Origin of the sequence: Virgibacillus salinus (genome assembly GCF_900102415.1) — a bacterium.
Lineage (GTDB): Bacteria > Bacillota > Bacilli > Bacillales > Amphibacillaceae > Lentibacillus > Lentibacillus subterraneus.
Map to the genome: position 1 here is coordinate 287,880 of NZ_FNKD01000003.1, position 115,343 is coordinate 403,222.

General features: G+C 37.3%; 109 protein-coding genes and 1 pseudogene. 77 read left to right on the plus strand and 33 right to left on the minus strand.

Annotated features, from left to right (window positions below):
• Positions 1–287 precede the first annotated feature (287 nt).
• Positions 288–1,580 (plus strand): NCS2 family permease, encoded by a 1,293-nt coding sequence (locus tag BLS02_RS13475; protein WP_092493546.1) that lies wholly within the window; start codon positions 288–290, stop codon positions 1,578–1,580.
• A 316-nt stretch (positions 1,581–1,896) separates the two neighbouring features.
• Positions 1,897–3,087, plus strand: coding sequence for a NupC/NupG family nucleoside CNT transporter (locus tag BLS02_RS13480; RefSeq protein ID WP_092493547.1), 1,191 nt, complete (start codon positions 1,897–1,899; stop codon positions 3,085–3,087).
• Between the two features lie 114 nt (positions 3,088–3,201).
• On the opposite strand, the gene BLS02_RS13485 is transcribed toward BLS02_RS13480, so the two are convergent.
• The gene (locus tag BLS02_RS13485; RefSeq protein WP_092493548.1) at positions 3,202–4,563 is read right to left on the minus strand and encodes an MATE family efflux transporter; all 1,362 of its coding nucleotides are present in this window, start codon (positions 4,561–4,563) and stop codon (positions 3,202–3,204) included.
• A 112-nt stretch (positions 4,564–4,675) separates the two neighbouring features.
• Here BLS02_RS13485 and BLS02_RS13490 point away from each other — a divergent pair, with 112 nt between their 5' ends.
• The 4 genes from BLS02_RS13490 (at position 4,676) to BLS02_RS13505 (ending at position 9,291) form a co-directional block, all read left to right on the plus strand.
• Positions 4,676–5,749 (plus strand): undecaprenyldiphospho-muramoylpentapeptide beta-N-acetylglucosaminyltransferase, encoded by a 1,074-nt coding sequence (locus tag BLS02_RS13490; protein ID WP_092493549.1) that lies wholly within the window; start codon positions 4,676–4,678, stop codon positions 5,747–5,749.
• A 393-nt stretch (positions 5,750–6,142) separates the two neighbouring features.
• On the plus strand, positions 6,143–7,156 hold the full coding sequence (locus BLS02_RS13495; protein ID WP_368073018.1) for an ABC transporter substrate-binding protein: 1,014 nt from the start codon (positions 6,143–6,145) through the stop codon (positions 7,154–7,156).
• A gap of 69 nt (positions 7,157–7,225) precedes the next feature.
• Complete coding sequence (locus BLS02_RS13500; protein WP_092493551.1) at positions 7,226–8,083, plus strand: ABC transporter permease; 858 nt, start codon at positions 7,226–7,228, stop codon at positions 8,081–8,083.
• A complete protein-coding gene (locus tag BLS02_RS13505; protein WP_092493552.1) occupies positions 8,083–9,291 on the plus strand; it encodes a quaternary amine ABC transporter ATP-binding protein in 1,209 nt (402 codons plus the stop codon). The genes BLS02_RS13500 and BLS02_RS13505 overlap by 1 nt, the downstream gene beginning before the upstream one ends.
• A gap of 47 nt (positions 9,292–9,338) precedes the next feature.
• On the opposite strand, the gene BLS02_RS13510 is transcribed toward BLS02_RS13505, so the two are convergent.
• Genes BLS02_RS13510 through BLS02_RS13520 form a run of 3 tightly spaced genes read right to left on the minus strand, consistent with a single transcriptional unit; the run spans position 9,339 to position 13,113 of the window.
• Positions 9,339–10,484, minus strand: coding sequence for a Ger(x)C family spore germination protein (locus BLS02_RS13510; RefSeq protein WP_092493553.1), 1,146 nt, complete (start codon positions 10,482–10,484; stop codon positions 9,339–9,341).
• Positions 10,481–11,596 carry a GerAB/ArcD/ProY family transporter gene (locus tag BLS02_RS13515; protein WP_092493554.1) on the minus strand — a complete coding sequence of 372 codons (1,116 nt, stop codon included), beginning with the start codon at positions 11,594–11,596 and terminating at the stop codon, positions 10,481–10,483. Before BLS02_RS13515 ends, BLS02_RS13510 begins: the two co-directional genes overlap by 4 nt.
• An 8-nt stretch (positions 11,597–11,604) precedes the next feature.
• Positions 11,605–13,113, minus strand: coding sequence for a spore germination protein (locus tag BLS02_RS13520; protein ID WP_092493555.1), 1,509 nt, complete (start codon positions 13,111–13,113; stop codon positions 11,605–11,607).
• 259 nt (positions 13,114–13,372) lie between these two features.
• On the opposite strand from BLS02_RS13520, the gene BLS02_RS13525 reads away from it, so the two are divergent.
• The gene (locus BLS02_RS13525; RefSeq protein ID WP_092493556.1) at positions 13,373–13,618 is read left to right on the plus strand and encodes a hypothetical protein; all 246 of its coding nucleotides are present in this window, start codon (positions 13,373–13,375) and stop codon (positions 13,616–13,618) included.
• 519 nt (positions 13,619–14,137) lie between these two features.
• Here the strand turns inward: BLS02_RS13525 and BLS02_RS13530 are convergent.
• A complete protein-coding gene (locus BLS02_RS13530; protein ID WP_092493557.1) occupies positions 14,138–15,097 on the minus strand; it encodes a methyl-accepting chemotaxis protein in 960 nt (319 codons plus the stop codon).
• A 938-nt stretch (positions 15,098–16,035) separates the two neighbouring features.
• Here BLS02_RS13530 and BLS02_RS13535 point away from each other — a divergent pair.
• The 5 genes from BLS02_RS13535 to BLS02_RS13555 all read left to right on the plus strand — a co-directional run bounded on the left by BLS02_RS13535 (position 16,036) and on the right by BLS02_RS13555 (position 22,857).
• Positions 16,036–17,787, plus strand: coding sequence for an ABC transporter ATP-binding protein (locus BLS02_RS13535; protein ID WP_092493558.1), 1,752 nt, complete (start codon positions 16,036–16,038; stop codon positions 17,785–17,787).
• Positions 17,787–19,820 carry an ABC transporter ATP-binding protein gene (locus BLS02_RS13540; RefSeq protein WP_092493559.1) on the plus strand — a complete coding sequence of 678 codons (2,034 nt, stop codon included), beginning with the start codon at positions 17,787–17,789 and terminating at the stop codon, positions 19,818–19,820. The genes BLS02_RS13535 and BLS02_RS13540 overlap by 1 nt, the downstream gene beginning before the upstream one ends.
• A 24-nt stretch (positions 19,821–19,844) precedes the next feature.
• On the plus strand, positions 19,845–20,660 hold the full coding sequence (locus BLS02_RS13545; RefSeq protein WP_092493560.1) for a S1C family serine protease: 816 nt from the start codon (positions 19,845–19,847) through the stop codon (positions 20,658–20,660).
• Between the two features lie 338 nt (positions 20,661–20,998).
• Positions 20,999–21,724: an RNA polymerase sigma factor SigI gene (sigI, locus tag BLS02_RS13550; protein WP_092493561.1), complete on the plus strand. Its 726-nt coding sequence runs from the start codon at positions 20,999–21,001 to the stop codon at positions 21,722–21,724.
• Positions 21,724–22,857 (plus strand): anti-sigma-I factor RsgI family protein, encoded by a 1,134-nt coding sequence (locus BLS02_RS13555; RefSeq protein WP_092493562.1) that lies wholly within the window; start codon positions 21,724–21,726, stop codon positions 22,855–22,857. Before sigI ends, BLS02_RS13555 begins: the two co-directional genes overlap by 1 nt.
• A gap of 46 nt (positions 22,858–22,903) precedes the next feature.
• Here BLS02_RS13555 and BLS02_RS13560 read toward each other — a convergent pair whose 3' ends face one another.
• A complete protein-coding gene (locus tag BLS02_RS13560) occupies positions 22,904–23,140 on the minus strand; it encodes a YhdB family protein (protein ID WP_092493563.1) in 237 nt (78 codons plus the stop codon).
• A gap of 160 nt (positions 23,141–23,300) precedes the next feature.
• On the opposite strand from BLS02_RS13560, the gene BLS02_RS13565 reads away from it, so the two are divergent.
• The 7 genes and pseudogenes from BLS02_RS13565 to BLS02_RS13595 all read left to right on the plus strand — a co-directional run bounded on the left by BLS02_RS13565 (position 23,301) and on the right by BLS02_RS13595 (position 29,291).
• Complete coding sequence (locus BLS02_RS13565) at positions 23,301–23,966, plus strand: YhcN/YlaJ family sporulation lipoprotein (protein WP_092493564.1); 666 nt, start codon at positions 23,301–23,303, stop codon at positions 23,964–23,966.
• Positions 23,967–24,384: 418 nt separating this feature from the next.
• Positions 24,385–24,852, plus strand: a complete 468-nt coding sequence (locus BLS02_RS13570; RefSeq protein ID WP_092493565.1) for an S-ribosylhomocysteine lyase — start codon at positions 24,385–24,387, stop codon at positions 24,850–24,852.
• 333 nt (positions 24,853–25,185) lie between these two features.
• A complete protein-coding gene (locus BLS02_RS13575; protein WP_092493566.1) occupies positions 25,186–26,556 on the plus strand; it encodes a dipeptidase in 1,371 nt (456 codons plus the stop codon).
• 23 nt (positions 26,557–26,579) lie between these two features.
• Positions 26,580–27,338 carry a (S)-benzoin forming benzil reductase gene (locus BLS02_RS13580; protein WP_092493567.1) on the plus strand — a complete coding sequence of 253 codons (759 nt, stop codon included), beginning with the start codon at positions 26,580–26,582 and terminating at the stop codon, positions 27,336–27,338.
• Positions 27,339–27,422: 84 nt separating this feature from the next.
• Positions 27,423–27,506, plus strand: a pseudogene (locus BLS02_RS13585) (YjcZ family sporulation protein); the annotation flags it as partial.
• Positions 27,507–27,734: 228 nt separating this feature from the next.
• Positions 27,735–28,487, plus strand: coding sequence for a type I methionyl aminopeptidase (map, locus tag BLS02_RS13590; RefSeq protein WP_092493569.1), 753 nt, complete (start codon positions 27,735–27,737; stop codon positions 28,485–28,487).
• Between the two features lie 30 nt (positions 28,488–28,517).
• Entirely contained in the window at positions 28,518–29,291 is a 774-nt protein-coding gene (locus tag BLS02_RS13595) for a cobalamin-binding protein (RefSeq protein ID WP_092493950.1), read from the plus strand.
• A 296-nt stretch (positions 29,292–29,587) separates the two neighbouring features.
• Here BLS02_RS13595 and nhaC read toward each other — a convergent pair whose 3' ends face one another.
• On the minus strand, positions 29,588–30,949 hold the full coding sequence (nhaC, locus tag BLS02_RS13600) for a Na+/H+ antiporter NhaC (RefSeq protein ID WP_092493570.1): 1,362 nt from the start codon (positions 30,947–30,949) through the stop codon (positions 29,588–29,590).
• Positions 30,950–31,405: 456 nt separating this feature from the next.
• Between nhaC and BLS02_RS13605 the strand changes: the two genes are divergently transcribed.
• The 3 genes from BLS02_RS13605 to BLS02_RS13615 are packed head-to-tail and all read left to right on the plus strand — an operon-like array spanning position 31,406 to position 33,017.
• Positions 31,406–32,134, plus strand: a complete 729-nt coding sequence (locus BLS02_RS13605) for an AzlC family ABC transporter permease (RefSeq protein WP_092493571.1) — start codon at positions 31,406–31,408, stop codon at positions 32,132–32,134.
• On the plus strand, positions 32,131–32,424 hold the full coding sequence (locus tag BLS02_RS13610) for an AzlD domain-containing protein (RefSeq protein ID WP_092493572.1): 294 nt from the start codon (positions 32,131–32,133) through the stop codon (positions 32,422–32,424). Before BLS02_RS13605 ends, BLS02_RS13610 begins: the two co-directional genes overlap by 4 nt.
• Before the next feature lie 50 nt (positions 32,425–32,474).
• Positions 32,475–33,017 (plus strand): GNAT family N-acetyltransferase, encoded by a 543-nt coding sequence (locus BLS02_RS13615; protein ID WP_092493573.1) that lies wholly within the window; start codon positions 32,475–32,477, stop codon positions 33,015–33,017.
• 345 nt (positions 33,018–33,362) lie between these two features.
• Here the strand turns inward: BLS02_RS13615 and BLS02_RS13620 are convergent, their stop codons facing one another.
• Positions 33,363–34,229: a cation diffusion facilitator family transporter gene (locus tag BLS02_RS13620; RefSeq protein WP_092493574.1), complete on the minus strand. Its 867-nt coding sequence runs from the start codon at positions 34,227–34,229 to the stop codon at positions 33,363–33,365.
• Between the two features lie 356 nt (positions 34,230–34,585).
• Here BLS02_RS13620 and BLS02_RS13625 point away from each other — a divergent pair, with 356 nt between their 5' ends.
• From BLS02_RS13625 to BLS02_RS19005, 5 genes are all read left to right on the plus strand, one after another.
• Positions 34,586–35,785, plus strand: coding sequence for an MFS transporter (locus tag BLS02_RS13625; RefSeq protein WP_092493575.1), 1,200 nt, complete (start codon positions 34,586–34,588; stop codon positions 35,783–35,785).
• Positions 35,786–35,871: 86 nt separating this feature from the next.
• Complete coding sequence (locus BLS02_RS13630; protein ID WP_092493576.1) at positions 35,872–36,105, plus strand: IDEAL domain-containing protein; 234 nt, start codon at positions 35,872–35,874, stop codon at positions 36,103–36,105.
• Between the two features lie 105 nt (positions 36,106–36,210).
• On the plus strand, positions 36,211–37,677 hold the full coding sequence (locus tag BLS02_RS13635) for a methyl-accepting chemotaxis protein (protein ID WP_092493577.1): 1,467 nt from the start codon (positions 36,211–36,213) through the stop codon (positions 37,675–37,677).
• A gap of 121 nt (positions 37,678–37,798) precedes the next feature.
• Complete coding sequence (locus BLS02_RS13640; RefSeq protein WP_092493578.1) at positions 37,799–39,097, plus strand: MFS transporter; 1,299 nt, start codon at positions 37,799–37,801, stop codon at positions 39,095–39,097.
• A gap of 12 nt (positions 39,098–39,109) precedes the next feature.
• The gene (locus tag BLS02_RS19005; protein ID WP_175476770.1) at positions 39,110–39,262 is read left to right on the plus strand and encodes a hypothetical protein; all 153 of its coding nucleotides are present in this window, start codon (positions 39,110–39,112) and stop codon (positions 39,260–39,262) included.
• A 317-nt stretch (positions 39,263–39,579) separates the two neighbouring features.
• On the opposite strand, the gene BLS02_RS13645 is transcribed toward BLS02_RS19005, so the two are convergent.
• Positions 39,580–40,494 carry a zinc dependent phospholipase C family protein gene (locus tag BLS02_RS13645; RefSeq protein WP_092493579.1) on the minus strand — a complete coding sequence of 305 codons (915 nt, stop codon included), beginning with the start codon at positions 40,492–40,494 and terminating at the stop codon, positions 39,580–39,582.
• 339 nt (positions 40,495–40,833) lie between these two features.
• Here BLS02_RS13645 and fumC point away from each other — a divergent pair, with 339 nt between their 5' ends.
• Positions 40,834–42,219: a class II fumarate hydratase gene (gene fumC, locus BLS02_RS13650; protein WP_092493580.1), complete on the plus strand. Its 1,386-nt coding sequence runs from the start codon at positions 40,834–40,836 to the stop codon at positions 42,217–42,219.
• Between the two features lie 159 nt (positions 42,220–42,378).
• Positions 42,379–42,582 carry an alpha/beta-type small acid-soluble spore protein gene (locus BLS02_RS13655; RefSeq protein ID WP_092493581.1) on the plus strand — a complete coding sequence of 68 codons (204 nt, stop codon included), beginning with the start codon at positions 42,379–42,381 and terminating at the stop codon, positions 42,580–42,582.
• 131 nt (positions 42,583–42,713) lie between these two features.
• On the opposite strand, the gene BLS02_RS13660 is transcribed toward BLS02_RS13655, so the two are convergent.
• Together BLS02_RS13660 and BLS02_RS13665 are read right to left on the minus strand one after the other, a co-directional pair.
• Complete coding sequence (locus BLS02_RS13660; RefSeq protein ID WP_092493582.1) at positions 42,714–43,811, minus strand: ABC transporter ATP-binding protein; 1,098 nt, start codon at positions 43,809–43,811, stop codon at positions 42,714–42,716.
• A gap of 223 nt (positions 43,812–44,034) precedes the next feature.
• A complete protein-coding gene (locus BLS02_RS13665; protein ID WP_175559499.1) occupies positions 44,035–44,919 on the minus strand; it encodes a PucR family transcriptional regulator in 885 nt (294 codons plus the stop codon).
• 155 nt (positions 44,920–45,074) lie between these two features.
• On the opposite strand from BLS02_RS13665, the gene BLS02_RS13670 reads away from it, so the two are divergent.
• Together BLS02_RS13670 and BLS02_RS13675 are read left to right on the plus strand one after the other, a co-directional pair.
• Complete coding sequence (locus BLS02_RS13670; RefSeq protein WP_092493584.1) at positions 45,075–45,437, plus strand: YlbF/YmcA family competence regulator; 363 nt, start codon at positions 45,075–45,077, stop codon at positions 45,435–45,437.
• 209 nt (positions 45,438–45,646) lie between these two features.
• Positions 45,647–46,417 carry an enoyl-CoA hydratase gene (locus BLS02_RS13675; protein WP_092493585.1) on the plus strand — a complete coding sequence of 257 codons (771 nt, stop codon included), beginning with the start codon at positions 45,647–45,649 and terminating at the stop codon, positions 46,415–46,417.
• A 113-nt stretch (positions 46,418–46,530) separates the two neighbouring features.
• On the opposite strand, the gene BLS02_RS13680 is transcribed toward BLS02_RS13675, so the two are convergent.
• Entirely contained in the window at positions 46,531–46,716 is a 186-nt protein-coding gene (locus BLS02_RS13680) for a YhzD family protein (protein WP_092493586.1), read from the minus strand.
• Positions 46,717–46,850: 134 nt separating this feature from the next.
• On the opposite strand from BLS02_RS13680, the gene BLS02_RS13685 reads away from it, so the two are divergent.
• The 7 genes from BLS02_RS13685 (at position 46,851) to BLS02_RS13715 (ending at position 55,507) form a co-directional block, all read left to right on the plus strand.
• A complete protein-coding gene (locus BLS02_RS13685) occupies positions 46,851–47,750 on the plus strand; it encodes an ABC transporter ATP-binding protein (protein WP_092493587.1) in 900 nt (299 codons plus the stop codon).
• On the plus strand, positions 47,743–48,990 hold the full coding sequence (locus BLS02_RS13690; protein ID WP_092493588.1) for an ABC transporter permease: 1,248 nt from the start codon (positions 47,743–47,745) through the stop codon (positions 48,988–48,990). The genes BLS02_RS13685 and BLS02_RS13690 overlap by 8 nt, the downstream gene beginning before the upstream one ends.
• A 135-nt stretch (positions 48,991–49,125) precedes the next feature.
• Entirely contained in the window at positions 49,126–50,340 is a 1,215-nt protein-coding gene (locus BLS02_RS13695) for a metallophosphoesterase family protein (protein ID WP_302846750.1), read from the plus strand.
• Between the two features lies 1 nt (position 50,341).
• Entirely contained in the window at positions 50,342–53,308 is a 2,967-nt protein-coding gene (locus BLS02_RS13700) for an ATP-binding protein (protein ID WP_175559500.1), read from the plus strand.
• Between the two features lie 84 nt (positions 53,309–53,392).
• Positions 53,393–53,944 (plus strand): GbsR/MarR family transcriptional regulator, encoded by a 552-nt coding sequence (locus tag BLS02_RS13705; RefSeq protein ID WP_092493591.1) that lies wholly within the window; start codon positions 53,393–53,395, stop codon positions 53,942–53,944.
• 347 nt (positions 53,945–54,291) lie between these two features.
• Positions 54,292–55,239 (plus strand): 3'-5' exoribonuclease YhaM, encoded by a 948-nt coding sequence (gene yhaM / locus BLS02_RS13710; protein WP_092493592.1) that lies wholly within the window; start codon positions 54,292–54,294, stop codon positions 55,237–55,239.
• A 70-nt stretch (positions 55,240–55,309) separates the two neighbouring features.
• Positions 55,310–55,507, plus strand: coding sequence for a sporulation YhaL family protein (locus BLS02_RS13715; protein ID WP_092493593.1), 198 nt, complete (start codon positions 55,310–55,312; stop codon positions 55,505–55,507).
• Positions 55,508–55,550: 43 nt separating this feature from the next.
• On the opposite strand, the gene BLS02_RS13720 is transcribed toward BLS02_RS13715, so the two are convergent.
• Complete coding sequence (locus BLS02_RS13720) at positions 55,551–56,438, minus strand: peptidylprolyl isomerase (RefSeq protein ID WP_092493594.1); 888 nt, start codon at positions 56,436–56,438, stop codon at positions 55,551–55,553.
• An 855-nt stretch (positions 56,439–57,293) separates the two neighbouring features.
• The gene (locus tag BLS02_RS13730; RefSeq protein WP_092493596.1) at positions 57,294–57,839 is read right to left on the minus strand and encodes a DUF3267 domain-containing protein; all 546 of its coding nucleotides are present in this window, start codon (positions 57,837–57,839) and stop codon (positions 57,294–57,296) included.
• Positions 57,840–58,025: 186 nt separating this feature from the next.
• Here BLS02_RS13730 and BLS02_RS13735 point away from each other — a divergent pair, with 186 nt between their 5' ends.
• On the plus strand, positions 58,026–58,367 hold the full coding sequence (locus BLS02_RS13735) for a DUF1878 family protein (protein ID WP_092493597.1): 342 nt from the start codon (positions 58,026–58,028) through the stop codon (positions 58,365–58,367).
• A 10-nt stretch (positions 58,368–58,377) separates the two neighbouring features.
• Here BLS02_RS13735 and BLS02_RS13740 read toward each other — a convergent pair whose 3' ends face one another.
• A complete protein-coding gene (locus tag BLS02_RS13740) occupies positions 58,378–58,851 on the minus strand; it encodes a GbsR/MarR family transcriptional regulator (protein ID WP_092493598.1) in 474 nt (157 codons plus the stop codon).
• 353 nt (positions 58,852–59,204) lie between these two features.
• On the opposite strand from BLS02_RS13740, the gene BLS02_RS13745 reads away from it, so the two are divergent.
• The 4 genes from BLS02_RS13745 (at position 59,205) to BLS02_RS13760 (ending at position 63,342) form a co-directional block, all read left to right on the plus strand.
• Positions 59,205–60,404, plus strand: coding sequence for a quaternary amine ABC transporter ATP-binding protein (locus tag BLS02_RS13745; protein ID WP_092493599.1), 1,200 nt, complete (start codon positions 59,205–59,207; stop codon positions 60,402–60,404).
• A complete protein-coding gene (locus tag BLS02_RS13750; protein WP_092493600.1) occupies positions 60,397–61,251 on the plus strand; it encodes an ABC transporter permease in 855 nt (284 codons plus the stop codon). Before BLS02_RS13745 ends, BLS02_RS13750 begins: the two co-directional genes overlap by 8 nt.
• 65 nt (positions 61,252–61,316) lie before the next feature.
• Entirely contained in the window at positions 61,317–62,225 is a 909-nt protein-coding gene (locus BLS02_RS13755; protein ID WP_092493601.1) for a glycine betaine ABC transporter substrate-binding protein, read from the plus strand.
• A 163-nt stretch (positions 62,226–62,388) separates the two neighbouring features.
• The gene (locus BLS02_RS13760) at positions 62,389–63,342 is read left to right on the plus strand and encodes a glycine betaine ABC transporter substrate-binding protein (RefSeq protein ID WP_092493602.1); all 954 of its coding nucleotides are present in this window, start codon (positions 62,389–62,391) and stop codon (positions 63,340–63,342) included.
• A 34-nt stretch (positions 63,343–63,376) separates the two neighbouring features.
• On the opposite strand, the gene BLS02_RS13765 is transcribed toward BLS02_RS13760, so the two are convergent.
• Positions 63,377–63,736: a YtxH domain-containing protein gene (locus BLS02_RS13765; protein ID WP_092493603.1), complete on the minus strand. Its 360-nt coding sequence runs from the start codon at positions 63,734–63,736 to the stop codon at positions 63,377–63,379.
• A 224-nt stretch (positions 63,737–63,960) separates the two neighbouring features.
• On the minus strand, positions 63,961–64,386 hold the full coding sequence (locus BLS02_RS13770) for an HIT family protein (RefSeq protein ID WP_092493604.1): 426 nt from the start codon (positions 64,384–64,386) through the stop codon (positions 63,961–63,963).
• 476 nt (positions 64,387–64,862) lie between these two features.
• Between BLS02_RS13770 and BLS02_RS13775 the strand changes: the two genes are divergently transcribed.
• The gene (locus tag BLS02_RS13775) at positions 64,863–65,606 is read left to right on the plus strand and encodes an ABC transporter ATP-binding protein (RefSeq protein WP_092493605.1); all 744 of its coding nucleotides are present in this window, start codon (positions 64,863–64,865) and stop codon (positions 65,604–65,606) included.
• Positions 65,599–66,810 carry an ABC transporter permease gene (locus BLS02_RS13780; protein WP_092493606.1) on the plus strand — a complete coding sequence of 404 codons (1,212 nt, stop codon included), beginning with the start codon at positions 65,599–65,601 and terminating at the stop codon, positions 66,808–66,810. Before BLS02_RS13775 ends, BLS02_RS13780 begins: the two co-directional genes overlap by 8 nt.
• Positions 66,811–66,844: 34 nt before the next feature.
• Here the strand turns inward: BLS02_RS13780 and BLS02_RS13785 are convergent, their stop codons facing one another.
• Together BLS02_RS13785 and BLS02_RS13790 are read right to left on the minus strand one after the other, a co-directional pair.
• On the minus strand, positions 66,845–68,011 hold the full coding sequence (locus tag BLS02_RS13785) for a M20 family metallopeptidase (protein ID WP_092493607.1): 1,167 nt from the start codon (positions 68,009–68,011) through the stop codon (positions 66,845–66,847).
• 235 nt (positions 68,012–68,246) lie between these two features.
• On the minus strand, positions 68,247–68,684 hold the full coding sequence (locus BLS02_RS13790; protein WP_092493608.1) for a ferritin-like domain-containing protein: 438 nt from the start codon (positions 68,682–68,684) through the stop codon (positions 68,247–68,249).
• A 106-nt stretch (positions 68,685–68,790) separates the two neighbouring features.
• On the opposite strand from BLS02_RS13790, the gene BLS02_RS13795 reads away from it, so the two are divergent.
• The 7 genes from BLS02_RS13795 to BLS02_RS13825 all read left to right on the plus strand — a co-directional run bounded on the left by BLS02_RS13795 (position 68,791) and on the right by BLS02_RS13825 (position 73,195).
• Positions 68,791–69,438 (plus strand): phosphatase PAP2 family protein, encoded by a 648-nt coding sequence (locus BLS02_RS13795; protein ID WP_092493609.1) that lies wholly within the window; start codon positions 68,791–68,793, stop codon positions 69,436–69,438.
• Positions 69,439–69,527: 89 nt separating this feature from the next.
• Positions 69,528–69,713, plus strand: coding sequence for a hypothetical protein (locus BLS02_RS13800; protein WP_092493610.1), 186 nt, complete (start codon positions 69,528–69,530; stop codon positions 69,711–69,713).
• Positions 69,703–70,473: a cell wall-active antibiotics response protein LiaF gene (gene liaF, locus BLS02_RS13805; protein WP_092493611.1), complete on the plus strand. Its 771-nt coding sequence runs from the start codon at positions 69,703–69,705 to the stop codon at positions 70,471–70,473. Before BLS02_RS13800 ends, liaF begins: the two co-directional genes overlap by 11 nt.
• 15 nt (positions 70,474–70,488) lie before the next feature.
• Positions 70,489–71,526 (plus strand): sensor histidine kinase, encoded by a 1,038-nt coding sequence (locus BLS02_RS13810; protein ID WP_092493612.1) that lies wholly within the window; start codon positions 70,489–70,491, stop codon positions 71,524–71,526.
• Positions 71,527–71,544: 18 nt separating this feature from the next.
• Positions 71,545–72,183 carry a response regulator transcription factor gene (locus tag BLS02_RS13815; protein ID WP_092493951.1) on the plus strand — a complete coding sequence of 213 codons (639 nt, stop codon included), beginning with the start codon at positions 71,545–71,547 and terminating at the stop codon, positions 72,181–72,183.
• Positions 72,184–72,265: 82 nt separating this feature from the next.
• Positions 72,266–72,694 carry a disulfide oxidoreductase gene (locus BLS02_RS13820; RefSeq protein WP_092493613.1) on the plus strand — a complete coding sequence of 143 codons (429 nt, stop codon included), beginning with the start codon at positions 72,266–72,268 and terminating at the stop codon, positions 72,692–72,694.
• Between the two features lie 3 nt (positions 72,695–72,697).
• Positions 72,698–73,195 (plus strand): thioredoxin family protein, encoded by a 498-nt coding sequence (locus tag BLS02_RS13825; protein ID WP_092493614.1) that lies wholly within the window; start codon positions 72,698–72,700, stop codon positions 73,193–73,195.
• Between the two features lie 288 nt (positions 73,196–73,483).
• Here the strand turns inward: BLS02_RS13825 and BLS02_RS13830 are convergent, their stop codons facing one another.
• Positions 73,484–73,981, minus strand: a complete 498-nt coding sequence (locus BLS02_RS13830; protein WP_092493615.1) for an antibiotic biosynthesis monooxygenase family protein — start codon at positions 73,979–73,981, stop codon at positions 73,484–73,486.
• Between the two features lie 157 nt (positions 73,982–74,138).
• On the opposite strand from BLS02_RS13830, the gene BLS02_RS13835 reads away from it, so the two are divergent.
• The 4 genes from BLS02_RS13835 to hemY all read left to right on the plus strand — a co-directional run bounded on the left by BLS02_RS13835 (position 74,139) and on the right by hemY (position 79,811).
• A complete protein-coding gene (locus tag BLS02_RS13835; protein ID WP_092493616.1) occupies positions 74,139–76,292 on the plus strand; it encodes a transglycosylase domain-containing protein in 2,154 nt (717 codons plus the stop codon).
• 120 nt (positions 76,293–76,412) lie between these two features.
• Positions 76,413–77,447 carry a uroporphyrinogen decarboxylase gene (gene hemE / locus BLS02_RS13840; RefSeq protein ID WP_092493617.1) on the plus strand — a complete coding sequence of 345 codons (1,035 nt, stop codon included), beginning with the start codon at positions 76,413–76,415 and terminating at the stop codon, positions 77,445–77,447.
• Positions 77,448–77,472: 25 nt separating this feature from the next.
• Positions 77,473–78,411, plus strand: a complete 939-nt coding sequence (gene hemH / locus BLS02_RS13845) for a ferrochelatase (protein ID WP_092493618.1) — start codon at positions 77,473–77,475, stop codon at positions 78,409–78,411.
• Positions 78,408–79,811, plus strand: a complete 1,404-nt coding sequence (gene hemY, locus BLS02_RS13850; protein ID WP_092493619.1) for a protoporphyrinogen oxidase — start codon at positions 78,408–78,410, stop codon at positions 79,809–79,811. Before hemH ends, hemY begins: the two co-directional genes overlap by 4 nt.
• Positions 79,812–79,955: 144 nt before the next feature.
• On the opposite strand, the gene pepF is transcribed toward hemY, so the two are convergent.
• Together pepF and yhfH are read right to left on the minus strand one after the other, a co-directional pair.
• The gene (pepF, locus tag BLS02_RS13855; RefSeq protein ID WP_092493620.1) at positions 79,956–81,764 is read right to left on the minus strand and encodes an oligoendopeptidase F; all 1,809 of its coding nucleotides are present in this window, start codon (positions 81,762–81,764) and stop codon (positions 79,956–79,958) included.
• 268 nt (positions 81,765–82,032) lie between these two features.
• Positions 82,033–82,161, minus strand: a complete 129-nt coding sequence (yhfH, locus tag BLS02_RS13860; protein ID WP_092493621.1) for a protein YhfH — start codon at positions 82,159–82,161, stop codon at positions 82,033–82,035.
• A 99-nt stretch (positions 82,162–82,260) separates the two neighbouring features.
• On the opposite strand from yhfH, the gene BLS02_RS13865 reads away from it, so the two are divergent.
• The 5 genes from BLS02_RS13865 to BLS02_RS13880 all read left to right on the plus strand — a co-directional run bounded on the left by BLS02_RS13865 (position 82,261) and on the right by BLS02_RS13880 (position 87,168).
• On the plus strand, positions 82,261–82,998 hold the full coding sequence (locus BLS02_RS13865) for an MBL fold metallo-hydrolase (RefSeq protein ID WP_092493622.1): 738 nt from the start codon (positions 82,261–82,263) through the stop codon (positions 82,996–82,998).
• 70 nt (positions 82,999–83,068) lie between these two features.
• Positions 83,069–84,064 (plus strand): lipoate--protein ligase, encoded by a 996-nt coding sequence (locus BLS02_RS13870; RefSeq protein ID WP_092493623.1) that lies wholly within the window; start codon positions 83,069–83,071, stop codon positions 84,062–84,064.
• Between the two features lie 633 nt (positions 84,065–84,697).
• A complete protein-coding gene (locus BLS02_RS13875; RefSeq protein WP_092493624.1) occupies positions 84,698–86,236 on the plus strand; it encodes a fatty acid--CoA ligase family protein in 1,539 nt (512 codons plus the stop codon).
• 128 nt (positions 86,237–86,364) lie between these two features.
• Positions 86,365–86,514 carry a hypothetical protein gene (locus BLS02_RS19010; protein ID WP_175476773.1) on the plus strand — a complete coding sequence of 50 codons (150 nt, stop codon included), beginning with the start codon at positions 86,365–86,367 and terminating at the stop codon, positions 86,512–86,514.
• A gap of 132 nt (positions 86,515–86,646) precedes the next feature.
• Positions 86,647–87,168, plus strand: coding sequence for a competence protein ComK (locus tag BLS02_RS13880; protein WP_092493625.1), 522 nt, complete (start codon positions 86,647–86,649; stop codon positions 87,166–87,168).
• Here the strand turns inward: BLS02_RS13880 and BLS02_RS13885 are convergent.
• Complete coding sequence (locus BLS02_RS13885; RefSeq protein WP_092493626.1) at positions 87,116–87,505, minus strand: YhjD family protein; 390 nt, start codon at positions 87,503–87,505, stop codon at positions 87,116–87,118. The two genes, BLS02_RS13880 and BLS02_RS13885, sit on opposite strands and share 53 nt — an antisense overlap.
• A 208-nt stretch (positions 87,506–87,713) precedes the next feature.
• On the opposite strand from BLS02_RS13885, the gene BLS02_RS13890 reads away from it, so the two are divergent.
• The 9 genes from BLS02_RS13890 to BLS02_RS13930 all read left to right on the plus strand — a co-directional run bounded on the left by BLS02_RS13890 (position 87,714) and on the right by BLS02_RS13930 (position 100,434).
• The gene (locus BLS02_RS13890; protein ID WP_092493627.1) at positions 87,714–88,361 is read left to right on the plus strand and encodes a TVP38/TMEM64 family protein; all 648 of its coding nucleotides are present in this window, start codon (positions 87,714–87,716) and stop codon (positions 88,359–88,361) included.
• A gap of 138 nt (positions 88,362–88,499) precedes the next feature.
• On the plus strand, positions 88,500–89,051 hold the full coding sequence (gene lepB / locus BLS02_RS13895) for a signal peptidase I (protein ID WP_092493628.1): 552 nt from the start codon (positions 88,500–88,502) through the stop codon (positions 89,049–89,051).
• A 93-nt stretch (positions 89,052–89,144) separates the two neighbouring features.
• Positions 89,145–92,642 carry a helicase-exonuclease AddAB subunit AddB gene (gene addB / locus BLS02_RS13900; RefSeq protein WP_092493629.1) on the plus strand — a complete coding sequence of 1,166 codons (3,498 nt, stop codon included), beginning with the start codon at positions 89,145–89,147 and terminating at the stop codon, positions 92,640–92,642.
• Complete coding sequence (addA, locus tag BLS02_RS13905; RefSeq protein WP_092493630.1) at positions 92,642–96,370, plus strand: helicase-exonuclease AddAB subunit AddA; 3,729 nt, start codon at positions 92,642–92,644, stop codon at positions 96,368–96,370. The genes addB and addA overlap by 1 nt, the downstream gene beginning before the upstream one ends.
• Positions 96,371–96,747: 377 nt before the next feature.
• On the plus strand, positions 96,748–96,891 hold the full coding sequence (locus tag BLS02_RS13910; RefSeq protein WP_092493631.1) for a cytochrome c oxidase subunit 2A: 144 nt from the start codon (positions 96,748–96,750) through the stop codon (positions 96,889–96,891).
• 12 nt (positions 96,892–96,903) lie between these two features.
• Positions 96,904–97,365 carry a cytochrome c oxidase subunit II gene (locus tag BLS02_RS13915; protein WP_092493632.1) on the plus strand — a complete coding sequence of 154 codons (462 nt, stop codon included), beginning with the start codon at positions 96,904–96,906 and terminating at the stop codon, positions 97,363–97,365.
• 15 nt (positions 97,366–97,380) lie between these two features.
• Entirely contained in the window at positions 97,381–99,060 is a 1,680-nt protein-coding gene (locus BLS02_RS13920) for a cbb3-type cytochrome c oxidase subunit I (RefSeq protein WP_092493633.1), read from the plus strand.
• A gap of 177 nt (positions 99,061–99,237) precedes the next feature.
• Positions 99,238–99,873: an SCO family protein gene (locus BLS02_RS13925; RefSeq protein ID WP_092493634.1), complete on the plus strand. Its 636-nt coding sequence runs from the start codon at positions 99,238–99,240 to the stop codon at positions 99,871–99,873.
• Positions 99,874–99,876: 3 nt separating this feature from the next.
• A complete protein-coding gene (locus BLS02_RS13930; RefSeq protein ID WP_092493635.1) occupies positions 99,877–100,434 on the plus strand; it encodes a hypothetical protein in 558 nt (185 codons plus the stop codon).
• A 164-nt stretch (positions 100,435–100,598) separates the two neighbouring features.
• On the opposite strand, the gene BLS02_RS13935 is transcribed toward BLS02_RS13930, so the two are convergent.
• The 6 genes from BLS02_RS13935 to BLS02_RS13960 all read right to left on the minus strand — a co-directional run bounded on the left by BLS02_RS13935 (position 100,599) and on the right by BLS02_RS13960 (position 102,484).
• Entirely contained in the window at positions 100,599–100,817 is a 219-nt protein-coding gene (locus tag BLS02_RS13935) for a spore germination protein (protein WP_092493636.1), read from the minus strand.
• Between the two features lie 41 nt (positions 100,818–100,858).
• Positions 100,859–101,251, minus strand: coding sequence for a spore germination protein GerPE (locus tag BLS02_RS13940; protein WP_092493637.1), 393 nt, complete (start codon positions 101,249–101,251; stop codon positions 100,859–100,861).
• 12 nt (positions 101,252–101,263) lie between these two features.
• On the minus strand, positions 101,264–101,437 hold the full coding sequence (locus BLS02_RS13945; RefSeq protein ID WP_092493638.1) for a spore gernimation protein GerPD: 174 nt from the start codon (positions 101,435–101,437) through the stop codon (positions 101,264–101,266).
• The gene (gene gerPC, locus BLS02_RS13950; RefSeq protein WP_092493639.1) at positions 101,418–101,981 is read right to left on the minus strand and encodes a spore germination protein GerPC; all 564 of its coding nucleotides are present in this window, start codon (positions 101,979–101,981) and stop codon (positions 101,418–101,420) included. The genes BLS02_RS13945 and gerPC overlap by 20 nt, the downstream gene beginning before the upstream one ends.
• A 67-nt stretch (positions 101,982–102,048) precedes the next feature.
• Positions 102,049–102,255 carry a spore germination protein GerPB gene (locus tag BLS02_RS13955; protein ID WP_092493640.1) on the minus strand — a complete coding sequence of 69 codons (207 nt, stop codon included), beginning with the start codon at positions 102,253–102,255 and terminating at the stop codon, positions 102,049–102,051.
• Between the two features lie 13 nt (positions 102,256–102,268).
• Positions 102,269–102,484 (minus strand): spore germination protein, encoded by a 216-nt coding sequence (locus BLS02_RS13960; RefSeq protein WP_092493641.1) that lies wholly within the window; start codon positions 102,482–102,484, stop codon positions 102,269–102,271.
• A gap of 260 nt (positions 102,485–102,744) precedes the next feature.
• Between BLS02_RS13960 and BLS02_RS13965 the strand changes: the two genes are divergently transcribed.
• Together BLS02_RS13965 and BLS02_RS13970 are read left to right on the plus strand one after the other, a co-directional pair.
• Positions 102,745–103,929: a DUF418 domain-containing protein gene (locus BLS02_RS13965; RefSeq protein ID WP_092493642.1), complete on the plus strand. Its 1,185-nt coding sequence runs from the start codon at positions 102,745–102,747 to the stop codon at positions 103,927–103,929.
• Positions 103,930–104,105: 176 nt separating this feature from the next.
• Entirely contained in the window at positions 104,106–105,614 is a 1,509-nt protein-coding gene (locus tag BLS02_RS13970; protein ID WP_439144722.1) for a nitrate/nitrite transporter, read from the plus strand.
• Positions 105,615–105,736: 122 nt separating this feature from the next.
• On the opposite strand, the gene BLS02_RS13975 is transcribed toward BLS02_RS13970, so the two are convergent.
• Positions 105,737–106,933, minus strand: a complete 1,197-nt coding sequence (locus BLS02_RS13975; protein WP_092493644.1) for an ornithine--oxo-acid transaminase — start codon at positions 106,931–106,933, stop codon at positions 105,737–105,739.
• A 160-nt stretch (positions 106,934–107,093) separates the two neighbouring features.
• Here BLS02_RS13975 and BLS02_RS13980 point away from each other — a divergent pair, with 160 nt between their 5' ends.
• Entirely contained in the window at positions 107,094–107,459 is a 366-nt protein-coding gene (locus BLS02_RS13980) for a YisL family protein (RefSeq protein ID WP_092493645.1), read from the plus strand.
• A gap of 282 nt (positions 107,460–107,741) precedes the next feature.
• Here the strand turns inward: BLS02_RS13980 and BLS02_RS13985 are convergent, their stop codons facing one another.
• Complete coding sequence (locus BLS02_RS13985) at positions 107,742–108,707, minus strand: ABC transporter substrate-binding protein (RefSeq protein ID WP_092493646.1); 966 nt, start codon at positions 108,705–108,707, stop codon at positions 107,742–107,744.
• 151 nt (positions 108,708–108,858) lie between these two features.
• Here BLS02_RS13985 and BLS02_RS13990 point away from each other — a divergent pair, with 151 nt between their 5' ends.
• The 4 genes from BLS02_RS13990 to BLS02_RS14005 all read left to right on the plus strand — a co-directional run bounded on the left by BLS02_RS13990 (position 108,859) and on the right by BLS02_RS14005 (position 113,676).
• Positions 108,859–109,875 carry a FecCD family ABC transporter permease gene (locus tag BLS02_RS13990; protein WP_092493647.1) on the plus strand — a complete coding sequence of 339 codons (1,017 nt, stop codon included), beginning with the start codon at positions 108,859–108,861 and terminating at the stop codon, positions 109,873–109,875.
• Positions 109,875–110,891: a FecCD family ABC transporter permease gene (locus BLS02_RS13995; RefSeq protein WP_092493648.1), complete on the plus strand. Its 1,017-nt coding sequence runs from the start codon at positions 109,875–109,877 to the stop codon at positions 110,889–110,891. The genes BLS02_RS13990 and BLS02_RS13995 overlap by 1 nt, the downstream gene beginning before the upstream one ends.
• Before the next feature lie 18 nt (positions 110,892–110,909).
• The gene (locus BLS02_RS14000) at positions 110,910–111,914 is read left to right on the plus strand and encodes an NAD(P)/FAD-dependent oxidoreductase (protein WP_092493649.1); all 1,005 of its coding nucleotides are present in this window, start codon (positions 110,910–110,912) and stop codon (positions 111,912–111,914) included.
• Between the two features lie 259 nt (positions 111,915–112,173).
• A complete protein-coding gene (locus tag BLS02_RS14005) occupies positions 112,174–113,676 on the plus strand; it encodes an alpha-amylase family glycosyl hydrolase (RefSeq protein WP_254788777.1) in 1,503 nt (500 codons plus the stop codon).
• Between the two features lie 347 nt (positions 113,677–114,023).
• Here the strand turns inward: BLS02_RS14005 and BLS02_RS14010 are convergent, their stop codons facing one another.
• Both BLS02_RS14010 and yppF read right to left on the minus strand, forming a co-directional pair.
• On the minus strand, positions 114,024–114,890 hold the full coding sequence (locus tag BLS02_RS14010; protein WP_092493651.1) for an SDR family oxidoreductase: 867 nt from the start codon (positions 114,888–114,890) through the stop codon (positions 114,024–114,026).
• A gap of 100 nt (positions 114,891–114,990) precedes the next feature.
• A complete protein-coding gene (gene yppF / locus BLS02_RS14015; protein ID WP_342728881.1) occupies positions 114,991–115,182 on the minus strand; it encodes a YppF family protein in 192 nt (63 codons plus the stop codon).
• Between the last annotated feature and the right edge of the window lie 161 nt (positions 115,183–115,343).

A 115,343-nucleotide genomic window follows, 5' to 3' on the forward strand; every position in this document is an offset into this window, starting at 1 on the left:
CAGAAGGAGGAGCTGAATCAGCAGAAGGAGGAGCTGAATCAACAGAAGGAGATGCTGAATCAACAGAAGGAGATGTTGAATCAACAGAAGGAAGAGCTGAATCAACAGAAGAGGGTGCTGAACTAACAGAACGGGTATCTGGATAAGCTGCACATCCTGTTACATAATCCAAATGACGATTAAGCTCGAAATTTGCGATAGAAATCTTTTTCAGGTATTGCATTCTATCCTAAAAACGAATATTATGTTACTTGTGATTATAATTATTCGGAAGTAAGGTGAACTCATTGGGAAATCTATTTAAACTAAAACAAAACACTACAACAATCCAAACAGAGTTTGTTGCAGGCATAACTACATTCTTAACAATGGTCTATATTGTTGTGGTAAATCCGGCAATCCTCTCTTCGGCAGGGGTACCATTTGATCAAGTATTTATGGCTACGGTCATTGCTGCAGTTGTTGGAACGGTATTCATGGCATTAGGTGCCAATTATCCAATTGCGATTGCGCCAGGTATGGGACTGAATGCTTATTTTGCCAGTGTTGTTGTATCTCAGGGGTTATCCTATCAGGTAGTATTTGGAACGGTATTTTTGGCAGGTATTCTCTTTGTTTTATTGAGTTTCACAAAGTTACGTGAAACGTTAATATGGGCAATACCACCTTCACTAAAATTTGGCATTACATCTGGAATAGGTTTATTCATAGCCTTTCTGGGTCTTAAGATGTCAGGTATTGTCGTACCAAATGAGGCAAACATGGTTGGTTTTGGTGATCTGCACCAGCCCATGACTCTATTAACTTTAGCTGGATTATTTATAACACTAATTCTAATGGCTCGAAATATTAAAGGTGCATTATTTCTAGGTATGCTGGCTACGGGTATCATCGCTTATTTTACCGGTCAGCTGGAATTCACAGAAGGTTTTACATCGCTTCCACCAATGCCAGTTTTCTTTGATATCGATATCGGTGGAGTTTTTGCCAACGGACTTTATACAGTTGTTTTCGCATTTTTACTGGTAACGATTTTTGATACAACTGGAACTATGATTGGGGTGGCAGAACAAGCAGGATTTATTAAAGATGGAAAAATGCCACGAGCAAAATCAGCACTATTAGCTGATGCTACGGCAACAACAGTAGGTTCAATGTTTGGGACAAGTCCTGCTTCAGCATATGTCGAATCTTCTTCTGGTGTTGCGGCAGGTGGTCGTACAGGCTTAACGGCATTGGTCATCGCTGGATTATTTACAATTTCCATTTTCTTCACACCGGTAGTAGGTGCGATAGCTGGACTACCTGCAATTACAGCTCCTGTATTAATTATTGTGGGATGTTTTATGATGGAAGGGCTGGCACGAATTGACTGGAAAACATTCGATGAAGCATTTCCAGCGTTTGCAATTATTTTAACAATGCCACTGACTTCCAGCATTGCAACAGGGATATCGATTGGATTTATAACGTATCCATTATTAAAATTAGTTACCGGGAAAGGAAAAGATGTCCACTGGATTTTATATTTCTTTGGAATAGTGTTCGTCTTGCAAATGATCTTTTTCCCTGCACATTAATTTAATAAATTTACATGGGGCTCTAGCGAATCATAGCTAGGGTCCTTTTAACTTTTGATGGATCTTGGCATCCGCTTGGGGAATCAACAGAAGGACAGTATGGAAATATGCTGCTTATATTTTTCTTATAAGTGTTGCGTGAGCAGTCAAATTAAAGTAGTTAAAAAGTTTCAATGTAGGGTACTACTAAAACGTTGCACAAATTGGAAAAAATTTAACTTGCATGACGTCTGACAACCTGCTAGAATCATTAATGGAAAACGTTATTGTAAGCAGTTACAACAACAGTTAAATAACTATAAGGGAGGCTGCATCCGTGGATATACTTCTCGGGTTTCTAGCAATCATCATCGTCCTCGGACTAGCATTTTTGATGTCCAACGATAAGAAAAACATTAATTATAAAGGCATCATCGTTATGTTAGGGTCGCAATTTTTAATAACGTGGTTTATGTTCGCTACAGAAATTGGACAGACAATTATAAACGGTATTTCGGCTGGATTTAATAAATTAATTGAATTTGGTATGGAAGGTATTAACTTTATACTTGGTGGGGTTGCACGTACAGAAGGTGGAAGCATTTTCTTCTTTGATGTCCTACTTCTAATTATCTTTTTCTCAACCATTCTGTCAGTGCTAACGTATTTAAGAATTTTGCCACCGATTATTAAGTATTTTGGCGGATTCTTATCAAAAATCACCGGGTTGCCAAAGGTGGAATCGTTTAATGCGGTGAACAGTATTTTCTTTGGACAATCTGAAGCATTACTAGCGATTAAATCTCAGTTTCATCACTTGGACAAGAATCGTTTATATATTGTAAGTGCGTCGGCAATGGGTTCAGTTTCAGCATCGATTGTTGGAGCATATATTCAGATTCTTCCTCCAGAATATGTACTCGTTGCATTACCTCTTAATATGTTTAGTGCATTGATGATTTCATCCGTTATTTCGCCTGTTAATGTGGCAGCGGAAGACGATCATGTTGATGTGAAAGATGTATCAAATGATAAAAGTATTTTTGAAGCAATGGGTAATGGTGCGCTTGATGGTGGTAAAATTGCTTTAATCGTTGCAGCAATGCTTGTTGCGTTTATCGCTTCACTAGAATTAGTAAATTGGATCATTCAATCAGTGTTTGCTGGAGTTACCTTACAGCAAATTCTAGGATATATTATAGCTCCGATCGGTATTTTAATGGGTATTGCGCCTGGTGAGGTTATAGAAGCTGGTGGAATAATGGGTACTAAGATTGTTACGAACGAATTTGTGGCTATGCTAGAGTTCGAAAAAATGCTAGGTAGCATGTCCGAGAAAACAATCGGAATCGTATCCGTATTTCTAACAAGCTTTGCCAACTTCTCATCCATTGGTATTATTGCGGGAACAGTACAGGCTATTGACAGCGAAAAAGCAGTCAAGGTTTCTGGCTTTGGAATGAAGCTATTAGTTGGTGCAACACTTGCGTCAATCTTATCTGCTACCGTAGCAGGAATATTCTTATAGGAATTATTTAGAAAAGCCACCAAGTTTGGGTGGCTTTCTTCTTTTATGGAGGCACTTTTCGTAAGTTTTATTGCTTTTTAATCATCCAGTTGAAAAAAGAAACCTACCAGTAAACTAGCAGGTTTCACCACTTCGTACATATTTTTTTTGTAAATAAAGCAGGCGCCATAGTAATGTAATCGCCCCAACACTTAATCCAATAATAATACCAACCCAATAACCAAACGGTTCTAATGCTGTATAATTCGCCAAAAGCCAGCCACTAGGTAATCCAATGACCCAATATGATACGAATGCCATAATGAGTGTCATATTAACATCTTTATAGCCACGTAATGCGCCTTGAATTGGCGCGCCGAATGCGTCTGCCAGCTGGAAGAAGATTGCATAATAGATAAATTGCTTCGTTAATTTAATTACTTCAGGGTTCGAGTTATAAAGTGCTGCAACCATGTCGTTGAATACATATAACACAAGTCCTGCAAATGCGGCGATAAAAATACCGCCACTAATTCCTATATAGCCATATGTTCGGGCATGGTCATAACGTTTGGCTCCGACTTCAAAACCAATCGCGATGGTCAAGGCAATGCCAACACTTAGTGGAATCATATATAGCATCGTGGCGAAGTTAATTGCAGCCTGATGAGCGGCAATTGTATATGTGCTGTAGACACTCATCAAAAGTGTGACAGCTGAAAAGATACTTGTCTCAAAAAAGATCGCAAAACCAATTGGGATTCCGATTGTAAGCTGCTCCCACCACGCTATCAGGGATGGAGAAACCCAATTTAATAAAATCCTGTAGCTGCGAAAAGGCTGAATTTTATGGATGATTCCTATTGCAATAACACAAACTAACCAATAAGTAATCGCGGTTGCAATACCAGAACCGATGCCACCAAAGGCAGGCACTCCAAGCTTGCCGAAAATAAAAATATAATTAAAGAATATATTTAATGGTAGTGAAATCAAAATGATAATCATGGAGACGCGAGTTTGACCAAGAGCATCAATAAAACAGCGTAATGTGTTGAAAATAAATAAGGGGACAATACCTGTACTTAAGGCAATAAGATAATATTTAGCTGTGTGTCGCACTTGAGATTCCAGGTCCATTGAATTCAGGATAGGGTTAAGTACAAATGCGCCCAGGACCACAATGATAAGTGCCAATGCAATAGACAAGTAAATACCCTGTTGAATTTTTTTGGATATTTCGCCCTCCGACTTTGCTCCGGTTAATTGCGCTATAATAGGAGTAATTGCGAGCAGGACTCCATTCACACCGGTGAAAATAGGTACCCAAAGACTGGATCCAATAGCAACACCAGCTAAATCAGCAGCACCAGCTTGCCCGGACATCACTGTATCAAAAAAATTCATTAAATACATACTTATTTGGGTAATAAGGATGGGTATTAATATGATATTAAATAGTTTTAATTTTTCTTTTAGTGTCGTTGTCTCATACATAATACTCTTCCTTTTTATATGTTTTTCGATTAGGATAGAGAAAGTGATTTTTATAATTATAAAAGCAATTATACAAGTTAAGTTAGCTTTATGAAAGAAAGGAGTTAATTCTGTGAGTACGAATCGAATTCTTTTTACAGGTGGAGGATCAGCTGGTCATGTGATCGTTAATCTTGCACTCATACCCATATTCCAAAAAGAAGGCTGGGAAATTGATTATATCGGTTCCAAAAGAGGAATTGAACGAAATCTGATTGAACAGCTTAAGGGTGTTACATATTATCCGATTTCAACAGGAAAATTACGTCGTTATATGTCTAAGGAAAACTTTAAAGATCCATTTAAAGTAATGAAAGGTACGATGCAGGCCTGGCGGATTATTGGTAAGCGAAACCCGTCCATTATTTTCTCAAAAGGCGGTTTTGTTTCTGTGCCAGTAATTATGGCAGCAAAGATGCGTGGCGTACCAGCTGTTATTCATGAATCAGACTTCACACCAGGACTCGCAAACAAGCTCGCTATTCCTTTTGCTAACAAAGTCTTGGCAACATTTCCTGAAACAATGAAATATCTTCCAGAGAAGAAGGCTGAATATGTGGGTGCCATTATTCGGGATGAGTTATTTCAGGGAAATAAGGATAAGGGCTTGGAGTTGTGCGGATTCTCTAAAGCAAAACCAGTTTTACTCATTATGGGTGGCAGTGGTGGCTCTGAAAAAATCAACAATACAGTACGAGCAAGCCTTGATGAGCTATTACCAGTATTTCAAATAGCACATATATGCGGGCAAGGTAAAACAGACACATCGATAAATCGTGATGGATATAAGCAATTTGAATATGTGAATGAAGTATTGAAGGATCTTTTTGCTGCAACTGATTTTGTCCTTTCACGAGCAGGGTCAAATGCTATTTTTGAGTTTTTGGCATTGCGAAAACCAATGATGCTTATCCCGTTATCAAAAGAAGCGAGCAGAGGAGACCAAATCATAAATGCGAAATCGTTTGTTGAAAAAAGATATGCTCGTGTAATGGAAGAAGAAGAACTAACAGAAGATTCGCTGGTGCATGAACTTTCTCAATTAAAAGAGCATGCCCCAATTATGATGGATAACATGAAAAATTATCAGAGCGAGAAAGCGCGAGACCGAGTGATTGAAATTATTAAGAACTCAGGTAAAAAGTGAACTATTCCAATAAGCAATGAGAAAATGTCCCCAAGCGCATCAGCTTTTCGGGGACATTTCACATTTAATTCATTAAACGGAAACCAGTTATAACGTGTTAGAAATTTAAATGTTATCGAATACTGTAGTATTTTCGACAATTAAGCAAATATATATAGCTAGAAGCCACTGACTTCCAATAATCATTGTTAATTGGGGATAAACGCTTTAAATACAGTTTGATAAAAAAAATGCAATTCCCTATCATAAAGAGTGTTGTCATTAACTTTCATCTTCACATCTCTTCTATATATGTATCCTTCAGCTGTTACATCATATACACATATTTTAATCACGTCCGTGTGACGTACTTTTACTTATTTTCGACAATACAAAAATAAAGGGGTAATTATTTTGAAGAAACTATTATTATTGTTTTCTGCTATTATTTTAGTAGGGATTCTCTCTGCTTGTGGAGGTTCCGATTCTAGTTCGGATTCAGAAGAAAAAATTGATAAGCTCGTGTTTGCAGATGCTGGCTGGAACAGTATCAAAGTGCATAATAGTATCGCACAAAAGATCATCGAGGAAGGCTATGGTATTGATACAGAAGTTACTGCTGGATCGACTGCAGCGACTTTGCAAGGGTTCATTGAAGGTGACATTGATGTTTATATGGAGATTTGGACAGATAATACTAAAGAAGTGTATGAAGAGGCGATTGAAGCTGGTGATATCGTAAAAACTTCTGTAAACTTTGACGATAATGTTCAAGGGTTATATGTACCAACATACGTAATAGAGGGTGATGAAGAACGCGGTATTGAACCAATGGCACCAGAGTTAAAAACCGTTGAAGATTTGAAAAATCATCCTGAATTATTTGCAGATCCAGCAGAACCTGATAAAGGTCGTTTGATAAATGCTCCAAGTGGTTGGGCTGTTGAAAAAACGATCACTCAAAAAATGGAAACATATGGCTTGAACGATACATTTGTAAACTTCAAGCCAGGCTCTGACGCAGCTATAGTAGCATCTTTAACTGACGCATATAATGCTGGAGAGCCTTGGGTAGGATATTATTGGTCACCAACTGCTGTGACTGCTAAATATGATTTAACATTATTGCAAGAACCAGAATTTGATCAGGATACATGGGATGAAACAAAAGGTACAGAGTTTCCTCCAAATGATGTTGTAACTGCAGTTCACAAAGATGTTCCTGGTCCGGCACCTGAGGTTGTAGAATTTCTTAAAAATTATGAAACTAGCAGTCCGTTAACTGAAGAAGCTTTAAGTTATATGGAATCTAAAGAAGATATTTCACCTGAAGCAGCAGCAATATGGTGGATGAACGAAAATGAAGATATTTGGACAAGTTGGGTCCCTGAAGACGTGGCCAAGAAAGTCAAAGATTCAATGGAGTAAAATCTCAAGCAGCTGGCGCCGGATTAAGGTCGGCTGCTTTTTCTAATTTAAAAGAAAGAGGTGGTACCTATGGGTGCTTTTCCTGGTATAACTACTAATCTTGGAGATTATGTTGCAGACTTAGTTAGATTTCTAGATGAATCATTAGAAGGCTTTTTCGATTTTATCTATCTATTTTCATCACAGATTATCAATGCAATTGAAGGCTTTTTACTGTGGATGCCTTGGTGGGTGTTTATTCTATTAATAGTAATACTTGGCTGGTATTTCAAGTCAATGGTATCTGGGGTTCTCTATGGTGCATTTGTATTCTTGATTGGTACATTCGGTTTATGGGAAGATTTGATGACTACTATAGCGATTGTTATGACAGCTGTTATCATTTCCTTGGCTGTAGGTATCCCATCAGGGGTATGGATGGCATTTAGTAAAGGATTTTCGACCGTAATGCGTCCTATTTTAGATGCGATGCAGACGATGCCGAGTTTCGTGTATTTAATCCCAGCAATATTTTTCTTTGGACTAGGGAATATATCGGCAATCTTTGCTACCTTAATTTATGCAGTTCCACCAGTAATCAGGCTTACAGAACTAGCAATTAGAAGTGTCGACAGAGAAGTTATTGAATCAGCACAATCTTTCGGATCTTCAAATTGGCAAATGCTTTTCAAAATTCAACTTCCACAAGCTCTGCCAACAATTATGGCTGGGGTAAACCAGACCACAATGATGGCATTGGCAATGGTTGTAATAGCATCAATGGTTGGTGCACAAGGTCTTGGTGAGCAAGTTCTCGTATCTATTAACCAAATCGATATTGCATTAGGTTTTGAAGCGGGTATTAGCATTGTATTTTTAGCGATTATAATTGACCGTATTACTGGTGGGGTAGCTGACAAGCTCCAGAAGCATAGGAGGGTAAGTTAATGTCTACTAAAATTAAACTTGAGCATGTATCAAAGATCTTTGGTTCGAAACCAAAGTCAATAATCCCTAAAATAAAAGCAGGTATGGAAAAAGATCAAATTCTTGCTGAAACGGGTCATACTGTAGGTGTTTACGACGCATCTATGGATATAAAAGAAGGCGAAATTTTTGTTATCATGGGGCTTTCAGGTAGTGGTAAATCAACATTAATTCGCTGCTTTAATTTATTAAATAAACCAACAGACGGATCAATCTTTATCGATGGGGAAGATATCGTTAAATTCAATGGTTCACAACTGAAGCATATTCGTCAGGAAAAGGTTGCAATGGTTTTCCAGCATTTTGGTCTTTTCAACCATCGGACCATTATGGCAAATGTTGAATACGGTCTGGAGATACGTAATATTTCTAAAGAGGAACGGCGAGAAATTGCACAGAAAAATATTGATATTGTCGGATTGAAAGGATATGAAGAAAAATATCCTGATGAGCTATCTGGTGGTATGCAACAGCGTGTAGGTTTGGCTCGCGCGCTTGCAAATGATCCTGATATTCTATTAATGGATGAACCATTCAGTGCACTTGACCCATTAATTCGCCGTGAAATGCAACTTGAATTGCTTGATATCCAAGACCGTTTGCAAAAGACAATCATTTTTATTACACATGACGTTAATGAGGCATTTAAATTGGGTGATCGTGTGGCGGTCATGAAAGATGGTAAGGTCAATCAAATAGGTACACCAGAGGAAATAATTGAAAAGCCTGCAAATGACTATATATCTGATTTTATAAAGGATATTGACCGTTCAAAAGTTTTCCAGGCTGAACATGTCATGATTAAACCGAATGCGCTAGTTTCCATGAAAGATGGCTTAAATGTTGCCAGAAAAGAAATGGAAGAGAACGGTATCTCCAGTGTATTTGTTGTGGATCGCCAACGTCATTTGAAAGGAATTGTGACAATTGATGATGCGATTTCAGGTTTAAAGGAGAAGAAATCGCTTGAAGATGTTCTGCGTCACGATGTTGCGATAGTACCAAAAGATGAATATGTAAATGATATTATTCCAAAAGCATTGGAATCAAGTTTTCCACTTGCAGTTATAAATGAGGAAGAAAAGCTCGTCGGATTTATTTTACGTGTACACGTGTTGTCCGGCTTAGTATCTAATGATGTGAAAGAGAGTGAAGAATATCATGGATGATTTGAAACCGACCCCTTTTTGTGAGGTCGGTTTCTTTTTAAAATCTACTATGGAGTTGTACCATGTCCTTTAAGGGTAAAGTCTATTTTAAAATCTACATTTATATCGGGAAACTTTTCACGCCATTCCTTATCTGTAAGTTTACCACCGTGTTTATTGATCCGATAGATAGTACCATACCCAAAAGGATCTGAATTTAACTCCTGTGAATTCTTGAAAAGCTGTTCATACTGTTTCTTAAAAATCTTTTTCACTTCTTCTTCAAAAATTTCTTTAGCCTTAGGTTTTTTCAGGTCTATTTCTTCTGATAACTCCAACATCGTTACATTAAAAGTAATTTCTGTCTGAAATTGCATATTCTGTTCATTTGTTATCTTTGATTTACTGTTACCTCTTAATACCTTCATTAGTGCATGTGCTGTATCTTCATCATTTTCATCCAACCTTTCACTTTTTAAATATTTTTTGAATGGCTGCATTGGAAGTTGTACTTCTAGAGTAGCATTTTCGATTGATTTGTTGAAAACATTGATTAATAAAGCATTACTTAATGGAACTTGTCCAACATATTTATCATCTTGAAATAAGGCAATAGCTGATAATGTGGGTGATTTTGTCGCAGTTGACAAAACAGGCAAGTATGGGTCATGCCCATTGTCGTAATAGGTTTGCAGAAAATCATGCAAGGTAACGCGCGGTATAATATTATCTTTTACATTTTGTTCGATTAATTCATATAAATATTTCCCCACGTGAACAGATGATCCTTCTTGGGTCTGTATAATTACATCTTTTGCGGTTGTCTCACTTAGTGCCAAATACATGGTATCCGACACCCTGGCATCACGTATTTGTGTATCTATATAACTTAATAGTCCCTTTTTAGCAGTTTCTTTTCCAAACATTTCAAGCCGTATTTGTCCGGGTGTTAATTTGAAGCTTGTTTTGTAATTTGCATTCTTACGGGCACCTTTAATGGTTCTACCCTCCCCAGAAACAATTGATGAAAGTTCTTGGTTTTGGGAGTCAAATTTATAAATTACTAAAGTCGTTTCTATTTTATTATCTTCTATTATGTCGACACCACGGGTATTAATAATTGCAAGGTCTTCAATAGATTTGGTTTGCACACAGCCAGTAAGAGAAGTAATTAATAACAATGACAAAACAACTAATTTTAAAATATTCCTCATCCAGATTCACTTTCCTTTTTCCTCTGCCATCGTTTTTTCAGTAATACAATTGGTAAGAGTATAAATGGATAGACATAAACAATCCAGAATCCAATTTTGGAAACAAACTCGGTTAGCTTAATGACTATATTATGACTGGACATTAAGGCAATAAGAATTAAGTAAATAAATGATGTTATAATTAATGTCTTTTTTTGTGGAACCTTGTACATACGTTTAATTCCATAAGTTATAGCCCACATTAGTAAAATCATATTTGGCAAAGCAACCATCATCCATTCGGCAACAACGATATAATCAAAACGCTCAACAAAAGGAAGAGAAACTATCTTAAATAAGGATAATACAGCCCATTCCAGCTCTTTCAATTGTCTCGCACTAAAGTAACCAATTGAAATGACGGTACCAATGAGTAGGAGTCCAAAAGACCAAAACGCACCAAAATAGGTAGGGAATTTAGCTCTTTCTTTGTTCTGAATAAATGGATAAATCAGTAACAGAATTTCAAAACCTGCAAAACTGTATGATGTAGCCCTTGCTCCTTTTAATAAATCGGGAAAAGATGCTTGGAAAAATGGCTGAAAGTGATCCAGTTCCATTCTTATAGCTGGCTCGTATAAAAGAAATAGAAGCCAGTGTGCAGAAAAAAAGAAAATAAACACGACACCAACAATTACTCGCAATCCCCCATAAATACAGTAAATTATTAGGGAAATAAGTAAAACACCGATGATAAGTGAACTTATTTCCGGAAAAATGAAGACTTGAACAACATCGATATACGTCAGAATTACGGATAACAATGCAGCAGCGAAATAAATTATATAAAATGTCCCCAATATTTTTCCCAGCCAATTACCAAAGATATCCACTTGTATTCCAAGAATATCTGCATTTTCATATTGATCTAATATGCGAAACATAACGAATAGTACAAGTAATAAATAACCGAACGCGATAATAATGGATATCCATGAATCCTGTTGTGCTTCAGTAAAAATATACATTGGAGCTCCCATTATCCCGACGCCTATTTGGATGGATGTGATAATGAAAAACAAGTAGAATGCTTGGATACGAAGGTTCTCTTTAATTTTAACGTTTATTTCCATAGAACTACCTACTCATCTATATCATGTTTTTTTATCGCCTCAGACTTTTTAAAACGAAATAAATCCTTTGGTCTCAATGACAGAAATCGTTTATATTGATAAGCATATGGTGGTCTAAACAACACTTTATTTAAGTCATCCCAACGGAATGGGTAAATGGGAGACAGGTATGGTTCGCCTAATGATTTAAGTTTTAATACATGTATTACTAAAAAACAGAGTCCGTACATAATGCCGATTAGACCAAACATTCCTGCAAGTATAATCATTGGGAAACGAATAACTCTTACTGTAGTTCCCATTTCATAACTTGGAGCAGTGAAAGATGCAAGTGCACTGAAGGCAATCACGATAATAAGAATGCTGCTGGTTAATCCTGCTTGTACCACAGCTTGCCCAATTATTACACCGCCCACAATACCAATTGTCTGACCGACTTTAGATGGCAGTCTCGCTCCTGCTTCCCGTAATAGTTCGATTAAAAATTCTAAAAATAATGCCTCAATTATCGGTGGAAATGGTACGATGGCTCTTGATTGCCCAATAGTTATAAGCTCCCGAGGTGGAATAAGTTCATAGTGATAGGTTACTGCTGCAACGTAAAGTGGTGTTAGAATAATTGAGATAAACATAGCAATGAAACGCAGAATTCGTAGAAAGGATCCGGCGTTCCAGCGCATATACATATCCTCTGTTGATTCCAAAAAACTAAATATAGTAGAGGGTGCCAAAATTGCTTGTGGATTATTATCAACTAACACACCTATTCGACCTTGTGAAACAGTGTAACTAAATCGATCTACAAGCTCGGTTAAGTAGTATTGTGGAAAAATAGTGGAGGAAGAGTCCTCAATAAGTTGAGCAAGTACATGGGTGTCATCAACTTTATCAAGGTCTAGATCCTGTAATCTTTGGCGCATTGTATTTATATGTTTATCGTTTACTATGGATTTCATATAAATTATTCGAACTTCTGTTTTAGCTCTCTTACCTATCATCAACTTTTCCAGTACAAGATCTGTAGACCTAATACTCCAGCGAATAACATTTAAATTTGTAATCAGTGATTCGCTGAAAGCTATCTGGGGGCCTAATACAACAGATTCATTTTCAGCCTTTGAAAGATCCCTTGATTCCTTTCTAACTAATAAATAGAAAACAGCTTTATCTTCGCCTTCTACATATACAAAAACGTTACCTATCAATAAATCCTCAAGTATTTCTTCAAGTGTATCTGTTGTAGAACCACCGCCTATAGGGATTTCGTTGAGTACGTTTGGGGTGTTCAACTCGCTAATATTCAATAATGGTTTTAATAAAAAGTTATCAAGTCTATCTGTTTTAACTTGATAGGATAAATAAAATACGCAAACTTTTTTCCCACCAATATCAAAAGTAGAAAAAATCAAATCTGGATTATTCTCAAATTTATCTTTTAGAAGCTTCTCAAGTTTATCAATTTTTATAGGGAATATAGATTTAGTTTGTGTGTTTCGATGACGGCGACTTTTTCTCATATGTACCTCCTGATGAATCAATTGCTGAATGTTAGTATGTGAAAAAACCGAATAGAATATTATAGCCATTGAAATATTTGAAAAGAGATGTGGCTGATTGTTGTCTTATCAATAGTAATTAACTTATGCCTTTTAATGTATACAGGACTTTTAGCAGGCAATAAGACTATAGTCTTATTTTTTAAAAAATTCAAAAATTTTATTGTTTGATCGTGTCGATTAGTGTAGAATGACCTTATTAGTCATAAGGGGTGAGTAAATGGGAGAATTTATTCGAAACTGCCGATTATGTAGAAAGCAAATGGAATCAGGCCCGTTTATGATGTGTACGAAATGTTTGGTCGAAAGTGATCGAATAAGAAGTTTTATAACAAAAAATCCATATGTTTCAGTCGAAGAGATTTCGTTGGCCACAAATGTTTCAGTGGAAAAGGTAGAACGAATGGTCGACCTTGGCGTTAATAAAAATAATTATAAAAGAAAAAGTAAACTTTATAACTTGTAGTAATTAGAAATTAAATTTTGAGAACTTTCCACTTTAAAGACGATTAATAATAGGATAGGATGTTTAGAACGTTTATTTTCAATGGTTGGATCTAATACGTAATTGATATAAACTGCGACACAGTGAAAATTTTCTTTTGCACCACTCCGGTACCAATGCAACATCTGCTCAAGCTAGCACTTTCGCAGTCTTACTAGCCATGGGCTCTCTCATCAGGGTTATGAGAACGCGAACACTGTTTAAATAGTGAGAAACGGTCACTCATATCGAAGTTATGATTCCCGGTTGAGTATTTTTCCATGTTACTTCACAGTTTATATCTAATCAGCAACATTAGAAAACTAGACATTCACCAATCCTTTTGGTGAATGCCTAGTTGCACTTATGCAGTAAGAAAGTAGTTATACTTTCTTTACTGCAAAATAAATCCGAACTTATTCGAATTCTATTTAAGAATTTTTGAATCATAGTTCGGTTTTTACTTTGAGTAAAACACTATTGTCCCGGCTTTTTATGAGTTTACGAGGTTGAAGCTTCTTTTATTCCTTCAACCCCGGATGCTAGTCGCTCATCAACAACTTTTGCATCTTCAATATGCTGAGTAATGACTTGTTTAATCGTATCAAACGAATCGTTTGTTTCCTCAATGTACCTTACCATTTCTTCTGTAAGTTCATTTTGATTATTTATATTTTGCAATACATCCTGTGTGTTTGATTTAACGGTCTTCACGATTGACGCCATTTGTTCTAGCATGTCGACTGTTTTGTTACTAATCTCTGTTGATGACCGCAATGTTTTCTGATTCTCATATGTGTCCTGTTCTGCTTCTTGGATTTTACGCTGAATCGTCGTTGTCACCTCATCAATGTGATGGGTGCTTTCTGCTGTGTTTTCTGCAAGTTTTCTAACCTCTGAGGCCACAACTGCAAAACCCTTACCATGTTCACCGGCGCGTGCAGCTTCAATAGATGCATTTAAGGCTAAAAGGTTTGTCTGATTTGCTATTTCACTTATTACTTGAACGACCTCCTTAATCGTATTAGAATGTTCTCCTAACTCTTGCATACTTCCGGCAGTCTTTGTCATCTGTGACTCTAAACGTGCCATAAGTTTTTGGTTTTGTTCCATAATTTCTTGATACTCCTCTGATTGCTTAGAGAGAGTGTCAGAGGATTCGACAAGTCCATTTCCCTTTTCAACTAAACGTTTGGAGTGTTCACTTGATTGTTGCCCACGTGTTTGAACTTCATCAAAGCGCTGTTTTATTCGAACTACTAAACCTTCCAAGTCATGGTGCTGGCCATTCACATGTTCGTGTTGGTTGATTGTATGTATTAAATCTTCTTCAAATTGGTTTAAAAAAAGTGAGCTATCCTTCTTAATTTGTGCTTTTTCCTGCTCCAATTTTTGTATCTTTTGATTTGCTGTGTTCAATTGTTCTTCGAGATTATTGCGCTTTTTTGTTTTACCTAACAAAGCTATTCCCCCTGCTGTATATGTTGGCTGTTTACTAAAAGATTGTTGCTTTTTCCAATTAATGACCACGTTAATTAGAATAAACTGCTACGTAATGTGGTGAAATATAATATAGTCCTATGACATCGCTACGGAAATACAGGGCGGCTGGAAAGCCTCCTCGTGATGCACTGCGGGGTCTCGCCGATGCCTTTTCCTCCCACAGGAGTCTCCGTGTATTTCCTACGCTGGATTTTGCTCACTATATCCTAATAGTTAACAAAATAAATATTATGACAGATAAACACAAGATTTTAACCATTTAAGCAGCAGTTGGAATATGCGAGACTTTTCTGTGGGAAAGAAATCCTAGAGACCACACAAAGAGTGTTCTTTGCGAGCGAGGCAGAGTAAGTACGCCACGTCTGCACTAGCACGTCCTATGCGTCGAAGGCTCGTGGTGAACCCACGGCAAACAAGACAATGTGAAAGTTTCAGCTTGAGCGGTGAAAGCGAGTATATTCCAGCTGTGTGGTTAGAGAGCCATACTAAATACTAAGAATTGTTATGAAATTCCAACAACCTTTTAGAAAACAGCCTATGTTTTTATATCGACGTCTCGATGTTTTGTCTGAAGAAAAAATAAAAAATATTTAAAAAAGTAATTGACTTTAAATTTTCTTAATACTATAATTATTGAGTATCTTAAAAAGAGAGGAGGTCATATCAATGGAAAATACAATGGATCTTTTAAAACAAAATTTTATATTTGGTGTGACCTTCTGGGCGGTAAAAAATAACTAGCTATAATATTTTTTTATAGTTATGAGGTCACGCATGTCTGTGGCCTTTTTGTATTATATGAGGGGTATGATTTATACCTTGAAAGCACATGCCACAGGCGTGTGTTTTTTTATTTGCTCAGAAGGCTGCTGTTAGAGAGAGAAGTAGGTGATTATATGTTTCAGGTTTTTAAGAAGTTGGATTGGTTTTTCAAACATTATTGGAGAAGGTATACGTTTGCAATTATTGCTTTAGTTATTTCGAGTGCAATCGGATTGATTCCGCCGAAGCTGGTTGGGTACGTTATCGATAGAATACAATTTGAAACGTTAACCATGCAATTATTAGTAATGATTGTTGCAGGCTATTTAATTTTAACAATCGTTCATTACGGAATTTCATTTTTATGGGATTATACGTTGTTTGGTGGAGCAGTCATTTTGGAGAGATGGACGCGTAGTAAGATGATGGATCATTTCCTGAAAATGACTCCAACGTTTTATGGGAAATACCGTACGGGTGACTTGATGGCACGTAGCACAAATGATCTTAAGACGATTAACCTTACGGCAGGATTTGGTGTTCTGACACTTGTAGATTCAAGCATATTTATGTTGATGATAGTTGGAATGATGGGGTTTACGATCAGTTGGAATTTAACCCTTGCTGCTCTGATTCCATTACCGATCATGGCGATTGTTATGAATAAATATGGTGCTGCCATCCATGCCCGTTTCACGAAGGCACAGGAAGCATTTAGCGAAATGAATAATGAAGTGCTTGAATCAATTCGTGGTGTTCGGGTGATTCGTGCATTTGTACAGGAAGAACAGGATGAGAAGCGGTTCTACTCCAGGACAAATGACGTTTATGAAAAGAACATAGAGGTAGCAAAAATTGATGCTTTATTTGAGCCGACAATGAAAATTCTCGTTGGCTTATCCTATACGATTGGGTTAGGATATGGAGCATTACTCGTATTTGAAAACAGGATTACGTTAGGTGATTTGGTAACGTTTAATGTTTATCTTGGTATGTTAATTTGGCCAATGTTTGCTGTGGGAGAACTAATAAACATATTACAGCGAGGAAATGCGTCGCTAGACAGAGTTAACAATACGTTGGATTATCAGGCCGATATTACAAATCCAGATTACCCTCAAACTGTTCGGGAAGTAAATACGATTGATTTTGATGCTGTATCTTTTTCCTACCCATCAACCAATAGTAATCAGTTAACCGATATTTCATTAAATGTGAAAAAAGGGCAGACGATTGGAGTTGTTGGTAAAACTGGAGCAGGTAAAACAACCCTATTTAAACTAATGCTTAGACAGTATCCAGGTTTAGTTGGGGCTATAAAAATGTCAGGAATTGATATAGATTCAATAGAGTTGGATGAGATTCGGTCATGGATTGGTTATGTACCACAAGATCAGATGATGTTTTCTAAGTCCATTCGTGAAAACATCCAATTTGGTAAAGAAGATGCAACAGATAAGGAAATATACCGTGTGATGGAGCTTGCGCATTTTCTGGAAGATATTAAGCAGCTTCCAAATGGGTTAAATACGCAAGTCGGTGAAAGCGGAGTCACTTTATCAGGTGGTCAAAAGCAAAGAGTTGCATTAGCACGTGCTTTTATTAAAGACCCGGAAATTTTAATATTGGATGACTCAATGTCTGCTGTTGATGGAAAAACAGAGGCAAAAATAATCGAGCATTTACGTGATGAACGTAAAAATAAAACAACATTTATTGCAGCACATCGTATGTCAGCTGTAACACATGCAGATCATATTATTGTGCTCGAGGATGGAAAAATTGCAGAAGAGGGAACACATGAGGAATTGATGAAGTTGAATGGCTGGTACAAGGAACAATACCAGCAGCAACAATTAGCAGACGACGGGGAGGTGCGTTCCTAATGAAATCAAAATCATCAACTGAAAAGCGACTATTTCAATATGCATTACATTTTAAGAAGGGTATTTTGATCGGTTTAGCTTGTCTGATCGTTGCTGTCGCACTTGAACTTGCTGGCCCTTTAATTGCAAAAACAGTAATTGATGAACATATCCTAGGGGTAGAAGGTAAATGGCAGAAGGTAGAAAACAATGATGATAAATATACGGTTGCTTATAATGATGAATTGTACAAACGAGCAGACCGGGTAGATAATACAGATCAGCAGATAGGAAGCGCTACCGTCTTTCAAGTGGGCCAAGATTACTATTTTATAAATGAAGCTGTTTCATTACAAGGTAAACGTAGTGTAGAGAATGAAACAATTACTATTACTACTGCTGATGATACCATGACATATAAAGGTGAAAAACTTTCATTGTCTGAAATATATCCATTTTTCAAGCCCGAACAAAGGCCAATTATATTTCTGTTGGTTTTATATATGGTATTGCTTGTTATTGCGGGGTTCTTTCAGTTTTACCAGACATTCTTATTGCAGAAATCATCCAATCAAATTGTACAAAAAATGCGTAATGATATATTTGCGCATACACAACGAATTCCAATTAACTACTATGTGGAGCAATCTGCTGGGAAGATTGTGGCACGGGTTACGAATGATACGGAAGCAATACGTGATTTGTACGAAAGAGTCTTATCAATTGTTGTAACAAGTATTATATACATGACAGGAATATTCGTCGCGTTATTTATTCTTGATGTAAAGTTAGCTGCAATGTGTTTAGTGCTTGTTCCCTTAATTATTGGATGGATGAAACTATATAAACACTATGGCACGAAATATAACAGGGTTGTTCGTGCGACGATTAGTGAGATTAATGGGAACATCAATGAGGCAATTCAGGGAATGCCAATTATTCAAGCGTTCAGCAGGGAGAAAAAAACGAAGGACGATTTCGAAGTATTGAATGAACGGCACTTTACTTATCAACGTAAACTGGTTAAGTTAAGTGCATTAACGTCATATAATCTTGTAACAGTTTTTCGTAACTTGGCATTTGTCGGCTTTATTTGGTATTTCGGTTCCTTTTCATTAGAACCAGGAAGTATTATTTCAATCGGGGTGCTTTATGCATTTGTTGATTATTTAACTAGGTTGTTTGAGCCGATGGAGGATATTGTCAATCAGCTTCCATTAATTGAACAGGCACGTGTTGCTGGAAACAGGGTATTTGAATTACTGGACCATGACGGTGAGAAGGTTATCAATGATAGTCTAGATCGATATCAAGGTAATATTTATTTTGATCACGTGTCGTTTGCATATAATGATGTTGATTATGTTTTAAACGATATTTCTTTTGAAATTAAATCAGGGGAAACAGCAGCATTTGTAGGACATACGGGATCTGGGAAAAGTTCGATTATGAATTTGCTTTTCCGTTTTTATGACCCGCAAAAAGGAACAATTAAAATTGATGGGCATTGTACACAGGAATGGTCACGACAACAAGTTAGAGGGCACATGGGTATTGTGCTCCAAGATCCATTTTTGTTTTCCGGAACAATCCTTTCAAATGTCACAATGAATGATCCTGGAATTACTCGAGCAAGCGCAATTAGGGCTTTAAAAGCCGTTGGAGCAGACCGTTTCATAGAAAAGCTACCAGATGGATATGATGAGAAGGTGACTGAAGGAGGTACGACTTATTCACTTGGTGAGCGTCAATTAATTTCCTTCGCTCGAGCACTCGCTTTCGATCCAGCGATTCTTATTTTGGATGAAGCAACAGCTAATATAGATACCGAGACAGAGACAATTATCCAAAATGCTTTGGAAGTTTTAAAACAGGGGAGAACCACACTTGTTATTGCACACCGTTTATCGACAATTCAGCAAGCAGATTCTATTTTTGTACTAGAAAATGGTACAATAAAAGAACAAGGTAATCATCATCAGCTTATTGGTGAAAGGGGCTTATATTATCATATGTACCGAATGCAACAAGGAAAGTCGAAACGAGCAGTCTAGTTATTCAGCTGTGTGAGGTGTGTTATGACAAAAGAAAGAAATGATCATGATGTGATTGATGAAGATCTATATGAAGAGTTTGACGAAGAAGAATTAAAGGAACTTGTGGAAATCGAGCGCCAAAAGGCATTAACAAAAGCACAGCAGGAAAAAGACCCAAAACCAAAGCGTCCATTTCCAAAGTGGGCGTTTTGGTTAATTGCACTTGTAATGCTATTTAATGTGGTGGCACTCCTTCCTAAAACGTTTTCGGTTCCTGCTGTTAACTTTTTAATAACATCAGCTAAATTGTCGACTCAGGATAATATCCAAACTTATAAAGAAGCAGTTGTTACGATCGAGACAGGTGATAGTAAAGGGACTGGTTTTGCAATCACAGCTGACGGGACAATCTTAACCAATCACCATGTAGTTGAAGGTAAAGATTCTGTTACGGTTGCTTTTCCCGAAGCAGGATTATTTTCAGCCGATATTGTAGATACATTTCCATCAGTCGATTTAGCAGTTCTGGATATAGCTGGCGAGAACCTGCCACATTTAAAATTAGCTGACAAGACAAATTTCCAGCCGAATGATCCGATTTATTTTATAGGTAATCCACTGAGTTTTAATGGAATAGCTAATAAAGGAACAATAATAGATTATACGTCATTAGGTAGTTGGGAAGAGCCGGTTTTAATGATAGATGCCCCAGTATACCGTGGGAATAGCGGAAGTCCGGTTATTAACCAGGATGGCGAAGTTATTGGAGTTGTTTTTGCAACATTGTTTCATGATACGCATGGGCGTGTAGGGCTTTTTGTGCCTATTGATTATTATTATGAACAAAACGATCAGTGATTTTCGTTTAAATTACAAAAATTGGTGCCTTATAGAGGCATCATTTTTTATTTAGCAGTCATTTACTACAAGATTATGCTAATAAGCCGTTATAATAGATAAGTAATGAATACTTAAACAAACTGTAATTATTTTGAGATAGCAACAGAGCAGCTAGTACGATAAGCTTAATCTAGGTAATTTTTATGCAAAAATATATAAAACAAAGATGGTGATTTCATCATGATAAATAATATATTGACTAAAAATGAAATGATATATAATAAATCCTTATTAACTACACCCAAAAAGCGCAATAATAAAACGAAATCTGTAATGACTGGGGGTGCTTCAGTCTAATGATGAGTCAGCCTGTAGAAGAAATGCCCCTTGATGAAATGATTGCCTCAGTCCAGCGAGGGGATCAAACGTTACAGAACTATCTTTTAAAGTCATATCAGCCGTTTATTGCCAAATGTGTTTCAGAAGTTTGCAAACGTTATATTGATCCACAAAAAGATGATGAATTCAGTATTGGTCTAGCTGCATTTAATGAAGCAATTTTATCTTATTCTCCTGATAAAGGCAGTTCTTTCCTCTCCTTTTCAAAGCTAGTTGTGAAGAGAAAAGTGATTGATTATATCCGGTATGTTCAAAGGACACCTGCTGCGATATCACTAGACGAAAGCTTTGATGAAGAGCAGATGGAAAATCCTACCGAGATTGTTGCTGTGAAAGAAATTTATCAGCAGGAACAAGAAGCGTGGCATCGCAGGGAAGAAATTATGGATTTTAAAGAGAAGCTGCGTGTCTATAAATTGTCATTGGTTGAACTGACAGAGGCTTCACCAAAGCATAAGGATGCACGGGAGTCAGCTGTTGCAGTAGCCAGAAAGCTTTATAATGATACTGACCTTCGGGAGTATGTGTACCAAAAGAAGAAACTGCCGATTAAGGATCTAGTAAAAATGGTGGATGTAAGTAAGAAAACGTTAGAAAGAAACAGGAAATTTATTTTGGCTATCTTTGTTGTTTTAGATGAAGATTATATGTATCTTAAGGAGTATCTTAAGGGGGTGGGTTAGTGAAAAAAGGAATCGTAATGGAAAAGCATCGCCACTATACAATTGTTATGCAAAAAGATGGTGCATTCCAGAAAGCTCTGCCAATTAAAGATGCTGATATTGGTGCTGAAGTTTTTTTTCAGCCAAAGGAAACAAAAATGAGTTCATTATTTTATCTATTTTCGAGCAAAAACAAAATAGTTCCTGTTCGCTTAATTGCAATGACTTGTATGTTATTTGTACTAATAATGCCTTTCTACTTTATAATGAATTCAAATGAAACATATGCATATGTTAACATTGATATCAATCCGAGTGTTGAACTAGAAGTTAATGAACAGCTAAAAGTACAATCAATTAATCCATTGAATGGTGACGCTGAAATTCTCATTAATAAGCTTTCCGAATATAAAGGTAAAGAATTAGAACATGTCATCGATAACATAATGAATACAAGTGAAAAGGCGGGCTTATTAAAAAATGGCAAAAATATGCTTGTCGGGGTCAGCTACATATTGGATTCACATAAAATATCGGTTGTTGATACAGTTGACAAGTACTTCTCAGACCATAATACGGACTGGAAAATAGCTACATTTAAAGTACCTAAAGAAATACGTATGCAGGCTAAGGAAAATAAACAGACAATGAATGAACTAATGGCAACATCACTTACCGAATCAAGTGAAACTCATGATGTTTCCAAGAAAGATAATATGGATCAAACAGAACCTGTGAATGATGAGGAAGAAGCAATGATTAATTCTTTTTATAATAAAAATCAAAATCATTCAGAATCCATTAAATCAAATAAGAGCAATAGTGATGAAACACAATCGTTAAATAAGAATGATCATGAAAAAAAAGGTAATATTAAACATCCAAGCGAGTTAAAAGAAAAAAATGGCGAAATTAATGCAAATAAGAAAAATGAAGGAAAAAATGCCCAAAAAGGTAAACTGAAAAAGGATACTGCTAAAGATAACAATCGTAAGGCTCGCGGGTATCAAAAAGATAAACATAAGAATCATGGCAATGGAAACCATTGGAGTAATGGTAATGATAAAGATAAAGGCAATAATAGACATAAAGGAAATAACGGCAATAATAGGAATAATAATGGAAGTAATGGAAATAAAGCAAATAATCATTAATTATAAGAATTAAATTGAAAATGCACCAGTATCTGGTGCATTTTCTTTATACTTCCATTACTGCTGCGGGAGTGTACTTCATAGCGTGGTCAATATAATATAGAAGGGTATCGTGTGATTCGACTACTTTTGTTTGATCAAGTGAGTAATGATAAGCGTGCAGGAAGATTTGGATTTTTTTGGATAACATGTCATCATTTGTGCGTACCATTAATACAAGCAGATCATCCCATTGTCCCCACAATGTATAATACAAGGCTTTATCATAATCAGGTATTTCCATTCTTTGCCCTCCTTTGATTGTAAAGGGTTATTTGTAGTTTCCCCGAATTACTTTTTTATTGTCTGCAACAAAAATGGTGTGCTTGCCAATTTGTGTTAAGAGAATAAATTCACCTTACTGTTACATACTAAAGGCAAAATAGTTAAGGAGGAAAAATAAAATGAAATGGAAACTTTTTAGCCTTTTAGTAGTAATATTGATAGCACTTGTAGCATGTCAGGGGAACAATGGAAATGAAGAAGGACAGAATGGCGATGGAAATAATGTGGAACAAACTCGTTATAATTCCACAGATAATATGAACAATGATCAAAATAAAGGAAATAACAACGGTAATGCTCAACAAAATGGTAATGATGAGTATGAGCTAGCAGAAAAAGCTGCAGATAAAATTTCCGATCAGGTTGAGGGAATTGACAATGCTTATGTACTAAAAACAGAGAATAACGCATATGTTGCTGCAGAATTAGATAATGGTAACGCTAATGGAAATAACACTGGCAATACTAATGAAATGAACAACGGTAATGGAGATAACATTAATAACACAAATGGCGAAAATAACGGACTCACGAATAATGGGAGTGCTAGAAAAAATGGAAACAACAATGGAGATCAGCTAACTGACGAGGTGAAGCAAGAAATCTCAAAAATAGTTAAGTCAGTCGATAATGATATTGACAATGTGTACGTTTCGACAAATCCTGATTTCTTTGATTTAGCCAATAACTATGCAGATGATGCAGGTAATGGTGATCCTGTTGAAGGTATATTTGATCAAATGGGTAATATGATTGAACGTATTTTCCCGCAAAACCAGGATTAACAATTTATAACTAACTTTTATATGACGAGTGCACACATATATGTGTGCACTCGTCTTTATTTAGTCAACATGTGCTATGAATTGATATATATTCAATTGGAATAAATGGTTGGTCTCATATGATAAAAGTGTAGCAAGTGTTGACTCACAATATAAGGCAGTATTTGCAAACTATGATATAATTTTGAATGTAGTAAGTAAATGTTTTTATGGTAATGTTCTGGTACTTGGAGTTGGGACGAGTTATCAGCAATTCGCAGTGCTTCTACCTTCAAAGGGGAAAATTGTTTTGCGGATACGATGTTTAATTTAAAAGAGTACAAGGAAATTATTGATAAAGAAGGCCTATGAACAGGGCTTTACAATCTTGGCGAAGATCTGCAACAATAAGCCAAAATTAAAAAGGGAGCGATTTATTATGGCACAAAAAATGAATGTAGAAAGCTTCAACCTTGATCATACAAAAGTAAAAGCACCATATGTACGTTTGGTTGGTGTTACATCAGGTTCAAGTGGTGACAAGGTATATAAATATGATATCCGGTTTAAACAACCGAATAAAGAACACATGGATATGCCAGGACTGCATTCTATTGAGCATTTAATGGCTGAGAATATTCGAAATCATATTGACAATGTTCTAGATATTGGACCGATGGGATGTCAAACTGGTTTTTATCTTGCAATTTTAAATAATGATAATTATGACGAGGTACTTGATACATTAGAAAAAACACTGCAAGATGTCTTGGCAGCAGAGGAAGTTCCTGCTTGTAATGAGGTACAATGTGGCTGGGCGGCTAATCATAGCCTGGAAGGCGCAAAAGATATTGCCAAAGATATGTTAGCGGAAAAAAATGAATGGCACCAGGTTTTTGCAGAGTAAGAGGTAACTATTGCAATGCGAATTAAATAGGAACTTTGTAAAGGACAGTCCAAGAGGCTGTCTTTTGTTCGCAGTAAGAAAGCAAATTACGCTTACATAAGAACCTATGGCAAGTTATCTAATGTGGCTATTCGCTGGCCAGAAAGTGTGTGAGTGGACTGAGAGATTGAGGCTGGAATTAGAAAGAATAAGGAGAGCAAATATGAGCAGAATACATCCATATCTTCTTAAAACTGCTTGAAGAGTTAAAATTGATGAGTTTCTAGACAGTTAAATCGTTTTACAATTAAATCGTATGTTAAAATAAGTTAAAAGAACTGGAGGAATCTTACTATGTGCGAGCAAGCATTGAAGTATTTAACAGAAAATCGCGATAACACATTAAAAAAATTAAATGACTTTCTATCAATTCCAAGCGTGAGCACCGATAGTGTACATAAAAAAGACATTAATGAAGCGGCAAACTTTCTGGAAACATATCTAAATGATATTGGATTTGACAAAGTAGAACAGCAGGATACTGGTGGACATCCACTCGTTTATGCTGAATACAATCAAGCTGGACCTGATGCTCCAACGGTTTTATTTTATGGTCATTACGATGTTCAGCCTGTTGACCCTATCGATCAATGGAAAAGTGACCCGTTTAAGCCGGAAGTGCGTGATGGACGATTATATGCACGTGGATCAAGTGATGATAAAGGGCAAGTTTTTATGCATCTTGCTGTTTTTGAAGCATATATGAAAACAGAAGGGAAATTACCTTTAAATGTGAAAGTTTGTATTGAAGGGGAGGAAGAGATTGGCAGTGAGAATCTTTACCGTATCCTTCATGACAAACAGGATCAGTTTAACGCGGATTTTGCCGTTATTTCAGATTCAGGAATGATTGCTGAAAATCAGCCTACCATCTTATATGGCTTAAAAGGGTTTACTGGGATTGAAATAAACGTAACAGGACCTGATCATGACATGCATTCAGGAATGTATGGCGGGGCAATTCGAAACCCAATTATGGCGCTGAACCATATACTAACATCAATGAAAAATGAGGATGAAGTTGTTACAGTCGATGGATTTTATGATGGAGTTGAACCATTAACCGATAAGGAACGAGAATTAATTAAACAAGTCCAGGGTGAAGATTATCGTTCAACAGCTGGGGTTAATGAAACAGCTTCAGAAAAAGGGTACACTGCAAAAGAACATACAATGGCTCGTCCAACTTTCGAAATTAATGGGATGTATGGTGGCTATCAGGGAGAAGGAACCAAGACAATAATTCCCTCATCAGCTACAGCAAAAATTACCTGCCGTCTGGTTCCCGGGCAAGATCCTGATCAAGTTCAGCAATTGCTGGAGAAACATGTCTATGATGTTGCTCCATCCGGTGTAGAAGTAGAAGTTGTAAAGGAAAAGCTTTCTGCAAAAGCATATAAAGTAGAGCCAAACAATCCGCTTATTGAAAAGGCAGCAAAGAGTTATACAAAAGCATTTGGTAAAGAGACGGTATTTGTCCGCATGGGAGGATCTATCCCAGTTGTTGAATGGATCGAGGATATTTATAAAATGCCAATCGTTCTATTAGGATTCGGGACGCCAGATGATCGTTTACATTCACCGAATGAAAGTTTCCCTCTCGATAGCTTCGATAAAGGAATGGAAACATTAGTTCATTATTGGTCAGAAATAAATACAAAATAAAAATTTTAAAAGGAGGGTTATTGATGAGGTTTGCAGTAGTTACCGGAGTATCAAAAGGGTTAGGCGAATCAATTGCTAAAATAATGATGGAATCTGGAGTAAATGTTGTTGGTATCTCCCGAAGTAAAAATGATTCACTGCAAACGTATGCATCCCAGAACAATGTAACCTATCAGCACTTTGTCTGTGATTTAGGAAATCTGGACAGTATAGAGCATACATTTGATCAAATGAGTAAGGAAATATTTGAGCCAGAACCGGCAATTGTTTACTTAATAAATAATGCAGGAGTTCTTGAACCAATTGATAAATCCATGAATATAAAAAGTTCTGATTTAGCATATCATGTACAGGTAAATACAGTCGCTCCAATGGTGTTAATGAATTTATTTTTGAAAAAAGCCACTGATATGGAAGTACAGTTTATTGGTACTACAATATCTTCGGGTGCAGCTGAAAGACCAGTATATGGATGGAGTGCGTATTGTAGTACAAAGGCAAGCATTAACATGTATACAAAAACAGTTGCATTGGAGCAAGATGAACTAAAAACTCAAAATAAAGTTATTGCGTTTAGTCCTGGAGTAATGGATACTCAAATGCAAGCGAAAATTCGGGAAAGTAATAAAGATGAGTTTATTGAAGTTGATACCTTTAGAAGTTATAAGAATAATAACTTGTTAAGAGAAACCGATGCAGTTGGTGGAGTACTCGTTAATATTTTAACTGATGAATCAAGTGTTGAGAATGGAAAAATATATAGTGTAAAAGATTATCTCTAGAGTGACTAATACAAGCAGTCGCCCTTCCCAAACCTATTTCAAGTGCATAAATTATAGTAATCTTGAAAATGAGGAGGGAATTTAATGAGTAGAGGTGGCTACGGCTCAGGCTTTGCGCTATTAGTCGTTTTGTTTATATTGTTAATCATTATCGGTACTGCTTATGTAGATGGTGGCGGTTACGGATATGGTGGCGGCTTTGGCGGCTATTAACTAAGGTAAAGTGCAGAGGGCTAATTTGCTCCTCTGCATTTTCTGCGTTATAGTCAATTTGGAGCGCTTATTCTCATAAAATGCTATTTATATGATACAATTTGTGGTGGTAGAAATAACCGTGATGTTTAAAAATGCTACATCATATATATTTTATTACTAACGTCGAAGGGAAGAAGAAATATGATTACACGAAAAAGCAAACGGGAAATCGAAAAAATGCAGCAAGCAGGTGATTTGCTCGTTAAATGTCATAAAGAAGTTGCTAAAATGATAAGACCAGGTATTACAACTTTAGAAATTGATACATTTGTTGAAAAATTTCTAGCTAAGCACGGTGCGACTCCGGAACAAAAAGGATATAGTGGCTATCCATATGCGATTTGTGCCTCAGTTAACGATGAAATCTGTCATGGGTTCCCACGGGAGCAAAAGCTTGTTGATGGTGATATTGTAACGGTTGATATGGTTGTTAACCTAAATGGTGGGCTTGCTGATTCCGCATGGACATACCCAGTTGGAAATATCGACGAAGCAGGTCAAAAGCTATTAAACGTATCAAAGACTTCTTTATACAAAGGTATCGAACAGGCACAAGTTGGAAGTCGAATTGGTGATATTGGTCATGCAATTCAAACCTATGCAGAAGGAGAAGGGTTTTCAGTTGTAAGAGATTTTACTGGTCATGGGATTGGGCCAACAATACACGAAGAACCTCATATTCCGCATTTTGGCCTGCCAAACAAAGGTTTACGTTTAAAAGAAGGAATGGTAATTACAATTGAACCAATGATAAATGAAGGCAGCTGGCACAGTAAAATGGACTCAAATAATTGGACAGCCCGTACAATTGACGAAGGTCGGTCTGCTCAATACGAACATACCGTTGTAGTCACAAAGGATGGACCATTACTTACTACTGATCAGGACAGATAATGTTATCAGTTAAATAAGGGGGAGATGATGATTCGAGTCGTATCCATTTGTCCGAGTAATACGGAAATCGTAGAATACCTTGGAAAAATCGATGAATTAGTTGGTATTGATAATTTTTCTGACTGGCCAGCTGAAGTGCTTGATTTACCTAAAGTTGGTCCAGACCTTTCTATTGATATGGATAAAGTAGAAGCATTAAATCCTGATATAGTCCTTGCCTCATTAAGTGTTCCGGGAATGGAAAAAAATATAGAAGCACTTGATGAGAAGGGTTTGTCATATATTATTTTAAATCCTAATTCATTAGATGAGATTGCAGATGATATTGAAAAAGTCGGCAAGGCACTAGGTGAGGATCAGCTTGGTTTAGATAAAGCGAAAGAGTTCCGTGATGAAATAGCTGCTTACCGTAGACAAGCAGCATACAGAGCAAATAAGCCCACATTATACTGGGAGTGGTGGCCAAAGCCAGTATTCACCCCTGGAAGTGTAAATTGGCTTACAGAGATCAGCAACTTAGCCGGAGCAAGAAATATTTTTGATACAGAAGATGTAGCCAGTGTTCAGACAGATTGGAAGGACGTTTATCAACGTGACCCAGACCATATCTGCATGGTTTGGGTAGGTGTGAAAGAATCAAAGATGAAGCCTGAACTTGTTATGAAACGCCCCAAATGGGATGGAATGAAAGCAATTCAACAAGGTAAGATTCATGTGTTAGAAGAATCACTTTATTGCAGACCTTCGCCGAGACTGCTTGAGGGCTTACGTAAATTGGTATCTATACTAGAAAACCCCCCTTAATTTGGGGAGTTATTTTTAGCAGATATAACTACAAATGGATCCTCATTCCGCTAAGTGTCAAAAAAGCTATCTCTTGGGAGCTTAAGTGGACCCTGGTTCCGTTAAATGCCCAAAAACAGTGAATTGTGAGGCTGAAAAGGACAAATAGTGGAACCAGGAACCGAAACCAAGCACAAACTGAGGAGTTTGGAACGATTAGCGGAATGAGGATTCATTTTAATTAGAATCGCATTCTCATTCCGCTAAATCGCAGAAGAGCTATCCGCCATTTTGCTTAGGATCCCACCATTGCTTTTTTACCTCAATGCTTTCCCGCCAAAGAGAATTGTTATAACTGGACTTATTAAGCAGAAGAACGCAAATGGTAAATAGGTTAGAACTGGAACACCAAGAACGTCAGCAATAAAGACACCACAGACACTCCATGGTACAAGCGGGTTAATGACAGTACCAGCATCTTCAAGTGTCCTGGAAAGGGCCTTATTTGATAAACCAGCGTCTTGATAAACACCTTTATATGTCTCACCAGTGAGCATGATGGAAAGGTATTGTTCCCCAATCAGCACGTTTACGCCAATTGCTGTAGCTGCAGTTGAAATTATGATTGTTCTTACCTTTTTTAATTTTTTCTGAAACGATTGAAGTATTGATGGAACAATGCCAGTGACAAACAATAATCCACCAAATCCAAGTGCCAGAATAACAAGTGATATGGTGAACAGCATACTGTTAATACCACCCTTGGTTAATAAACTATTAACAGGTTCAAAATCAGTATTCGCTGTATAGCCATTAAACCAGATTGACCATATATCCGACCAAACAAGTCCACTTGTCATACTTGCGAGTATTGTTGCTACTACACTGCTTACACCAATGGAAATAAATGCTGGCATTTTTAAAATAGTAGCCAAAACCAGTACGGCCAAAGGAATCCATGATGTCCAGTGAATTAATCCAGTTGCATCAAGACTTGATTTGTAGGCTTCGAGGTTTTCTACGGTTATAGCTTCATTGGGTGATAAAAACACAAATAAAATAAATGAAATTATAAATGCTGGTATTGTTGTTAAACTCATGTGTCTTATATGTTCAAATAAATCCACTTGAACGATTGTTGAAGCTAAGTTGGTCGTATCTGACAATGGTGACATTTTATCACCGAAAAATGCCCCGGAAACAATTGCTCCTGCTGTTATTGCCATTGAAGCATCCATCGCACTTCCCATTCCTATAAACGCTACACCGATTGTGGCAGTGGTTGTTAAAGAACTTCCAAGTGAAACACCAACAATTGCTGTAATTGCAAATACAATAGCATAAAACCACGTTCCGCCAATTAGTGAAAAACCGGTACTTATCAAGACTGGGATAGTACCACTTATCATCCAACTGCTAATTAAAATGCCAATCAATAAAAACAGGAAAATTGCTCCCATACCGGACTTAGCGCCAGCAGTCATGCCTTCTTCTAAATCTTTAAACGCAATATGTTTTAATAACCCATATAAGACCAGTATAAAGATAGCAATCATGATAGGGATATGTGGTTTTGTTCCAAGACCAATAAGAAAATAACTGATTAGACCGATTGTAAAGATAAAAAATAAAATTGACTCGCCAAGTGAGGGGTTGTGCTTTGGGCTTATTGGAAACATAGTAATCCTCCTTTTTTATTAGAAAAAAACTTGGCTTATCGTCAAGCCTTAATATAGATAAGCCCTAGTTTCACTTATGCAGTAAGAAAGGACTTATCTGCTAAAATAAAAAAAGCCTCATCCCTTAATAGGGACGAAGCTTTTATCTCCGCGTTACCACCCTGATTGATGAGTGCAATTATATGCAATCTCATCCTCTCATGAAAAATCCGCTAAACCGAATGTGTAATTCGAATTATTTCCTGCCAGAGCTTTCACCTGATGCCCTGTCTCTTGTTGCTGCCTGGAAAATTCTACTTCGCATTCCCGGATAAGTTATTCAGCTTAAAATATTAATCTGACTATACATGCTTAAATCATTAATTGTCAACACTTTATATTCCGATTTAAATTCTTTGTAAAATTAAGAATATGCGTTATAATAGTTTCAATTTTCAAGTTGAGGGTGGAAGTGCTATGACTACTAAAGCTATACATAAAAGTAACACATCATCGGCGGCACATATGATCAAAAGAGGTATATCAGTGGGGTTTCCAATCATGCTGGGATACTTGCCAATTGCATTAACATATGGCGTATTAGCGAGGCAGGCTGGAATGTCACTGACAGAATTAACATTAATGAGTGTCATGGTTTTCGCGGGTGCAAGCCAGTTTATGGGTGCCAATATGATTGCTGTTGGTGCGGGGGCTGTTGAGATTATTGTGGCTACATTTGTCCTCAATTTCCGTCATTTCGTCATGAGTTTATCATTTATGAATCGATTGCGAGGAATTGGACGGAATTGGAAAGTTCCTTTATCATTGGGTTTGACGGATGAAACGTTTGCAGTGTCATCCCTACATACGAAAGAAGCTAAAATGGAAAAAGGTGTTCTTTTCTATACAGCACTCATTTTAACTGCATACTTTTCATGGGTATTGGGGTCGTTTTTAGGAGGAGTCCTTGGTGAAGTTATTCCAGAGCAACTAAGCCAAAGTATGGGGATTGCATTATATGCCATGTTCATAGGTCTTTTGATTCCATCGGTTAAAAAGGAAATACGAATTGGGATTATAGCTATTATTGCGATGCTTATAAATACAATTTTCAACCAGTTCATGAGTGAAGGCTGGGCAATTGTGTTTGGTACGGTTCTTGGTGGATTAAGTGGCGTATTTTTGCTGAAGGAGGACCAATCATGATATTTGCTATTATAATTGGCATGGCACTCGTAACAATGATTCCAAGAGCTATACCCGCATTTATTGTGGATAAATTGCAGTTTAAAGAATGGGTGAATCGCTGGCTTAATGCAATACCTTTTGCAGCATTAGGGGCTCTTATTTTTCCAGGTATATTAAACGTTAAACCAGATCAGCCACACATTGGATTAGTTGGCGGGGCAGTAGCTGTTGTACTGGCTTATTTAGGCCTAAATGTCATTGTAGCAGTATTAGGAGCTATTGTGACGGTCTTTCTATTAACCATGTAAAAACAGATAAATTAGGAAGAATGTTTTTGACGATAACAGGGGGTTATCACATGTTTACAATTCGTAAGGCTGTTTACGACGATGCTGCAGAGATTGCAGATATTCATGTAAGCAGCTGGAAAAGTACGTATGCCGATTTACTTGATGAGCAGGATATATCCAATATTACATATGAAAATCGTAAAGCATTATGGGAAACTATTTTACGTATCCAAAAAGAAGAGCAATGCACACTTGTCATTTACAACGACGACAAGATTGTTGGTTTTGTTTCTGGCGGACCGGAGCGAACAAAGCGGTTTGACTATGATAGTGAAATCTACACGATTTATCTATTGGATGAATTTCAACGAAAGGGTTTGGGTGGCAAACTTCTAAAGGCTTTCAGCGAAGAAATGCAGGCAATGGGGCATAAATCTCTCCTCGTCTGGATTCTTAAACAGAACCCTTCCAGTCGCTTTTATGAACGATTCCTAGCTGAACCTGTCGGGGAAGAAGAAACAACCATTGGTGAAGGAACCTATCAGGAAACAGCATATGGCTGGGAAGATATTGATAAACTGCTGAACAGACTGTCTGAAACTAATCTCTAATGAAGACTCGTTCGTAAGTTTTGTTGCATTTTAATCTTTGCAGTTGATATAAACTATTACACAGACTAAAAGTAACCGAAAACGTAGTATGTAGTGAGATTCTCTAACCACGCAGCTGGAATATACTCGCACACCTAGGGCTCACCACGAGCCTTCGACGCATAGGATGTGCTAGTACGGACGTTGCCACAGGACGTGGCGTACTTAGTCTGCCTCGCTCGCGAAAAACGCTCACTGTGGGGTCTCTTTGGCTCGCTGTCCCACAGGAGTCTCGCATATTAATGGAATACTTCTATCAATAAAAAAGTGCCTATCCGCTCAAATTATGAGCAGATAGGCACTTTATTATTGATATGGCTCTATATGAATGTGAGCGTATGGGATATTATGCTCTTGATCCAGTAGTGTTTCGATTTCCTCTGTAATAGCATGGCTTTCTTTTACATTTAATTGAGGATCTACAAGGATGGTAATATCTATAAAAGATTGATTGCCATGTACTCTTCCTTTAATATCTATTACCTCTTTTACTTCAGGAACTTCTGCAATGCTGGATTTTATTTTCATAATCTGCTTTTCGTCAAATCCATCCGTTAACGTATGTGTCGAATCTTTAAAAATATCCCAAGCAGTTTTACAGATGATAATACCAACAACTAATCCAGCTAACGGATCAAGCCAAAAAAGTCCGAGTTGTGCACCGATAATTCCCACAAAAGCTCCAACACTTACAAAGGCATCTGAACGGTTGTCCTGTGCAGCGGCATACAGTGAACTGCTTTCTACCTTTTTGGATAAGGAAAGATTATATCGGTAAACCATGAACATAATGACAGCAGCGCTTAATGCTGTCCAAGCTGTTAGCATATTAGGCTGAGTTGTTTCGCTCGTAAATAATTTACTAAATGTATCGATTATTACTTGTATCCCAACAGTCATCATAATAAAAGCCGCGAACAGGGAAGCAATAGTTTCTGCACGATAATGCCCATAATGATGGTCTTCGTCAGGGGGCTTCCTTGATATTTTCAATCCAATTAATACTGCAATCGAGGCTATTACATCAGTGGTGTTGTTAAATCCATCTGCACGCAATGCCTCTGAACTGCCGATATAGGCGATTATTAACTTAGAGATAGAAAGTATGATGTAAGCAATAATGCTTATCCATGCACCCTTTTCACCTTTTTTTAGATTATCTGCATGCCCCATGAAATTGCCTCCATTTTATTCACTGCATAAGCACAACTAAGGCTCTAGCCATTAAGTATGGCACCTCAAAGTATAAGCGGTTCCTAGAAGCAAATTACGCTTTCATAAGAATTACTTTAACGAATGCCAAGTTTTCTAACATTTTATTCTAACGATTGTGTCAGCTATAACAGTCTATCAAAGCATTGTGCGATAAGTCTAGAGAAAAAGTAAAGGATACGGTTATATGTTTTGTGAGTTATAAAATAAGTTTCGTTTGGTGAAAAATGACAAGCACCTAAACGAGAATAATTATCTTGCTTAGGTGAATAGTAATTTTAGTGATTATTTTACAAAAGAAGGACTGTGAATGTAATATGGCGAAACAGAATGACGCTCATGATAAGCGCTGGGCAGTTATATCATTAGCGTCTATTCCACTAATTATGACTTTGGGAAATTCCATGCTTATTCCAATATTACCTTTAATGGAAAAAGAACTTGATATTTCCAAACTGCAATCAAGTTATATTATTACGATGTATTCAATTGTAGCTATTTTTTTCATCCCATTAGCAGGCTTCTTATCAGACCGGTATGGCAGGAAGAAGGTAATTATTCCTTCATTAATTATTACTGGATTGGGGGGATTAATTGCGGGATGGGCTTCCAATAGTATGAGTGATCCGTATCTCATGATTATAGTTGGTAGAATTCTACAGGGAATAGGCGCATCAGGTGCTGCTCCGATTGTACTTCCGCTTGTAGGCGATATGTTTCGAGATGATAAAGAAGCGAGCACAACGCTTGGCATTATAGAAACATCCAACACAATTGGCAAGGTGTTAAGTCCGATATTAGGTGCTGTCCTGGCAGCATTTATTTGGTTTTTACCGTTTTATTCAATTCCAGTATTTTGTGCTGTATCCGTTTTGATGGTGGGATTTCTTGTGAAAAACAAAGGAGGAGAGGAAGAGCATACAAGTTTTAAGAAATACTGGGGATTGGCTAAAGAAACGTTGAAGGAGCATGGAAAGTGGCTAATTGCCATATTTCTTATTGGAGCTATATTAATGTTTATTTTGTTTGGATTCTTGTTTTATCTTTCAAGTATTCTAGAAGATAAGTATGATTATAAAGGTATTTGGAAAGGGGTACTTCTTGCCATTCCTTTACTGGCCTTATCGATTGCCTCATTTATAGCCGGAAGGAAAATAAATGATAACTTAAAAATAATGAAATGGATAACCTTTATTGGCATTATACTCACTGGGGCTTCAGTTGCGGTGATCCCGTTCATGGATCATCCAGTATACCTTTTATCTATTTTCCTTATATGTGGAAGCGGAATAGGGATGTCACTGCCTTGTATGGATGCATTAATCACTGAGAGCTTGGAAAAGGATGTGCGAGGTGTAATTACATCCATTTACAGTGCCATGCGTTTTATTGGGGTTGCAGCAGGACCGCCAGTAATTGCAATTATGATGAAGGGAAATATTATCTGGATGGTTAGCCTTTTAACGGTTTTTGCGCTAGGAGCAGGTTTACTTGCATATCGAAACATTAACCCGTGAAAAAATATTGCAGCACATTAATATTATTGTTGCAATTATTCGCAAATTTTAGGATAATAGAAAAAAGGAACAAAGGGGCGTGTTCCATGAAAAAGCAGAAATTAGTTTATCGATATGTAAGATATGATGGAAAAGCACTTGACGCCAAAAGGGAAGTTTCATATGAATTAAAGCTTTCATCACGGATGTTACTGGATGAGTTATGCTTTAATTGGAATAAGGAGAGACTGGAAACTGCGATAAACAGCTCTATTGACACGGGAAATAAAAAGAAGTTCTTTCAGTTAAGTAAGGAATACAGACATTATATTTGGGAGTAATCCCAATTTGCATCAAGATTGCCTTACCTTTGTTTGGTGAGGCTTTTTTGATGGGATATAAATAGTTCTTTTTACATAGAAGCTAGTCATATTGGGGGAGAATGAATGGAAAATAATAATCACTCTATTGTACATAAACAAAACCGTATACTTTTTTATATTTTGTTATTTTCGTTGTTTTTGGGTGTAGGAGCAGAGCTTGTTGTCGGAGCACCAACAGAAAATCTTATTGCACTTGGTATTGGTGGAGGATTTAGTGTAGCAATAATTGGTATATTTCATTATAAACAGATATTTACCAAGACAGTTCCTTATTTAGCAATTATAAGTTTATCTGGAGTCGCGTTTATTATTATTTTAAGTTCTGATTATGTAACGAATATGCTATTTACCTTTTATGTTCTGGCTGTAGCAGCGATATCTCTTTCGTTAACAGTTTTAGTTACAGGAGGTTTCTTTGGACTGTCATTACTAACCTTTTTTGTTATCTCAAAAGGAGAAATAATCGGATTCGACGCGAGGGCTACTGCTATTACAATTGTATTTTTTGTCCTGGTATTTGCTGTTTTAGTAATTCAGGTGAGGGTAGCAAGGAAACTGCTTACAGATGCCAAGAGTGCTTTAACTGACAGCGAAAACCATTCCGAAAATCAAAGGAAACAGGCTGAAGTCGTAGAAGCAAGTGCAACAAATGTTAGGTCACAAATGACTATTATTGAGCAGGATAGCAACTTAAACTCACAATCAATGCAGGAGATGCGCCTGGCATTTCAGGAAATCACAAAAGCCAGTCAGACACAGGCTGAATCTGCAACTACCATTTCAACTACAATCGAACAAACGGGGAAAAAATTGTCCAAAATGATCCATTCTTTCTCTCAGAGTACTGCAGATGGAGAAGAATTAAAAGAATTATCGATGGAAGGCCAACAATCCATGGAAAACCTCTCCGCCACAATGGAAGGGTTTCAGCAATCCTTTGAACAGCTCGGTACAAACATGAACAATCTTGTTCATAAAATGCAAGAAAATAATACGTTTACAGAAAAAATCCAGGACATAGCAGCACAGACTAACTTGTTAGCGTTGAATGCAAGTATTGAGGCAGCCAGAGCTGGAGAGTCAGGAAAAGGTTTTGCTGTTGTAGCCGGAGAAGTTCGTAAGTTGGCTGAAGTTTCCCAACACACTGCACAGCAAATTAGTCAGAACCTGCAAATTATTGAAGACCATGCAAGACAAGCGCAGCAGGAAGTAGACAATAACAAGGAGCAATTGCAGAAGAGTGCCATAAGTGTACAAGAAACAAAAGTCAATTTTGAAAAAATCACTGGTCAGCTTATCAACTTTATTAAGTATTTAGGTTATTTAGCAAAACAGGCTAATGATATACAAGCATCATCTGAAACAATAGATGGGTCAGTCGATCAATTGGCTTCCCTAATTGAAGAAACTACGGCAACCATCCAGGAATTGGAGGCAATGCTTGAAGAGCAGGTTGACCGCATGACTAATTTGGCTTCTGCTATTGAAGAAACAAATGAAGTTGCAGCAACGTTGGAAAAAGCAAAATAATCCAAGATTTATTATACGAGGAAGTGCATATTTTATATGACATTTCCTCGTTATTTATTTATTATTTTGTCCTATTATTTAAATTTATTTGATATGCTTAAGACATAAGGGGGGAATGTACATGAAGAAAAAGACTGTCTTTAGTTGGATGTTATATGATTTTGGTAATTCGGCATTTGCAACTACCATAATGGCAGCAGTTCTTCCTGTTTTCTACTATGATGTAGCAGCAGTTGGTGTAGACCAATCGCTTGCTGATAGTTACTGGGGATATTCACAGTCAATTGCTGCATTAATTGTCGCTGTGATGGCACCCTTTTTGGGGGCAATCAGTGATTTTTCAGCAGCTAAAAAGAAATTTTTACGGTTTTTCGCTTTTATGGGGATTGTTGCAAGTATTTTACTAGCCTTTGTTGGTGAAGGAGATTACATATTTGCTTCTCTTTTATTAATAATTGGAACAGTGGGTTTTTCAAGCGCAAATATTTTTTATGATGCCTTTTTACCTGAAATAGCTGATGAGGACGATATAGATAAAATTTCTTCCTACGGCTTTGCATTCGGTTATATTGGTGGTGGTGTTTTATTAGCCATAAATATTTTAATGATACTTAAGTATTCTTGGTTCGGTATGCCCAACGCAGCTGTTGCAAGCCAAGTATCATTCGTTACGGTAGGTATATGGTGGTTTATATTCTCACTGCCGTTGCTAAAAAATATTAAGGAAGAAAAGAAAGTAAAAACAAAACGTGACCGGTCTTATGTAGCGATAGGATTTTCAAGAGTAACAAATACATTTAAGGAAATTAAGCAGTATAAGCACTTATTAATATTTTTACTAGCTTTCTGGATGTACAATGACGGAATATCAACCATTATAAAGATGGCAACTATCTATGGACGTGATATTGGTATAGATTCCAATTCATTAATTGCTGCTTTGCTAATCACACAATTTGTCGGCATTCCATGTACTTTTTTCTTTGGTTGGCTGGCTAGTAAAATTACTGCCAAAAAGGCACTGTATATAACGTTGTACGCTTACCTTGGTATCGTGATTTTAGGGTATTTTATGTCTTCCGCACTACATTTTTATTTACTGGCATTCTGTGTTGGCTTAGTACAGGGTGGGGCACAATCGCTCAGCAGATCTATATATGGAAGGATGGTACCGGCTAATAAACATGCAGAGTTCTTTGGATTTTATGGAATTTCGGCAAAATTTGCAGCCATCTTTGGACCATTCTTATTTGCGATAGTTGGACAGCTAACAGGCTCAAGCAGACTTGGTATCATTTCGCTTGTCATTTTCTTTATCGTCGGAATTGTTTTATTGAGATTTGTTAATATTGATCAAGGAGTAATGGAAGCTAAACGGCAAACGAATCAATCTGAGAAAATTGATATAAAACCACAATAAGAGGTAAAAACTATGCGCATCAACAATATACGCAAAGCATTATATGGAATTGCTAAAATTTTAGGTGATGTAAATGCTGTTAAAAAAGGTAAAGTAGGTAAAAGGGTTGGGCGAAGAGTAGCAGGAAAAGGAACCGGAAAATTATTAGGTAAGTTGTTTAAATAAAAGATTTTTTTAGTAAGATTTGTTGCTTTTTTTCTTTTATTCTTCGCGGTATATTTAAGCAGCACCACAGATTAAAGGTAACCGATTTGTGTGGCTCTTTGCATGCAGCGGCGACTTTTAAGACATAACGGATAGACTACTCTTAGCAGAAAGAATACAGCAGTTATGTCACATTTTTTATTTGATACGACTTTGATCATGTAAAATAAAGCGCTCAGGCTTGGCGATAAGCTAATTTTTCCAATCAACAGGCAAACTTTAAGAGAACAGCCCAATAAAAAACAGGAACACGAGTGGAGATTCGTGTTCCTGTTTTTTTACACAATTGGTTCACTATATTTATTTTCCAGGTTTAGCTCAAGTGGCTTCCCGGTATCATATGATATGTTGCCAATTAATCCCCTCAGTTTATCCCAGGCAGAATTATCCCGTGATTGCCAATAGGAAAGCACTTCTGTCATAATTTCAATACCTTCCGTGCGTCCCTGTTCATATAGATCAATAAAGCTTTTAGAAGAAGGGGCATTTGTTGCTGGGTGGTACCATGTTGTATGTTGCAAATTCAAATAATCCACGTTACTTTTAATTGGCTGATGGGAATAAGATGCAATCAATGGTCTTAGTAGTACAATTTTCCATCCATGTGGATCAGCTAACAATTTTAGTGCCAATTTCATATCCCGGTAAGCTTTTTGGATGTAAGAAGTGGAATTACGATTGACCTCTGGAAAATGGTTTTTAATAGTTGTATGCAGTAAATTAGTTATATTTTCATTAAATGAGTACCCAATATCGATTTCTTTATAAACTGGTGCTTTCCACGTTTTTAAATTATGATATTTTTCCATCATCAATGTATCAATGAGTACTTCGAGCTTTTGATGATTACTTCCAACATAGCCAGCACGGTAATGAATATATGGATGTGCATTACGGTCAAGGACATGATGTGTGACAAATCCAAATACATACGCTTGAACACGTCCGTCCATATCCTTTGCCTGATCAATTAAATCCATTAAAAATGCTCCGCAATTTTCCTTATGCAATATCATTCCGATGTCATGAACAGGTTCCTCTTTTATCCAAGGCCAGAAATTATAATAGAAAAAGGGATCTGGCCCTTGAGCACCTAATTTCATATATGACTCATATTGTGAAAATGGGTATGGATTTTTGATTGTATCCACAACATCTTCACAAAATAGCATATGTGTCCAAATATTTGGCATAGTGAAATCCTCCTTACATTAAGACGCATATAGAAGACTTCTGCTTATTAATGTATAGTAATTGCCGATTCTATAGAGTCTTTCAACATTAGAAAACTTGGCTTATCGCCTAGCTTTAAATATAGATAAGCCTTAGTTGCGCTTATGCAGTAAGAAAGGATTTATACTTTCTTAACTGCTAAATTAGTCTTCTATAGTATTATAAATGAAAACCAGCTGAATTTGTTAGTAAAATCCGTACTATTTTGTGACTTCTACTTATTGTTAAGCTAACAATATTTCCATTAATTTTGTTACAATGGTAAAAGATATGATTATGATTACAAGGAGGCAACAGACATGGAATACCGTGTAGAAAAAGATACGCTAGGAGAAATAAATGTACCTGCTGAAAAGTATTGGGGTGCTCAAACACAACGAAGCAAACAAAACTTTCCAATAGGTGATGAAAAAATGCCTGCTGAAGTTATCAAAGCATTTGCTATTTTAAAGAAAAGTGCAGCGAGGGCGAATAGTGATTTAGGTCTGATGGACAAGAAGAAATCAGATGCTATTAGCTATGCAGCCGATCAAGTTATCGAAGGCAAGTTAGATGACCATTTCCCATTGGTTGTTTGGCAAACTGGAAGCGGTACACAATCAAATATGAATGTGAACGAAGTAATTGCTTATGCAGGTAATAAATGGCTTGAGGATGAGGGAAGCGATCTAAGACTTCACCCGAATGATGATGTGAATAAATCGCAAAGTTCTAATGATACATATCCGACAGCAATGCATATTGCCTCTGTTTTGAAGCTAGAGGATAAGGTTATTCCTGCACTGCAAACTTTAAAGGATACATTTAAAGTTAAAATGGATGCTTTTCAGGATATTGTGAAAATAGGTCGTACACATTTGCAGGATGCTACACCACTAACTTTAGGTCAGGAAATAAGTGGCTGGCACCGCATGCTGGAAAAGTCGGAAGTTATGATTTCTGAAAGCGTTCATCATGTAAAGGAACTAGCTATTGGTGGTACTGCTGTTGGGACAGGTCTAAATGCACATCCGGATTTCTCTGAGGCTGTTTGTGAAGCAATTAATGAAGTTACAGGAAAGGACTTTATTTCCGCACCTAATAAATTCCATGCTCTAACAAGTCATGATGAAACAGTGCATGCACATGGCGCGTTAAAAGGTTTAGCAGCTGATCTAATGAAGATTGCAAATGATGTACGCTGGTTAGCAAGCGGCCCACGTTGTGGAATAGGTGAAATTACCATTCCAGCAAATGAGCCAGGAAGTTCGATTATGCCTGGAAAAGTTAATCCAACCCAAAGTGAGGCAGTAACGATGGTCGCAGCCCAAGTAATGGGGAATGATGCCACGATAGGATTTGCAGCAAGTCAAGGGAATTTTGAGTTAAATGTATTTAAGCCTGTAATTGCTTATAATTTTCTTCAGTCCTGCGAAATTCTTTCAGATAGCATATTATCATTTGATGAACGCTGTGCCAAAGGTATCGAACCGAATCATGAACAAATTGAAAAATATTTAAATGATTCTTTAATGCTTGTTACCGCACTAAATCCACATATCGGCTATGAAAATGCAGCGAAAATTGCTAAAAAAGCCTTTGAGAATAATTCAACTTTAAAGGAAACTGCAGTAGAATCAGGGTTGCTGACTGAAGAAGAGTTTGAACAATATGTAAATCCAAAAGAGATGACATATCCAAAATAATTATTATTAAAAGAGCTTATTACTATGTAATAAGCTCTTTTAATTGTCCAGCGAAAAAGCTCGACCACACTTAATTGGGAGTTTAAGCAACAATTACCAACTGTATTCCGTCATAAGTTTTATAAATTTGCTAAAACTATGCTTACAGGAGGTGATAACATGGCTAATAACAACTCAAACAATTTAGTAGTACCTGGCGTACAACAAGCACTTGATCAGATGAAGTATGAAATCGCACAAGAGTTTGGTGTTCAATTAGGTCCAGATTCTACTTCACGTTCAAATGGCTCTGTTGGTGGTGAAATTACTAAACGCTTAGTGCAATCAGCACAACAGCAGTTTAGTGGACAACAACCTAAATAACCTATGGCTTTAAAGGGATAATCCCTTTAAAGAAATGATAGTTAAGAGGGAAGTCATAATGACTTCCCTCTTAAATTTAGCCTTAGTTGGTATTATTTTCAATATCATTTTAAATATACATCTAAATAAATTTAACGAACTCGCTGCTCTGTTTCAGTATCAAAGAAGTGTACTTTATTCATATCGAATGCTAGGTCGACTTCTTCACCGCCGTTAATGTCAGATCGAGAGTCAACACGTGCAACAAAGTCCTGCTCATTTACTTTTGAATATAGGTAAGACTCTGCACCCATTAATTCAGCTACTTCAATTGATGCTTTTATTTTAGTATCTGGGGTCGAATCAATGAATAGCGGCTCATCATGAATATCTTCAGGACGAATACCGAGTGTAACGTCTTTATCCAAATAACCTTGTTCACGTAAAACTTTCATTTTACCTTCTGGGACTTTTACTTTTGTATCCTCCATTACGAAATAGCCATCTTCCAATTTTCCGCTTAAGAAGTTCATGGAAGGAGATCCGATAAATCCTCCGACAAAGATATTTTCTGGTTTGTCATAGACATCTTTTGGTGCTCCTACTTGTTGGATATACCCGTCTTTCATAACAACTAGGCGTGTAGCCATCGTCATTGCTTCAGTTTGGTCGTGCGTTACATAAATAGTTGTTGTCTGAAGACGTTGATGCAATTTTTGAATTTCTGCACGCATTTGTACCCGTAATTTTGCATCAAGGTTTGATAAGGGTTCATCCATTAAAAATACTTTCGCATCCCGCACGATTGCACGTCCTAATGCTACACGCTGTCGTTGTCCGCCAGACAATGCTTTTGGTTTACGATCTAGGTATGCTTCCAATCCTAAAATATTGGCAGCATTATTAACACGTTGTTCTATTTCATCTTTTTTAAATTTACGCAGTTTTAACCCGAAAGCCATGTTGTCATATACATTCATATGGGGGTATAATGCGTAGTTTTGGAATACCATTGCTATATCACGGTCTTTGGGTGCTACATCATTCATTTTCTTGTCATTAATATAAAGTTCCCCATCAGTAATCTCTTCAAGGCCAGCGATCATTCTTAGTGTTGTTGATTTTCCGCAGCCAGAAGGTCCGACGAATACAATAAATTCTTTATCTTTAATTTCTAAGTCAAAGTCATCTACAGCAATAGCTTTTTTGTCATATGACTTCTTAATGTGTTCTAGTCGTAATTCAGCCATTATTACTCCTCCAATTATGTAAACGTTTTTATAATATAATTGTAGCTAATACTTGGCCCACCCGTAAATGGAAAAAGTGCACAAAGATTTTGAATTCTTTTGTGCACTTTTTTAAATATAAACTGCACCACTGGAGCATGTTTATTTCCACTTCAGGCAGTTGTACTCCGCGGGCACGGCTTGAAAACCGCAGCTGCGCAGAGAAACATATTCGAAAAATGGCTTATTTATTGAGCTGCTTATTTATAGATATTGCAAGTAGTACAGTCATTGCCTGGTGAAATTGCCTAATATCGATACCGGTTTTTTCAGTAAATTTATCAAGCCGGTATTGTAAACTATTTCGGTGCATGTACAATTCTTTTGCTGTAACTGACACATTTAAGTTACAAGCAATAAACGTTTCAACTGTTTTTAACAGGTCCTGGTCGTGTATCGTTTCACCTAATACCGAATCAATTATATCAGCACGAGTATCACTTGCTATTTGATCAATAAGTATAAATGGAACAGCGTCAATGTATGTGGATACGGTCTTATCAGAATAAGAGAAAATTTTATTAGCCCCGTCAACTAATATCTGATGATTTCTGTTAGCTTTTGATAATGTATAAAGATAAGGTCCAACTACGAATTTAATTTTTACGTACAAGTCACTCATTAGTACATCGATTATTTGCTCATACGATATGTCTTCACTTGGATTTGTTTCTACAATGATTCCTTCATGATCGTTTTCAAAAAGTATTGGAACTTGTCTTGCATAAAATTCATTTATTGCCTCTTTAAAAGATTCAGGTTCAATTTGGAATGGCTGATACGAAAAATAGATAAAACGATATGTAAATGATTTAGTGTTATCTGAGATTTCGGTACTTATATATGTTTTCCATTGTTTTTCTTCAGCTGTCATTTCAGGAATGGAAATATTATATGGATATAAGAACATATGCAAAAGAGTTGAATCTTTTTCAGTAAGCTCTTTTCTATCAATACCGATAACCTGTCCACCGTCTGTCATAAACCATTTAAATTTATCTCTAGTCTTATCGGATATTTCATTAAATAATACTAATGACGAAAAAATTTTGCGAAGTTGTTTTATCATTAAAATGCCTCTTCCTATAGGGCTTTTTTCCATTATAGCAGTATAAACGGATTTGAAAAAACAATTTTGCATTTTTAGCTATATTTCAAAATGGTATACATGCGTCAAAACGTTTGTTATAGTTATTTTAGTTAGAAAATGAAGGAGGATATAACGTGCCTAATATTTATGATAGTGCGTACGATTTAGAAAAATCAATTCGTGAAAGTGATGAATTCCAAAGTTTAAAAGAAGCATATGATGCAGTAATGAGTGACGAATCTGCCAAGCAAATGTTTGATAATTTCAGAAATACTCAAATGGAATTACAAGAAAAGCAAATGCAAGGTCAGGAAATCTCAGAAGAGGAAGTTGAACAAGCGCGTAAAGTTGTAGAAACAGTTCAACAGCATGAAGATATTTCAAAATTGATGGAGCAGGAGCAGCGCTTAAATCTTGTGATCAATGAAGTGAGCCAAATCATTACGAAGCCATTAGAAGAACTTTATGGTACTTCTGAAGAGGAATCAAACGAATAATTAAGTAAAAGTCCGCACCTTAAATGTTGCGGGCTTTTGTTATTTTTATAAGGCTTTTCAGGAATTTTGTTGCTCTTTAACCCATGCAATTTATACCTGTTGTATCAATAACAACGATCTTTAAAAAAACAGTATTTAATAAAGGATTTTGTCTATGGGTGGCGAATATTATATTATGATAGAAATTTTTAAATAAAGGGGATACCGTGATGAGTACTGTTTTATTCGAGAGCAAGAATAATATATCTTATATTACGTTAAATCGGACTGATCGATACAATGCTTTGAATAAAGATATGCTTATGGAATTACATGATGTGCTGGAGCAGATTGAAAAAAATGACGATAAAATTGTTATTCTGAGTGGAAAAGGAAAAGCATTTTGTGCAGGTGGAGACATTGGTATGATGACTGAATTTGCTGACAAGAACTATTATGAACATATAATGAAGACCATTGAAGCAATTGCTTTAAAGCTGTACATGATGTCTAAGATTGTTATATCGGCTGTTCAGGGATCAGCTGTTGGCTTAGGGTTGAGCCTTGCACTAACCGCAGATTATGTTGTGGCTCAAAATGAATCCAAGCTTGGGATGCTATTTATAGGAATTGGATTAGCACCTGATGGAGGTGGACACTTCCTGTTGCGCGAACGTATAGGTACACATAAGGCAAAACAATTTATATGGGAGAAGCAGCAATTAACAGGATCAGATGCAAAGGAAATTGGTCTTGTAGATGTGCTTACGGATAAGCAAGCTATCGATCACGCAACTGAGATTGCCAATCAGATGTTAGTTGCACCAATTGTGGCAATGCTGAAAACAAAAATAATGTATCATCAAAGAAATGAGAAAGAATTAACCTACTATATGGAAGCTGAGCGAAAGTCACAATGGGAACTTCGAAATACGGAAGATCACCAGGAAGGTGTAAGCGCGTTTTTAAACAAACGTAAACCCTCATTCAAAGGACAATAACCTATTCTTATTATTAAAATCGTTTCTGAATGCAAAAAGGTGGCACTGAAAAAATAAAATTTTTTAATGCCACCTTTTTACGCTGAGATTCGATTGTGGGAGAGAAGATCGGTTTATCTATGAAACAATACTAACTTTGCATCAGGAGATACACAACGGTGTGTATGTTCACTGTAACCTTCTTCATCTAATCTTGCCGCACCAATTTTTTTGGCTTCATCATTACTGGGAGCTTCGAAAGATTCATCAAGTAGCTTTTCCCCTGATTTGTCAAAAACAGTTAACACGTAAGTTCGCATTTCTTGTTCCTCCTTGAAGTATATATCTACCTTATAATTTCTTCAGCCGTTGGGATTTTCCTGCTAAAATGAAAAAATTATGAAACCATCTGCTAATGTAAACGTACCATAAAACAGGGAAGGAGAGAAGAAATTTGACATTAAAAATTAAAGAAGTAACGAAACGATTTGGAAGTACCACTGCAGTTGATCATCTTTCCATTGAAATTCCTGAAAAAGAAATGTTCGGTTTCTTAGGTGGAAATGGTGCGGGTAAAACAACAACTTTTCGAATGATTCTTGGATTCTTGGATATTACGGATGGCGATATTTCATGGAATGGCGAATCCATCGGCTATGATGAAAGTCATTTAATTGGGTATTTACCTGAAGAACGAGGGCTATATCCCAAGTTGAAGGTTCGTGACCAGTTAATTTACCTTGGAAAACTTCGTGGTATGAGTAAAAGCGAGGTGGTTACAGAGCTTGAAGGCTGGCTTGATCGCTTTAAAGTACCAGAATACATAGATAAAAAAGTAGAAGAACTGTCAAAAGGTAATCAGCAAAAGATCCAGTTTATCTCTGCTGTTATCCATAAACCAAAACTGCTTATTCTTGATGAGCCATTTTCTGGCCTGGACCCAATCAATGTTGAAATGTTAAAAGAAGCTGTTGTAAACCTTAAGGAACAAGGGACATCCATTGTCTTTTCATCACATCAGATGGATCATGTAGAGGAACTTTGTGAACATTTATGTATCTTACATAAAGGAAAACCGGTTGTTCAAGGGTCACTCAGGGAAATTAAAAAGTCGTTTGGGAAAAAGAATTTAATTGTCCATGCAGATTTCCCAGTAGACTTTTTGAGAGATTTTGCTGGAGTTCTGCACTATAAATCTGTGACAGAAGGCTGTGAGCTTCAGATTGAGAGCGAGACAGTCGCACAGAGGCTATTTGAAGCACTCCATGGAAAAGGCTTCGTGCGCAAGTTTGAACTTGAGGAGCCAACTTTAAGTGATATATTCATTGAGAAGGTAGGTGCTTCCTATGAATAAGTTTTGGATTATTTTATCCCATACATATATGACGAAATTTAAAACAAAATCATTTTTAATCAGTACGATTATTTCGTTAGTGTTTATTTTTGCCATTGCAAACATCCAGACTATAACGGAAACATTTTCGGGAGACACAGACAAAATTGCTGTAATCGATGAATCGGGAGAGTTATTTACACCGCTGGAAGAAAGTGTTGAAGGGTCAACAGATGAGATGGACCTGATAGCGTTTGAAGGGGCAGAAGAGGATGGCAAAAACGCTGTACAGGATGAAGAATATGCCGCGTTGATTTCATTATCGTTAAACGCTGAAGGATTGCCAGAAGCAACCTACTTTGCCAATAATATTGCTGAAGCAGGGGAACAGTCAGTTATTCAGCAGCAACTGCAACAATTAAAGGTTGCAGCGGCGACACAACAAGCTGGTGTTGACCAGGAAACTATCACCGAAATATATTCACCTGTGACCATTAGTAAGGTTGCTTTAGATGATAGTGCAAAAACCGCAGAAGAACTGAATCAGGCAAGAGGAATTGTTTATGTTATGCTCTTCCTGTTGTATATATCCGTGATCACATATGGAACGATGATTGCCAATGATGTTGCTACCGAGAAGTCCTCACGGGTTATGGAAATTTTAATTTCAAGTGCATCACCGGTTACACATATGTTTGCGAAGATCGTCGGTATTGCTTTATTGGGCCTTACGCAGGTTGGAATTATTATCGGTGTAGGTTACTCCCTTATTATGTCTAAACAGGAGGAGCTAACTGGAGGCGTTTTTGATTACTTCGGAATTCAGAATACATCTGCTTCCGTGTATATATATGCAATTGTATTTTTCCTGCTTGGATACTTACTGTACGCAACACTAGCTGCAATGTTAGGTTCGCTTGTAAGCAGAACAGAAGATGTCCAGCAAATGATAATGCCAATAATATTACTGGTTATGATTGCATTTTTTATTGCTATGTTTGGACTTGAAGCGCCGGATTCATCATTTGTGAAGATAACTTCCTATATTCCATTTTTCGCACCGATGCTCATGTTCCTACGTGTTGGGATGCTTGATATTCCATTTTGGGAAGTCGCATTATCATCTGGGATCCTAATTGCAACTATATTACTCTTTGCCGCAATTGGGGCACGGGTTTATAAAGGTGGAGTCTTAATGTATGGCCGTTCAAGCTCACTAAAAGATGTAAAAAAGGCAATAGCCTTATCCAAAAAAGAATAGTATAAAAAGGTCACTTTCACGTGACCTTTTTAAATGACTTTATACGAACGTGCATTCGTACATGGTTTTTGGTAAAATGGAAATATATATTCTATTTAAAAAGAGGGTGATCATATCGCAGAACAAATTTCATTTATTCATGCAGCGGACTTGCACCTGGATAGCCCGTTCAAGGGGCTTGCACATATTCCCGAGCATATTTTTAAGAAAGTAAGAAACAGTACATTTAATGCATTAGATCGTTTAGTTAAAACAGCAATTGATAATAAAGTTGATTTTGTGCTGATTGTTGGTGACTTATTTGATAATGAAAAACAGAGTCTAAAAGCACAGGTCCATTTACGAAGGGCATTTGAACAATTGCAGCACCATGATATAAATGTTTATTTATCCTATGGCAATCATGATTTTATTAATGGGAATATCCATCCTGTTACATATCCGGATAATGTTTTTATATTCCCTAATGAAAAAGTGACTCATTTTACGTTTAAAAAAGATAATGAAATCTGTGCGGCTATTTACGGATTCAGTTATGAAAATCGATCCGTGTTGTCAAAAAAGGCACAAGAATATCAACTACTTCCAGGGAAAATTCCATTCCATATCGGGATGCTTCATGGAAGCCTGCACAGTAATACCGATCACGATGTATATGCACCATTTTATTTATCGGATTTAACTGAAAAGAACTTTGATTATTGGGCGCTTGGCCATATTCATCAGCGAGAAGTATTAAAAGAGCATCCCTCTATTGTTTACCCTGGGAACATTCAAGGGCGGAACCGCAAAGAGACTGGGGATAAGGGGTGCTACCATGTAGTATTATCGAAAACAGATACAGCAATGACATTTATACCACTGCAGTCCCTTCAATATAATTCTTTAACTATAGATGTTTCTGATTGTGATGAACTTCATCAGTTAGAAACTAAAATACAGAGTGAAGTTAGCGAATATACAAAGGATTCAGGGCCACAGTTACTTCAGCTATTGTTTAAAAGCAATCAAGATAATCTGCAAAAGTGGAACGATGAACAAATGTTGGATGAAGTAATTGAACTCGTTAATGAAACTATTCTCCATCAGGCAAATTGGAAATATATTTTTCGTTATCAGGTTGAACGTCTGTATTCTATAGACAATGAACTGGCACAGGGAGAGCACTTTGTAGGGGAATTAATTCGCCACTTTGACGAGGTATCCATCCAATCATATTTAAAGGAATTATATCAGCATAAACAGGCGAGGAAATACATGGAGCCGATCACTGGTGAAGATGAACTGCGTATTAAACACCAAGCAAAGCATATGCTGGTCCATGAGCTTTTAAAGAATGGAGGTGATTAACTTGCAAATAAGGCATGCAGCCATTTATGGTTTTGGGAAATGGGTTGATGACACAATTGACTTTTCAACTAGGCCATTTGTATGTGTGTATGGAGAGAATGAATCGGGAAAATCTACTTTACAGCATTTTATATTATTTATGCTATTTGGATTACCTCCAAAAAAACGGGCATATTTTCAACCCAAAACAAGCGGGAAAATGGGTGGAAGACTAACGATATTCGACACTGATTATGGTGAATTTACGATTGAACGGATTGATGGAACACAGAACGGGTCAGCTACTTGTTACACGGCAGATGGTCAATCCCATGGAGAGGATTGGCTGCAGGAACGGTTGAACGGTATGACACAAGCAACATACCAATCCATTTTTTCCTTTTCTGCTGCTGATTTAATGAATATAAGAAATATGAAGGAAGATGAACTTGGGGAAGTATTGCTTGGAGTAGGGTTGACTGGCTCTAAAAATATTTATGCAATCGAAAAGCAACTGGACAATAGAATCGGTGAACTGTTTAAACCTTTCGGAAAGAAACCTGAAATTAATCAGCAGTTGGAAACGTTGGATGACTTGTTCACCTCATTACAAAGTTACCAAGAGACAGAATCAACTTATCGGGATAAAAAATCAAGCGTATTATCTATTACTGACGCTATCGAAAGAAATCAAGATCAACTGGAAAAGGCGAAAAAGGATCTCATTCGTACTGAAAAGAAACAGCAGGCCCTTCCAATTATTAAAGCGTACCAACGTGAGAAGGAACAACTCGCTGCTTTTCCTGCTGATATGATATTCCCTGAAAATGGAGTTGAACGATTTAATACACTAAAGGAAAAATTACTGCCTTTAAAAAGTGAATTATCCGTACTGCAGGATAATCAGGCTAAATATACAGAAAAAAAGGATACGCTCCATTCTAGCTTGCATGATGAAGCCGTATATAAAAATGCAGAAGCAATTATCCAGCAAAAACAGCATTACTTAGAGAATAAAAGGGAACAAGACAAGCAAGATAAGTCAATAAAGAAAATAGATATACAAATTGAGACAGAATTAGACCATTTAAATATTGGGATTACACGTGAGGATTTAACTGGAATTATCCTCCCATTTCATATTGAAAAATCGTGGAATCAGCTTAAGAATGATTTGGATCAGCTAATGCTAACAGAGGAACATATACAACAGGAGTACAGGCAATTAAAGAAAAATCGTGATTATATAATCAGCCAGCAGTCTGAGCTCACTGACTCACTTCTCCAGGAAAACTATGTTAGTAAGTTATCGATACGAATAAATGATTATCAACATCAGGAATACCTAAAGAAAGCTAGAGAGGAAAATATTGAACAACAAAAAAACTGGAAGAAAGTAAAGGAGAAAAAAGAACGTCACACAAAACTATGGTTGATTGGAAGTGCTGTTGCTGCATTCCTCTTAAGTATTTTTGCGTTAATTCAGGGTCAGCCAGCATTATTTGGTGCGTCAGCTTTAATTCTTGCTGGTGGGATTATACAACAGGTAGTCAGCAGGAAATCCATGCTTGATATGGAAAGTATGTTGCAGAATAAGAAAGTAATCTCCGATCAGGTAACTGCTGAAGAAAGTTCTGAGGCAGAACAACTACTTGAAGCAAATGAACAAAAGAAAAACGAACTAGCTTCCATAAAGGATCGGTTGCGGTCAATTGATATTGAGTTGTTACAGTGGGAAGAAAAGAATAATGCCCTACAACAAAAGAAAGATCGTTTAAATAAGATGGTAATCTCTCAGCATGAGCAATATCCGTTTCTTAAGCAAATTGAGACAATGTATTGGCCTGAGTTTTTTCATACATTGAAACAGTTAATCAACTTTGATCGTGAAAGAAATCAATTAAAAAGGCAATTTGACACACTAGAGAAAGAAATGAATGATTTTCATGAGCAGCTTACTGCGTTTTACCAGGAAAGGAATTGGGAAACGAATAACACAGTTGAAGAAAAACTAGAAAAAATAGAGGAGCTATTGACTGAATATCAAAACGTAATTGGATTACTAGAACAATATGAAACGTGGATTACTGATAATGTCGATCAACAACGAGTGACGAAACAAAAAATGGACGTATATGAACAGGAAATAGCAGATTTAATTTCTTTTGCCAACACAGAAACAGAAGATGACTTTTTAAAACAAGCGAAACAATTTGAACAAAAGCAGAACCATGATAGTGAACTGAAACAGCTTAAAGCACAAATTGAACGAATTCTGCAAAATAAAGAAGATTTTAAAACGTTGCTGGAACAGGAAGGTATTCAGGAAAGTGAACTGGTAGTATACCAGGAACAAGGTACAGCGCAGATAGACAGACTCGAAAAAGAAATAGATAAGATGCGACAGGAACTCGCAGATATAGATGCAGACCTTTCAAATATGGAGTCCTCTGAGACGCACTCAGAAGTTTTACATCGATTTAATATGGAGCAGGAGCAACTGGAAAAATTAGCAGAAGAATGGTCTGTTTATAAAACTGCTAAAGAAATGTTAGTTGAAACAAAGCGTAATTACCGCGACAAATATATGGGGGTAGTAATTGAAAAGACAACAGCGTATTTTAGAGCACTGACAGCAAATAAATATAAACACATCTATGCTCCAAAAACCAACACTCCATTTCAGGTAGAATCTACTGATGGAATACGCTATCAAGCTCAAGAATTATCACAGGGAACAGTTGATCAACTTTATGTTTCTTTACGATTGGGAATAAGTGAAGTTATGAGTGAAAAACATCGCTTACCATTCATAATTGATGATGCTTTTGTCCACTTTGACTTGGAACGTACGAAACGGATAATAAAAATGCTGTCTGAATTTGCCAGGAACCAGCAAATTATTCTGTTTACATGTAAGAAAGATGTCGCGGATTTTGCAGGCTATACAAGCGTGATTAATCTGAGAAATTCTGTTAGCATAAATTAATCATTAATGATAAACTGTTTTCAGATAACTGAGTCGGAATTTGACATTACTTAAGGACGAATATTGCAATTGGAGGGAAATCCATTGCCTAATGAGAACACCTCAAAAGACATAGAAAAATATGAAGAAACAATTGAAAAGTTTATTCAGGTAATAGCTAGAAACATGAATTTATATGGAATTACTTCCTCTGTAGGACGACTATATGGTGTTTTATATTTTTCAAATCAGCCAATGACATTGGATGATATGCGCGATGCATTAGAAATGAGTAAAACCAGTATGTCCACTGGAGTCCGTGCTTTATCTGATATGAAAATGGTTGAATCTACATTTAAAAAAGGAATACGAAAAGATTTATACCAATCTGAAGAAGACTGGTACAAGTCGTTTACGTCGTTATTCGGAAACCGTTGGCGTCAGCATACGGAAACAAATATTGAGGAGGCGGACGAGGCGATTGCAGAGTTAAATGAGATTTTACAAGAAACTGGTGATAACGATCTAAAGCGTAAGATTCATCAGGATATTGACCGGCTTCGATATGCACAAAATTATTATGAGTGGTTAATGCAAGTTATTCAGTTAATCGAATCAGGAAAGATTTTTGAATATATTCCAAAAAATGATAAATGAAGGCAGTTTTCTAAAAGATTGTTGCTATTAATATAAACTGCGATACAACTATGGGAATCCGATAGTTAACAATTAGTGAGGCTCTCTATCTACGCAGTTTTGGAATATACTCGCTTTCACCGCTCCGGGTACCAAGGCGACATCTGCTCAAGCTGAAGCTTTCACAGTATCTTCTTAGCCCTGGGCACACCACGAGCCTTCTTGCTCGCAAAAACATTCACGTCTTGTGAGCAACAAATTTTACCAAAAGAGCCTAAATTAAAAACACCGAAAAGAGATGGACATAAAAGTGGCGTAACACCTGTAATGCCTTTGTCGGTCTCTTTTGGTCTACGGGGAGGATTATGATGAAGAACGGAATAGGGAATTATAGTATTGGTGATGCTTTTGAAGATTTTATCTTAATAAAGGAAGCCTCTCGTGGAGTTACAAGTAACGGAAAACCGTTTCTTACTTTAATTTTACGTGATGCAACTGGTGAGATAGAAGCCAAGCTTTGGGATACCAATAAAGAAGATGAGGAAATTTTTGTACCAGAACAGATTGTGAAACTTACTGGAGAAATCAATCAGTTTCGAGGGAAAGCACAATTAAAAATTACTTCTATTCGGCCGGCGCAATCAACTGATGGTGTACAGGTATCTGACTTTGTGGCGAAGGCTCCAGTTGCAAAAGAAGTTTTAATGGAAAAATTAACAGAAACTATTTTTGAAATGAAAAATCCATATATGCAGCGAATCGTTCGTGCTTTTATTAAAAAGTATCAGGAGGCACTCTTAACATATCCGGCTGCAAGCAAGAATCATCATGAATATGTATCAGGCTTAGCACATCATATTGTAAGTATGCTTGCGCTGGCAAAAGAGCTGCATAAATTATACCCGGAGTTAAATAAAGACTTATTATACGCTGGCATTATATTACACGATCTTGGTAAACTTAAAGAATTATCTGGTGTTGTTACAACATCATATACAATTGAAGGAAAATTACTGGGGCATATACCAATGATGGTGGAGGAAATAGGACATATAGCTAAGGAACTGCAAATTGAAGGTGAAGAAGTCCTGATATTACAGCACCTGGTATTATCACATCACGGGAAAGCAGAGTGGGGGAGTCCTAAACCTCCATTAGTTCGGGAAGCAGAGCTATTACATCTAATCGATTTGATAGATGCAAAAATGAATATGCTAAATCGTTCGCTGGATAAAGTTAAACCAGGGGAATTCACAGAGCGAATGTTTGCAATGGATAATAGAGCATTCTATAAACCACTTTTCGAAGAGAACTAAGGAGTAGGTCATTTTTTTGCTGCTTTGTTCATATACATCTGATAGATTGATGGACAAGGAGGGCTAAATCGTGATAGTTGGAGTACCTTGGTGGGTTTTTATGCTTATTATTTTTATTTTTCTTAGTGGTTATATGGCTTTTAGAGCAATGCGTGCTGAAAAGCAACTGGAACACCAATTTATTGAACGTGAAGGCAAAATCTATATGGATCGCTTGGAAGAGGAACGCAAACATAAACAAGATAGGGAGCAGCATGTATCCCAATAAAAGACGGCTAGTCCATCATTGGTATGGACTAGCCGTCTTTGTATTATCCTTGAGGATTACTTGGTTGAGAATTAAGGATATCTTCTAATCCTTCTACTTTAATATCAACTTCAGCATCCTCAATTAATTTATTAATTTTCTCTCTTGCTTTTTGTGGATCCATACGCTGGTTTAAGATACTGCGACGAATGTCCTGTTTATTATCTTCAAATGATCCGATATCTTCTTCTTTTTCACGCTTGTCCGTCACTTTAATAATATGGAAACCATGTTCTGTTTTGACTGGTTCGCTAACTTCACCGACCTCCATATTGTAGGCGGCATCTTCAAATGCAGGTACCATTTTACCACTTGAGAAGTATCCAAGTTTTCCACCATCTTCTGCATTGGAAGTATCTGTTGAATATTCCTTAGCCAACTTGGCAAAATCTCCTCCATTAGTTAACTTCTGTTTCACTTCATTTGCCGTTTTTTCATCTTCTACTAAAATATGCTGTGCCTGTACTTCTGTTTTCATACGCTCATATTGTTTTTTAAGATCTTCTTCTGTAATCTCGATATCTTCTGCTACAGCTGCTTCCTGTAGGAGACTAATACGTAGCATCTTCCGGAACGCCTCTTCATCTTTGAAACCTTGTTGCTGTATTGCTTGTTGAAACTGATCACCTAATTGGTCCTTTACACTTTTTAGCTCTTTATCTACTTCTTCTTCGGACACATCATATTTATCATTTAATACTTCGACAGTTACAAGTTGCTGCAGTACACTAGCACCATTACTATCCTTTAATTCCTGATAAAATTCTTCTTTTGTAACGTTTCCAGCATTTGTTTCTGCAACAACTTCTGAATTGCCGCTTTCATCAGAATTACATGCCGTCATGCCTAAAATAGTAGCTGAAAGTGTGACAGCGATTGCTAATTTTTTCATGTGTGAACACTCCTAATCATTTTGTTTCAATAAATTTTAAAACTATTGCATTAATATAACACTTTTACTGCAAAAAAAATAGGTAGTAATTATTTATACTCAGGTTATTACAGTCAACACTTTTACGTAAGAAGTTATTAGCAATATGAGAACCATGATATTAATGACTCGGAATACTGTAGATTGCTTTTTTTCTTTCATCTCCATTTTCATGCAAAATTGATGTGTTAGAGAATTAAAAACTAATAATATAAACACTGCATAAACAGGAAAAAGAATACTCATATAAAAAACCCCCTTAAGAAGCATACAACATAATTCATACTTAACTGTATCAAAATATGAACTTGATGAACAGTATTAAATCGTTTATTTCTAAGAACAAAAGCGTAAGCGCCTGTTCAGCGCTGTATGGACTGTGCTCAGCGCTGCGGGTAGGTCGACGTTGCCGCGCAAAGCGGCGGTCTTAGTCGATCTTCCTATTCCCTGAGATTAGATGAACTTGACTTATCGCCAATGATGGCGAAAGTCAAGATGAATCTTATGCTTGGAAAGCGAAAAGGATACACGAAGAGCGTAAGCTGCCCCACAGGACGTGGGGTAGTTCGACGTTGCCACAGGATGTGGTGGTTTTAGTCGAACATCCTTTATTTCTTATCGTAGACACGGGGAGGGAAGTCCACTAGGCGCTAGGCACTGGCCGGTGAGAACGCCATGTCCTGTGGCGTCACCGGCACTAGTACGTCCTGTACGTCGGAGCTGGACGTGGCTGATTCGGAAGTCCAGTTATCCACAGCATATAGTACGCTAGATAATTAAAAAGGACCTGACACTTTATGTCAGATCCTCTACAAATTAATTTTGTGTTTTCACTAAAATTGCAAATTCATCATTACTATTCTCGACATAGGATAGTTTAGGTGCTTTTGAAATATTGATTAAATATAAAAAGTCCGTAAAAGTCATTGCTATATGGATCGATGTTAATAATAGAAAGTATACATAATAATCGACGAACATATAGGTTGCCATTCCAGCTGGTATCGTAATGAACAATGTTGGTGCAATTGCGACTAGTAAAGAAACTTTTTTTGTTAATGGTTTTTTTGTATAATAATTAATAATAGGAAAGAATAAGTTTTTTCGCTTATAGGTTAATTTTACTCGTTTATACATCATAATTAATGGTAAGATATGCATAAACGAATGAACTGTTGGTAAAAAGAGCAATGCTATAATTAATGGAATAATCCCAAATTCGTTTAAATTTACTGTACCGTGTATAATTGAAAATGGTACATATAGAAATACGAATGATACTAGGCCAATCAAAAATGATAGAAGATATAACCTATTTATTCCATAGTCTTTATTAAAATTAATGGTTTTCCAGCAATTCATTTTTGATCCCTCCAGTAAAATAGCTCGCTAAAATCATGACCAATCCTTCAAGCATAATAGTACGTTTCACCATAAAAAGCAATAGTTTTTTTGTAAAAAAAATAGCCTTTTTTTATAACCCTTATCATGACTGATGTGCCAAGGGATAAAAGAGTTAAAATAAATTATTTTGGGAGGTCATTTTTATTGGAACATTTAGATCAAAATGAAGCAACGGCCTTTCATCTTTGTTTATTAGCAAAAGTTATTAATATTGAGCAGTTTCCTTTTATTAAGTTGCTTATCCAAAAAGATATTTCACGAATGGAATTTGAAGAGACAATGGAGCTTTTGAAAATGTTGGATAGTCAATTCGAGGAACAAAAAGAAGAAGGTTTTTTGAATTTTACTAGTTTACTTGTTCACTTCGCTGGAATGCTTAGTGAAAAGCTGTATCCAAATGAAACAATTTATGCTTTAAAAAAAGAAGGATACTATCCTTCTTTATTGAATGAATTTATACGGATTTTAGAAGAAAATGAAAAATAAAGTTTAAATATTAACCTTGGCCCATGTTTTGAAATGATGATTCTACCTGTTTGTGAAAATTTATTATCTTTAGTAGCTTTTCATATGTATCGGGTTCATGTTCCGTTCCGTGTTGCTTAAGTTTTTTAATTATCTCTTCTAGCGAATCTTTCTGATGGTTAACTGCATCGAACCATTTATTTACGTAAAAACTCATGAAATTTTTAAAAAGCTCAGTATTGGCTTCATATAAATCCTTACGTACTCCTTTCTTCCATACAAGAGTTACAAGGTTTAAATCAGACAAACTTCGGATACTAGTACTCATAGAGGTTTTACTTTTACCTAATCCGTCACTCATTTCATCTAGTGTCATTGGTTTTTCTACTAGGTACATATAAGCAAATAGTCTTGATTCCAATGGAGTTAAACCAAACATTTCGATTGTTTTGGCGAATTCTATTAATATTTTATTTGTTAAGTTTTCTGTCGATGGTTCAAACATAAAATCCTCCTTGCACACTGCTACATAAAGGTTACACTAAAGTTAATTTTATTTAAAATTAGTGATTGGACAGTAAATAGGAGGAAATGGGAGAAATATTAAGAATGAGCGCGCAAAACTTTATACAGAATAAACTGTACGAAAAATATATACAAAATTAATGGTACTTAATGTTTGAAATATAGCTGTAATATATATATAGTATTACAAGTGAGTGATGCTGTTCGGATCTAATTATTTTAGAAATCAGTTTCATAAAATACATGTGTGTAGAGAAACTAAGAAAAAAGTAGTAATACAAATTTCCTGGTTGATAACGGGAAGGTATCATTTGAAAGAGAGAGGTGAATGTTGTGCCTGTAATTGATGTTAAAGGCTTATCAAAAGTGTTTGGCAGAAACCCTAAACAAGCTTTAAAGCTTTTGGATGAAGGGGTGTCAAAAGACGAGATTTTGAAGAAAACCGGTAATACAGTCGGGGTTAATCGCGCTACTTTTTCTGTAGAAGAGGGCGAAATATTTGTTATTATGGGTTTATCTGGTAGTGGAAAGTCAACCTTAGTAAGATTAGTTAACCGGTTAATTGAACCTACTGAAGGTAGTGTTCTAATCGATGGTGATGATCTAGCAACAATGGATATGAAGTCACTGCGCAAAATTCGAAGAGAAAAGTTAAGTATGGTTTTCCAACGTTTTGCATTGTTTCCCCATAAATCTATTTTGGAGAACGCAGAATTTGGGTTGGAAATTCAAAATGTTCCTGCCGAGGAAAGAAAGAAAAAGGCACAGGATGCATTAGAAATGGTCGGACTAGGTGGGTATATCCATCAATCTCCAGGACAATTATCTGGTGGTATGCAACAACGTGTCGGATTGGCACGTGCTCTTGCTAACGATCCTGAGGTTCTACTAATGGATGAAGCTTTCTCAGCTTTAGATCCACTTATTCGTAAAGAAATGCAGGATGAACTTATTGACCTGCAGGAAAGTATGCAAAAAACAATTTTATTTATCACACATGACTTAGATGAAGCATTAAGATTAGGTGACCGTATTGCATTAATGAAAGATGGTTCCATCGTTCAAATTGGGACACCAGAGGAAATCTTGGTTAATCCAGCAAATGATTATGTAGAAAAGTTTGTTGAAGATGTGGACCGTTCAAAAGTATTAACCGCACAAAATATTATGAAACGTCCTGAAACTATAAACATAGAAAAGCATGGTCCGCGTGTTGCTTTAGAGCGTATGCGTGAGGAAGGCCTCTCAAGTATCTTAGTGGTTGATGGCAAACGTAATCTTAAAGGTTATGTAACAGCTGATGATGCGTCTGAAGCGAGAAAGAATGAAGTACGTGATATTAAAGAAATATTGCGCACTGATATTGAAAAAGTGGATAAAGAAACTTCTATGAATGAGATATTTAATGTTATTCATGACTCACCAGTTCCGGTTGCAGTCGTTGAAAACGATAAACTTGTTGGAATTGTTGTCCGTGGAGCTGTTATAGCTGCACTTGCTGGAGATGGCGAGGTGAATATAGGAGATGCTTAATAACATATTAGAATTCGTACCGAAGATAAAAATAGCACAAGCAACAGAATGGTTTACTGATCTGATTACAGATACATTTGCATTTCTGTTTGATCCAATTAAAGAGCATTTTGGTGAATTTATGGAGTGGTCTGCAGATACTTTAATCCTTATTCCACCTGTAATTATTATTTTAGTTGTAGCCATAATCGCATTCTTTATATCAGGTAAAAAACTCGGTTTGGCAGCATTCAGTGTTGTAGGGTTATGGCTGATTTATAATCAGGGATTCTGGGAGCATCTGATGAATACATTTACATTGGTTTTAATATCAAGTATTTTATCAGTAATTATTGGTGTTCCTTTTGGTATATTAATGTCTAAGAGTAAAGCTGCGGAAGCGATTATCACACCAGTACTCGATTTCATGCAAACAATGCCAGCATTTGTTTACTTGATACCTGCAGTTGCGTTTTTCGGTATAGGAATGGTGCCAGGTATATTTGCATCATTAATATTTGCAACACCACCGACAGTGCGTTTCACGAACTTAGGTATTCGTCAGGTTTCCAAAGAACTGGTGGAGGCGTCTGATGCATTCGGTAGTACCGGGGCACAGAAGTTATTTAAAGTAGAATTACCAATGGCTAAGGCAACTATTATGGCTGGTATTAACCAGACAGTTATGTTAGCTTTATCAATGGTAGTAATTGCATCTATGATTGGTGCACCTGGACTTGGAAGAGAAGTTCTATCGGCACTGCAACGTGCACAAGTTGGAACAGGATTCGTAGCAGGTATTGGTATAGTAATACTTGCAATTATTATTGATCGATTCACACAAACAGTGAATTCGAAGAGTGATTAAGTTGGTACCTTTTCTTACGAAGAGTTTCCATATATAAATAATAGTAAAAGGGGAGTTTTATAGTTATGTTAAAATTTAACTGGAAACGTCTAGGCATTGCTGCCGGACTTTCATTATCATTAGTAGCTGCAGGTTGTGGCTCTGATGGCGAAACAACAGACGACGGAGGATCCGATGATAGTTCAGCTAAAGTCGGTGAAGGTAAAGAAATTGAATTAGCTTATGTAGAATGGGACACTGAAGTTGCATCTACAAATGTTGTTGGAAAGGTGTTAGAAGACCTTGGATATGATGTTGAATTAACACCACTTGATAACTCAGTAATGTGGGAAGCTGTTGCAAACGGAGAAGCAGACGCTATGGTTGCAGCATGGTTACCAGGAACACACGCTACACAGTATGAAGAGTATTCAGACCAATTGGAAGAGCTAGGTGTTAACTTAGAAGGCGCGAAAATTGGTGCAGTTGTACCAGAATACATGGATGTTAACTCTTTGGCTGATCTTGATTCACAGGCTGATAAAACGATCACTGGTATCGAGCCTGGAGCTGGTGTTGTAGCAGCTACAGAAGACGCTGTAGAGACATATGACAATCTAGATGGATGGGAAGTTCAAACATCCTCAAGTGGTGCAATGGCAACTGCTCTAGGTGAAGCAATCGAAAACGAAGAAGAAATTATTGTTACAGGTTGGTCTCCACACTGGAAATTCCAAAAATATGACTTAAAATATTTAGAAGATCCAGAAGGTGTATATGGTGATGCTGAAACAATCGAAACAATGGCTCGTAAAGGACTTAAAGAAGATCTACCAAACGCATACAAAGTACTAGATGCCTTTAAATGGGATTCTGCTGACATTGAAAGTGTAATGCTATCAGTTCAGAATGGTACTCCTGTTGAAGAAGCAACCGCAACATGGGTTGAAGAAAACCAGGATAAAGTAGATGAATGGACTTCTGAAGTAGAATAAAACAAAACTAAAGGCTGATACTAAAATGTATCAGCCTTTAGTTTTAGTAGCAGGGTATGGCAGTACTCTATCTGTATAAATAGTACAACTATTTTAGTTTCCACTAATATTGGCATTTACAAGTTTTCTAAGCAAAATTGATAAGAAGGAGAGGATTAGAGGCATGATCAAAAACAATCGTAGATGGACAAAATTAACATTTATTTTGGGGCTTTTAGCAATACTTATTGCGGCTGGATGTGGATCTGGCGGTGACAACGAGGGTAATGCAGGCAATAATGAAGAGAATACAGGCACTGAGGGCGAAACTAATTATGGTGAAGCAATAGAACATACAATTACCGGTATAGAGCCGGGAGCAGGGATATCAGTAACAACAGAGAAAGCAATTGAAGAGTATGATTCGTTGAGTGGATGGGAAGTAAACTTATCTTCCACTGCTGCAATGGCGTCAGAACTGGATAAAGCAATTAAAGACGAAGAGCCAATCATTATTACTGGCTGGAACCCACATTGGACATTTGCCAAATACCCAGATATGAAGTATTTGGATGACCCTAAAGGTATATACGGTACGGAAGAAGTAATTAAGACTATTGCCAGACAAGGCCTAAAAGAGGAAAAGCCAAACGCTTACAAATTAGTTGACCAATTTAAGTGGGATGTAAAAGATATGGAGAGCATTATGTATGAATCACAAGAAACTGGCGACGACATTGAAGCAGTTGCCAAGCGCTGGGTAGAAAATAATCAGGATAAGATTAGCGACTGGACGAAGGGAGTCGAAGAAGTTGATGGAGAGTCATTTGAACTTGTATCAACACCTTGGGATTCCGAACGTTCTTCAGCGTTTGTGATGAAAGCTGTAATGGAGAAATTAGGTTATGATGTCACGGTTACACCAGTAGATGTTGCAGTTGTATTTGAATCAATTGCAAATGGTGATGGTGATGCAACACTTGCTGCTTGGATGCCAGTAACGCATAAAGATTTTTATGATAAGTACTCCGATCAATTTGAAGATCTTGGTGCAAATCTTGAAGGCGCAAAAATCGGTCTAGTTGTTCCGTCTTATATGGATATAGAGTCAATAGAAGATCTGGAACCTGCAGAATAGAAAAACAGGCTATCAACCTTGATAGCCTGTTTTTTCATTCTTTTTTAAGTTTAGTTTCTAAATCTTTCAAGCTTGATTCAATTTGTTCTAAATATTCATGGATATTTTCTCGATGGGGTTCAACAGTACCTTTCCACTCCTCAACAGATCTTTTCATTTCCTGAGTTAGTTCTTTGATTAGGGCAGCACCTTCTTTTGAAGTTTCTGAAATTTGCTTTTTCAAACGCAGTCCATCAAGTTTAATATTTTCAAGCATACTTTTCCATTCCATACTTTGTTCTTTTGCACGATAGCGAAAGTCTCTTCCTGATGAAGGTGTACTCAGTAAAGTTGCTGTGGCACTGACAGCTCCCCCAACCATAATCCCGAGAATTAGTGATTTTCCGTTTGCCATAGAGAATACGCTCCTTTCAACTCTTGGTATATCTTTTCCTTTTTTGAGGTTACTATGAAACATGTTTTTTTAAGCAGTTAGGAAAGTATAAAAATTTTCTTACTGCATAAATCCTCTGACAATCTGTGCCAGAGGATCAATATAGCATTAATTAACACAATAATATTATATCAAATAGTAGGCGAAATAAAAAGTACTAATTTTCAGATATATCAATTAACCGTTTAGACTTCTAAACCAATCTCTTTTGCAATTTGCTGCAGGTCCTCTGGCGTGTAGACCTTTTCATGTGTTACCCATTTTGATGAAAATCCGTCACTGTCACCGTAGCGCGGTATGATATGAATATGTAAATGGAATACCGATTGATCTGCAGCTTTTTCATTGTTATTTAAAAGATTCATCCCGATTGGCTTATAGGCTTTTTTGATTGCGTTTGCGATTGTTGGAATTCTTGCAAATAGCGAACTTGCAACCTCTGGTGGAGTTTCATAAATGTTCTTTGTGTGTATCTTTGGTATCACTAGCGTATGCCCTTTTGTTACCTGGCTAATATCAAGGAATGCGTAGACATATTCATCTTCATAAACTTTTGCTGATGGGATCTCTCCATTTAAGATTTTGCAAAAAATACAATCTTCATGCGGCATGCAAATCACTCCTAATCATTTTACTTTATTGTATATAGGAATAGGGTATAATGTAAAGCTATTGCAATTAAATAAACAGGTCAGGCCCACGCTAATGGACCTGCCTGCTTTAAGAAGTATGAGGATGCTATACACTCTAACGTTGGGGACTTTGTAATTAATGTTAAATCGCATGCTGCTACTTAACGTGATTACAAAAAACCTTTTTGTCAGCATCTCAAAGTAATTGAGACGCCCTGGCAAAAGGGTTTATTTCATTAGATTGTCAATCACAGAATTATCGATCACAAACACCTCATTTGTGTGCAATACGAAATTTTATGATAGTGTTAGATCCTCATGACTTCATTTGTTAGTGTGAACGGATTAAGAAATTTTATACACAATTTCTGTCGAAAACTGGTGAATAGTTTGTTTTGGCTTTGCTCGGTAAACATGGTAAAATTTTAGCTAAGTGAATACTAGGAGGAAATCTCGTGGAACCTTTGTTACATATTGATAATCTGTATGGTGGTTATACACATAAAAACGTTCTGCAAGGCATTTCATTTAATGTCTTTCCAGGCGAAATTGTAGGGCTTATTGGTTTGAATGGTGCCGGAAAAAGTACCACAATCAAACATGTTATTGGCTTAATGCATGCAAAAAAGGGCAAGGTTGCTGTAAATGGCAAAACTTTTCAGGAAAACAGGACAACTTATCGGAATCAAATGGCCTATATACCTGAGATGCCGATTTTATATGATGAGTTAACATTATATGAACATCTTCAGTTGACTGCAATGGCTTATAATATACCTGAAGATGTATTTGAAAAAAGACTGCCTCCATTATTGAATGAATTTCGAATGGAAAAAAAATTAAAATGGTTTCCTGTTCATTTCTCAAAAGGGATGCGCCAAAAAGTAATGATTATGTGTGCTTTTCTAATTGAACCGCCATTATATATTGTTGATGAGCCGTTTGTTGGGCTGGATCCGCTTGGGATTAAGTCTTATTTACAACTAATGGATAAGATGAAGGCCAATGGTTCAGGGGTGCTGATGTCAACACATATTCTTGCAACCGCAGAGCGTTATTGTGACCGGTTTGTAATTTTGCATGATGGCGAAATTCGGGCAATTGGCACGTTGGATGAGCTGCGGCAGAAATTCAACATGCCTGCGTCAACACTTGATGACTTGTATGTGCAATTAACAAAGGAAGATAGCCATGTTTAATGCACATGAATTTTTCAAGAAACGGTTTGCTGCGCATATTAAGGAGACAAGCCGCTATTTACGTTATATTTTCAATGGGCATATTGCTTTTGCAATGCTATTTTTTGTTTCAGCTCTTGCCTATTATTATCAGCAGTGGTTAACAGCACTTCCGGAAAATTTTCCTACAGCAATTATTATCGGTGCTGTATTTGGGCTTCTAGTTAGTTATAGTCCGGTCAGGACATTATTAAAAGAACCAGATTTAGTATTCTTAATAACTGCTGAAAATAAAATGGGGCCCTACTTTCGGAATGGAATTTTCTACAGCTTCGTTATTCAGCTATATTTAATCTTACTCTTAGGAGCTATGTTTGGTCCGTTATATTCTGCTACATATCCTGATCGTGCTGGCAAGGTCTATTTATTAACGTTGCTTGTTGTTCTAGTTTTCAAAGGCTGGAACCTAATGGCGAATTGGTGGATGCTGAAAATACGCGAACCGGGAATTCGTCAGGTTGATTTGCTCGTACGAACCCTATTAAATATTGCTGTATTTTATTTTATCATTCAAGGCGAAATGCTGTTAGCGGGGGTTACGACATTATTATTTACACTTGTGTTTCTATATGATTTAAATATTTCAAGAAAACAGGCAGGTATTTTGTGGGATTTATTGGTTGAAAAAGACCGTAATCGCATGCATTCTTTTTACCGGCTGGCAAATATGTTTACCGATGTCCCGCATTTGAGAAATCAAGTTAAAACCAGACATTGGCTCGTATCACTTATTAATAAGGTGCCTTTTGCCAACAAGCATACATTTGATTATTTATATCGAATTACCTTTATCCGCAGTGGTGATTATCTGGGTATGTATTTTCGTTTGATTTTTATTGGCGGATTATTTATTTACTATGTACCAAATATATGGATGAAGTTAATTTTCGCCCTGTTATTCTTGTATATGAGCAGTTTTCAAATGATGACACTTTATCATCACCATCGGACGATTATGTGGTTAGACTTGTACCCTGTCGACTTGGAGATTCGTCAAAGATCAATGGTGAAATTGCTTTTTCAATTAACAGTTATTCAAACTGTGATTTTCGCTCTATTATTTTTAGGGATGGGTGAGTTAATTGGGGTGCTGGCTGTTCTGGTTGTGGGGATAGTATTTAATTATCTATTTATAAACGGTTATGTGAAAAAGAAGATGAAATAATAAATACCCTTCAATTGTTGAAGGGTATTTATTATTACTTTTGATAATCAAAATAGGCTTGAATTAATGTCTTGGCTGCCACTGGTAATGCGCGTTCTTCAATATCAAATTTTGGATGATGATGCGGGAATTCATTACCTTCCTTTTGAGCCCCTGTGAAAAAGTAAGCACCAGGCTTTTTCATTGTATAATACGCAAAGTCTTCGCCACCCATGACAGGCAGTACTTCCTCAGCAGTATGAATTTCCTCGATTTTTTCACCAGCCTTCAGGACAAGTTCAGCTTCCTCAGCATGGTTAACTAGTGGTGGATAGCCTTTTACATAATCGAATGAATAGGAAGCGTCACTCGAAACACATACTCCTTTGATTACTTTTTCCATTTCTTCTATGACTTGCTCTTGGACAGCTGTATTTAAAAATCGTACCGTGCCGACTATCTTTGCTTTATCTGCAATAACATTAAATGTCGTACCTGCTTCAAATACACCAATTGTAAGCACTGCCGTTTCCAGTGGGTCTAATCGTCTGCTTACAATTTGCTGAAGCTGTGTTATCAGCTGTGAACCGATTACAATAGCATCCTTTGTTTCATGAGGATATGCACCGTGCCCACCTTGACCATGAATCGTTATTGTGAAGCGGTCTGTCCCAGCCATAAATACATCTTTGGTCGTTTGCAGCACACCGAATGGGGTAGTGGCCCAAAGATGTGTTCCAAATACTGCATCAACATGATCAATTGCACCAGATTCAATAATTGGTTTAGCCCCACCTGGTGCATACTCTTCAGCATGTTGATGCAGGAAGACGATTGTTCCAGGCAAATCCTCTTGGAAGGACATCATTGTTTTTGCGAGCATGAGCAATGTAGCAGTGTGTCCATCATGTCCACACGCATGCATCACGCCATCTACTTTTGACTTATATGGAACATCTTTCTCATCCTGGATTGGCAGGGCATCAAAGTCTGCTCTTAATGCAACAGTTTTGCCAGGCTTACCACCTTTTAATGTAGCAATGACACCGTTTCCGCCAACGTTCGTCTGGTATGGGATTCCTAGTTTTTCATAGAAGTCTGCGATATATTGTGCTGTTTTTGTTTCATGAAAAGAAAGTTCTGGATACTGATGCAGGAAACGTCGGATTTCAACCATTTCCGGGTAAAGCGCATCAAGTTGTTTATGTATTTCATTTAGCAAAATAAAAACTCCTCTTATATTTTCTAATTATTATAACATTTTTAGGAGCAGGTTGAATAGTTTTGTTGAGAATGAGATGAAGTGAGCGGTGTATCAACAGAAGGAGCGGGTGTATCGACAGAAGGAGCGCGAACATCAACAGAATAGCGAGAACATCAACAGAAGAGCGCGATCATCAACTGGTTACATGTGCAATTAAAAAAGGTTGCCTCTAATTTGAGACAACCTTACTGGATTATGATGAAAATCTTGGGTCTTTTAATAACCGTTCAACTTCTTCTTTATGATGTGTTTCATCAGCTATCATGTCTTCGAGTTTAACAACTAACTCGGTATAGCCTAATTCGTCTGCTTGTTTTTTACGTTGTTCATAGCGTTCGATGGTGTCTTTTTCTGAGTTAAGTGTTGCCTCCAATAGGTCTTTTACTTCAGTAGGCTGCGGAATATCTGCTGACTTCGTTGTTGGTGTACCGCCGAGTGTACTGATTTTTTCTGATAAGTATAGTGCATGCCCCATTTCATCGTTGATTTCCGCCTCGAAAAATGGTTTCAATGCAGAACGATATAACCCGTACACAACTGAAGCACTATACGTATATTGGATTGCTGCTCCATATTCATTTGCAAGGTCTTCATTTAGACCATCAATTAAATTTTGTAAATCTTTATTCATAGCATATCGCAACCTTTCATATGATTTTTATCTATATAATTACATTTCCCTATTCCATTTTTTTAAAACGTTAAGTAAGGTATTATGGGATAAGGAGGTTATTTACGTGTGGAATAAACGGAATTATATTATTATTTTTTTATTTTCGATTGTCATTATAACCTTAGGTACTTGGGTGACGCGGATTCTTACTGGACAAACCTTGTATGTTGATCGGCTGACACGTGGAGTTGTTGAAAAATTTGATGACTCCAGTGTTTATACGTTTTTCCGCTGGACGACAGAACTGGGATCTGAAGAGTTTTTAGTGCCGTTCACAATCATTATTACCCTTATGTTATGGTGGATTTTTCGTGACTGGCTGCCGGCATTGGTTTTTGGAATAGGAACGCTTACTAGCCATGGCTTGAACATATTGATAAAAAAACTTGTTGAGCGGGAGCGCCCAAGTATTCTCGTTGCCGCCAATGCTGAAGGGTATAGTTTTCCATCCGGGCATGCGATGATATCGATGGTTTGTTATGGTTTGCTGGCGTATTTTATTACGAAGAATCTTACATCTGCAAAAGCCACTTTTGTGGTTCAATTCCTGTTTGCGCTACTAATTTTTCTGATTGGAATAAGCAGGTATATGATTAATGTGCATTATTTAACAGATGTACTCGCTGGTTTTATATTTGGATTTATTTTTTTAGTAGGTTTAATTTATTTATACGAACTAATACGTAATCGCAGGTTTAAGATTCAGTCTTAAGACGGAGACAAAAACAATCCAGAGACTATTATCTTTCGAGATACCACTTAGTAAAATAGAAGTAAGTTAAATCAGAGGGAGTTTTCGAAATGGAGGCTGTATCGCACAATCAAGTTACACAGGAATTTAAAAATCGTAATTTTTTATATTCATTTATTGCAGCTATGTTTTTATCAATAGGTTATTTTGTTTATGTGATTGGTGTTGACAGCTTAAAAAATAAAACAATTCTAAGCTATCGAAAGAGAGAAAGAGGTGTGCAAAATGAGGAATAGTTTTTTGCGGTCTTTTGTAGCAATTATGCTTATTTTAGTAGGGGCAGCATTAGTTTTATCTAATATAGGAATTATTGATTTTAATATGAATAATGCCTGGATTTATATTTATCCAGTTCTATTTATTATTTTTGGTCTAAAGTGGATGCTTGATAAAATAAGGTATCAAGGAGGAAGCTGGATTTTTGGATCATTTTTCTTTATTTTTGGTTCACTCTTACTGTTTGACCGTTTTGAACTAATTGAATTTACCTTTAATGATGTGTATAAATTGTGGCCGCTGCTAATTGTTTATATTGGATTTTCTTTTATAGGTAATTCTCAAAAGCGAAGCAAGTGGAATATCAAATGGGATAAAAAATGGTCTAAAAGGAATAAAGTAAAAGGCAATTATGACAGCAGTTTCTTCTCAATTGGCGAACATGAGTTTAATCAGCCTAACTGGAAAGTAGAGCCGATGAACCTTAAAAGTATGGCTGGGGATTTTTATCTCGATTTTTCAAAAGCATTTATTCCAGAAAAAGAAATTCCAATTACCATTAACTCGTTGGCCGGTGATGTTCATATTCTAATTCCTGAGAATATTGAGTTTCGTGTTGATGCTTCTGTTAAGGCAGGAGAAATTGATATAGCCGGGAGAAAGGCGGAAGGAATCAATAGACATCTAATGCACGAAACTGTTGATTACGAAACAGCAATAAAAAAACTGGATATTCTACTTGATTTGAAGGCAGGTTCCATTCGAGTTGTTACGGTTTGAAAGGGGAACGAATAAATGATGAAAAAATTTAGCAGTATCCGTTACATGTATATTCGTTCTCATTTATATGCGGTTTTTCTAACAACGGTTATTCTTTTATCTGTATTATTGTCGATACATGTCCTGGTAAGTCCAGACTGGCTTTCTGCAATGAGCATATTTGTATTTATTTTGCTGTATGTTTTATTAGGTCTTGTAATTTCTGTTTATGCCGGTTTTAAATCAAGTGGCGAAATAAAAGAACGGTTGGATTATTTATCTGTATTGATTACCCAATTTGCGAATGGAAACTATCAATCACGTGTCTATTTTAATGAAAGTGACGAGGTTACGAGAATTAGTAATGAGATGAATGAACTTGGCGAAAAATTGCAAAACCAGGTGAAGTCATTACAACGAATGGCTGATGAAAAAGCCGATTTTGCCAAGTCGTCACATAAGGCTGCAGTCATTGAAGAAAGACAGCGATTAGCTCGTGATCTGCATGATGCGGTCAGTCAGCAGTTATTCGCGATAACCATGATGTCTGAAGCGGCTTTGAAGCAGTTGGATATTGATTCTGAGGTAGCTAAGACACAACTAAGAGATGTCGCTGATAGCGCGTTGAAGGCACAGACTGAGATGCGTGCACTATTATTGCATTTACGACCTGTTCATTTATCCGGGGAGCCTTTGCCAATTGGGGTAAAGAAGCTAATTGATGAACTGAAACAAAAAACGAATATGAATTTTACGGTATCGATTGATGAAGATATTGAATTGTCCGAAACCACGGAAGAGCATGTTTTTCGTATAATTCAGGAATCATTATCAAATACACTCCGTCATGCCGCTGCATCAGAAGCTAAAATAAAAATTTTTATAAGAGCAAATGAGTTATTTTTGCATATCAGTGATAATGGAGAAGGGTTTAATGTGGATGAAGATACGAACCGTAAAACTTCATATGGATTGAAAACGATGAGGGAGCGAAGCGAGGAACTAGGTGGAACGTTCACGATCCGTTCAATTCAAGGTGAAGGAACATATTTGGATATCCGCATTCCTTGTTAAATTAGGAGGAGAAAAATGATAATTCGTGTAGTAGTAGTAGATGATCATGAAATTGTGCGTAAAGGGATAGTAGCCTATTTGCAGACAGAGAGTGACATTGAAGTTGTTGGTGAAGCTTCTAGTGGCAATGACGGTGTCGATTTGATTTTACAAACAAAACCAGATGTTGTTCTAATGGATCTGATGATGGAAAATGGTTCAGGAATTGAAGCAACGGCAAAGGTAATGAGAGAGTTTCCAGCATGCAAAATTATTATTCTAACAAGCTACTATGATGATAAACAGGTGTTCCCTGCAATTGAAGCGGGGGCGTTCAGTTATATTTTAAAAACTTCTTCAGCATCCGAAATTGCAGATGCAGTTAAAAAAGCTGGAGCTGGCAAAAATGTAATTGAGCCAAAGGTTGCTGGGAAAATGATGACCAGTTTTCGGACAGAGCAAAGGAAAGCACACGATGAACTGACGGAACGTGAGCTTGAGGTACTTTTGTGTATCGGTGATGGCCTTACCAATCAGGAAATTGGCGATAAACTTTATATTGGGATTAAAACAGTAAAAACACATGTTAGTAATATACTATCAAAACTGGACGTTCATGACCGTACACAAGCAGCAGTATATGTTCACAAAAATGACATAGTTAAACAAGAGGATTAGAATTATGTAATCCTCTTTTTTGATTTTTTATTATAGAGTCTTGTATAATTCTTATGTATGATAAATAAAGGAGTACGCGAACATGGACAATACAAAATCAAATGAAACATTATTAATGCTTGTTTGGGCTCAGGCACTTCTTGCGCTATTGGGTAGCTTGTTCTTTTCTGAAGTAATGGGGTATGTCCCATGCGAATTATGCTGGATACAGCGAATATTAATGTACCCGTTAGTGATTATCTATGGTGTAGCAGCTATCAAAAAAGATATAGCAGTTGCATTGCCAGGGTTAATCTTAAGTGGAATTGGCTTGTTAGTTTCAATCTATCATTATCTAATTCAAAAATTGCCAGCGTTGCATGAAGCTGGTGGGTCTTGTGGAGCAGTTCCATGTAATACGCAATACGTTAATTATTTTGGATTTGTTACGATTCCTTTTCTAGCTGGAATTGCGTTTATTGTAATTTTTGTTCTACATATTATAATTATCAAACAAGATGGGAGGAAGTAAGATATGCAAAAGAAAATGCTAATTATATTGGCTTCAATACTAGTTTTGTTTATTGCACTTTACTTTGTGATTGATTATAAAAACAACCAGGCTATGGGCGATAATGAAAACCCTTATGGAAAAGATAACTTGCATCAAGCAACAATTGATCAGCTTGATGATCCTGATTATCAGAATCAAATCACCCCTGATAACTTGGAGGAAAAGTTGGATAACGGAGAGGACGTAACCGTGTATTTTTATGATCCAACATGTCCACACTGTAAGCGTACTACACCAATACTTGCCCCACTGGCTGAGGACATGGGCGTTGATATGAAGAAATTAAATGTATTGGAATTTGAAGATGCATGGAGTAATTATAGTATCCAAAGTACCCCAACACTTGTTCACTTTGAAGATGGAGAAGAAGTAGATCGAGTGAATGGATCGCAATCGGAAGAAATGTTCAGAGCGTTTTTCAATGAGTATGCAGTAGATGGAAATGAAGAAGCTAGCTAGGGTGGTTACCCCAAGCTAGCTTTTTTATTGAGTGTATAAGTATAGCTAACGTATTCAGCAATAGAGCCCTTGGCGGATGACAAATTTTTATCTTCACAGTTGATAAACTGTGAAAGTTAACTAAAGGTAACCGATTTGTAGTCTTTAGTGAGGCACCCTGACCACACAGTTGGAATATACTCGCTTTCACCGCTCCGGGTACAAAGGACGTCGCGTACTTAAGCTGCCTCGCTCGTAAAGAACGCACCCTGTGAGGTTGAAAATCTCTTTACATGGTGCTCATACTCCTCAATCATCCAGGTTTATCATCCGATAGCTTGTTATGAATGGTCTGTCTGCAAAATATGCAGGTGGTTTTGTACCACCGTCTTTATGGGCTTTTTTAAATTGGTCCGAGTTTTTCCAGTTTTCAAAGTCATCCTCTGAGGCCCATTGTGTCAAGACAACGTAAGTATTACCTTTTTTCGGCTTTAACAAACGAAATGCTTGGAATCCAGGCATTGAGTCCACATTCTGTTGTCGTTGCTTGAACCGGTCTTCGAAAACTGCTGTACCTTCCTCGGTAACAGGGATGTTATTCATGACAACAAAGCCACTGTCTTGTAAATCTCCATTTTTGATAATTGCCTCATACGATCTTCCTGCTGAGAAAATGCTTTTACTGCTAGCTTCATAATAAACTAACGTGCTAGAGTCCCCGCTCATATAATAAAAATCAATAGCTGGATGGTCGTCTCTGAGTTTTTTTAGAAAATCAAATGTCCCATTCGTCATATATGCATTCATAGTATACCCCTTTCTTTCTTTTCATTTTAACATACCCTATTTTTTGCCTCATACTCAATTAAAATAATTATTAAGTAACAGTAAGTATTATTCCTTTTTTAATGACGAATTTTGTCGTATAATAAAGTGTGTGTGCAATAAATATAGAGGTGAATAAATGCATAAATCCAAGAGCTCTATAAGAAAGAAAATGAAATGGCTGTTGATTTCGTCCGCTTTTATTTTAATTGTTGCAATAATAGGATATACGGCTATTTTATTCGGTGGAAACCTTGTTGTCGATGAAGAAGAATTAATACTGGATGCAACGACAACAATTGAAACTAGTGATGGGAATATAATTGGTAAATTATATAATGAAAATCGAATTCCGGTAAACATAGAAGAAATTCCAGGCCATGTAACGGAAGCTTTTGTAGCTGTCGAGGACAGACGTTTCTATGATCATGGAGGTGTGGATTTTCAATCGGTTGTGCGAGCGGTCTATCGTGATATTATAGCTATGGCAAAAGTGGAAGGTGCAAGTACCATCACGCAGCAGTTAGCAAAGAATCTGTTTTTGCATAATGATAAAACATGGATGCGTAAAACCAAAGAAGTGATGGCTGCAATACATCTGGAACGTAAATATTCTAAGGATGAGATTTTGGAGTTATACTTAAATGAAATTTATTTTGGACAAGGTTTATATGGAATTGAGACTGCCTCACAAACGTTCTTTTCGAAGTCAGTCAAGGATCTTAATGTGACGGAAGGTGCGCTATTGGCTGGTCTAGCTAAAGCGCCCAATGGATATTCGCCAGTTGATCACCCTAAGAAAGCAAAAGCACGAAGAAATGTTGTCTTAAAAGCGATGGATGATACAGGCAAGATTTCGACTGAGAAGCGTATGAGTTCTCAAGGTAAGACATTAGGATTAAAAGTGAAGAAAAATAAACCAAATCCATGGACAGATAGCTATAATGATTTAGTGTTACAGGAAGCTAAAGAAGAATATAATTTGTCGAATAATGAGTTAAAACGCGGTGGATATCGAATTGTTGTAAATATGAATGAAAAGGCGCAACAAATCGCCTATAAAAAATTCAAAAATGGGGACTATTTCCCAGGAAATACGAAGGGTGTTCAAGGCGCTTTCGTCATGATGGAACAGGATTCGGGAAAAATCGTTGCTGCTATTGGCGGCAGGGATTATCAGCTAGGTGATTTGAACCGAGTGACTGTTAATCGTCAGCCAGGTTCAACGATGAAACCAATTGCAGTATATGGACCGGCTATGATGCAGGAAGCATATCAACCATATACGTTAATACGTGATCAAAAAATGGAAATTAATGGATATACCGCAACGAACTATGACGGTAATTATGAGGGAGCTGTATCCATATTTGAAGCATTAATAGAATCAAAAAACGCTTCTGCAGTTTGGCTTTTGAATGAATTGGGGGTATCCAATGCAAAGGACTACTTAACTAAAATGGATATTACAGTCCCTGATGAAGGTCTTGCTATTGCGCTGGGTGGACTTTCAGAAGGTCTGACCCCTTTAAAAATGGCTGAAAGTTACACTTCATTCGCTAGAAATGGGGAAACTATTGATTCATTTGCAATCGACAAAATATATGACAAGCAAAACGAAGTTATTTTTCAAGGTGAGGCAGCTACAACCGACGTATTCAGCCCACAAGTGGCTTGGAATATGACATCGATATTAACGGAAGCTGTTAACGAGGGGACAGCAAGTGCAGGTGAATATTCAAAGGCGTTAGCTGGAAAAACGGGTTCAACCCAGCATCCGCATGTTGCTGATGAAGTAAAGGATGCATGGTTTGTTGGATATACCCCACAATATGTAAGTGCGCTTTGGATGGGGTATGATACTTCAGATAAAGAGCATTACTTAACTGGCGGCAGTGAATATCCAACAAAACTTACGAAGGCGATTCTATCTGAACTGGACAAAGAGCAAACTCTTACAGCTACTTTTAAAAAGCCTGAAAATGTTAAGGATTTACCAAAACCGATTAAATTACCTGAAGAAGTGGTATTAAATGGGGACTATTCCTTTGGCGGATTTTCATTATTTAAAGGAAAGCTGCAGTGGACCCCGGCTAAAGACGATCGGGTTGTTTATCATATTTACCAGGAAAAAGAGGGTGTTGATGAACGAATTGGTAAAGTCGAAGAGAAAAACGAATTTACTGTTAATAATATAAGTATTTTTAAAGCTACCAGCTATTATGTTGTACCGTACGATCCCTTGACTAAACGGGAAGGGAATAAATCAAATACCGTAACTTTGTCAATGTAATTTAGACAAATTGGTGACAATCCTTGTGGTTTGCTATACAGTGGGATGGGAAAAAGCTATAGTAAATAGTAGATAGTTGACCTTAAGTGGGTAAAATGGCAGTTTAAAAGGATGAAGATAATGTCAGAAAAAATCAATGATACAATTTTAAGAGCGTACAATGGAGAAAAAACGGATTATATCCCAGCATGGTTTATGCGACAGGCTGGGCGTTCCCAAAAAGAATATCGGGAATTAAAGGAGAAGTATTCATTATTTGAGATTACGCATCAGCCAGAATTATGTGCGTATGTGACACGACTGCCTGTTGAACATTATGGAACAGATGCAGCAATTTTATATAAGGATATTATGTCGCCACTACCTGCACTTGGAGTCGAAGTAGAAATTAAATCCGGAATCGGGCCAGTGATTCATAACCCAATAAAGAACTTTCAAGACGTAGAAAGGTTGGGTGCAATCAACCCTAAAACTGATGTTCCTTATGTACTGGATACAATTCGTTTATTAAGTGAAGAGCAACTGGAAGTTCCACTTATCGGATTTAGCGGTGCGCCATTTACATTGGCAAGTTACATGATAGAGGGTGGACCATCTAAAAATTATGCAAAAACAAAAGCATTTATGTATCGTCAGCCAGAGGTATGGTTTGCATTAATGGACAAACTAGCAGATATGACGATTGCTTATGTTAAGGCACAAATTGAAGCAGGCGCTAAAGCCATACAAATTTTTGACTCATGGGTTGGAGCATTAAATGCTGCTGATTACCGTGTATATATTAAACCAGTCATGAATCGTATTTTTACGGCTTTGCAAAAGGAAAATGTGCCATTAATTATTTTTGGAGTAGGTGCAAGACACCTGTTGATGGAGTGGAATGACTTACCAGTAGATGTTATTGGCCTGGACTGGCGCACATCCATTACCGAAGCAAGGGAAATGGGTGTAACAAAGGTGATGCAGGGTAATCTTGATCCTGCTGTTTTACTTTCAGATTGGCAAACAATTGAAACAAAAACGAAGGGCATTTTAGATGAAGCAATTATGCAAGAAGGCCATGTTTTCAACTTGGGTCATGGTGTAACACCAGATATAAACCCTGAAACACTTAAAAAATTAACCGAGCTAATTCATTCCTATTCACAACGATAATAAAGGATAGAAGAGGTGTTTAACAATGGAAAAAAAGAAAATGGGACTAATCGTAATGGCATATGGCACTCCGAATAAAGAGGAAGATATTTTACCGTACTATACGCACATTAGACACGGAAGAAAACCGTCTGAGGAAGCGCTGCAGGACTTAAAAGACCGTTATAAAGCAATCGGTGGTATATCACCGTTAGCAAGAATCACGCAGGAACAAGCAAAAGCTTTAGAGGTTAATCTTAATGCTTCCCAAGATGAAGTTGAATACAGTGTATATATTGGATTAAAGCATATTGCACCATTTATTGAAGACGCTGTTCAACAGATGGCTGAAGATGGGATTAAAGAAGCTGTTTCTCTTGTGTTAGCTCCCCATTATTCAACATTCAGTGTGAAATCATATAATACTCGTGCAAATGATGAGGCAGAAAAATACGGAATTACCATTGAATCAGTTGAAAGCTGGTATGATGAGCCTGGATTTATCGAACACTGGTCAAATCAAATTAATGCAGTCTATGATGAAATGTCTGCTGAAGAGCGAGAAAAGGCAGTATTAGTCGTTTCAGCTCATAGTTTGCCAGAAAAGATCTTGCAAAATGGTGATCCATATCCAGATCAATTAAAAGAGACAGCTCGGCTTATTTCCGAAAAAACGGGAATAAAAGATTATGCGATTGGCTGGCAAAGTGAGGGGAATACACCTGATCCATGGCTTGGTCCTGATGTACAGGATTTAACACGTGACCTGTATGAACAAAAAGGATATCGTACATTTGTATATGCACCGGTAGGTTTTATTGCAGACCACCTGGAAGTTCTATATGACAATGACTATGAATGTAAAGTTGTATGTGATGAATTAGGCGCAAATTATTATCGACCTGAAATGCCAAATGTTCATCCGGATTTCATCGCTACCTTATCTAATGTTGTGTTACAAAAAGCAAAGAGTGAAGTACGATGAACGAAACGAAAAGAATAGTTATAGTCGGCGGCGGGATAACTGGGTTAACCGCTGCTTACTATTTACAAAAAGAAATCAAAGAAAACAATTTGCCATATGAAGTCAAGCTTGTTGAGGCAAGTGACCGACTTGGAGGAAAAATTAAAACAGTTAGACAGGATGGATATACGATTGAACGTGGTCCTGACTCATTTTTGTCACGTAAACAGCCTGCTGTGAAATTAGCAGAAGAATTGGGCATGACCGATCAACTTGTTCGTAATGGCACCGGGCAGTCGTATATTTTAGTGAACAATAAGTTACACAAAATGCCTAAAGGGGCATTTATGGGTATCCCGGTACAAGTACGTCCATTTTTATTTTCAGGAATATTTTCACCTAAAGGAAAGCTGCGTGCCGGATTTGATTTTGTAATTCCAAAAAGCAAAAAAGGAAGCGATCAATCATTAGGTGTATTTTTCCGTCGTCGGTTTGGGAATGAACTGGTAGAGAACCTGATTGAACCATTATTATCTGGTATTTATGCTGGAAATATTGATGATATGAGTTTAATGGCAACATTTCCGAATTTCTATCAACTTGAGCAGGAGCATCGAAGCCTGATTAAAGGATTACAAAAAACTACACCGAAAAAGAAAAAGTCAACAGGCAAAAAACCAGGTATGTTCTTCTCCTTTATAAATGGATTTGAATCAATGATACATACGCTTGAGAATTCACTTGATGAAGGTGTTGTTTCATTGAACACATCAGTAGATCATGTTGAAAAGAAAGACCAAGACTATCATTTGCTGCTAAGCAGTGGAGAGGTATATAAGGCAGACGCGATTGTAATGGCAACACCACATTACACATTGCCAAAAGTGTTTAGCCAGTATGACATGTTTAATGAATTTCATGACATTCCAGCAACATCGGTCGCCAACGTTGCATTAGCGTTTGATCAATCAGCAATTAAAAAAGGTATTGATGGAACTGGATTCGTTGTTTCCAGAAACAGTGATTTTCGAATTACAGCATGTACATGGACTCATAAAAAATGGCCGCAGTCTACACCTGAGGGAAAAGCATTATTACGTTGCTATGTTGGACGACCAACCGATCAATCGATAGTAGATTTCTCTGACGAGGAAATTATTGAAATCGTGTTGAATGACTTGAACAAAACGATGAACATTACCCAGAAGCCAGAATTCAGTGTTATTACACGCTGGCAAAATGCAATGCCACAATATACTGTTGGACACAAAGAGCGAATTGCCAAAGTAAGGGACGAGGCAAGTCGTGAGCTTCCCGGTCTATTTTTATCAGGTAGTTCGTATGAAGGAATCGGTGTCCCTGACTGTATTGGTCAAGGTGAAAAAGCAGTTGCTGATGTGCTGGAATACTTGCGTGGATAAATTTGACTGGCACCAGGCGATGGATAAGCGCCTGGTGCCAGTTTTTTATATGGCAGTCAGGGTGATTTTCTGGTGACGCCGAAAATCTCCCTAATCAAATTAAAAAGTGCCCCAAAGGTCGATTACTTTGGGGCACACTTGTCGTTATTTGTAACTTTTTTCTAGTTCGTCGACAAGTTCGCCAACGTATGCTACTGCTCCTTTGATTGCGTCTGGTTTGGACATGTCGAGACCTGCTTTTTCAATCAGATCCTGTGGCTTCATGGATCCGCCAGCTTTAAGTACGGATAACCAGCGTTCAACGGCTGGCTGGCCTTCTTTTTGAATCATTTGTACGACAGCAGTAGATACCGTTAATCCAGCTGAGTATGTGTATGGATACAAGCCCATGTAATAATGTGGCTGGCGCATCCATGTCAGACCAGCACCTTCATCCAATGTTACTGTATCACCCCAGAAACTTTCCAAGGCTTCTTTCTTTTGCTTGGACAGTACGTCTGCAGTTAATGGGGTGCCTTCTTCAGCTAAATCATAAATACGACGCTGGAATTCACCCTCTAGTAGATGGGTAACGAAATTATGATAATACGTTCCTAATAATTGTGTGATGACCCACCGCTTCATTCGTTTGTCATCTGTCTTTTTAATCAAATGATCAGCTAGTAATAGTTCATTTAAGGTCGAAGGAGCCTCAACGAAATAGGTTGATGGTCGTGTGTTGAAAAGCGATTGGTTTTTACCAGCCAGATAGAAATGGCCAGCATGTCCCAATTCATGTGCAAGAATGAAGGCGCCACGCATGGTATTTGTCCATGTAATTAAGATATAGGGATGAACACCATATGGACTCGCACAGAATGCCCCAGTTGCTTTTCCAACATTATCGGCTTGATCAACCCAACGATTGTTAACCCCTTGCTTCATAATCTTGCTATATTCAGGCCCCATTACTTGAAGCGCTTCAAGAATAGTTGATGTTGCTTCCTCGTATGTTGTTTCTGGATTAAATTCAGGGTCCAATGGTGCCTTTAAATCAGAAAAATGTAATTCATTTAAGCCCAGCTTATCCTGTTTAAGTTTTGCAAATCGGCGCATATGTGGTGCTAACTCTTTTTGAATTACATCTAACTGATTATGATACATGTCCTGTGTTACTTGCTGTGATTGAAGCAGCATTTCTGTTACGGAATTATAGGAGCGCAAGTTGGACATCTTAACCTGTTTGGTGACTTCGGTGGCATAAGTAGCCGCATATGTGTTTTTGTATTGACTCAACGTTTTGATGAAGGAGTCATATGCTTTTCTGCGAATGTCTTTATCAGGTGACAATTCATAGCGGTCTTCATAGAGTGCAAATGACATTGGCAATTCTTCACCATTATTATCCACAATTGGTGCAAATGTCATATCCGATGATTTGCTTCGCTGATAGATCATGTAAGGGGAACTATGTACTTCACCAAGTGCTGCAAGTGTTTCTTCTATTTCTGGTGAGAGCGTAAACGGTTTTTTATCCATAATATCCTCAAGCATTTTTCGGTAGGATTCTAATCCTGGTTTATTGTTAATAAACTGTTCAATGGCACTAGGAGAAAACTCCAGCAACTCGGATTCAATAAAAGTTAATTTAGCACCTAAAGTTGCCATTACGGAGGAGACCCTGGACATATCACCTTGATTTTTAGGATTTGTCCCGTCAGCACTTGCCCGCAGGTTGGCATATGTGCCGATGCGAATGAGACGTTTTTCAAAGTTCTCTAAAGCTACTAGACAATTTAATAAATTATCGGCATTATTTAGTCTTCCTTTAAATTGTGTGACATCGCTAACATTTGCCTGAATAGCTATTAATTCTTTTTCCCAATCTTCTTCTGTGCTGAATAAATCAGTCAGATTCCATGTTTGCTCAGTTGGAACTTCTGAACGCGTCCAACGTTTGTTTTTGGTTGTCATAACTGTACTCCTTTTCCGTATAAAATTCGTCTCTTTAATTAATTATAAATTAAATTCAATTGAAATAAAATATTTTTCAGAAATATGCTGTTCCTCAGAAAGTTCGGATTATCACAGAGATAATGGCAGATATTGGCTGCGCACTCGGCAGCAATGTTGGTTTCTTAACTGCAAAAAAATACAGCTATTTGCATAGCTGTTAAATGGAAAGGGAATCTCTGTTATAGTACATTTAAAATAGGTTTCAGTTTTTCGGTTATACTAGATACTATCTAGCTGGATGATCACATTCGTCACATAGGTTACCATAGCAATCAGCTTTCTCATGCATGGCCTGCCCGCACTGATGACACTTTTTCTTTGGTAAATTCCTGAAAAATTCAACGACGTTTATCATGTGTATCCTCCTTTAAGTTGATATCTATATTGTAATATAACAGTATGTATAAAGTCAATGCTGTGTTACAACAAATTATTAAAAATGAGGTGAATGTCTATGAAATTAACGGTAATAGGCTGCTGGGGTGGTTATCCTGCCCCGGATGGAGCGACATCGGCTTATTTAATCGAGAAGGATGATTTTTCATTATTAGTTGATGCAGGAAGTGGTGCACTATCCAAATTACAGAATTATAAACATGTAATGGATATCGATGCAGTTGTTCTATCCCATTATCACAGTGATCACATAGCTGACATCGGTGTTCTGCAATATGCATGGTTAGTGAATTCATTTGTACATGATCGAAATGAAATTTTGCCTATATATGGTCATTCGGAAGACTTGGGAGGGTTTGAATCACTAACACATAAAAATACGGAAGGAATTGCATATGACCCAAGTAAAACATTGGAGATAGGCCCTATATCCATTACCTTCCAGAAAACCAATCATCCTGTTCCATGCTACGGTATGCGAATTACCGATGGCGAAAGTGTTATTGTTTATACAGCAGATACGTCATTTAAACAAGAATGGTCTGAGTTTGCGAATAATGCAGACCTCCTAATAACAGATTGTAACTTTTACGAGGATCAGGATGGTTCTAGTGCAGGGCATATGAATAGTAAAGACGGGGCCATGATTGCTAAGGAAGCACATGTGCAGGAATTATTACTCAGTCATTTACCACAGTTCGGTGATAATTACGATTTGGTACAAGAAGCAGGCAATTATTTTACAGGTGAAATTCGACTCGCGAAGGAAGGTTTTGTCTGGGAAAAAAGTCGTTAGTTTTGATTGTGTCAGCCTTATCTATTAAACTTATCATTGGATACATTATTAATAGGGAGGCTGATTTTTGATGAAATTTATCGACAATAAAGGCATTACAGATCCAACCTTAAACTTGGCATTGGAAGAGTACGTTCTACAAAACTTTGGAGAACAAGATACATATTTGTTATTTTATATTAACAAACCCTCCATTATTATTGGCCGCAACCAAAATTCAATTGAAGAAATTAACACGAACTATGTGGATGAGAATGGTATAAAAGTTGTTCGTCGACTTTCTGGTGGCGGAGCCGTTTATCATGATGAAGGTAATTTAAACTTTAGCTTTATTACAAAAGACGATGGGGAAAGCTTCCAAAACTTTGCGAAATTCACCAAGCCTATGGTGGAGGCATTAAATAAATTGGGTGTACCAGCAGAATTACAAGGCAGAAACGACCTTGTTGCAGATGGGCGAAAAATATCCGGCAATGCTATGTTTTCAACAAAAGGACGCATGTTTAGTCATGGAACCTTAATGTTCGACTCGGAAATTGAAAACGTTGTTTCAGCGTTAAATGTGAAAATGGAGAAAATCAAATCTAAAGGAATTAAATCAATTCGCAGTCGTGTTGCAAATATTTCTGAATTCCTGGAAGATAAAATTACGATGGATGAATTTAAAGAATTGATTTTACGTTACGTGTTCGACGTGGAGGATGTGAAAGACGTACCACGTTATGAGTTAACGGAGCAGGACTGGGAAAATGTCCGTAAAATATCAGAGGAGCGCTATCAGAAATGGGACTGGAATTATGGAAAGTCTCCTAAATTTAATATTCAGGAATCACATAAATTTGATGCAGGACTTGTCGACGTTCGTTTAGATGTAAAAAATGGAACGATTGAGAACTGTAAGATTTACGGGGATTTCTTCGGACTTGGTGAAGTTCGTGATATTGAAGATAAGCTTGTTGGTGTTCGTCATGAGCGAAAAGCAATTGAAGAGGCATTAAAAGATGTTGACGTACCACATTATCTTGGCAAAATTTCAAAAGAAGACTTTTTCAACCTGTTATACTAATAGAAGAGAAGGGCTCAGTGAATATCAGATTCCCGTTACCAACCACAAACTCAAACAAAAAAATGAATATGGAGTGACCATCAATTTATATGCTGATTGATGGTCATTTTTTTGCGTGATCCTATTCGTAAGTTTTCTTGCTTTTTAATCTTCGCAGTAGATATAAACTGCGAAGTAACTGCTGGAATAATCTCTATAAACTCTCGTCCCGCCGTCCGGGGTCGCTACGGGCGGATGCGCACCTTAGGGCACGGCCTCAGCCTCCTTGAGAAAGGCACTCTGCGGGGTCTTCGGACACGTGCTATTCCCGCAGGAGTCACCACCCTCCGCTCACCCGGACTAGTGTAGCTGTCACACATTTATTCAATAGCGATTCCTACTCCAGTCAACAGCGAAGTGTATTTCCGGAGAGGCATAATAGCACTCAAAATTTTCAAAGTAATTCGCAGTTTATATCTCTTGTTAACCATTGAAATTATGCTCAAAAACTACTTATTATTCAGAGTGTCGTTTTTTAATGAATCAGCAAGCGCTTTCACTTGATTTGTCGTTTTCTGTATTTTATAATTAATATGAATTTTACTATAAAATGAATGACTATTCATTCATGTTACTAACGTAGGGGGATATAAAGTGAACTTAACAGAACAATTATCCATTACAGCTAAAGAGAACCCGCATAAGACCGCATATGTTTTTCAGGATAACGAGACAAGCTATATGGAACTGGAAGGATCTGTTACAAAATTTGCTTCACGTTTACAAGAACTGGACTATAAAAAAGGAGACCATATTGCTCTTGTAGTTGGGAATAGCCCATACTATGTGATTGCACTGTATGGAGCGCTCCGTATGGGGGCAGTTATCATTCCAATTAATCCACTATACACAGCACACGAAATGAGTTACATACTGAAGAATGGTGATGTTAAAGCTGTCATTACCATGGATGTGTTACTTGAGAAATTTGAAGCGATAGCTGATCAGGTTCCAAGTGTAAAGCATTATATATCATGCGAGAGTGGTGCAAATATTTCATTAGATGAAAGTTCGTTATCAGCTAAATTGAAATCGTTTACTCAGTTGGTACAGGAAGGAAATCTGGAATTTGATGCACCACAAATGAGTGACGAGGATACTGCAATTATTTTATATACGTCTGGGACAACAGGTAAGCCAAAGGGTGCGATGCTATCTCATAAAAACATCTTTTCGAATGCAAAGGATACTGCTGATTATTTAACAATTAGTGGAGATGATCGAGTTATTGCAGCGTTGCCGATGTTCCATGTGTTTTGTTTAACCGTATCGTTGAATGCACCATTAATGAACGGCGGAACTGTATTGATTATGCCAAAATTCTCGCCTCAGGAAGTGTTTAAGATAGCAACCGATCACAAAGCAACTATTTTTGCAGGTGTACCAACAATGTATAATTACTTGCTGCAAAGCGCAGAAGGTAATAGTTCAGCCTTTGCTGGAATTCGTCTATGTATCTCCGGTGGTGCAGCAATGCCTGTTGCGTTACTTAGCCAATTTGAAGAAGCCTTTAATGCAAAAGTTTCTGAAGGATACGGCTTGTCTGAGGCATCACCAGTTACTTGCTTTAATCCATTGGACCAGCCTAGAAAACCTGGCTCTATTGGTAAAAGTATTATCAATGTCGAAAATAAGGTCATTGATGAATTTGGTGAAGAAGTTGAAACAGGTGAGGTTGGCGAATTGGCTGTTCGTGGGCCAAATGTGATGAAAGGGTACTATAAACTGGAGGAAGAAACTGCTGTAGCATTAAGAGATGGCTGGCTTCACACTGGTGATATGGCACGAATGGATGATGAAGGATACTTTTACATTGTTGACCGGAAAAAAGATATGATTCTTGTCGGCGGGTACAATGTTTATCCTCGGGAAGTGGAAGAAGTATTATATGAGCATCCAAGTATAGCTGAAGCAGCTGTTATTGGTACTCCTCATCCAGAAACTGGTGAATCGGTACTTTCCTTTGTCGTCACAAAAGATCCTTCGTTAAATGAAGATATTTTAATGGAGTTCTGTAAAATGCATTTAGCCAAATATAAAGTACCATCCAAGATTGAATTTATGGATGAATTGCCGAAGAATACGACAGGAAAAATTTTACGAAAGAATTTGCGTAATAAAGTAGAACAGTAGAATTTATTTATAGAAAAGAGATGTTCTGGTTGCCAGAACATCTTTTTCTATGTCTAGGAGCTTCTGCTTTCGCTAGTATAATTGACCTCAAATCCTGGAATACTAAAAAGTAAAAGGATTTGTTAGCGATGAAAAAAAATAATGATACCCCGGAATTAGCTACATTTACAATATTAAATCCGGATTTTCATGCACAGCTAGATCAAAGAAGGGAAGAGGAACAATTAACTGATGAAAATAGTAGCAATAACGACAACTTGTCAGATTCAACAGATTAATTTTGTCTAAATTGTGAACATTGCTGATAATTTGTTGAAAAATTAAATTATTAATACCTTTTTCACTAGAAATTTGGTAAATTATAGATAAGCCTCTTTCTTTTCATTTAATTATGAAAGGATGAAGATAATATGTTAAATGATGTTTACTTTCCATCGCACGAAGTAACCCCTCTTACCATGGCAGTGATAGCGAAGCATGACGAAAACGGAAATATAAATACGACTGTTTTAGAAGAGCAGGAAGAGTATTTTGTTGAACATTCCCCAAGTAAAGTCATAGATTATGCTTGCAAGTTCTTCGGATCAAGTTTACGTGGTCGTCAAGACGGCACTCGCGATATTTGTGGTATTACGCACAAAGCTCCCATTTCGATTGATCCTACCAGTGGCATGTATTTCTTTCCTACAATTGCACCAACAAGCCCAAAGTGTTCGTGGATTGCCCATTCTCATGTTAATCAAGTCATGAAAGGCCCTGGTCGGTTTACTGAAGTAGTGTTTAAGAATGGCAAAACGATTCTTCTGGAAGTTTCTCTTGGATCGCTGCTCAATCAGGTACATCGAACTGCACAATTTCGCTATTTATTGGATAACCGTATTAAGTATTTGCAGAAACAGAATGCTGATGTGGTGGCAGAGCCTTTTGCATAAGTTCCTGGACGATTAGTTCCACCTTTTTGCGGATAGCAGGGTTAAAATAATTACGTTTTTCTTCCCGACCTTTGCTAATAAATAAAAATGAAGAAAATGAATCATTTTTATTTAGTGTTACTACCCGTATGCTACCGTCCTCCATCATTTTCCGTAATTTTCTTCGCTCATTTGTTGCTTCTGAATTCATTTTTTCCAAAAGTTCAACATAAGGTTCTTTAATCTTAAAAGCTCCCTGCTGGATGTGCTGAATATCCTGTTGAATAACAACCATTGCCATCGAAAGGAACAGAAAGCGTGAAGCTAACTGTAATTCTTCTTCATTAAGATAGCGCATGATAACCCTCCATTAGTAGAACGTTTGTTCTGTAATCATTATATGATAAAATAAACAAAAAATACACTAAAAAATTTGAAGCTGAAAAGAAAGAGGCTGAAATCTTTATTTCTGGCTTTGCAGATAGTCAGGTTTAATTTAAACTAAAAGAAGATAAACTTGCATTAGGTGTATACGATGTTTATAGGTGATTAAGGGAGACATATTAATGGATGTGTTAAATTTTATAGCTAATTTCAAGATATTACTTCAAGAAGACAAGTTAGATGAATATATCATGCAATTATTAAATGAATATGAAAGTTTAGGTCCTATTCCAGGGATTGCATTACCCTTCATAGAGGCATTTCTGCCATTTTTGCCATTGGTTGTTTTTGTGTTTGCAAATGCTGCGGCATATGGATTGCTGGAGGGTTTTTTGCTGTCATGGGCTGGGGCATCGGTTGGTGCTGTTTTGGTTTTTCTAATCATACGAAGACTTGGTGATAAGCGACTTTTTAAAGCAATTCGTAACAATAAACAAGTACATAAGGTGACTGGCTGGGTTGAAAGACGGGGCTTTGGGCCGTTGTTTCTATTAATGTGTTTTCCCTTTTCACCATCAGCAGTGATTAATGTTGTATCCGGTTTATCCAATATAAGCACCCAACAATTTATATTGGCAGTATTGCTTGGTAAATCTGTCATGATATTTTCCATAGCTTATGTGGGATCAAGTATTTTTGAATTTGCAAAGGAACCGGTAAAAACGATTGTAGTTGGGATATGTATTGTATCATTTTGGCTTATCGGTAAATACGTTGAGCGTCGTTTGCAGCGAAAAGCATTAATCAAAGAAATTTCCGAAAGAGATTAGGTTAGAAATTATCTGAACGGGGTATGCTAGACAAAGAGAAAAGCGGAAGCGTCTATTAAAAGGATGGATAATCAATTAATTCCATTAATCATGGGGCGCTTTTGCTGGACCGGAGAAAACACCCTGGAGGAAATTTGTATGAAAAGAAAATACTTACGTAAAATCATCCCTGTTGTTTTATTAGCAATAGCATTGGCATTTCTTTTTCGATCCTTTTTATTTGCCAGCTATGTCGTTGATGGTGAATCGATGGAACCGACCCTTTATGATGGAAATCTGTTAATGGTAAATAAAGTAGTATACGATTTGACAGATGTCGATCGTTTTGATGTTATCGTGTTTCATGCAAGTGCGAAAGATGATTATGTGAAACGGGTTATTGGCTTACCTGGTGATGAAATAGAATACAAGGATGATAAGCTTTTTATAAACGGAAAATATGTAAAAGAAACTTTTCTGAAAACATTTAAAAAGATGGATGAGATAAAGCCATACACAAGTGACTTTACACTGGAGGAAAAGACTGGGAAGACGAAAGTACCAGACGGAAATTTGTTTGTCATGGGAGATAATCGTGAATCTAGTTTAGATAGTCGTACGTTTGGTTTTATATCGGTTAATCAGCTTGTCGGAAAAGTAGATATAAAGTATTGGCCATTTTCCCAAATGCAATTAAGCTTTGGTAAATAGCTATAATTAAGCCTTTGTCTCTGATAAAATAGGGGATAGAGGTTTTTTTATTGAAGCTCTTTTAGTAAGGAAGTTCAATAAGGGGGATTGGATATGGGGATACGATTTTTATTAGGTAGATCAGGTACCGGCAAAAGTGGCAGGTCACTGGATGAAATTAAAGAAAAATTGGCTGATAATCCACAAGGCAAACCAATATTTTATATCGTACCGGATCAAATGACCTTCCAACAGGAATATGCCTTGTTTAGTGGTCAGGATATCCATGGAAGTATTCGTGCGCAGGTTACTAGTTTTTCACGTCTGGCATGGCGTGTTTTACAAGAGACTGGAGGAGGTACGAGGCAGTTTATTAGCTCCGTCGGTATCCAAATGATGCTTCGAAAAATTATTGAAGAGAAAGAATCGGAGTGGAATGTATTCCAGAAGGCTTTGGAAAAACAAGGATTCTTGGAACAACTGGAAAAAATGATTACCGAATTTAAACGATATCGTATCACTCCCGAAATGTTATATATGCAAATTGAACAGATGAATCAGTTTGTTCATAAAGAATCTGGTGAGGCTGCACTATCGGATAAACTTAACGATTTATCGTACATATATGAAAATCTGGTACATGCCTTACAAGGTAAATATATTGATAGTGAGGACCAGCTGCAATTATTGGCAGAGAAAATTAAGGATGCTACATTACTTGAGGGTGCCGAGATATACTTGGATGGCTTCCATCGATTTTCACCTAAAGAACTACTTGTTGTTGAGGCGTTAATGAAGAAGTGTAAATCAGTGACCATTGCATTAACTGTCGATCCAACTGATGATGCAGATCTATCTGAATTAGATTTGTTTTACCAAACGAAAGAAACACATCAAACCCTTCAAACGATTGCTGCTGAAAATTATATAAGTATAGATGAAACTGTCATACTTGATCCTGCGAACGGTAGATTTAAGGAACGTCCTTATTTTGCCCATTTGGAACAAAACTTCGATGTGCGTCCTGCACCTGAATACAATGGCGATGTTCCATTACAAATTGCTGAAGCAGTACATCCCCGTGCAGAGGTAGAAGGAGCCGCTCAGGAGATTTTGCGTTTGGTACGTGAGGAAAACCACCGATTTCAGGATATTGCTGTATTTATTCGACAAACAGATATGTATCACGATTTAATAGATACCATTTTTAGCGATTATGATATCCCAGTTTTTATCGATGAAAAAAGAACGATGCTGAATCATTCGCTGATTGAGTTTATTCGTTCGGTCTTAGATATTGTCGAAGGAAATTGGCGGTATGATGCTATTTTTCGGGTGCTAAAAACTGGTTTTATTCCATCGATAGATTCAGAATATCCACTTACTAATGATGCGATTGATGAATTGGAAAATTATATACTTGAATATGGAATCCGCTCACGAGAACGGTGGATAGGGGATAAACAATGGATTTTCCAGCGTTTCCGTGGCTTTGATCGTTCAGCACAAACGGATACGGAAAAAGAAACGCAAAAACGAATAAATGCGTACAGAAATCAAGTTGTCCAAGCGTTACAAGGGTTTGATCAGAAAATAAGAAAAGCTGCTACGATAAGTGAATTATGTGAAACAGTTTACCTGTTACTGGAAGAGCTAGGTGTTCCACAACGACTGGAACAAATGCGAAAAATGTACGATGCAGAAGGGGAAATTGAAAAAGCGCGAGAGCAGGAACAAGTATGGAATGCTGTCATCCAGCTTTTCGACGAAATGGTCGAGATGGCCGGGGACGAAACAATGAACCTGGATACTTTTCGCACTACAATAGAGGCTGGCTTTGATTCGTTAACATTTGCCCATGTACCGCCTAGTATGGATCATGTAATCGTTGGTACCATTGACCGCTCAAGAATCAGTGGAATGAAATGTTCCTTTTTACTTGGTGTGAATGATGGCGTTTGGCCAATGAAGCCAACCTCAGAGGGCATGATTAACGAACAAGAACGGGAGCTACTAGCGGGGCAGGGCATCCAACTGGCAGAAAGCAGCAAACGGCAACTCTTGGATGATTGGTTTTATATGTATGTTGCATTCACATCTCCAACTGATTATTTATGGTTAAGTTACCCGTTAAGTGATGAAGAGGGTAAATCGAAAATGCCATCACAGCTGATTAAGCGTATAGAGGATTTATTTCCGTCGTGCGGCAACCATATTTTACTGCAGGACCCAGAGGAGCTGACAGAGGCGGACAGGTTTATAACGACCCCTATTAAAACAAGGGCAGCGCTAACAGCACAGTTGGCCCGCAGTCGAAAAGGGTATCCTGTTAAGCCTGTTTGGTGGCATGTTCTAAACTGGTATATCGAAAATCATCCAAAATATAGTACAACCTATACGATTTTACAAAGCTTGTACTATCAAAATCGCCCAATTAATTTAACAAAGGAAACAACCGAACAGCTCTATCCAAAACAGGTGAAAGCAAGTGTATCAAGATTAGAATCTTATTATCGCTGTTCCTACCAGCATTTTGCCAAATACAGCTTGAAACTGGATGAGAGAAAGACGTATAAACTCGATGCGCCTGATATTGGCCAGTTGTTTCATGAGGCATTGAAAAAAATTACCGAATGGATTAAGGCAGACGGCAGGGACTTTTCCCAGTTATCAAAAAATGATAGTTCAGGCTATGCGCAAAAAGCGGTTGAAAGTCTTGCACCGATTTTACAGCATCAGATTTTGCATAGTTCTAACAGATATAAATATATTCAGCAAAAATTGCAGGAAGTTATCACAAGGGCAACGTATATTTTAAGTGAACAATCACGACAAAGTGAATTTTCACCAGTAGGATTAGAGCTCGGTTTCGGGTTTGACGATGAAAAGGCATTACCCCCTGTTACGCTGAAGTTGGAGAATGGTTTTGAACTTATGTTGCGCGGGCGGATTGACCGGGTTGATAAGGCACTCAACAATGAAGATTTATTCTTGCGGATTATTGATTATAAATCAAGTGCAAAAGGATTAAACTTGGTAGAGGTTTACTATGGCCTTGCTTTGCAGATGCTGACATACCTTGATGTGGTACTTTCCCATTCAGAACAGTGGCTCGGTGCTAAAGCAACACCAGCTGGGGTCCTTTATTTCCATGTGCACAATCCGATGATTTCAGGCAAGCTGAAAATGAATGATGATGAAATTGAAAAAGAAATATTCAAGAAGTATAAAATGCAGGGATTACTGCTATCAAATGAGCAAATTGTAAAAATGATGGATACATCACTCGATTCAGGAACAAGCCAGGTAATACCAGCAGGAGTGAAGAAGAATGGTGATTTCTATAGCCATTCTAAAGTTGCTGACAACGAGACGTTTTCTAGTTTGCAGCAGCACATTCATCACCTAATGATGCAGGCAGGAATCGATATGACATCTGGTGGCGTCCATTTAAATCCATTCCAGCATAAACAGAACACGGCTTGCACGTATTGCCCATTCTTGTCAGTCTGTCAATTTGATCCGATTCTAGAGGAAAATAATTATCGAAAGCTAACTGACTTAAAGGATGACGAAATACTGGAAAGACTCCGTCATAAGGAGGAAATGTAATGGCTAATTGGACAAAGGAACAGGAACAAGCAATCTATACGGACGGCAGTGATGTGCTCGTAGCAGCGGCGGCAGGTTCGGGGAAAACAGCTGTACTTGTCGAGCGGATAATTCAAAAGTTAATTAAAAAAGATGACCCGGTAGATATTGATTCGCTGCTTGTTGTAACGTTTACCAATGCTGCAGCTCAGGAAATGCGGAACAGGGTTGGACTTGCCTTGGAAGAAGCATTGGCAGAAGACCCGAGCTCACCGCATCTTAAAAAGCAATTATCGCTTCTGCAGCGTGCATCAATATCAACCTTGCACTCGTTTTGTCTTGATACGGTAAAACAATATGCTTATTTACTGGATATTGATCCCGCTTTTCGTATTGCTAATGATATGGAAGCAGATTTAATTAAACAGGAAGTAATTGATGACTTATTTGAAGAATGGTACGGGAAAGAAGGCGAAGATCAAAAGAGATTTTTTGCCGTAGTAGACCGTTTTTCCAGTGATCGAAGTGATGCAGATGTAGAGAGACTTGTACTTGATTTATATACATTTGCCGCGCAAAATCCATGGCCAGATATGTGGCTTGATCAGATTGCAGATGTCTATGATATTCCGGATGATTGGACGGAGGATGAACTGCCATGGTTATCAATCATAAAAAGGGAAGCTAAAAATCAGCTGGAAGCTATGCAGCAAGAGATTAATCTTGCAATGGAATTAACAAGAGAAAGCGATGGACCATACCATTATGCGGATGCAATTGATTCAGACGCGGAGAATCTGCAAATAGCACTGGCACATCTGAATTCGTGGAATGATTTACAAGCACATATGGCGGCAAGTTCTTTCGCAAAATTATCAGGCAAGAAAGTCGATTGTGATGATGCAAAAAAAGATAAGGTTAAAAAATTGCGTGATAGCTATAAGAAACGCTGGAATGAAATGAAAGAAGGTTGGTTTAGCCGTGATTTGACAGGCCACATTGCAGATATGCAGGAACTGGCTCCGGTCATCAGGCAATTAACAGAGATTGTGAAACAATTTAAAACACGATTTACAGAACAAAAGCGGGAACGAGCTATTGTTGATTTTTCAGACCTGGAACATTACTGCCTGGAATTGTTAACTGACGATACATCCACCGCGGATAAGGTTTTACCTTCAACTGTAGCAGTCAATTTGCAGAGACAGTTCAGTGAGTTATTAATAGATGAGTATCAGGATACAAACCTTGTCCAGGAAACAATTTTAACGCTAATTAGCGATCAGGCAGGTCCGGGAAACAGGTTTATGGTAGGTGATGTTAAGCAGAGTATCTATCGATTTCGACACGCAGAACCATCGTTATTTATCCAGAAATATAAACGCTTTGCTGATGAAGGGGTTCCCGCCAGGCGAATTGATTTGGCAAGTAATTTCCGCAGCCGTGAACATGTCTTGATTGGAGCCAACTATATTTTCAGACAAATCCTTGACGAAGACTTAGGGGAAATTAACTATGATGAGGATGCTGAGCTGATTTATGCAAATAAAATGTATGATACATTACCACATACTGAACCACAGCCAGAACTAATCATCATTGATCGTGAAGTTCCAGAGGAAAAAGAGGATATTTCACAGGATGAAGAGGACTATCAGGATCTGGAAAAAGCACAGCTCGAGGCACGTGCATACGCAGAAAAAATTAAAGGATGGATTGGACAGAAAGAAAGCGGTCCATTACAAGTCTATGATAAATCGACAGATACACAACGAGATATGCAGTATCGCGATGTAGTTATTTTAATGCGCTCGATGACATGGGCACCAACGATAGTCGACGAATTGAAAAAACAAGGAATACCAGTATATGCCGAACTCTCGACAGGTTACTTTGATGCCATTGAAGTAAAAATCATGCTAAGTCTGCTAAAAGTGATTGATAATCCAAGGCAGGATATCCCGCTTGCTTCCGTACTCAAGTCACCAATTGTTGGGTTGAATGAAGAGGAGCTATCACTAGTTCGATTAGCAGATCAGAAAGGAACATATTATGATGCATTAAAGGCATTTAACCGCCATAATTCGGATGATACAGCCATTAAGGCAAATAATTTCCTGGAGCGACTTGAACGTTACCGGCTTGCATCACGGCAAGGTGCTTTATCTGAATTGATATGGCAGATTTATCGGGAAACAGGTTATTATGACTTCGTTGGCGGTATGCCCGGAGGACGACAGCGTCAAGCAAATCTTAGAGCGCTATATGATCGTGCCAGAGGATATGAGTCAACATCGTTTCGTGGATTATTCCGCTTCCTGAGGTTTATTGAACGTATGGAAGAGCGTGGCGATGATCTTGGATCAGCCCGGGCATTAAGTGAGCAAGAGGATGTTGTCCGAATCATGACGATTCATAAAAGTAAAGGTTTGGAGTTCCCAGTTGTTATCCTGGGAGCGATGGATAAACAATTTAATTTTATGGATTTGAAACGACGTTATTTATTGCATAAAGACCTAGGATTTGCCAGTAAATATATTGATCCGGTCAAACGGATAACGTATCCGACGCTGTTTCACCATGCATTGCAAAAAGAAAAATTAAGGGAACTTCTGGCAGAAGAAATGCGAGTATTATATGTTGCATTGACACGCGCGAAAGAGAAGTTAGTGATGGTTGGTAATGTTCCATCATTTGAAAAGAAACAACAGAAATGGGAAAAAATGATTGATCATTCGGAATGGATTCTTCCTGCACATTACAGGATTGAATCGAAAACGTACCTTGATTGGGTTGGGCCTGCTTTAATCCGTCACAAAGGAAATGATGTGCTACGGACGTTGGATGTTGATGATGCTGTTTTGGAAGCAATCCAAATCGATCCGTCTGAATGGAATGTTTCAATTTTACACGGCAGTTCGCTAACTAATCTAGATGAAGCAGTTACGCAAGCTGATCTAGAGCGAAAAGAAAATATCGTGAATTGGCATCCGCTGGAATTGGATGATAGCCACTTGGATTGGGCTGTTGACGATCGCCTTGCTTACACGTATCCATATCTTGAAGCTGCAACTTACAGAGCCAAACAAACAGTGACCGAAATTAAAAGACAGCGGGAGATAAAAGATGAATATAGTGGTGAACAGCTTATCCAAACGTCTCATGCCCCAATCGCCAAACGACCTGCTTTTATGCAAAAACAAAAATCGATTACTGCGGCAGAACGTGGTACTGCAATGCACACAGTGATGCAGCATATACCACTGACGAAGCCAATGACTGCAACAGAAATAGAAGAATTTGTGGAACAATTAGTAGAACGGGAAATTTTGACGAAACAGGAGGCAGAGGTTATTGAGACCACTGCTGTTGAACAATTTTTTAACACGTCAATTGCTCAATTAATCATGGAATCGCCGATTATTTATCGGGAAGTACCATTCAGTCTTTCGTTATCTGCAAAAGAAGTTTATGCAAACTGGACCAATAATATGGATGAACAAGTATTGGTGCAAGGTGTTATAGACTGTGTTATTCCAAAAGATGATGGATGGATTATTCTTGATTATAAGACTGATGGAATCACTGAGGAAGTAACCGATCGTGTAAAAGATAAACTTTTAGATAGGTATAAAATTCAAATGGATCTGTACAAACATGCGGTTGAACATATTTGGTACGAGCAAGTAAAAGAGACATATCTTTATTTCTTTTCCAAGCAACTTTTACTGGCAATTAAAAATGAATAGCTACTTTCTTATTTGCATAAGTGCAACTATGACATTTGCCACAAAGGCTTGCACTGCAGAGTGTAAGGTTTTTTAGCCGACTCGGTCATTTTTATCCTCCTTTTTAAACATGCATTTTAACGAATACCAGTTTTCTAACAAATATAATTTCCGAAAATGTGTCGAAGTAGTTACAAATTATAATGGTTATATTTAAAGAGTTAAACCCTGTTATATCAAGGGTATTACTCTTTATTTTTTTTGGAATTCTTTATAAATGATCACTGGGATTCCCCCTGTAATTAAAATCACGTATTCGTGTGATTTAGTTCACTTCGCAAAACCCCTTAAAAAAATAAGATGTAGTAGAAAGATAGTTTACAAGGAGGGGATTTGTGATGGAAGCAGCAAAAACGAGTACTCCAGTCGAAAATAAAGAAGAAAAATCATTAAAAGGTACAATGGTTTCCGTGTTATTTGTGTTAGGAGTCATCGTTGTTATGTGGGTAGGAGTCTTTTGGTTATATATGTCCAGAGTATAGGAGGGAAAGGATATGCATCGCTTAGAAGAAATTTGGCTTGGATTAAGTGCCGGAATTTTAATTTTATTTATGGTTATAGTAGGTTATCAAACATTCGCGTTAGGTATGGGGCCACCAAGTAATAAAGAAAATATTGATCCTGAGCAAGTAGATCAAACTGCTCCATTTGATAATCCTGGCGTGAAAAAGGTGGGGGAAAACGAATATGAAGTTGTTATGACCTTACAAGCGTTTGGCTTTACTCCCAGCGATATTGAAGTTCCAGCTGGGGCAGAAGTAACATTTACAATGACTTCCAAAGATGTTGTTCATGGCTTTCAAGTTGCTGGAACAAACATTAATGCAATGGTAATGCCAGGTCACATCCAAGAAATTACACACACATTTGATGAGCCAGGCGAGTATCTAGTGTTATGTAATGAATATTGCGGTGCGGGGCATCAGCTTATGTCCACGACAATCACGGTGAAGTAAAGGAGGTAAAGTCAAATGGAACAATCAATAAAAGAAACATTTCGCGAGAAGGCGAATAAAGGATTAGGCGTTAATCCTTTGGATGCTAAAATATCGAAATCATATTTATCAGTAGCCTTTATTACATTACTTATTGGCGGAATTTTAGGATTAGTACAAGGGCTTCAGAGGGCCGGTCTTCTGGAATTGCCAGCATGGTTAAACTATTACCAAGTGTTAACTGCACACGGTATTTTATTAATTCTAGTTTTTACAGCTACATTCACAATTGGTTATTTATATGCAGTTCTATCCCATACATTAGGAGGACTTCTTCCAAAAGTAAGGAAAATGGCTTGGGTTGGACTAGGGTTGATGCTGTTAGGAGTAGTACTAGTAGTAATAACAATTTTAATGAATGAAGCGTCCGTTTTATATACGTTTTATCCACCACTTGCTGCATCACCTATCTTTTATATTGGATTAGTATTTGTTGTTCTAGGTATATGGTCATGTAGTTTTGGAGCATTCATCAATTACAATCATTGGAGAAAAAATCATCGTGGTCAAGTAACGCCGCTGTATGCTTTCTTCGCAATGGGTGTATTCATACTTTGGTTCTTTGGAAGTATTGGTGTAACAATAGAAGTATTAACGCTTATTCCTTGGTCATTGGGCTGGAAAGAAACAGTTAACGTTATGGTTGCCCGAACACTATTTTGGAGTTTCGGACATACATTGGTTAATATTTGGTATATTGTAGCAATCTCTGCATGGTATGTAGCAATACCAAAGATTATCGGCGGAAAAGTGTTTAGTGATAAACTTGCTCGAGTTGTTGTAATATTATTAGTTATTTTAAACATTCCTGGTGGTTTTCACCATCAAATTATTGACCCAGGAATTTCAGAATCAGTTAAATTTTTACATGTGTTTATGAGTACATCAATCGCATTCCCTTCATTAATGACTGCGTTCGCCATATTCGCTATGTTTGAAAGAGCTGGCAGAAAACGCGGTGGTAAAGGACTATTAGGCTGGTTCACAAAACTTCCATGGGGAGATGTGCGTTTCTTAGCCCCTATGATTGCTATGATTGCTTTTATCCCTGGTGGTGCTGGTGGAATTGTCAATACAAGTAACCAAATGAACCAGGTAATTCACAACACGATGTGGGTTGTTGGGCACTTCCATATAACTGTAGGTGTAACAGTTGTCTTAACATTCTTTGGGATTACTTATTGGCTTGTCCCGTACTTATCCAAGCGTAAGCTAACCCCTCAAATGAATAGACTTGGTGTTATCCAGACAATTATTTGGACAGTCGGAATGATCTTCATGTCAGGTTCACAGCATTTAGTAGGGCTGTTGGGTGATCCGAGACGGACATCTTTCACAACGTATGGGGATCATGAAATAGCATTAAGCTGGGTGCCTTACGAGTATGTTATGGCGTTCGGAGGAACATTACTGCTTTTAGGTGTAATTATACAAGTTTATGCAGTATTCAATATGATGTTTTTCGCTCCAAAAGGTGAAACAGAATTCCCTCTTGGTGAAGCTGAGGAGAGTGAAGGACCTACACCACTATGGACTGAACGCTGGAGCATTTGGATTATCTTAATGCTTATGGTTGTAGCTATGGCCTACGTTGTACCGATTGTAGACTTTATAGTCAATGGTGGTCCCGGATCACCACCAATCAGAACATGGTAGTTGAAATAAAATTTAAGAGATAGTCCTGTTCAGGGCTATCTTTTTAAGCAATAAGAAAGAATAAATTCTTTCTTACTGCATAAGTGCAACTAAGGCAATTCGCCTAAGAACTTGGCGAATGCCAAGTTTTCTAAAGTAAAACTAATGATAAATTACAAACTTGGGAAGTGATCGGTTATGATCAAAGACAGACATAATTTAATAGCTATCATTCTCGTAATCATATTTGGAATTGGTTTATTTTATATTGGAACTGATGGATTCCGTGCATTTACAGCAGAAAGTGCTAGAACGTATGAAGTATTACAAAATAAGCCTGAATTTCCTTCTGTAACTTTGGAGGACAGTCACGCGCGAACATATACTTTTGACGAATTTGCAGAAGGAAAATACGTATTTCTAACATTTATGTATACAAGTTGTACAACTGTATGTCCACAGCTAGAGATGAACATGGCCGATGTCTATGATCAAATTCCGAGTAAATATATTGGTGAGGACATCGTCTTTCTAAGTATAAGTTTTGATCCAACCAGAGATGACCCAGCAACCTTAACCAAATACAGATCCTATTTTGGAAGTGATGGAGAAACGTGGCGTATGGCAAGAATAAACGACCAGTCCGAACTAGACACGCTACTCGAAAAACTGGGCGTAATAGTTATCCCTGATGGTAATGGAGACTTCACACATAATAGTGCTTTCTATTTTATTGGAAAAACTGGCCATTTGCAGCAAGTGATGGACTTCACCAAAATTGATGAAGCTGCTGATACTGTTGTAAATATTCTTGACAGTGAAGAGGGGGAATAGACGATGAAACAAGCAATCTATGGTTTAATGCTGTACGTCTTTCTAATTCTTCCACCTGTAGCTAATTTACTAGAATCGATTATGATTGTGCACATGCATATGCAAATGCCACTCCTGGTGATATCTGGATTTCTAATGGCACGATTTTTTCAGATGAAGTTTCCGGGGTTTTTTGAAAAATGGAATGGTAACGGTGTACCTGGAATTCTATTATTCATTGTTATTTGGATTTACTGGATGATCCCACGTTCAATGGATGAGGCTGTTACAATTCAAATGGTAGAGGTACTTAAATTTATCAGTTTGCCATTTTTAGCGGGGATTCCTCTACGTGATAGCTGGATAAAACTTGGGAAAATTGGCAGAAATATTACTTATGTATTCTTTGTTATCATGTTTGGACTAATGGCGTGGCTATATATTGGGGCGGATAGTCAGATATGCAATAACTACTTGGAAGTGGAGCAGAAGACACTTGGCTGGGGTTCACTTGCATTTGCAGCATTTTTACTCATATATGTATTGCAATTATTATTCATTGATCAATCAGAATTTGAATAGGAAGAAAAGTGCCTTGTCGTAGAGCGCTTTTGTTGGCAGCGTTGAGGTTGAGCATCATGTCGTATTGGGATTTCAGCCAAATATGAATAACTTCAATCAGATACAGAAAATTGGGCCAAATAGCCAAAAGAACTGTCACATCAATTGGACAGTTCTTTTAAATACTAAGCATTTGCTGTTAAATTCTGATCGTTCACATCAGGGTCAAATGGGTTGGTGGAACTTAAACCACTATTGGTACAAATAAAATCTCCGGTGTTTTGTGATCCTGCACCTGTGTTTGTTTTGGAAGTGCTTTTAGGGGCTAGATAAAAGGAATCACCAAAATTTATGACGCCACCACCCACACTATTTATCTTTATTGGTCCAACAATTGATGGCATGAAGAACTCCTCCAGAATTTATATTTCAGGATACACATAGTTTATGACGTCATGTTGTTATCCGTGCCGGTGGTATACTGACGAAAGTGTTTCACCCTTGCTTCGGCAGATAATTCATTAAGGTTGCCAATATGCAAAATAGATGATTGACTCACTCCGAGGATAGATATGTTTCCTATTTTTATTACATTAGAATGATTTAGTGTATTTTTTTGGACTTCTGTGGCATTAATCGGCCAGTTTGCGTCCCGTTGAAATAATGAAAATCTATTAAAATACAGCCCCTCATCATTTGCAAATGTTGCACCTTCTTTTTGAATTGCAATTCCCCTTGATTTCGGACGGGCATTTAATGTATCGCCAATATTAAAAATGCCGCTGTATGTTAGACCATGAACTCTGATACGCCTAACGGATGCTGTTCGCTTTTGCATCAATAAAACCCCTCATCCTGATAGTGGAACGATGGAACCAATCATAGTTGCTTCTGGCGGAGTATCGAAGAATGATGAGAGGATTATATCTTCACTGTCTCCTACTAAAAACACAGACGAAGATGTGATCGCATCTATTTGGACATTTCCGACTTGTAAGCCCCAATTATGAACTTCCATATTCATTTTCTGAATCATTCCTTTCCATATATGTTGTTAGCGAATGATGAATTTCATGTTTAATTTGCTCCATAATAAATTGCTTCCTTTGATCTTCTGAAAGGTTCTGATTTTTACGTTTAGATTCTTCCTCATAAAACGTGATTCGTTCGGGTAGCTGTTTGGCCATATCCTCGATAAGTATTGATGGATCAGTATTATCGATTGAAAAATGATTCTGGTCAGCTATATTACGGATTAGGTTTGATCCATGTTCTTTCAAATACCTATTTAAGTCAGATAATAATTGTTGTTTGACTGGTGTTTTGCCAGGTGGAACAGAGAGATCTTCTATATCTTTAAGATCATTTGGTGATAAACCAATGTGGAGAGTTCCATCAAGATTCTCTATTTTCAGCTGGTCAAAGTGATATTCAATTTTTTCGATGTTATTTTGGTTCGATTCTTTTTGTTCAAACTTCTCGACTCTTGATTCCAGTGACCTTATTTTTCTGTCCTGTTCTTCGATGCGCTGCAGTAGGTTATACATATAATTGTTCCAGCTATTCATAAGAGTGTGCCCTCCTTACAACTAGGCAAATACCTATAGTAACATATGCATAAAAGGCGAATATGTGCTACTGTCCAGGCTGTTGCAACCGAATGATTGAAGAATCACCAACAGGTTCAGCCGGCTCCGCAGCTTCTTCATACTCCCCTGTATTATAAATATCCGATTGTGCCTGAATACTTCCAGTACTCCCAATTTGTACAACTGAAGAATTTGTGATCGCGCCTATTTTTAACATATGAATACTTATAGATTGGTGAATAGTAAAATTCATGGTATACACTCCATTATTTATCTATATTCTGATCCGCTACATCTGAATCCCGTACATACGTATTTGATTCTTTTAGCCGTATATGGGTGCCATCTCCTGTATTAAAGGAACCCCCACCAGCATATGTTTTTGCAGTGCTTTCAGGACTCATTGAATACACATCTCCAATGTTAAAGATGCTGGACGAGCCTATATTAATTACTTTGACTGCGCCGACTTTTGCTGGCATGATAAATCCTCCTTCAGGTTTAGTTTATGTTCAAGGTGAAAATTTGTTGAAGCAGCAAAAAGAAGTTATTATTAATTTATAGAATAGTAGAAACAAACTATTTATTGCAGTTAAGATAGTATAAATCCTTTCTTACTGCATAAGTGCAACTAAGGCTTATTTATACTAAGGCTTGCATTCCGAAGTATAAGGGTTCTAAAAAAAGCAAATAAGGTTCCCTTTAACGAATGCCAAGTTCTATAAGAAAGGTAGTGAAACGAATGAATGTTGCTTCGCCATTGCAGGAATCTAAACGATTGACGTGGATTGATGCCGCTCGCGGTTTTGCTATTTTAGGTATTTTCGTTGTCAACATTGGAGCTTTCTCTGCACCATATTTCATGTATGGTGGGGAGGAGGATGCATGGACATCCACTGTCGATCAATCTACACAAGTAGTTATTGATATTTTCTTTCAGGCCAGCTTTTATACACTCTTCTCACTTTTGTTTGGTTTCGGTTTTCAGGTTTTAAAAGAACGTCTGGTAGAAAAAAATATCAATGTCTATCCACTCTTATTTCGAAGGTTACTTATATTAATTTGTTTCGGTTTGATACATGCATTTTTAATCTGGCATGGTGATATTTTATTATCATACGGAGTTGTTGGTCTGTTTTTAGTGGCATTTGTGAACCGCAAAAGTAAAACTCTATTGGTATGGGGAATACTGATGCTAGGATTGAGCGTTACTTACTTTTCTAAAATGTTATTTGATGCAAGGGCATTTCTAGACGGTTATAACACTTCGAAAATTTCCCTTGTGAAGGAAAACTATAGTAGCAGTGATCTGGCAGTAATTTTATCTCAAAACGCTAGCGATTGGCTTTATTCGAATAGTTTATTCTCAAGTTTGCTGTTAGCAACAACATTATTACCTTTGTTTTTATTCGGTATGTTTATTGCGAGAAAAAGGTGGTTGCACAAGCCCGACGAACACAAACAAACAGTGCTTATAGTATGGTTTATTAGCTTCCTGTTCTTTGCAGCACTAAAAATGGGTCCATATTTATATGGAAATCCGACTTGGTTCTCGTATATTCAGGATAATGTTGGCGGGACTGGATCCGCATTATTCTACTTATTTTCAATAACTTTGTTAAGCAGAAGCAGTTTTGGAAAATTAATATTAAAACCGCTCACATATGTTGGCAGAATGTCCTTAACAAATTATATTACCCAATCTATTATATGTTTTATATTGTTTTATGGAGCAGGTTTTGGGTTATATGGTTCGGTAAGGCCAATCGTTGCCATGGGAATTGTTGTGGTTGTCTTTAGTCTGCAAATTGTCTGCAGTAAATGGTGGCTGGCAAGATATCGTTTCGGACCGCTTGAATGGCTCTGGCGAAGTCTTACCTACAAAGAAAAACAGTCATTACGAAAAGTGAAACGGAGAAATTCTTAGTGTGAAACAACAATAGTGTGGCAGTTTTTTATCAAGCGAAACCGCCATAATAATGTCATAGTATAATGGTATAAAAGAAGATGTGTTTACGTTATACTAGACAAAATGCTTTTACATATTTAACTTGTTGAACGTCTTAAAGGCAATAGGATTTGGCAATGAAAGGAGTAGTTATATTGAATAAACAGAAATTACAATTACCCCTTCAGACATTAAGTTTAGTTGTTGGATTTATGGTATGGGTAATATTATCATCATTAATGCCATTTATTAAAGAGGACATCAATCTAACAATGGGACAAGTTTCTTGGGTAACAGCAGTCCCTGTTATCTTAGGATCTATTTTACGTGTGCCTATCGGGTATTGGACAAATCGCTTTGGAGCCAGGTGGATATTTTTAATTAGTCTTATCTTTTTAATATTTCCAGTATATTATATTAGTATAGCTAATTCATTTATCGGCTTAATTATTGCTGGCTTGTTTATTGGTGTCGGTGGAGCGATATTCTCTACTGGTGTAACATCACTTCCTAAGTATTATCCAAAAGAACGCCATGGCTTCGTAAATGGAATCTATGGTGTCGGTAATATTGGTACAGCGTTAACTGCTTTTGGGGCACCGATAATTGCGGGACAATTTGGCTGGGAAGTAACTGTGCGATTATTAATTATACCGCTAATATTGTTCGCGATATTAAACTTTATCTTCGGTGACCGCAAAGAACCAAAGGTATCGACGCCATTGAAGGATCAAATTAAAGCAGTTTATCTTAATCAAAAGCTTTGGTTTCTAAGTCTATTTTACTTTCTGACTTTTGGTTCGTTTGTAGCATTTACAGTTTATCTTCCAAATTTCTTAGTATCAGAATTTAATTTGACAGAAGTTGATGCTGGGTTACGGACAGCTGGTTTTATCGCACTATGTACATTAATTCGTCCCCTCGGTGGTTGGCTTGGGGATAAGTTTGATCCCTTTAAAATCTTAATACTTGTGTTTACTGGGTTAACATTGTCCGGGGTTTTGCTATCATTTTCTCCAACGATCACATTGTATACGGTCGGTACATTAACCGTTGCGATTTGTTCTGGGATTGGGAATGGGACTATTTTTAAGCTAGTTCCTTTTTACTTCTCAAAACAGGGTGGTATAGTAAATGGTATTGTTGCAGCAATGGGTGGCTTAGGAGGCTTCTTCCCGCCACTAATATTGTCAACTGTTTTCAGTCTGACAGGTCACTATGCAATTGGATTTATGGCTTTATCGCAGTTTGCGTTAGCAAGTTTAATTATTGTCATTTGGATGTATTATACAGACAAGCTTAATCTTTCCAATCAAATTGTGGAGAACACAGGTCAAGGTGTTATGGTCACAGATACAAATGGATATATTACAAACGTAAATAAGGCTTTTACTGAAGTAACTGGGTATACAGCAGAGGAAGCTTTAGGAGAAAAGACAAAAATATTAAGTTCCGGTTATCATACAGCTGATTTTTACCAATCCATGTGGGATGAGTTGGATAAAAAACATTATTGGCAGGGTGATATTTGGAATAAACGAAAAAATGGTGAAGTCTATCATGAATGGCTGACTATAAGCGCAATTGAAGGTGATGAAGGAGAAATCATTAAATATGTTGGTATTTTTAGTGATATCTCAAATGAGGAGCCATCTGTAAATTAAGTTCTTTTCATAAGTTCTGTGGCTTTTTAATGATCACATTTAGATATATAAATTTTTTAGAAAAAAGACATAAATTAAAAATAAAGCTTGGATAGTCTTACTATCCAAGCTTTACTTAATTACTAGCCTTTTAAAACATCTTTAATATGGTTCACTGCCCATTTCAAATCATCTTTTTCAATGATAAGTGGAGGAGCGAATCGAATTACATTTTCGTGTGTTTCTTTACATAGAAGGCCTCTCTCTTTTAATGCCTCGCAGTATGGACGGGCAGCCTCATTCAGTTCAACTCCTATAAACAGGCCTTTGCCTCGCACTTCCTTGATCATCGGATTATCAATGCTTTTAAGCTCATCCATCATATAATTACCAAGTTCCAATGACCGGTCAGCCAATTTCTCTTCTTCCAGTACTTCGAGTGACGCAACTGAGACCGCACATGCCAGTGGATTTCCGCCAAATGTAGAGCCATGTGACCCCGGATTGAATACGCCAAGAATGTTTTTGTTGGCAACGACACATGAGATAGGGAATACACCACCACCTAGCGCTTTTCCTAAAATGAGAATATCTGGTGACACATTCTCCCAGTCACAGGCGAACATTTTTCCAGTTCGACCTAAACCAGCCTGAATTTCATCAGCAATATATAATACATTGTTTTCTGAGCATACATCATATGCTTCTTTAAGGAATCCTTCTGGTGGCATGACAATACCAGCTTCACCTTGGATTGGCTCGAATAAGAAGCCTGCAGTATTTTCGTTAATAGCTGCCTTTAAAGCGTCAATATCCCCATATGGAATGACTTTTATTCCTGGAAGCATTGGTCCAAAACCACGCTTGTTTTCTGCATCGGAAGATAACGAAACTGCTGCCATCGTACGACCGTGGAAGTTTCCTTCACATGCAATTATTTCTGCTTGTCCCTCAGGAACATTTTTTACATCATACGCCCAACGACGTGCTGTTTTAATAGCTGTCTCGACAGCTTCAGCCCCAGTATTCATTGGGAGAGTCATTTCTTTGTTGGTTAATTTGCAAATCTTTTCATACCATGGACCTAATTGATCATTGTGAAAAGCTCGTGAGGTTAGTGTTACTTGATCTGCTTGTTTTTTTAATGCATCAATGATTTTCGGGTGACGATGACCTTGGTTTACTGCTGAATAGGCACTAAGCATATCCATGTAGCGATTACCTTCTGGATCTTCAACCCAAACACCCTCTGCTTTGGATATGACAACAGGAAGCGGATGATAATTTTTAGCCCCATATTCCTGAGTCTGATCAATAATTTGCTGACTGTTTTGTACCATACTATCCCTCCGATTTTAAATCTGCTTTACAAATTATAGTATAACAGTTTTTAATCTATTTTACTTCCAGTTTGGGATGTTCAAATAATTTTCAAATGAATTTCTTAGTGGTACATGATATGATAGTTTTATTATGTCTTAACGCATAGGAGGAACATAAATGAATACACATTTACACGTCACTGCATGGGTCTTGGCAGTTATTCTATTTATTGTAGTAGTAGTGCTACATAAATCAGGCAAGGCAAAAGGTGCAAAAATAGTACAAATGATACTGCGTCTGGACTATTTATTAATATTGTATTCCGGTGGTACGCTGCTTGCAGCATATTTCAGCGGTCCGCAAATGGGAGAAGCCATCTTTAAAGGCCTTGCAGGAATATGGGCTATCTTTGCCATGGAAATGATCAGCTTGAAAATGGGAAGAGAAGAAGCAACGAAAAGCTGGTGGATTCAGCTGGCAATTGCAATTATTCTCACACTAATTCTAGGTTTTGGACGATTAGGATTTGGTTTTTTACCATAGGTGATTAAAAAGGACTTTTCAAGTGAGGAAAGGTCCTTTTTTAATGGATTTTTAGCCATTTGGCTCAAACTGTCACAAAATCAGCTCAAAGTTCACAATATCCGGCTCAAACTGTCACAAAGTCGGCTCAAGTTCACAATATTCTCGCTCAATTTGTCACATTTTTACAGACTTATGGATTGTTCATAACTATAATCGAATGCCAACGCAAAAAAGTGTCATATTTAATTTAATAAATAATGACACTTTTTGCTCTTGAGATTCGATTGTATTGGTGAATAGTTATTTCGTTAACGCTTTAAGTACGTCATCGATTGTTTTTTCGGAAGCGATTAACCCTTTATTAGTCCAGTTACTTGGGTCATTCAAAATATATACATTACCATTTTTGGCTGCTGGAGTACTTTGCCAGACATCACTGTTTTTCAATGTATCGATTCCTTGTTCACCCTCTGATGCGAGCAGGAAAACATGATCAGCTTTTAATTCGGAAAGCTTCTCAAGTGAAAGTGGATTCCATTGTGCTTGGGCTTCTCCAAGATTCTTGATGAGTTCGGGTGAATTAATCCCTAATTCCGAATAAAGCACTTCTGCGCTATGGCGGTTTTCTTCAAATACAAAAAACTGATTCCCTGTTGCCCAAATTGCTGCAACAGTTTCGTCGCCTATTGCACCACTTAATGTTTCTTTTGCATTTGCAACTTTTTCTTTATACTGATTTATGGCTTCATCGGCTTTTTCTTCTTTTTCAAGAATTTTACCAAAAGTTTCTATTTGCTTACGCCAGTTGTTTGTTGTTTCTTCTTTCATGACAAAAGTTGGGGCGATTTTTTGATAATCTTCATATGATCCTTCATAACTGTCGATACCATGTTCCAGTATGATTAAATCAGGGTTCTGATTTAGTACTTGTTCAAGTGGAAGATTCCATTCGATTTTTGGAAGGTCCTTTAATTCATATTCCAAGTAATTCTGGACGCTTTGTCCAATTGCCCATTTAGCAACTGGGGTAACTCCAAGTGCGAGTAATGCGTCTTCATGAAAGGGAGCAATAATCCGTTCAGCATCAGTTGGGAGTGTAACTTCTCCCATTTTACTGTCTAATGTTACCTCGGACTTCTGTTCACTATCTTGATCGCCGGCATCTGAACTGGAATCTGAACTATCATCACCACATGCCGAAATGATTAATGTTAGCAACAAAGCTAAACTCATTAATAAAAAACGGGATTTTTTAATTTTAAACATATGTAAGTCTCCTCTTATGTTATAATAAATTCCTAATGGTAATGATAATCATTTTCAACTGCAATGTCAATTGAATTTTGTCATTGCAGTGGGAAGTTTGAAGGCTTATACTTTTACATTAGGAAATAATTTGTAAGTGCAGGAGAAAATCATGTTATCTACTATTCAGCATTCGTCATTTTTAAAAATAATAATCAATATTTTAACCATAATAGCATTATTACTTGCAATGGGACTATCAATTGCCTATGGGGCGGTAGATATAAATCTATCAACTGTTTGGCGGGCGATTAGTAACTTTGATAGAGATATAACATCACATCAGGTAATCCAGGAATTGAGGCTTCCGCGGGCAATTGCTGCAGCACTTGTTGGTGCATTTTTAGCTGTATCAGGTGCTGTCATGCAGGGTATGACCCGTAATCCGTTAGCATCACCTTCAATCATGGGTGTTACAAATGGAGCTGCATTCGCTCTTGTTCTGACAATGGCATTTATTCCGGGTGTCTCTGGTCTTGGTTTAACACTTGCTTCGTTTGCTGGTGCTGGTGTTGCAGTTGTACTGGTCTTTATGGTCGGTTCTTTTTCAACGGGTGGCTTGACCCCGGTTAAACTTGCGTTAGCTGGTGTTGCAATTGGGACACTATTAAGCTCGGTTTCGACTATAATTGCACTACATTTTCAGCTTGAAAAGCAATTAGGTTTTTGGCTTGCTGGGGGACTGGCAGGAACAAATTGGAGCTCTATTCAGATTTTGCTGATATCCGGTGCGATCGGAATATTTATTGCTTTTATGATAGCGAAATCAATTACAGTACTAAACCTTGGTGAAGATATTGCGGTAGGGCTTGGGCAAAATAATTTGGTGATTAAAGTGCTCGGTATTCTGACAGTACTGATTTTAACTGGAGCAGCAGTCTCTGTTGCAGGTGCCATTGGTTTTATGGGCCTGATAATCCCTCATATGTCCCGTTTTATCATGGGTACGGATTATCGCTGGATTATTCCTTCATCAGCATTATTTGGTGCACTTCTGCTGGTTTTATCCGACATTGTCTCACGGCTGATAAATGCTCCATATGAAACGCCGGTTGGTGCGATAACATCGCTAATTGGTGTACCATTCTTTTTATATCTAGCTCGCGGCAGTAGTGGGGGTGGCAAATAATGAACCCGATTTATCAAAAGAAAACAGGTCGATTTATTGGTATTATAGCGTTATTCATCGTATTAATTATCACCATGTTCTTTATCAGCCTTAGTACTGGTGTTATCAATATAGCGCCATTAGATGTAATAAAAACGCTAACTGGGCAAGGGACGGAAAGACAAGGATTGGTGTTATTTGACTTTCGCTTACCAGGGATTATATTAGCTTTACTGATTGGCTCAGGTCTTGCGGTATCCGGAGTAATTCTGCAGGGAGTCACCCAAAATGATCTGGCTGACCCTGGTATTTTGGGAATTAATACTGGGGCAGGTCTTGCGGTCGTATTATTTATATTTTTTATACAGGATTCATTGAATACAACGTTATCTATTTTTATAATGCCACTATTTGCGTTAGTTGGAGCTTTATTTGCAGCATTTCTAGTATATACATTAGCATGGAAAAATGGTGTCAACCCAATACGGCTGGTGCTTGTGGGAATAGGTGTTAATGCAGGATTCAGTGCAGCGTTAATTATTTTTCAGCTAAAAATGAACCCGCAGGACTTCAGACAGGCAACCGTTTGGCTTTCCGGTGATATATGGAGCGCCAATTGGTCATTTGTATTAGCTTTGCTGCCATGGATTCTTATACTCGTTCCATATGCACTTCACAAGGCAAACGTACTGAATGTCTTAAACCTCGGCGATGATGTTGCTGCTGGGTTGGGGTCTAAAGTTGAAGGGGATAGACGTCTGCTGCTTCTTATCGCAGTTGCGTTAGCGGGAGCTAGTGTTGCTGCTGGTGGTGCAATTGCTTTTCTGGGACTAGTCGTACCACATATTGCACGAAGGATAATTGGTCCGTTGCATCAATATATTATTCCAATTTCAACGTTAATTGGTGCACTTCTGTTAATGGTTTCAGATACAATTGGCAAGAATTTATTAACGCCAACAGAAATACCTGCCGGAGTTGTTGTGGCTGTCCTTAGTACACCTTATTTTGTATATCTTTTAGTTAAAACCAAATAAGCCGTGGAGGTTTTTTTTATGACCGAACAACATGAAGTTTATGACGTTACGATTATTGGCGGAGGACCCGTGGGCCTATTCACTGCCTTTTATAGCGGCATGCGTGAGATGAAAACCAAAATAATTGAATACCTGCCATTTTTAGGTGGAAAAGTTCCATATTTTTATCCTGAAAAGGTAATAAGGGATATTGGAGGTATAGCGAGCATTTCCGGTGAAAAGTTGACCGATCAATTGATTGAACAGGCGATGACATTCAATCCGACTGTTGTTTTAGGAGAACAATGCCTACATGTAGAAAAACTTCATGATGGAACGTTTATCCTAACTAGTGATAATGGTGCTAAACACTATACACGAACGATTATCGTAGCAACAGGCTTTGGGACGCTTAAATCAACGAAATTGGAATTGCCGAATGCAAGTCAATTCGAAGAAAAGAGCCTTAATTATACGATAAAGCGCCTGGAAAGTTATCGTGGAAAACGTGTACTCCTGTCTGGCGGAGGAAATTCCGCGGTCGACTGGGCAAACGAATTGGAATCTGTAGCAGATCAGGTCACATTGGTTTACCGCAAAAAAGCTTTTAGTGGAATAGAAAGTAATATTACAAAGATGAAGAACTCATCCGTGGATGTTAAGACTCCTTATTTCGTTGATAGCTTAGTAGGGGACGGGGGACAAATTTCAAGTGCATTCGTTAAAAACCTGCAAACAAATGAAGTAGAGGAGCTTGAAATCGATGCATTGATCGTAAATCATGGATTTGAAATAGACCTTGGACCTATTGCAGACTGGGGAATGGATATGGAAGGTGGCACCATTAAAGTGAATGGGGAAATGGCGACTTCAATCCCAGGTATGTTCGCAGTTGGTGATATAGCCAATTATCAACACAAACTTCAACTAATTGCTGGTGGATTTAATGAAGGACCAATTGCTGTAAATAGTGCGAAATTGCATATACACCCAGAGGAAGAACTATCTCACTTATTTTCTACAACCTATGATTTTTCGGAATAGTATTTTTTAAAATATGAAGGATTTTCGACAATCTCACAGTATTCATTGACTATTTTTGAAAAAGGTTAATAATAGGGAGGTATTAACTATTATTTTTCTGGCAGATAAGAAAGTATAAATCCTTTCTTACTGCATAAGTGCAACTAAGGCTTATCTATATAAAGGCTTGGCGTTAAGCCAAGTTTTCTAAGCAGTTAGGTGAAATACACTTTCATAAGAATCCCTTTAACAATCGGCCAAGTTTTCTAAAAGGAGTACAATGATGAAACACTTACTATTAACACTTATAATAATTTCTTTTTCGCTCGGAATAACTAACCCGGCTGGTGCAGCAGAAAAAGAAACCATACATAGTGAAATTATTTATAATCTATTAGTTGATCGCTTCAATAACGGTGATACTTTAGCGGGGGAACAGGTTAATTTGGATGATCCCCTTGCTTATCATGGTGGAGATTTACAAGGAGTAACTGATAAACTTGGATCCTTAAAAGATTTAGGGTATACCACGATTGTATTGTCTCCGATTATGGAAAACGCACCTGGTGGGTATCATGGTTATTGGATTGAAGACTTTTATAAAGTTGATGACCAGTTTGGTACAATGGAAGATTTGAAAAAACTAGTAAAAGAAGCCCATGAACGTGACATTAAAGTAGTAATGGAGTTTGTAACAAACTACGTGTCAGTGACACATCCCATGACAGAGGATTCAAGTAAAAGTGACTGGCTGAAAGAAAATAATAATGTTCAGTCATACCAATGGCTTGATCAAGCTGTTGTACTTGATCAGTCAAACCCAGAAGTACAAAAATTCCTAATGGATGCTGCAGATTACTGGATTGAGGAAGCAAATATTGATGGATATAAATTTCATGCAGCTGATTATACCAATGAGTCATTTTTAAAAGAATTGACTGCTCACATTAATGAACAAAACCCGAATTTCTATATGCTTGGGGATATTTTAAGCGGCGAGGAATATACAGGTGATATAAAAGAGAATACACAAATTGATATGGTGGAGAATCATCCGTTATATCAACCGATAACAGAAACCTTTGCAAGTGCAGGAGAGCCTGTTTCAAACCTTTATGATGCTTGGGTAGCCAGTGGCAAAAGTGAGGACCTAACCTACTTGGATAACAAATACACTGAACGCTTTACGCAAAAGCTGCTGAAAAATGCCCGGAATCCATTAACGACATGGAAATTAGCTTTAACTTATTTATACACTGCTCCAGGAACTCCAATGATTTATCAAGGATCTGAGATTCCGATGGGTGGTGGGGCGTTTCCAGATAGTCAGGAGATGGTCCAATTTAATAGTGGAGATGAAGATTTATCAGAGTTCATCAATAGAGTTTCAGCACTTCGCTCTCAGTTTCCTCCCCTCCAAAAGGGAGACTATGAGCTATTAGGTTCAAGTGGTGCCATGAGCCTGATGAAACGTTCATATGAAGGTAAAACGGTCTATATCGCTATCAATAATGATACGGAGTCACAAGCTATTTCAATTGATGGAATTGACTCTAGTATGCAATTGAAAGGTCTGCTTGGAGATAATCTTGTACGGGAAAATGAAAAAGGTGAATTTAAAATTGGTCTTGCACGTGAAACCGCAGAAGTTTACATCGAACAGAATGATACTGGACTAAATTGGACATTTATTGGAACGGTTATAGGTATTTTTCTTTTATTCGTCTTGGGTGTCATCCTATTAAGCAGAAAACAGAAAAAAAGAGAAGAAGCTGAAGCGTAAGTAATTCAGATTGGAATGACCATCAATTTTGTATGTTAATTGATGGTCAGTTTTTTAGGGATTAAAAAACCACATGGCTGCCGTGTGCTCAGCCACCATCAACTATGAAAAATGGCAAACTGAAAATTAACCTGAGTAGGAATGCTAAAAAACTTTAGCGGACATCAGCGACCTTATATCGCAGAATTATCCCTGTTTTACTCAGGTATATGTCAAATAAGGTCTTTTGTGTCCGCATACCCACGTAAAAGCACTGTTTTTATAGAAATAGCGGCTTCTATGACCTCTAACTGCTATTTTTGCTTAATCCGTATGTTTAATTTGCTCGTTCCGAATAACCAATTACTCTACCCGTTAACAATCATTCCGCCATTTATATGAATAACTTGTCCTGTCACATAGCTTGCATCATCACTTGCTAGATAAACATATGCTGGTGCTAATTCCTTTGGCTCTCCAGGGCGCTTCATCGGCGTATTTCCACCAAAGGTATCAACTTTTCCTGCGCTAAAGGTTGAAGGAATTAGCGGAGTCCAAATTGGTCCTGGTGCAACTGCATTTACTCGTATGCCTTTATCCACTAATGATTGTGACAATGAGCGCGTAAATGAAGTAATAGCGCCTTTTGTAGCTGAATAATCAATAAGATCTTCACTTCCTTGATAGGCTGTGATCGATGAAGTGTTGATAATTATACTACCTTGACGCATATTTTGTAATGCTGCTTTCGTCATATAAAATGTTCCGAAAACATTTGTTCGAAACGTTTGTTCAAGCTGTTCACTTGAGATGTTTGAGAATGCATCTTGCGGATGTTGTTCAGCTGCATTGTTTACAAGAATATCTATTTTTGAAAACGTCTCAAGTACTTCTGTGACTGCCGCTTCGCAAAATGGCTGGTTGCCAATATCACCATTAATCAACAAGCATTTCTGACCTTCCAGTTCAACTAATCGCTGTGTTTCTTTTGCGTCTTCATGTTCATTAAGATAGACTATCGCGATGTCTGCACCTTCTTTTGCAAAATGAATACTGATTGCGCGTCCAATTCCACTGTCACCACCAGTAACAATGGCAACTTTGCTTTTTAATTTGTTGCTCGGTTTATAGTCTTTACTAATATATTCCGGCTCAGGATGCATTTTCGACTCCACGCCAGGTTGCTTAGATTGATGTTGGGGTGGTGGTGTTTTCCTTTTATTATTTTTATCCATATTATCTCCTCCTGGAATGTTAATTGATGTTTTATCCATTCCCCGAGATTAATAATTTAAATCATAAAAAATCCCTCTTCTGGAGGACTAATTGTTTCTATTAAGCATACTCATGAGCTGAGATAGCGCCTTGTCTATGCAAATAGTAATAGATTTTTCGATACTCATTTATGTCAATTTCACAGTTGATGTATTTTTGCTGATAGAAATCCAAAAGAGCGTTAATTGATTCAGGTGGCTGATTTCGATCCGTTTCAAAAATCGTTATTAGTTCAAATATACTCATACTCATATAAACCCTCCATCAAAAGATTTCGCTTAAGGTTGTCCTATCAGAAATATATGCTGGAGGCTTTTGTATAATGCTAATTAACTCAACTTGCGCAGCGTAAAATGAACGCATAAACTTTGAGGGAATAAGAAAGCCTGAAGATACACTACTTGAGTTGGCTT

Excerpts from the sequence above, each read along its gene's own strand:
- BLS02_RS13485 (WP_092493548.1), bottom strand. The coding sequence starts at position 4,563 with ATGTATGAGACAACGACACTAAAAGAAAAATTAAAACTATTTAATATC.
- BLS02_RS13500 (WP_092493551.1), top strand. The coding sequence starts at position 7,226 with ATGGGTGCTTTTCCTGGTATAACTACTAATCTTGGAGATTATGTTGCA.
- BLS02_RS13505 (WP_092493552.1), top strand. The coding sequence starts at position 8,083 with ATGTCTACTAAAATTAAACTTGAGCATGTATCAAAGATCTTTGGTTCG.
- BLS02_RS13510 (WP_092493553.1), bottom strand. The coding sequence starts at position 10,484 with ATGAGGAATATTTTAAAATTAGTTGTTTTGTCATTGTTATTAATTACT.
- BLS02_RS13515 (WP_092493554.1), bottom strand. The coding sequence starts at position 11,596 with ATGGAAATAAACGTTAAAATTAAAGAGAACCTTCGTATCCAAGCATTC.
- BLS02_RS13520 (WP_092493555.1), bottom strand. The coding sequence starts at position 13,113 with ATGAGAAAAAGTCGCCGTCATCGAAACACACAAACTAAATCTATATTC.
- BLS02_RS13525 (WP_092493556.1), top strand. The coding sequence starts at position 13,373 with ATGGGAGAATTTATTCGAAACTGCCGATTATGTAGAAAGCAAATGGAA.
- BLS02_RS13535 (WP_092493558.1), top strand. The coding sequence starts at position 16,036 with ATGTTTCAGGTTTTTAAGAAGTTGGATTGGTTTTTCAAACATTATTGG.
- BLS02_RS13540 (WP_092493559.1), top strand. The coding sequence starts at position 17,787 with ATGAAATCAAAATCATCAACTGAAAAGCGACTATTTCAATATGCATTA.
- BLS02_RS13545 (WP_092493560.1), top strand. The coding sequence starts at position 19,845 with ATGACAAAAGAAAGAAATGATCATGATGTGATTGATGAAGATCTATAT.
- sigI (WP_092493561.1), top strand. The coding sequence starts at position 20,999 with ATGATGAGTCAGCCTGTAGAAGAAATGCCCCTTGATGAAATGATTGCC.
- BLS02_RS13560 (WP_092493563.1), bottom strand. The coding sequence starts at position 23,140 with ATGGAAATACCTGATTATGATAAAGCCTTGTATTATACATTGTGGGGA.
- BLS02_RS13565 (WP_092493564.1), top strand. The coding sequence starts at position 23,301 with ATGAAATGGAAACTTTTTAGCCTTTTAGTAGTAATATTGATAGCACTT.
- BLS02_RS13570 (WP_092493565.1), top strand. The coding sequence starts at position 24,385 with ATGGCACAAAAAATGAATGTAGAAAGCTTCAACCTTGATCATACAAAA.
- BLS02_RS13575 (WP_092493566.1), top strand. The coding sequence starts at position 25,186 with ATGTGCGAGCAAGCATTGAAGTATTTAACAGAAAATCGCGATAACACA.
- BLS02_RS13580 (WP_092493567.1), top strand. The coding sequence starts at position 26,580 with ATGAGGTTTGCAGTAGTTACCGGAGTATCAAAAGGGTTAGGCGAATCA.
- map (WP_092493569.1), top strand. The coding sequence starts at position 27,735 with ATGATTACACGAAAAAGCAAACGGGAAATCGAAAAAATGCAGCAAGCA.
- nhaC (WP_092493570.1), bottom strand. The coding sequence starts at position 30,949 with ATGTTTCCAATAAGCCCAAAGCACAACCCCTCACTTGGCGAGTCAATT.
- BLS02_RS13605 (WP_092493571.1), top strand. The coding sequence starts at position 31,406 with ATGACTACTAAAGCTATACATAAAAGTAACACATCATCGGCGGCACAT.
- BLS02_RS13610 (WP_092493572.1), top strand. The coding sequence starts at position 32,131 with ATGATATTTGCTATTATAATTGGCATGGCACTCGTAACAATGATTCCA.
- BLS02_RS13615 (WP_092493573.1), top strand. The coding sequence starts at position 32,475 with ATGTTTACAATTCGTAAGGCTGTTTACGACGATGCTGCAGAGATTGCA.
- BLS02_RS13620 (WP_092493574.1), bottom strand. The coding sequence starts at position 34,229 with ATGGGGCATGCAGATAATCTAAAAAAAGGTGAAAAGGGTGCATGGATA.
- BLS02_RS13625 (WP_092493575.1), top strand. The coding sequence starts at position 34,586 with ATGGCGAAACAGAATGACGCTCATGATAAGCGCTGGGCAGTTATATCA.
- BLS02_RS13630 (WP_092493576.1), top strand. The coding sequence starts at position 35,872 with ATGAAAAAGCAGAAATTAGTTTATCGATATGTAAGATATGATGGAAAA.
- BLS02_RS13635 (WP_092493577.1), top strand. The coding sequence starts at position 36,211 with ATGGAAAATAATAATCACTCTATTGTACATAAACAAAACCGTATACTT.
- BLS02_RS13640 (WP_092493578.1), top strand. The coding sequence starts at position 37,799 with ATGAAGAAAAAGACTGTCTTTAGTTGGATGTTATATGATTTTGGTAAT.
- BLS02_RS19005 (WP_175476770.1), top strand. The coding sequence starts at position 39,110 with ATGCGCATCAACAATATACGCAAAGCATTATATGGAATTGCTAAAATT.
- BLS02_RS13645 (WP_092493579.1), bottom strand. The coding sequence starts at position 40,494 with ATGCCAAATATTTGGACACATATGCTATTTTGTGAAGATGTTGTGGAT.
- fumC (WP_092493580.1), top strand. The coding sequence starts at position 40,834 with ATGGAATACCGTGTAGAAAAAGATACGCTAGGAGAAATAAATGTACCT.
- BLS02_RS13655 (WP_092493581.1), top strand. The coding sequence starts at position 42,379 with ATGGCTAATAACAACTCAAACAATTTAGTAGTACCTGGCGTACAACAA.
- BLS02_RS13660 (WP_092493582.1), bottom strand. The coding sequence starts at position 43,811 with ATGGCTGAATTACGACTAGAACACATTAAGAAGTCATATGACAAAAAA.
- BLS02_RS13665 (WP_175559499.1), bottom strand. The coding sequence starts at position 44,919 with ATGATAAAACAACTTCGCAAAATTTTTTCGTCATTAGTATTATTTAAT.
- BLS02_RS13675 (WP_092493585.1), top strand. The coding sequence starts at position 45,647 with ATGAGTACTGTTTTATTCGAGAGCAAGAATAATATATCTTATATTACG.
- BLS02_RS13680 (WP_092493586.1), bottom strand. The coding sequence starts at position 46,716 with ATGCGAACTTACGTGTTAACTGTTTTTGACAAATCAGGGGAAAAGCTA.
- BLS02_RS13690 (WP_092493588.1), top strand. The coding sequence starts at position 47,743 with ATGAATAAGTTTTGGATTATTTTATCCCATACATATATGACGAAATTT.
- yhaM (WP_092493592.1), top strand. The coding sequence starts at position 54,292 with ATGAAGAACGGAATAGGGAATTATAGTATTGGTGATGCTTTTGAAGAT.
- BLS02_RS13720 (WP_092493594.1), bottom strand. The coding sequence starts at position 56,438 with ATGAAAAAATTAGCAATCGCTGTCACACTTTCAGCTACTATTTTAGGC.
- BLS02_RS13730 (WP_092493596.1), bottom strand. The coding sequence starts at position 57,839 with ATGAATTGCTGGAAAACCATTAATTTTAATAAAGACTATGGAATAAAT.
- BLS02_RS13740 (WP_092493598.1), bottom strand. The coding sequence starts at position 58,851 with ATGTTTGAACCATCGACAGAAAACTTAACAAATAAAATATTAATAGAA.
- BLS02_RS13750 (WP_092493600.1), top strand. The coding sequence starts at position 60,397 with ATGCTTAATAACATATTAGAATTCGTACCGAAGATAAAAATAGCACAA.
- BLS02_RS13755 (WP_092493601.1), top strand. The coding sequence starts at position 61,317 with ATGTTAAAATTTAACTGGAAACGTCTAGGCATTGCTGCCGGACTTTCA.
- BLS02_RS13760 (WP_092493602.1), top strand. The coding sequence starts at position 62,389 with ATGATCAAAAACAATCGTAGATGGACAAAATTAACATTTATTTTGGGG.
- BLS02_RS13765 (WP_092493603.1), bottom strand. The coding sequence starts at position 63,736 with ATGGCAAACGGAAAATCACTAATTCTCGGGATTATGGTTGGGGGAGCT.
- BLS02_RS13770 (WP_092493604.1), bottom strand. The coding sequence starts at position 64,386 with ATGCCGCATGAAGATTGTATTTTTTGCAAAATCTTAAATGGAGAGATC.
- BLS02_RS13780 (WP_092493606.1), top strand. The coding sequence starts at position 65,599 with ATGTTTAATGCACATGAATTTTTCAAGAAACGGTTTGCTGCGCATATT.
- BLS02_RS13790 (WP_092493608.1), bottom strand. The coding sequence starts at position 68,684 with ATGAATAAAGATTTACAAAATTTAATTGATGGTCTAAATGAAGACCTT.
- BLS02_RS13800 (WP_092493610.1), top strand. The coding sequence starts at position 69,528 with ATGGAGGCTGTATCGCACAATCAAGTTACACAGGAATTTAAAAATCGT.
- liaF (WP_092493611.1), top strand. The coding sequence starts at position 69,703 with ATGAGGAATAGTTTTTTGCGGTCTTTTGTAGCAATTATGCTTATTTTA.
- BLS02_RS13810 (WP_092493612.1), top strand. The coding sequence starts at position 70,489 with ATGATGAAAAAATTTAGCAGTATCCGTTACATGTATATTCGTTCTCAT.
- BLS02_RS13820 (WP_092493613.1), top strand. The coding sequence starts at position 72,266 with ATGGACAATACAAAATCAAATGAAACATTATTAATGCTTGTTTGGGCT.
- BLS02_RS13825 (WP_092493614.1), top strand. The coding sequence starts at position 72,698 with ATGCAAAAGAAAATGCTAATTATATTGGCTTCAATACTAGTTTTGTTT.
- BLS02_RS13830 (WP_092493615.1), bottom strand. The coding sequence starts at position 73,981 with ATGAATGCATATATGACGAATGGGACATTTGATTTTCTAAAAAAACTC.
- BLS02_RS13835 (WP_092493616.1), top strand. The coding sequence starts at position 74,139 with ATGCATAAATCCAAGAGCTCTATAAGAAAGAAAATGAAATGGCTGTTG.
- hemE (WP_092493617.1), top strand. The coding sequence starts at position 76,413 with ATGTCAGAAAAAATCAATGATACAATTTTAAGAGCGTACAATGGAGAA.
- hemH (WP_092493618.1), top strand. The coding sequence starts at position 77,473 with ATGGAAAAAAAGAAAATGGGACTAATCGTAATGGCATATGGCACTCCG.
- hemY (WP_092493619.1), top strand. The coding sequence starts at position 78,408 with ATGAACGAAACGAAAAGAATAGTTATAGTCGGCGGCGGGATAACTGGG.
- pepF (WP_092493620.1), bottom strand. The coding sequence starts at position 81,764 with ATGACAACCAAAAACAAACGTTGGACGCGTTCAGAAGTTCCAACTGAG.
- yhfH (WP_092493621.1), bottom strand. The coding sequence starts at position 82,161 with ATGATAAACGTCGTTGAATTTTTCAGGAATTTACCAAAGAAAAAGTGT.
- BLS02_RS13865 (WP_092493622.1), top strand. The coding sequence starts at position 82,261 with ATGAAATTAACGGTAATAGGCTGCTGGGGTGGTTATCCTGCCCCGGAT.
- BLS02_RS13870 (WP_092493623.1), top strand. The coding sequence starts at position 83,069 with ATGAAATTTATCGACAATAAAGGCATTACAGATCCAACCTTAAACTTG.
- BLS02_RS19010 (WP_175476773.1), top strand. The coding sequence starts at position 86,365 with ATGAAAAAAAATAATGATACCCCGGAATTAGCTACATTTACAATATTA.
- BLS02_RS13880 (WP_092493625.1), top strand. The coding sequence starts at position 86,647 with ATGTTAAATGATGTTTACTTTCCATCGCACGAAGTAACCCCTCTTACC.
- BLS02_RS13885 (WP_092493626.1), bottom strand. The coding sequence starts at position 87,505 with ATGCGCTATCTTAATGAAGAAGAATTACAGTTAGCTTCACGCTTTCTG.
- BLS02_RS13890 (WP_092493627.1), top strand. The coding sequence starts at position 87,714 with ATGGATGTGTTAAATTTTATAGCTAATTTCAAGATATTACTTCAAGAA.
- lepB (WP_092493628.1), top strand. The coding sequence starts at position 88,500 with ATGAAAAGAAAATACTTACGTAAAATCATCCCTGTTGTTTTATTAGCA.
- addB (WP_092493629.1), top strand. The coding sequence starts at position 89,145 with ATGGGGATACGATTTTTATTAGGTAGATCAGGTACCGGCAAAAGTGGC.
- addA (WP_092493630.1), top strand. The coding sequence starts at position 92,642 with ATGGCTAATTGGACAAAGGAACAGGAACAAGCAATCTATACGGACGGC.
- BLS02_RS13910 (WP_092493631.1), top strand. The coding sequence starts at position 96,748 with ATGGAAGCAGCAAAAACGAGTACTCCAGTCGAAAATAAAGAAGAAAAA.
- BLS02_RS13915 (WP_092493632.1), top strand. The coding sequence starts at position 96,904 with ATGCATCGCTTAGAAGAAATTTGGCTTGGATTAAGTGCCGGAATTTTA.
- BLS02_RS13920 (WP_092493633.1), top strand. The coding sequence starts at position 97,381 with ATGGAACAATCAATAAAAGAAACATTTCGCGAGAAGGCGAATAAAGGA.
- BLS02_RS13925 (WP_092493634.1), top strand. The coding sequence starts at position 99,238 with ATGATCAAAGACAGACATAATTTAATAGCTATCATTCTCGTAATCATA.
- BLS02_RS13930 (WP_092493635.1), top strand. The coding sequence starts at position 99,877 with ATGAAACAAGCAATCTATGGTTTAATGCTGTACGTCTTTCTAATTCTT.
- BLS02_RS13935 (WP_092493636.1), bottom strand. The coding sequence starts at position 100,817 with ATGCCATCAATTGTTGGACCAATAAAGATAAATAGTGTGGGTGGTGGC.
- BLS02_RS13940 (WP_092493637.1), bottom strand. The coding sequence starts at position 101,251 with ATGCAAAAGCGAACAGCATCCGTTAGGCGTATCAGAGTTCATGGTCTA.
- BLS02_RS13945 (WP_092493638.1), bottom strand. The coding sequence starts at position 101,437 with ATGAATATGGAAGTTCATAATTGGGGCTTACAAGTCGGAAATGTCCAA.
- gerPC (WP_092493639.1), bottom strand. The coding sequence starts at position 101,981 with ATGAATAGCTGGAACAATTATATGTATAACCTACTGCAGCGCATCGAA.
- BLS02_RS13955 (WP_092493640.1), bottom strand. The coding sequence starts at position 102,255 with ATGAATTTTACTATTCACCAATCTATAAGTATTCATATGTTAAAAATA.
- BLS02_RS13960 (WP_092493641.1), bottom strand. The coding sequence starts at position 102,484 with ATGCCAGCAAAAGTCGGCGCAGTCAAAGTAATTAATATAGGCTCGTCC.
- BLS02_RS13965 (WP_092493642.1), top strand. The coding sequence starts at position 102,745 with ATGAATGTTGCTTCGCCATTGCAGGAATCTAAACGATTGACGTGGATT.
- BLS02_RS13975 (WP_092493644.1), bottom strand. The coding sequence starts at position 106,933 with ATGGTACAAAACAGTCAGCAAATTATTGATCAGACTCAGGAATATGGG.
- BLS02_RS13980 (WP_092493645.1), top strand. The coding sequence starts at position 107,094 with ATGAATACACATTTACACGTCACTGCATGGGTCTTGGCAGTTATTCTA.
- BLS02_RS13985 (WP_092493646.1), bottom strand. The coding sequence starts at position 108,707 with ATGTTTAAAATTAAAAAATCCCGTTTTTTATTAATGAGTTTAGCTTTG.
- BLS02_RS13990 (WP_092493647.1), top strand. The coding sequence starts at position 108,859 with ATGTTATCTACTATTCAGCATTCGTCATTTTTAAAAATAATAATCAAT.
- BLS02_RS13995 (WP_092493648.1), top strand. The coding sequence starts at position 109,875 with ATGAACCCGATTTATCAAAAGAAAACAGGTCGATTTATTGGTATTATA.
- BLS02_RS14000 (WP_092493649.1), top strand. The coding sequence starts at position 110,910 with ATGACCGAACAACATGAAGTTTATGACGTTACGATTATTGGCGGAGGA.
- BLS02_RS14005 (WP_254788777.1), top strand. The coding sequence starts at position 112,174 with ATGATGAAACACTTACTATTAACACTTATAATAATTTCTTTTTCGCTC.
- BLS02_RS14010 (WP_092493651.1), bottom strand. The coding sequence starts at position 114,890 with ATGGATAAAAATAATAAAAGGAAAACACCACCACCCCAACATCAATCT.
- yppF (WP_342728881.1), bottom strand. The coding sequence starts at position 115,182 with ATGAGTATGAGTATATTTGAACTAATAACGATTTTTGAAACGGATCGA.